Source organism: Streptomyces sp. NBC_00425 (assembly GCF_036030735.1).
Classification (GTDB): domain Bacteria; phylum Actinomycetota; class Actinomycetes; order Streptomycetales; family Streptomycetaceae; genus Streptomyces.
This window is the reverse complement of the sequence record NZ_CP107928.1, coordinates 8,340,748-8,456,090: the sequence shown is the minus strand read 5'-3', so window position 1 is coordinate 8,456,090 and position 115,343 is coordinate 8,340,748. Positions and strand designations below refer to the sequence as shown.

The following is a 115,343-nucleotide window of genomic DNA, read 5'->3' as shown; positions in this document are numbered from 1 at the left end:
CGTGCTGTATCTGCTGCACGGCGCTCACGACGACTACACGTCCTGGACCCGGGAGACGGACATCGAGGCCTTCACCGAGGGCCGCGACCTGATCGTGGCCATGCCCGACGCGGGACCCACCGGCATCCCGTCCGCGTGGCGGGGCGGCCCCGACTACGAGACGTTCCAGGTGCGGGAGGTCCCGGCGCTGCTCGCCCGCGACTACCGGGCCTCCGGCGTGCGGGTCGTCGCCGGGGTCTCCACCGGGGGCTACGGGGCGATGGCGCACGCGGCACGCCACCCCGGCGCGTTCGCCGCCGCGGCCTCCTACAGCGGCGTCCTCGACACCACGGCCCCCGGGGTGCCGACCCTCGTGGACGCCATCGTGGCCCGCGAGAACCTGCTTCCGCCGTCCCTGTGGGGCAACCCGATCCTCAACGCCCCGACCTGGCGCGACTTCAATCCGCGGGCGCGCGCGGCCGGGCTGCGGGGCACGCCCCTGTACGTGTCGAGCGGCAGCGGGGTGGTCGGCGGCGCCGGCGACTGGCTGCCCGAGGCACTGGAGAGCACGCTGTGGCCCTCGGCGCACGGCTTCACCGGCGCGCTCGCACTCCTCGGCATCTCCGTCACCACCCACTTCTACCCGGGAGGAGGACACAGCTGGACCTACTGGCGGCGGGAGTTCACCGCCTCCTGGCCGATGCTCGCCGGTGCGCTGGGGGTGCCGGAATGATGTCGGTGCCGCCGGGGCACGGAACGGAGCGCAGAGGTCGTCCGTCCAACACGGGACGACCCTCTCGTCCCACGGGCACCGGTGCGTGGGCGAACCGTCTCCGGGTGAAAGGAGCGTCCGTCGTGGCTGTCCCCGCTCCCCGCGGCGAACCCGTCGGCCCCCGAACCGCTCCGGTCCCGCCGGACCTCGCCGAGCTGCTGCGCTCCGATCTCGAAGGCGTGGCCGACGAAGTGGAGGAAGAGGTCCGCAGACAGGTTCCCGAATACTCGGGGCCGGCCGCCGGGGTCCAGGGTCGCCACATCAGAGCCGGCGTGGTCCAGGCGCTCACCCTGTTCGTCGACCACATCGCCGACCCGCGGGGCCAGGACGCCGCCATCGCCGCGACGTACTACGAACTCGGCCGCGGTGAAGCCATCGAGGGACGCAGTCTGGACGCGCTGCAGTCCGCGTTGCGCGTGGGCGGGCTGCACGCCTGGCGGCGGCTGAGCCGCACGGCGGAGGAGGTCGGGCTGGACTCGACGGCCGTGGCCGCCCTCGGCGAACTGGCGTTCAGGACCGTGCACGAGGTCGCGGAGGCGGCCGCCGCCGGATACGCCGAGGCACGGTGCCACAGCGCGGGAGAGCTGGAGCGGCGGCGTCGGCGCCTGCTCGGCCAGCTGCTGGGCGAGGGGCCGGTGTCCCCCGAGGCGGTGCAGGAGCTGGCGCACGCCGCACGCTGGCGGGTGCCCTCGCAGGTCGCGGTCGTCGTGCTCGCGACCAGCGCCGACCAGTACGCACAGGATCCTCCGCCGGCGGCGCCCGGAGCGCTGGTCGACATGGAGTCACGTCCGCCGAGGGTGCTGGTCCCGGACCCGGAGGGCGCAGGCCGCTTCGGCGGCCGGTCGTTCGTCCTCGGTCTGCGGGGACGTCCGGCGGCGATCGGTCCGACGGTCCCGGTCGCCGAGGCCGCGCACTCGCTGCGCTGGGCGACGCGGGCGCTGGGGCTGATGGGCCGCGGCGTGCTGCCCCGGCAGGGCGTGGTGCGCTGCGCCGACCATCTGTCGACGCTGCTCCTGCACAGCGACGAGCCGCTGCTCGGCCACCTGGCGGCACGAGCCCTCGCTCCCCTCGACGCCGTGTCCGAGGGACAGCGGACCAGGCTGGCAGAGACGCTGCTGGTCTGGCTGCTGACCGGCAGCAACGTGCCCGACGTGGCCGCCCGGCTGCACATCCACCCGCAGACGGTCCGCTACCGGCTGCGCCAACTGGAGAAGCTGTTCGGCGACGCCCTGCACGACCCCGGCGCCCGGCTGGACCTGATCCTCGCCCTGCGCTCCACGGCGGCGCACGGCGACGCGGCGCGGACACTAACTTCGGAACAATAAGACGCGGGATTTCTGAATTCCCGTCCATAACACCCCTCAGGGAAACGCGAATACCTTCGGGACTGTCCTTTTCCGTAGGCGCGCACAACGCGCCGCACCCCCAAGGATCCCCATGCGTATTCGCCTGTGCCTTGCCGCGCTCTCCCTCGCCGGAGGGGTCGGACTGACCGCCGCCTCGGCCCCTTCGGCATCCGCGGCCGCCTGCTCGGACATCGACGTCGTGGCAGCTCGCGGCACCTTCGAGCCGGGCACGCTCGGCCTGATCGTCGGCGACCCGGTCTATTCGGCCCTGCAGAAGAAACTGACGGGAAAGAAACTCTCCAGCTATGCGGTGAACTATCCCGCGGACCTTTCCCTCACCTCCGCCGCGCAGGGAAACGCCGATCTCGTGAACCACGTCAAGGCGCAGGCCGCGGCCTGTCCCGCTCAGCGCTTCCTCCTGGTCGGCTATTCGCAGGGCGCGAACGTGGTCGACAACTCACTCGGCATCAGCAGCGCCGGCGCGGTGGTGGGCAGTCCCATCGTGGCGACCCTCCCCGCGGCCGTCGAGCCGAAGGTCGCCGCCGTCCTGCTGTTCGGCAACCCGATCCGGGCGCTCGGCAAGAGCGTCACCGGCGTCTACCAGAGCCGCACCATCGACTTCTGCGCCGACGGCGACCCCATCTGCGAGAACGGCGGGGACGACGTGCTGGCGCACCTCGGCTACACCTCCGACGCCGGCGCGGCGGTCACGTTCGCCGCCGGCCGGGTCTGACCCGCCGGAACGCGGGCGCACGGACGGGTCCGGGAGGTTCTCCTCCCGGACCCGTCCGTGCGTGCGTGCGGGGTGGCGGTGGCTGCCGCCCGGACGCGCCGTGCGTTCGAGGGACGATGGCTGCCGCCCGGGCCCCTCGTGTGTGCGAGGGGCTTCGCGGGGCGACGGCTGCCGCCCGGGCCCCTCGTGTGTGCGAGGGCCGGTGGCCGACGCCAGAGCCCTGACCCGCGCCGGCGTCAGCCTCCTGCACCCCCGCCGACCGCTATCGCGGAGCGCGGGCGAACGCGGCGAGGCTGCTCGACACCGGCTCGGGCCTGCCGTCGCTCTGCACCGGCGCCGCGGTCAGCACGTCGAGATGCTGGTAGCCGGCGGCCACCACGGGATGCAGGTCGGCCGGGATGCGGCCGGCGAGCAGTCCGTCGCCCGCGAGCACGGTGAGCGTCGGGTTGGCCGTCAGCCCGCCGGGATGGACGACGAGCCTCTTCACCTGTGGCGAGGTGGCCGACTGGATGTCGGAGACCAGCTTGGTCGGGAAGTACTGCTCGGTGAAGTCCAGCGGCTGCTCCGCCAGGCTGCGGGCCAGTTCCCGGATGTCGGTCACCTCCTTGCCCGCTCCGGTGAACGGTGTGCCGTCGGCCGACCGGTACCCGGGATCGTCGGCGTCACCGACGCGGTCGTAGTTCCGCCAGGTGTACAGCGGCCCGTGCGGCCGCGCGGGGATGGCCTTGTACTCGACGCCGAACAGCTGCGTCGGCTGCGCACTGCCGTTGGCTGCGGGGAAGTCCTTGTCCACGACCGGGCCGCCGTCGAAGAAGCCCACGCTGCTCTGCAGGAACGCCAGCGGCACGGACTGATCGTCCATCAGCGCCCCGAGCACGGCGGCGTTGGTGAGCCGGAAGTCCCTCACGGCCGGGGAGCCGGTGAGGAAGGCCGCGGCGTCCTTCGAGAACAGGAACCGGTTGGTGGCCTCGATGTTGAGGCCGGAGGGGAGGTAGGCGGGCAGGTCCGCCTCGGCGTCGGGGTCGTGCAGGGTTCCCAGGCCGGCGATGGCGAGCAGGGTCATGGTCTCCGGGTTGAGCAGGACCGGCGCGGACAGCGAGCGTGGGAGCACTCCGCTGTCGAGTCCCGCCTGCACCGCGGCGTAACCGAGCCCGACGTCCGGAACACCGGCGTCGTCGGGGATGCTGCCGCTCAGGTCGTCCAGGGAGATGGAGACCGTCGTGTCCAGGGCGAAGTAGCCGGCGCACTGGTTCTGTCCGGCGTCCGCCGTGGTCGCGGGGTCGCCGTCGAAGTCCGCGGCGGCGAAGTACCCGGTGATCACGCCGCCCAGCGAGTGTCCGCCGCACAGCACCTTGCTCCTGCGCAGGCCGCGGTCGGGCAACTCGGCGACGAGCAGGTCGTACTGGTCCCGCACGGTCTGCTCGATGCCGAGCTTCGCCAGCCACCCGAGGTCGGCGTTGCCGGCGAACCCGTCGAAGGTCCGACCGCCGACCGCCCGGCCGCGGTAGTAGTAGTCGACGGCCGCGTGCTGGTCGCCGGAGGCGATGCCGGTGCGGTCCTCCAGGCAGTTGGAGCGCCGGTCCAGCGCCCAGAACTCGATGTGCCGCCCCTGCGCGACGGCCTTGGCCACGGTGCCGCGGGCGACGCTGTCGAATGCTCCGCCGCCTTCCAGGATGCCCGGCTGGGCCACGAGGATGCGGTCGGCGTCGGCCGACGCGGCCGGCCCGTCCGCGGAGCGGTAGCGCAGATAGGACAGCCAGTCGCAGGCCGCCGGACGTCTGCCGAAGGCCGGCGGCAACGGCGCCTTCACCCGCACCCTCGACTCGGTCACGCCGTCGGCCGGGTGCGTCGACGCCACGGGCGTCTCGACGCGCGTGCCGACCCCCTGGGCGTTCGGGACGGCTCCGGTGAGGGCCCCGGCGGTCAGCAGCGCCGCCAGTGCGGCACCGCGCCATGTCCTGCCTCTGCCGGAGCTCGTCTTCACGGTCTGCAGCGACGTCAGGGACGTCATGGCCTTCAGGGACGTCATGGACTTCATGGGCGGACCGTAGGGCGGCGGGAAGCGCCCTGTCGGGGAGTGCTCACAACAACGCAGCGTCCGACGGCGTCCTTGTCACCCGCCCGCAGTCACCCGCCCGCAGTCGCCGGTCGCGGCCTTTCACCCGGTCGCCCCGACCGGAGCCGCCCCCCGCCGTGGCCCGTGACGCCGACCGGTGATTGGCTGGTGCCGTTCCGGCAGCCAGTCCATCCGCAGGAAGGCCCCCGCCATGAGCAACCCGCACGCACTCGAGTACAAGGTCGTCACCTTCCGGGAGTCGCTGATCGGCGACGCACTGGACAGCGACAAGCTGGAGAAGGTCCTCAACAAGCACGCCGAGGACGGCTGGGCCCTGAAGGCGATCACCTCCGCCGACGTCAAGGGCCGCATCGGGCCCGGCGCGGTGGAGGGTCTGCTCCTCACCCTGGAGCGTCCGCGCCGCTGACGACCGTGGGCCGGCCCGTCGTGGTGAACGTCGGGCCGGCCGGACCTCCGCGCCGCGAAGAGCGAGCCGACCGGGTTCCCGCCCCCGCGAGGGGCGGGCCGGCCGGACTTCCGCTTCGGCGAGGAGGACCGAAGGCGGCCGGGCCGGGCCCTGACCGGTCTGTGCGGGCTAGGCGCCGCGTCGGATCCGGGCGGCCTTGCGGGCCTCGGCGATCTGCCGTGCCTCGGCGGACCTGCGGGAGTCTCCGCCTGCCCTCCCGGGGCGGGCACCCATGCCACGGAAGGGCGCCCCGCCGCGCTTCGGACGCTCCGTGGACGTTCCGCTGCCGGGGAGCGGGACACCGGAGGGAGCCTGGGCGCCGGTGATGCGGCTCAGCTCGGCCTCGCCGGAACGGACCTGCGTGATCTGCGGCCTGATGCCCGCGTCGGACATGAGGCGGACCATGTCCCGGCGCTGGTTGGGCAGCACCAGAGTGACCACGCTGCCCGACTCGCCTGCGCGGGCGGTACGTCCGCCGCGGTGCAGGTAGTCCTTGTGGTCGGCGGGCGGGTCCACGTTGACGACGAGGTCGAGGTCGTCGATGTGGATGCCCCGGGCCGCGACGTTGGTGGCCACCAGCACGGTCACATGACCGGTCTTGAACTGGGCCAGGGTGCGGGTGCGCTGGGGCTGGGACTTGCCGCCGTGCAGCGCGGCGGCCTTCACGCCGCTCCCCAGCAGGTGCCTGGTGAACTGGTCCACCGCGTGCTTGGTGTCCAGGAACATCAGCACACGTCCGTCACGCGCGGCGATCTCGGTGGCGGCGGCGAACTTGTCGGCGCCGTGCACGTGCAGCACGTGGTGCTCCATCGTGGTGACCGTGCCCGCCGAGGGGTCGACCGAGTGCACGACCGGGTCATGGAGGTACTGACGGACCAGGAGGTCGATGTTGCGATCCAGGGTGGCCGAGAACAGCAGGCGCTGGCCGTCGGGGCGCACCTGGTCCAGGAGTTCGGTGACCTGGGGCATGAACCCCATGTCGGCCATCTGGTCGGCCTCGTCGAGGACGGTGATGCCGACCCGGTCCAGGCGGCAGTCCTTGCGCTCCACGAGGTCCGCGAGGCGGCCCGGCGTCGCGACGACGACCTCGGCCCCGGCACGCAGCGCACCGGCCTGCCGGCCGATCGACATCCCGCCGACCACCGTGGCGAGCCTCAGCTTCAGCAACCGGGCGTACGGCGTGAGCGCGTCGGTGACCTGCTGGGCCAGTTCGCGCGTGGGGACGAGGATCAGGGCCAGCGGCTTGCGCGCCTCGGCACGCTGTCCCGCCGTGCGCGCCAGAAGCGCCAGGCCGAAGGCGAGCGTCTTGCCGGATCCGGTACGCCCACGGCCCAGGACGTCGCGGCCCGCGAGGGAGTTCGGCAAGGTGGCGGCCTGGATCGGGAACGGCTCGTGCACACCGAGTTCGGTGAGCGTGTTCAGCAATTCGGCGGGCAGGTCCAGTTCGCCGAAGGTCGCGACGGCGGGAAGCGCCGGGGTGACGGTGTCCGGCGGCGCGAACTCCCCCTGCGGTGCGACGGGGCGGCGTCCGCCGCCACCCGGAGCGGCGCCGGGGCGGCCCCGGCCCTGCGGCCGGAAACGGTCGTTCGTGCGAGCTGAACGGCTCACGGAGAACCTTCCTCGAGGGGCACGCATCGAGGAATTCCCGACAGGCATGAGCCGGATGAATTGCAAGTACGAGCCGAATACAAGAATGACAGCGTTCCGACGGAACGCAGAAAGCAGGAAGCTGGGGCCCCACCGAACGGTGGGACCCCAGCTATCGCGCGCGCTTCGGCATCAGGCGGGGGTGATGTTCTCCGCCTGCGGGCCCTTCTGGCCCTGCGTGACGTCGAAGTTCACCTTCTGGCCCTCCTGGAGCTCACGGAAGCCCTGGGTGGCGATGTTCGAGTAGTGGGCGAAGACGTCGGGGCCGCCGCCGTCCTGCTCGATGAAGCCGAAGCCCTTTTCCGAGTTGAACCACTTGACGGTGCCAGTAGCCATGTCACATCTCCTTCGGGGCAGTGCCCAGAGATTCACACCGTGTGAACCTCTTGTGTTGCCACAAATGAACCCCGTCCGGATAAGCACCGGAGATACAAAAAACGCCCCACGGCTACGGCCGTAGAGGCACTTGAAGATTCGGGAACCACAACTGCAACTAGGTCCAGACTACCACGGCCTGCACAAACGCACTACCTTTCACCGCGTGCGCCGCGTGCGCCGCGTGCGTCGCGCGTGCCGCGCGTGCCCCGTTGGCCGCAGAGGTCGCGGCTGGCCGCAGAGGTCGCGCGGATCGCGGGGGTCGCGCTGATTACCAGGGCCGCACGGATCGCAAGGGCCGCGCGAGCCGTCGGGGCGCCGCGGCCCGTCAGCACCGGGCGGCCGCTCCGCTCGGGTGGCCGTGCACGGGGACGGCTCAGTGCCCCAGGAAGCTCAGACGCACCTGGCGGTCGGCGTTGTCGCGGTTCGTGTCCACGAGGCACACGGACTGCCAGGTGCCGAGTTCCAGCCTCCCGTCCACGACCGGCAGGGTCGCGTGAGGGGGGACCAGGGCCGGCAGCACGTGGTCGCGGCCGTGGCCGGGACTTCCGTGCCGGTGCTGCCAGCGGTCGTCGGCCGGCAGCAGCGTGTGCAGGGCGGTCAGCAGGTCGTCGTCGCTGCCGGCGCCCGTCTCCATGATCGCGACGCCGGCCGTGGCGTGCGGCACGAAGACGTTCAGGAGGCCGTCGCGGCCGTCGGCCGCCTCGCGCAGGAACGCCTCACAGTCTCCGGTGAGGTCGACGACCCTCTCCCGGGAGCCGGAGGACACATGGAGGACTCGGGTGGTGAACGCGTCTGACATGCTCTCCATCCTGACGCATGAGCCGGATACGCATGAGCCGGCTGCACACGCGCCTGCCGGAGGCCGCCGGCGCTCCGGGAAGATCCACGCCTGTCGCGCCGTTGGTAGAAGCGTGAACGATGTGCGTGAGGTCGAGGTGGTCGTCATCGGGGCGGGTCAGGCCGGTCTGGCCGGGGCCTATCACCTGCGGCGCAGCGGTTTCGAGCCGGAGCGCGACTTCGTGGTCCTCGACCACGCCCCCGCGCCGGGCGGCGCCTGGCAGTTCCGCTGGCCGTCGCTGACCTACGGCAAGGTGCACGGAATGCACGCACTGCCGGGGATGGAACTGACGGGCGCTGATCCGTCCCGGCCGTCCTCGGAGGTGGTCGCCGAGTACTTCGACGCCTATGAGCGCGCGTTCGACCTGCGCGTGCGGCGACCGGTCGACGTGAAGGCCGTGCGGGAAGGCGTCGACGGGCGCCTGCTGGTCGAGACCTCCGACGGCACGTGGTCCACGCGGGCGCTGATCAACGCGACCGGCACCTGGGACCGGCCGTTCTGGCCGCGCTATCCGGGTCAGGAGACCTTCCGCGGACGGCAGCTCCACACCGCGCGGTACCCGGGTCCCGAGGCGTTCGCCGGACAGCGGGTGGTCGTGGTGGGCGGCGGCGCGTCCGGCACCCAGCACCTGCTGGAGATCGCGCCGTACGCGGACGCGACCACGTGGGTGACGCGGCGGCCGCCGGTCTTCCGCGAGGGACCGTTCGACGAGGGCGCGGGCCGTGCCGCCGTCGCGCTCGTGGAGGAGCGGGTGCGGCAGGGGCTGCCGCCGAAGAGCGTGGTCTCGGTGACCGGGCTGCCGCTGAACGACGCGATCCGCCAGGGGCTGGCCGACGGGGTGCTGGACCGGCTGCCCATGTTCGACCGGATCACCCCGGACGGTGTGGCGTGGGACGACGGCCGGCAGGTCGCAGCCGACGTGATCCTCTGGGCGACCGGTTTCCGGGCGGCGGTCGACCATCTCGCGCCGTTGCGGCTGCGGGAGCCGGGCGGCGGGATCCGGGTCGAGGGCACGCGCGCGGTCGCCGATCCACGCGTCCACCTCGTCGGCTACGGACCGTCGGCCAGCACCATCGGCGCCAACCGGGCCGGGCGCGCCGCCGTACGGGACATCCGGCGGCTGCTGGCTCAGGAGCCGGTCGCCGCCTGATGCCCGCCGCTTTCGCCCTGCGCGGCCTCCGGTCAGCTCATCGCGCCGCCGCCGAAGTGCTCCCCGGGGTCTTCGCAGGGCTCTCCTGCGGCGTCGCACGAGGGCTCTGGCGGCGGTTGAACTCGGCGACGTTGCGCTGGTGCTCCGCGAAGCTCGAAGTGAAGCGCGTGTCGCCGGGCCTGACCGTGACGAAGTACAGCCAGTCGCCCGGGGTCGGGCTGATGGCGGCGCGCATCGCCTCCTCGCCGGGGTTGTCGATCGGCGTCGGCGGCAGACCCATGCGCTGGTAGGAGTTGTAGGGGCTCTCGATGCGGGTGTCGCTCTCGGTCGTCTTGAGGGTGGAACGGTTCAGCGCGTAGTTGATCGTCGAGTCCATCTGCAACGGCATCCCGCGCTCGAGGCGGTTGTACACGACCCGGGCCACCTTGCCCATGTCCGCCTTGGTGGCGGCCTCGGCCTGGACGAGGCTCGCGACGGTGACCGCCTGATAGACGTTCAGGGCGTTGCGCTGGGCGCCGGCCGCGACGGGCGCTCCGTTGAACCTCTTGTTCGCGGTGTCGACCATGTACGTGAGCAGCGTCCGCGGCGTCGACTTCTTGTCCAGTGGATAGGTCGCCGGGAAGAGATAGCCCTCGGGGTTGCCCGCGGCGTCGTTCGGCAGCTTCAGACCGGCCCCCGGCAGCGCCCTGCCGGTGGTGCCGGGGGCCAGGGCGAGCGCCTTGTCCACGGCCTCGTAGACCTGGCTCGCCCGCCAGCCCTCGGGGATCACCAGGGTCGGCGGCGCCTTGGCCGCCTTCTGCTGCGGCGTCTCGACGCTCAGCAGCGGCACCGCCACGGCGGTGCCGGCCACGACGGCTCCGGTCGCGATGAGGACGAGACGGCCCCGGCGCGTCAGTCGAATCGTGCTCCGTGGCGGAGTGTTCATCTGCATGCGGGCACGGTAACCCCGATAGCGTCACAAACCTCGCATAACCGGGCATATTTTCATCTTGTCGGCTCCAGTCGGGCGTCTCGGCGCAGCAGGGCCGCGTACCGGCCGTCCTGCTCCGACAGCTCCTCGTGCGTGCCCCGTTCGGCCACCTGACCGGAGTCGAGGACGACGATCTGGTCGGCGCCCCGAATGGTGGACAGACGGTGGGCGATGGTCAGGGTGGTGCGGTTGGCCGAGAGCGCGTCGATGGCCTTCTGGACCGCATGCTCCGTGCGGGTGTCCAGAGCGCTGGTCGCCTCGTCGAGGATCAGCACCGGCGGGTCGCGCAGGATCGTGCGGGCGATCGCCAGGCGCTGCTTCTCGCCGCCGGAGAACCGGTGACCGCGTTCGCCGACGACCGTGTCGTACCCGTCGGGCAGTGCCGCGATGTGGTCGTGGATCTGCGCCGCTCGCGCCGCCGCGTACAGCTCCTCGTCGGTGGCGTCCGGCTTGGCGAAGCGCAGGTTGTCGCCGACCGTCGCGTGGAAGAGGTACGTCTCCTGCGAGACGACGCCGACCGCGCGGGCGAGCGTGTCGAAGTCGAGGTCGCGCACGTCGACGCCGTCGAGGGTGACCCGGCCTCCGGTCACGTCGTACAGACGCGGCACCAGATAGCCGAGCGTGGACTTGCCGGCGCCGGTCGGACCGACGACGGCGAGGCTTCCGCCGGCCGGCACCGTGACGTCGACGCCGTCGAGGACGGGCTCACCCTTGCCCTCGTACCGGAAGGTGACGTCCTCGAAGCGGATCTCGCCCTTGACGTGGTCGAGATGGACCGGCTCCTCGCGCTCGGTGATGTCCACGGGCAGGTCCAGGTACTCGAAGATGCGCTGGAAGAGCGCCAGGGAGGTCTGGATCTGCACGCCGGTCGACAACAGGCTGACCGCGGGACGGAACAGGCCCTGCTGGAGGGAGACGAAGGCGACGACGGTGCCCAGCGACACGTCGGGGCCGCCGACCTGGAGCGTCATGCCGGCCGTCCAGTAGATGACGGCCGGCATGGCGGACATGACGATCCCGATCACGGCCATGCGCCAGCGGCCGGCCATGTTCGACCTCACCTCGAGGTCGACGAGCTGCTCCGACTCCGCCGCGAAGGACCGGGTGAGCGAGTCGGCGCGGCCCATGGTGCGACCCAGCAGGATGCCGCTCACCGACAGCGACTCGGTGACCGTGGCGGCCATCGCGGCCATCTGCTTCTGACGTTGGGTGGTGATCTTCTTGCGTTCGTTGCCGACGCGGCGGCTGATCCACACGAAGACGGGCAGCAGGACCAGCGAGACGACCGTCAACCGCCAGTCGAGCGCGACCATCGCGATGATCGTGGCGACCACGCTGGTGAAGTTGGAGACCAGGGACGTGGCGGTCGAGGTGACGGTGGCCTGCATGCCGCCGATGTCGTTGGCGATGCGGGACTGCACCTCGCCGGTACGCGTACGCGTGAAGAAGGCGAGGGACATGCGCTGCAGCCGCCCGTAGACGGCGGTGCGCAGGTCGTGCATGACGCGCTGGCCCACCGTGGTGGAGATCAGCGTCTGCAGGACGCCGAAGACTCCGCTGAGGAGGGCGCTGAAGATCATGCCGAGGGCGAGCAGGCTCAGCAGGCCGGTGCGCCCCTCGGGGATGGCGACGTCGAGCGTCTCCTTCAGCAGGAACGGGGTGGCCACGGCGACCAGCGACGAGGCGGCGACCAGAAGGCCGACCACCGCGAGGCGGGCGCGGTAGGGCTTGAAGAGTCTGAGGATGCGGCGCACCTGCCGGGGCTGATCGGGCGCGGCGCCGGGCGAGGGGGTCCAGTCGATGTGGTCGCGGGGCATGGCTCCTACGGAGGGTGAGACGGCGAGGACTGACGGAGCATAGCTCATTGTTACCTATACTCACAATGAACGGCGTCCTGATATTGTTCCCTCATGACCACCCCCGATTCCGACGGCCTGCTCGCCGAGCAGCTGCTGCGGCTCACGCGTCGGGTGCACCGCATCCAGAAGCGCCATCTGCAGCAGAGCGGGCTCGGCGTCACCCCGGCCCAGTCCCGGCTGCTGCGCACCCTGGCGCACTGTGACGCGCCGCCGCGCATGGCCGACCTCGCCGCGCGGCTGGAGGTGGTGCCCCGGGCCGTCACGACACTGGTCGACGGGCTGGAGGCGAGCGGCAAGGTGCGGCGGGCGCCCGACCCCACCAACCGCCGGGTCATCAGGATCGAGCTCACCGACGACGGCCGCACGGCCCTTCGGGAGTTGCAGGGCGCGAAGAGATCCGCCGCGGAGGAGATCCTGGATCCGCTGACGGACCTCGAGCGCCAGGTCCTGAGCGGGCTGCTGGACGCTCTGGTGGGCGTGGGCGACCCCGCGGAACCGGCACACGGGGCGCCCCCCACGGGGCAAACCCCGGGTCACCCCTGCTGAACGACGCGCGAACGGGCCGCGGCCGCTCCTCCGTCAGTGCCGGAGGAGCGGCCGCGGCCCGTGGCGGAGCCGCCGTGCGTCAACTGTTCTCGGAGGCGGGCTCCTTGCCGAGCCGCGGCGGGACGACCGCGACCGGTACGCCGCCGGCCGCCTCCGGACTCACGGAACCCGACCGGCTCGCCGATGGCGCCGGGCTCACCGGGTCTGCCGGGCTCGCGGCGCCCTCCGTCGCTTCCGGCTCCGCCGACTCCTCCTCGGCCCCGACGACGGCCTCGCCGTCCAGGACCTTCTTCGCCAGCTCCACGTCCAGCGCGCCCTCCCAGCGGGAGACGGCGAAGACCGCCACACAGTTGCCGAGGAGGTTGGTCACGACACGCATCGAGTCCATGATGCGGTCGACCCCCAGCAGCAGGGCCACGGCGCCGGCGGGGATGGCCCCCAGCGAGGAGGCGGTCGCGGACAGGGCGAGGAAGGCCGACCCGGGGATGCCGGCCATGCCCTTGCTGGTGAGCATCAGGACCAGGATCACGGTGACCTGCTGGCTCAGACTGAGGTCCACGCCGACGGCCTGCGCGATGAACAGCGTGCCGATGGACAGGTACAGCGACGCGCCGTCGAGGTTGAAGGAGTACCCCGTCGGCAGCACCAGGCCCACGGCGTCCTCGCGGGCGCCCGCCCTGCGCAGCTTCTGCATCACGCGCGGCATGACGGACTCGGTGGAGGCCGTGCCGAGCGCGAGCAGCAGTTCCTCGCGGATGTAGCGCAGGAACTTCCACAGGCTCAGCCCCGTGACCAGGCGCAGGGCGACCGCCAGCAGCGTGACGAACAGCGCCGCGGCCGCGTAGCACAGGATGATCAGCTTGCCGTAGGTCTCGATCACGCCGAGGCCGTAGTTGCCGATCAGGACGGCCATCGCACCGAACACGGCGATCGGCGCGAGCCGCATGACGAAGCCGACGATCGCGAAGATGATCTCCTGCGCCTGCTCGATGGCCGGCAGCACCTTGGGCACCTTGGTGTGGCCGAGATGCAGCAGCGCGGCACCCACCAGACAGGCCAGGACGAGCACCTGGAGCAGGGAGTTCTCCGCGAAGGCGCCGACGAAGCTGGTGGGCAGCGAGTGCACGACGAACTCGGTGGTCGTGGGCAGCGAGCCGCCGCCCGTCTTGGCGTCCACCGCCGAGGCGTCGAGCGTGGCCGGGTCGACGTTCATCCCCGAGCCCGGCCGGACGACGTTGGCGGCCAGCAGCCCGATCAGCAGGGCGAGCGTGCTCGCGACCTCGAACCAGATCAGGGCCTTGAGCCCGATGCGGCCGAACGCCTTGAGGTCACCGGCCTTGGCGATGCCGACGACGACCACGCAGAACACCAGGGGCGAGATGATCGTCTTGATCAGCCGCGTGAAGCCGTCGCCGAGCGGCTGCAGGTCCGTGGCCACACCGGGCCAGAGTTTCCCGACGACGACGCCGAGCACGAGTGCGCAGGCGACCTGCGCGAAGAGTGAGGTACGCAGTATGCGTGCGACGCGTCGCGACGGGGACGGGACGGGCGGCGGCACGGGCACTCCTAAGGGCGCGACGGCATGCAGAAGCAGGGACGGAGACTTCTGCGATACGGAAAGCGGATTCCGTAGCGATCACTTTGGAGGCCATGCCGACAGCGCACAAGACCCCCGTGTTGCCAATGTGTAAATCCCGACGCCCGTGACACATCGCACGCCCCGCCGTCCAGGGGCCCCGGCAATCCCCCTCAACACCCCCCTGCCGCGCCGCCGTTCGACGGTCGTGGCAGCTCGTGGAGCCCTGCGGCCGCTCCGCCACCAGAGGCGCTACGCCCTCAACGCGGCCCTGTCACCCATGACCACCACGGGACGCCGGTCCGGGTCGAGTGTGCGCAACAGGTACTCCATGGCGGCCCTGGACAGGCTGACGCAGGCCGACGTCCCGCTTCCGTGGTCCATGTGCAGCCAGATGCCGCCGCCCTTCTCCTCACCCTCGGGCCGCGTCGGATCGTCCGGCGGGGCGCCCTTGACACGGTTGTAGTCGATGGCGATGACGTAGTCGAAGTCGTGCCAGTGCGAACGCGCCCACCAGCGCGGCGCGGCGAAAGCGGCGGACCGCGTGTACGGGAGCCTGCTCCCCGGGTCGGCCAGGACGCCGCCCGCGTCGGTGAGGGTGAACACGCCGACCGGGCTGCGGTTGTCGCCGGCCCGGTGCCTGAGGGTCCACCCCTTCTTGCCGTTGTGCCCCGGCCAGCTTCGGACGCGCACCCAGTTCGGGCCATGCTCGGCATAGAGGACGACGGTGGAGTCGGCGGAGTCCCTCCCGTCGCCGTAGACCGCCACGACCTGACGCGCACCCGTGGGAATCCGCCCCCGCAACCGGCTCCCGACGCCTGGGATCCGGGGTGCCGCGACCACCTTCGGCGGGACGTCGCCACCGCCGCCGCTCCCGTCGCCCCCGGCCCCACCGGTCGGGTGGCCGACGCTCGGATCGCCGCACGCGGCCAGCGCCGCGAGCAGGAGAGCGCAGAGCGCCGAGACGGTTCCCGTACGTCGCACTTCGCCATGTCGCATCGGGCCATGCTCGCATCGCTTTCCGGACTTTCGGGGAAGGTTACGGACATCATGACCCCATCGGACGGCTGCCGGATTCCGCCGCCGCCATGGAAAACCGGTTGATTCTGACCACCGCGCGCCGTCAACCTTGCACGGTTTGCTGCCGCTCCCCGCAAACCCGTCCGCCGCCTTCTCCCGTTCCCCCTCCCCCCTCCCCCGCCCCTCCCTCCCCTTCCCCCCTCTGACTCGAGCCACTGGGACGTCATGCAGATCCAAGACCTTCCGTATCCCGACCCGGGTGTGCCGGACGTGCGCTCGGGCCCCCGCTTCCTGTGGTGGCTCGGCCGCAACCAGCTGGGCGGCCAGCTCAAGGCCCTGGCCTGGGGCCTGCTGCACTTCGTCGCCGTCTCCGCGCAGCCGTTCTGCGTCGGCTTCGCCATCGAGGCCGTCGTCGACCGCTCCGGGACCCGACTGGCCCTCACCGGCGGGGTGATGGCCCTGTGCGGCGCCGCGACCGCGATCGGCGACACCTTCCTGCACCGCGCCGCCGTCACCAACTGGATCACCGCCGCCGCACGGGTCCAGCAGCTGCTCGCCCACAAGGCCTCTCACCTCGGCTCCGCGCTGACCCGGCGCGTCGCGGCCGGAGAGGTCGTGGCGGTCTCCACGGGCGACGTCGAGAAGATCGGCTGGTTCGTGGAGGCCGTGTCCCGCTTCACCGCCGCGGCGATCACGGTGCTGCTGGTCTGTGTCGGCCTGGTCGTCTACCAGCCCGTGCTCGGCATCGTGGTCGCCGTGGGCCTGCCCGCTCTGGCCCTTGCGGTCCTGCCCCTGCTGCCCAGGGCGACGCAACGGGCGGACTTCCAGCGCGAGAAGGCCGGACGGGCCACCGAACTCGCCTCGGACACCGTGGCCGGCCTGCGGGTGCTGCGCGGCATCGGCGGCGAGGAACTGTTCCTGGACCGCTACCGCAGCGCGTCGCAGGAGGTCCGGCACGCGGCCGTGCGCAGCGCACGCATGTGGTCGCTGATCAGCGCCATCCAGGTGCTGATGCCGGGCCTGCTGCTGATCGCGGTCGTCTGCTACGGCGTGCACCTGGCCCACGAGGGCCGCATCTCCGTCGGCGAACTCGTCACCGTGTACAGCTCCGTGATGGTCCTGACCTACCCGCTCAGGCACTTCGAGGAGATCGCGATGGCCTACTCGTTCTCCCGTCCGTCGGCGACCCGGGCCGCGCGCGTGCTGTCCCTGGAGCGGGCCAAGGACATCGGCGGGTCGCGGCCGGACGAGGCCCCCAGGGGCGACCTGTACGACCCGGCCACCGGTCTCCTCGCCCCGGCCTCACAGCTGACCGCCGTGGTGTGCGGCGACCCGGACGCCGCCGGACGACTGGCGGAACGCCTCGGCGGACACCCCCCGGAGGACGGCCCGTCGGTGCTGCTCGGCGGTGTCCCGCTGGACGAACTGCCGCTGGACTCCGCGCGTTCGGCCGTCCTCGTCCAGGACAAGGACCCCGTGCTGCTCTCCGGTTCACTGCGCGACCTGCTCGACGTGCCCGCCTCCGGCGCCGTCGAGGCGCAGGCCGCGCTGGCCGCCGCCCAGTGCGGAGACGTCCTCGATGCGCTCGTCCAGGGCTCGTTCGACGCCGGCGACCCGATGGACGCCCGCATCACCGAACGCGGCCGGTCGCTTTCCGGCGGCCAGCGCCAACGCCTCGCGCTGGCCCGCTCGTTGTACACGGACCCCGAGGTCCTCGTCCTCGACGAACCGACCTCCGCCGTCGACTCGCACACCGAGGCCCGGATCGCCGAGAGCGTGCGCGACCTGCGGGAGGGGCGCACGACCGTCGTGTTCACCTCCTCTCCGCTGCTGCTGGACCGCGCCGACCGGGTCGTGCTCGTGCACGAGGGCGAGGCCGTCGCGATCGGTGCGCACCGCGAACTGCTGCTCTCCGAGCCCCGGTACCGGGCCGTGGTGACCCGGGAGACCGAGGAGGAGGCGGCCGGGGGAACGGGCCCCGTCTCCGTGGCAGGCAGAGCTCCGAACACGGAGAAGGCCGCCCTGAGCGACGTGTTGAAGGACCTGGAAGCCGACGAGCTCGCCTGCGACGAGCTCGAAGAGATCGAGGAGACGGCATGATCGGCGTGGCGCCGCCCGCCTACGACCCGGCAGCACCGACGACGGCGAACACCCTGCCCGTCGGGGCACCCGCGACCGTACGCGCCTACGTGGCCGAACTCCTGCGCCGGCACCGGCGCGCCTTCCTGCTCCTCCTGCTCGTCAACACGGTCGCGACGGTCGCCTCCATGGTGGGTCCCTGGCTGCTCGGCGACACCGTGCAGCGGTTGTCCGACGGAGCACGGGAACTGCACCTCGGGCTCACCGCGACGCTGTTCGTGCTCGCCCTGGCCGTTCAGGCCGCCTTCGTACGGCAGGTACGGCTGCGCGGCGCGATGCTCGGCGAACGGATGCTGGCCGACCTGCGCGAGGACTTCCTCGTCCGGTCGGTCCGGCTGCCGCCCGGCGTGCTGGAGCGGGCCGGGACGGGCGATCTGCTGTCCCGCATCACCACGGACATCGACCGGCTGGCCAACGCGATGCGGGAGGCCGTTCCCCAGCTGACGATCGGCGTGATGTGGGCCCTGCTGCTGCTCGGCGGACTCGTGGTCACCTCGCCGCCGCTGGCGCCGGCGGTGCTGATCGCGGTGCCGCTGCTGGTTGCCGGATGCCGCTGGTACTTCAAGCGGGCGCCGGCCGGTTACCGCTCCGAGGCCGCCGGGTACGCGTCGGTGGCCTCCGCCCTCGCCGAGACCGTGGACGCGGGCCGCACCGTCGAGGCCCACCGTCTCGGCGAGCGCCGCATCGCTCTTTCGGAGCAGCGGATCCAGCAGTGGACGGCCTGGGAGCGCTACACGCTGTGGCTGCGGTCCGTGCTTTTCCCGGTGATCAACTTGGTGCACGTCACCGTGCTCGGCTCGGTCCTCATGCTCGGCGGGGCGTTCGTGCTGCAGGGCTGGATCGATGTCGGTCAGTTGACGACAGGCGCGCTGCTGGCGCAGATGCTCGTCGACCCCGTGAACCTCATCCTGCGCTGGTACGACGAGCTCCAGGTGGCTCAGGTGTCGCTGGCGCGCCTCGTCGGCGTCCGCGACATCGAGCCGGACGCCGGGGACACCGGGGTGGCGCCGGACGGGCGCGACGTGCTCGCCCACCAGGTCCACTTCGGCTACCGGGAGGGCGTCGACGTGCTGCGCAAGGTGTCCCTCGAGGTCTCCCCCGGCACCCGGCTGGCCCTGGTCGGCCCGTCCGGCGCGGGCAAGTCCACCCTGGGCCGGCTGCTCGCGGGGATCTACGCGCCCCGCGACGGCCGGATCACCCTGGGCGGGGCCGAGCTGTCGCGGATGACCGCCGAACGCGTCCGCTCGCACGTGGCGCTCGTCAACCAGGAGCACCACGTCTTCGTAGGCTCCCTGCGCGACAACCTCCGGCTCGCCCGTACCGGCGCCGAGGACGCCGAACTGTGGGCGGCGCTGGGCGCCGTCGACGCGGACGGCTGGGCGCAGGCCCTGGACGACGGTCTCGACACCGAGGTCGGCTCCGGCGGCGTGCTGCTGACACCGGCGCAGGCCCAGCAGATCGCGCTGGCCCGGCTGGTGCTGGCGGACCCGCACACGTTGGTCCTGGACGAGGCGACCTCGCTGCTCGACCCCCGCGCCGCACGCCACCTCGAGCGGTCCCTGGCCCGCGTCCTGGAGGGCCGCACCGTGGTCGCCATCGCCCACCGTCTGCACACCGCGCACGACGCCGACGTCATCGCCGTAGTCGAGAACGGCCGGATCAGCGAGCTCGGCAGCCATACGGAGCTCGTCGCGGCGGACGGGGCCTACGCGGCGCTGTGGCGTTCGTGGCACGGGTGACGGGGCACGCGCCGCGCCGGGGCGACCGCAGCCGCGGTACGGGGACCGGCAGGCGCCCGTGGTACCCCCGGAGCGGCCGCCGTCGGTAGCGGTTCCGTCCTCACCGAGGGCGCCGGGCTCCGCGCGAGCACTCGCTGGTCGCGGGCCCGGCGCGCCTGCCGATTCGCCGCGGGGACGGTGGCGCGGCGAGCGCTCTGGCGTTGCGGGGAACCGATCAGGGGTGGAACGCTGGATACCGGCACCCGTGCGGGCGACCGTCGGGATCCATCCGGAAAGACACGACGAGACCGGCCGGTGCCCCGTGCGGCGGCAGCCCGTCGCCGACCGCGGTGAGAACGGGCCCGTCACCCCCTGGAGGTAGCCGTGACCAGCGCCGACGGATGGGGAGACGATGTCTACCAGCCCGACTCCTCCGACATCCAGGACGACGCGGGGCTGCTCGACGCGGAGGACACCCTGGAGGACGACGGTGTCGACGACCCGCTCGACCGCGGCTGGTCCCCTCCGGACCGGCCCTGGGCCGTGGAGCACGACGGGGTGACCGCCGCGGAGCGCCGCCGGGGGGAGACCCTGGACCAGCGGCTCGCGGAGGAGCGCCCCGACCTCGGCGTACCCGACGGCGACGGTCTGGGGGACTGCGACGGCACCGACGGGGAACTCCTCGACAACGAGGTCGGAGCCGCCCGCTCCGGCCGGCTCGTGGCGCCCGACGAAGGAGCGCACGAGGACGAGGAGAGCGCGCTGGTCGCCACGGACGTGGGCATCGACGGGGCGGCCGCGTCGGCGGAGGAGGCCGCGATGCACATCGTCGACGAGGACGCCCTGTCCGGCTGACCCCCGCAAGGTCGGCCCGGCCGTTTCCCGCAGGTCGCCGCCACCGCTACCGCACGAGGAGCACTCATGCAGCAGGACCAGCAGCCCGACTACCACCCGGTCGTCTTCCGCGACCGCACCGCCGGCTACGCCTTCCTGACCCGGTCCACGGCGACCAGCGAGCAGACGATCGAGTGGGACGACGGCGAGACCTACCCGGTGGTGGACGTGGAGATCTCCTCGGAGAGCCATCCCTTCTACACCGGCAAGTCGCGCACCGTGGACACCGAGGGGCGCGTCGCCCGCTTCGAGCGCCGCTACGGCGACGGCGGGGAGATGACCTGAGCGGACGCGGCCGGCACCGGGTCCACGGCCGGGTCCACGACAGGTGCCGCGGCCGGCAGTCCCGGCGCGGCTGCGGGTCAGATGTAGTTGAGGGCGGCTGCCCCGCCCACTCCCCCGAGCACCATGAACACGGGCATCAGCACCTTCAGCTCGACCCAGCTGCCCGCCCGGAACCGCATCGCCTTGGGCGGGCCGATCGGGTACCAGCGCTTGCGCCCGATCGGGATGGGCCACAGCACCGGACAGCCCGATACGGTCAAGGCGTCCCCGATGTCGTGGACCAGGGCGCCGAGCACGATGGGCAGCCCCAGCCACAGGTACTCCTGGCCGGGCTGGGTGAACAGCCAGTCCGCGCCGTTTCCGGGCTTGTCCAGGACACCGGCCAGGATCCACGCGCTGGTCGCGGCGAGCAGCCACACCAGGACGTCGCTGCTGGAGCCCCGGGCGGCCCGCCACAGCAGGCCCTCGATCGCCAGCACCATGTGCACGAAGAGCAGCCCCAGCACCGCCCAGCGGCCACCGGTGATCGCCAGGGCCGAGGCGCCCGCGCCGATCATGACCGCCCACAGCCAGGTGTGCGTGAGGGTGCGGTGCCCACCGGAGCGGCGCGGGTCGCCCTGCTTCCTCGTGGACTTGTAGACGGCGTAGGAGAGCTTGTCGACGATCTCGCACAGCCAGCGTGAGACGGGACCGAAGGACCGGGAGATCGTGGCGGCCTTGTGGTCGAGATCCGGCGCGAGCGCGGCGCCGGCGCAGATCAGCGCACCGGCGAGCAGGACCGGCCAGGGCATCGTGTGTCCGGCCGCGGCCGCGGCCGCACCGACGCCGAGCCAGGCGGCGGCGCCCGACAGTGAGTGTGCTGGTCCCATCATGGCCCTTGCCCGCCCTATCCCTCATGTGCCGCTGTCCAGTTGACCGGGTGCGATGACGCTCCGTCGGCGACACAGCGTAGCTGCCATGATCTTCGGGTCGGCATCCGATTCCCCTCTCAGGACCGGGGGCAGGCAAGATGGGGTCGTGACCCTCATCGATCAGCTGCCGCCGACCGCAGATCCCGACGCCCTTTACGAAGCCTTCGAGTCCTGGGCGCAGGAGCGCGGTCTGGCGCTCTACCCCCATCAGGAGGAGGCGCTGATCGAGGTGGTCTCCGGGGCGAACGTGATCGTCTCGACGCCCACCGGCTCCGGCAAGAGCATGATCGCCGCGGCTGCGCACTTCGCGGCCCTCGCCCGCGACGAGGTCACCTTCTACACGGCTCCGATCAAGGCGCTGGTGTCGGAGAAGTTCTTCGAGCTGTGCAAGATCTTCGGCACGGAGAACGTCGGCATGCTCACCGGCGACGCGTCCGTGAACTCCGACGCCCCGGTCATCTGCTGCACCGCCGAGGTGCTCGCCTCGATCGCGCTGCGCGACGGCAAGCAGGCGGACGTCGGCCAGGTCGTCATGGACGAGTTCCACTTCTACGCCGAGGGCGACCGCGGCTGGGCCTGGCAGATCCCCATCCTGGAACTGCCGCAGGCGCAGTTCGTGCTCATGTCGGCGACACTGGGCGACGTGTCCTTCTTCGAGAAGGACCTCGCCCGGCGCACCGGCCGCCCCACGGCGGTGGTCCGCTCGGCGGTCCGGCCCGTACCGCTGTCCTACGAGTACCGGTACACCCCGATGACGGAGACGCTCACCGACCTGCTGGACACCCGGCAGGCGCCCGTCTACATCGTGCACTTCACCCAGGCGCAGGCGGTGGAGCGGGCCCAGGCGCTGATGAGCATCAACATGTGCTCGCGTGAGGAGAAGGAACGGATCGCCGACCTGATCGGCAACTTCCGCTTCAGCACCAAGTTCGGCCAGAACCTCTCGCGTTACGTGCGGCACGGCATCGGCGTCCACCATGCCGGCATGCTGCCGAAGTACCGGCGGCTGGTGGAGAAGCTCGCCCAAGCCGGTCTGCTGAAGGTCATCTGCGGTACGGACACGCTCGGCGTCGGCGTCAACGTGCCCATCCGGACGGTGCTGTTCACCGCGCTGACCAAGTACGACGGCAACCGGGTGCGGACGCTGCGGGCCCGTGAGTTCCACCAGATCGCGGGCCGGGCCGGCCGCGCCGGGTTCGACACGGCGGGGCTGGTGGTGGCACAGGCGCCGGAGCACGTCATCGAGAACGAGAAGGCCCTCAGCAAGGCCGGCGACGACCCGAAGAAGCGCCGCAAGGTGGTCCGCAAGAAGGCGCCGGAAGGATTCGTGGGCTGGACGGAGAACACCTTCGACAAGCTCATCGAGTCCGATCCGGAGCCGCTGACGTCCCGCTTCCGGGTCACGCACACGATGCTGCTGTCCGTGATCGCCCGCCCCGGGAACGCCTTCGCGGCGATGCGGCACCTGCTGGAGGACAACCACGAGCCGCGCAGGCAGCAACTGCGGCACATCCGGCGCGCCATCGCGATCTACCGGTCGCTGCTGGACGGCGGCATCGTGGAGAAGCTCGACGAGCCGGACGCCTCCGGCCGTGTCGTGCGCCTCACCGTGGATCTGCAGCAGGACTTCGCACTGAACCAGCCGCTGTCCACCTTCGCGCTGGCCGCGTTCGAGCTGCTGGACCCCGAGTCGCCCTCCTACGCCCTCGACATGGTCTCCGTCGTGGAGTCCACGCTGGACGACCCGCGCCAGATCCTCGCCGCCCAGCAGAACAAGGCGCGCGGCGAGGCGGTGGCCGAGATGAAGGCGGACGGCGTCGAGTACGAGGAGCGCATGGAGCGCCTCCAGGACGTCTCGTACCCGAAACCGCTGGAGGAGCTGCTCTTCCACGCGTACGACACGTACCGCAAGAGCCACCCGTGGGTGGGCGACCATCCGCTGTCGCCGAAGTCCGTCATCCGTGACATGTACGAGCGGGCGATGTCGTTCACCGAGCTGGTCTCGCACTACGAGCTGGCCCGCACCGAGGGCATCGTGCTGCGGTACCTGGCCGGCGCCTACAAGGCACTCGACCACACCGTCCCGGACGATCTGAAGTCCGAGGACCTGCAGGATCTGATCGCGTGGCTGGGCGAGATGGTGCGCCAGGTGGACTCGAGCCTGCTGGACGAGTGGGAGCAGCTGGCCAACCCGGAGGAGATGACCGCCGAGGAGGCGCAGGAGAAGGCCGACGAGGTCAAGCCGGTCACGGCGAACGCACGTGCCTTCCGGGTCCTGGTCCGCAACGCGATGTTCCGCCGTGTCGAGCTCGCCGCACTCGACCACGTCGCCGAACTCGGCGAGCTGGACGCGGAGGCCGGCTGGGACGCCGACGCCTGGGGCGAGGCGATGGACAAGTACTGGGACGAGTACGACGACCTCGGCACCGGCCCCGACGCGCGGGGCCCCAAACTGCTCGTCATCCAGGAAGAGCCGCAGAACGCGCTGTGGCGCGTCCGTCAGATCTTCGACGACCCGAACGACGACCACGACTGGGGCATCAGCGCGGAGGTCGATCTCACGGCCTCCGACGCCGAGGGCCGCGCGGTCGTCCGCGTCACGTCCGTCGGCCAGTTGTGAGAGCGGAAGCGGCCGCAGCCGCGGGAACCGGACCAGGCACAGCAGAGGGCACAGGAGAAGCGCACCGATGACGAATCCGGCCGAGAGACTCGTCGACCTGCTCGACCTGGAGCAGATCGAGGTCAACATCTTCCGGGGCCGCAGCCCGCACGAGTCCCTCCAGCGGGTCTTCGGCGGCCAGGTGGCCGGCCAGGCGCTGGTCGCGGCCGGCCGGACCACCGAGGGCGAGAGGCCCGTGCACTCGCTGCACGCGTACTTCCTGCGCCCGGGCCGGCCGGGCGTTCCCATCGTGTACCAGGTGGAACGGGTGCGCGACGGCCGGTCGTTCACGACCCGCCGGGTCACCGCCGTGCAGCAAGGGCGGACGATCTTCAATCTCACCGCCTCCTTTCATCAGCCTGAGGAAGGTCCCTTCGAGCACCAGCTGCCGCCGGCGCGTGAGGTGCCGGACCCGGAGTCCCTGCCGACCGTGACGGAGGAGGTCCGGGCGCATCTGGGGTCACTGCCCGAGCAGTTGGAGCGGATGGCACGTCGTCAGCCCTTCGACATCCGGTACGCGGACCGGCTGCGCTGGACCGCCGACGACGTCAAGGGGGCCGAGCCGCGCAGTGCGGTGTGGATGCGTGCCGTCGGGCCGCTCGGCGACGATCCGCTCGTCCACACCTGCGCGCTGACCTACGCCAGCGACATGACGCTTCTGGACGCGGTCCGCCTCCCGGTGGAGCCGCTGTGGGGTCCTCGGAACTTCGACATGGCGTCGCTGGACCACGCGATGTGGTTCCACCGGCCGTTCCGCGCGGACGAGTGGTTCCTGTACGACCAGGAGTCGCCGATCGCCACGGGCGGGCGTGGGCTGGCCCGGGGCCGTATCTACGACCTGGACGGGCGACTGCTGGTGTCCGTCGTCCAGGAGGGTCTCTTCCGCGCGCTGTAGGCCGTAGGTCAGCCGCTGCGGCGGCGCAGCCAGCCGAACAGGCCACGCGTCGACGGGCTCGGCCCGTCGTATGCGTCCGGCTCGTCGTACGCATACGACTCGTCCTGCGCCTCCGGTGCGTCAGATCGTCCGTACCGCGGTGACGGACGCTGCCGGACGGGTTTCGGGAAGAGGCGTGGCGCGGGCCTTCCGGCACGGGCCTCGGCCAGGGTGTTCGCCAGGTCGGAGCTCAGCCAGTCGATCTCGTCGCGGTCCTGCGCGGTCATGATCTTCTCGATGAGCTGGGCGGCGGGGGAGCCAGGGGCTCCGTGCGCCGGCGGTCCCGGCCGGAACCTGTTCAGGTGCGCGCGTTCGTAGGGATCGTCGACGATCTCCGCGACGTGGGGCGGGCCGAGGAAGGCCGCCAGCACTCCGGCACGCTGCCAGGGATCTTCCGTCTGTCGGAGCAGGAAGCCCAGGTGGCGTCCCCGCCAGTTTCGGGGCCGCAGGTCGACGCCTGCGGCCAGCTGGCTGCGCAACACCTCGGGCGTCCGGCCCGTGAGCAGGAACGCGTTCGTCCGGTCGGCCGCGAACTGCCGCAGCTCTTCGGCGAGATACAGCCATACGACGGCCCGGTACCGGTTGAGGTAGAACTTGACGGGCACCACCAGTCCCACCCGGGCGAGACGGGTGAACCGGGTGGGCGGCACCTCCAGGATCGCCGCGCCCTCGCCGGTGCCCACGGCGTGCACCTGCCCGCGCAGAATCTCGGGGAAGCCGGGTTCCGCGCGCAGGCGGTCGATCTCGGCGCGGGCCACCCGAGGGCCCCCTCCCCCTTCGTCGGGTGTCGTCCTGATCCGCCCGAGGTGTACGCCGAGGTCGAACTCGCTGCGTTTCAGGCTCAGTTCCCGCGCCGCCCGACCGGGCGCGACGGATGTGGCGTACAGGCGTGTGACGGTGTTTCCGGACATGGCCGATCTCCCCCGTGGAGTGAGTGGAGTGAAGCAGGCCCGCGCCCTCGGCGGTGGCCCCGGAAAAAACCGTACCCGCGGACGCCGATCTCGTGGCGGCCTGTGGATAACTCCGGAGGGGAGGATGGAACTGCAGGTCAGAGGTCTGACAGTGGGGGGCGGTCAGGGTGCCGGGAGTCCACGGTGAGGTGTTCGCCGACCCGGTCCACGAGCAGGGTCATCTCGTAGGCGATCCGTCCCATGTCGGCGTCCACCCCGCTGAGCACGCACAGACAGCTGCCCGCACCGGCCGCGGTGACGAACAGCACCGCGTCGTCGAACTCGATCATCGTCTGACGCACCCGGCCCGCCCCGAAGTGACGTCCCGAGCCCTTGGCCAGGCTGTGGAGGCCGGACGCGACGGCGGCGAGGTGTTCGGCGTCCTCCCGGCGCATTCCGGTGCTCGCGGCCGCCACCAGCCCGTCGTCGGACAGGACGAGTGCGTGTCGTACGTGGTCGACACGCTCGGCCAGATCGTCCAGCAGCCGGCCCGTTCCCTGGTTGCCCGTCATGTCCCGCTCCCCCGTGTGACGTTCCCCGTCAGCCGTCCCCGTGCGCCCCCTGGCTCACCGGAGGACCGCACATCACCCTTGCCCAGGGACGGCCGCCGGAGCAAGGAGCACGGCGGCATGGCGCGGAAGTCGGCTTCCTCCACCGCGTGACCCGGCGGGATTCCCACGGCTCGTGGCGCCGCAGGACATCGCGAGCTGACGCCGCGGCCGACGGTGAGCTCAGCTGACCGAGTCGAGCAACCGGGCGGTGTGCATCCGCCCGGCGTACTCGACCAGCCGGATCAGCACCTCCTTCCCCGAGTCACGGTCGCGGGCGTCGCACAGGACGACCGGGGTGCCGGGGTCGAGGTCGAGCGCGCGCGACACGTCCCGGGCGCCGTATGTCCGTGTGCCCGTGAAGCAGTTGACGGCCACCACGAACGGAATGTGCCGGTGCTCGAAGTAGTCGACCGCGGGGAAGCAGTCCTCGAGCCGTCGGGTGTCGGCCAGAACCACCGCGCCCAGTGCGCCCTGGGACAGTTCGTCCCACAGGAACCAGAAGCGGTCCTGCCCCGGAGTGCCGAACAGATAGAGGGAGAGACCGGAACGGATGGTGATCCGGCCGAAGTCCATCGCGACGGTGGTCGTGACCTTCTGGTCCACGCCGTCGGTGTCGTCCACCGACTGCCCTGCCTGGCTGAGCAGTTCCTCGGTGCGCAGCGGTTTGATCTCGCTGACCGCCCCCACCATCGTGGTCTTGCCCACGCCGAAGCCGCCGGCGACCAGAATCTTCAACGCCATGGGGGCCGACTCGCCGTCGGCGGCGTCGGAGTGCTCGGAGACCATGGATCACTTCTCTCGGGATCGGGATCGGCATCGGGTTCGGGTTCGAGTTCGGGGGCGTCGGCCTTGTTCGTCGCCTACAGGGCGCGCAGCCCTGCGATCACCTCGCGCAGGATCCGTTCGTCGGGCAGCTGCGCGGGCGGGACCGGGCGGCTGACGGTGACGCAGCCCAGTTCCAGCAGATCGCCGAGGAGCACCCGGACCACGCCCACGGGCAGGTCGGCTCCGGCCGCGAGTTCCGCGACCGACTGGGTCTCCTCGCGGCAGAGACCGAGGAGGGTACGGTGCTCCGGCCCGATCGCCATGCCTTCCGTGGCGGGCGCGCCCGGATCCAGGGTGACCAGGGCGATCAGGTCGAAGCGCACCCCCGTAGGACCGGGTGTCGTCCGTCCGCCCGTCATGGCGTACGGGCGGACGAGCGGGCCGGCCTCGGTGTCGAACCACTGGCTGCCCGGTTCGTGCGGGGCGCCGGTCATGTCCTCGGTCATCGGCGCGGACTCTCGCCTCATCCGACGACGGGCGGCCGCGCGGCGAGGCGCGGGGGCGTGTAGAGGTGCTCGCCGACGCGCTTGACCAACCGTGCCATCTCGTACGCGACCAGACCGATGTCGGCGGTCACGGCGGTGAGCACGGCCAGGCAGGAGCCGTCGCCTGCGGCGGCCACGAACAGGAAGCCCTCGTCCATCTCCACCATGGTCTGGCGCACGCCGCCGGCGCCGAAATGGCGGCCCGCGCCCTTGGCGAGGCTGTGGAAGCCGGAGGCGACGGCGGCGAGGTGCTCGGCGTCCTCGCGTCTGAGGTCGGTGGAGGCGCCGACGGCGAGGCCGTCGTTGGACAGCACCACCGCGTGCCGTACCTCGCTCACACGCATCACCAGGTCGTCCAGCAGCCAGTCGAGTTCGCCGGACCGCTGGGCCGACCTCATGCTCGGGTCCTGGATCATGCGTGGTCTCCTTCAGTGCTTTCGCTGCCCGGTGCGGAATGCGGGGCGGCGCCGCGGCCGGGTTGCCTTCCGCCGCCTCGGGCCCAGCCCTCCCGATACGCGGCCATGCGGTTCCGTGCGAGCTCGGGCGTGCGTCCTTCGTCGCCGCGCGGGGTGGGCGTCCGGGCCGGTTCCCCCGGGCGCGAGCGGCGCAGTTGCGGAGCGAGACTGGCCTGCCGGACCCGGCGTGGAAGGTCGTCCGTGTCTTCGCCGTGTCCGGTGTCTTCGCCGTATCGGGTGTCTCCCTGTGCGGTGTCTTCGTGTCCGGCGTCATCGCCGTCCACGACGTCTTCGTCGTCCGGGGGACGGTGCAGGCGCAAGGCGGTCACTCCGGGGGGCGGTGGACCGGCCGCGGCCGGCTCGGCGGTGTCCTGCGCCGGGGCCGCGAGCGCGGGACGTTCGACGGGCGCGGGGACGGACTCGCGGCGTCGGCCGGAAGAGCCGACGTCGACCGCCTGCCGGTGGTCGCGCGGCCGCTCGGGCACATCGTGCGGTCCGAAGGCGTGCACGTCGGCGGTACGGGCGTCGGACGCGTGGACTTCGGACGCGTGCCTGTCGCCCACCGCCACGCGCGCGTAGGCACGTTCCGCCGACTGTCCCGCCGCCGCCTCGCGGGCGGCAGCGTCCGGCGTGCCACTGTGCAGCAGAGCCGTCGGCAACAGGACGACCGCCGTGGTGCCGCCGTAGGGCGAGGTCCGCAGATGCACCTTGACGCCGTGCCGGGCGGCGAGCCTGCTCACCACGAACAGGCCTAGCCGGTCGCTGTCGAACAGGTCGAGGGCCTCGGACTGGGCGATGCGCCGGTTGGCCTCGTCGAGGGTCTCCCTGCCCATGCCCAGGCCCCGGTCCTCGACCTCCACGGCGTAGCCGTTGCCGACGGGTTCGCCGGTGACGCGCACACGCGTGTGCGGGGGCGAGAACTGCGCCGCGTTCTCGACCAGCTCGGCGAGCAGGTGGGTGAGGTCGGCCACGGCCGTGCCGATGACGGCGGCCTCGGGGAGTTGCCGTACCTCCACGCGCGCGTAGTCCTCGACCTCGGAGACGGCGGCGCGGACGACGTTGGTGAGGGAGACCGGCATCCGCCAGGCCCGGCCGGGCGCCGCGCCGGAGAGGATGATCAGGCTTTCCGCGTGGCGTCGCATCCGGGTGGTGAGGTGGTCGAGCCGGAAGAGGTCGCTGAGCTCGTTCGGGTCGTCGGAGCGGCGCTCCATGCTGTCCAGGAGGCTCAGCTGGCGGTGGACGAGGACCTGGCTGCGGCGGGCCAGGTTGACGAACACCCCGGAGATGCCGCTGGCGAGTTCGGCGCGCTCCACGGCGGCGTGCAGAGCGGCCCGGTGCACGGTGTTCAGGGCTTCGGCGACCTGTCCGGTCTCGTCCTCGGAGGGAGGACCGGGCGGAGCTTCCGCGTGGACGTCGATCTGCTCCCCGGCGCGCAGTTTCCCCATAGCCTCCGGGAGTTTGCGCCGGGCGATCTCCAGAGCGCTGTTGCGCAGGCCGACCAGTTCGACGACGAGCCCGCGACCGATGCGCACGGAGATGACGAGCGAGGCGACGACGGCGCCGAGGCCCAGCAGAACCGCGGCTCCTGGTGCGGTCAGCAGACCGCGGGTGAGCGGGTCGGCGCGGCCGGCGACGTCGCTGCCGGCGTCCGCCTCGATGGTCCGCATCCCGTCCTGCACGCGGGCGTGTGCCGAGTCCCAGGTGCTCGCGGGAGCGGCCGCGAGCGCCTTCGCTCCCGGTCGTTCGGCGAGCACGCCGTCCTCGGAGGCCCTCAGGACCGCGTAGGCGCTGTCGGCGGCGAGACGGCGCCAGGCGGTGTGCTCGGGTCCGCGCAGGTCCGTGGTGGCCGATCCGGTGAGGGCGCGACGTGTGTCGACGGCGCCGGTGAACAGTCGCAGGCGGGTTCCCTCGAGGCGCCCGTTCAGGCGGGCGCCGGCGAGCACGGCGTCCTCCTGGGCCAGTGCCTCTCCCGCGCGGGAGAACTCGAGCAGCACGCGTGCGTCGGAGCCGAGTTCGGCGTCCTGGATGCCCGAGAGGGCGCCGCCGACCGCGAAGGCCGACGAGATGGCGCCGGTGTACCGGCTGTAGGCCGTCTCCCAGCCGGCGCTGCCGTCGAGCACGGCGGCCCGCAGCGAGGTCAGCCGTTCGGCGTCGGAGACGAACGCCTCGAGACGTCGAGCGACGTCCGCGGGCAGGTCCTGGCCGTCGGCGACGGTGCTGTCGTCGCCGAGCCGCAGGGCGGACACCGCCTTGTCGGTGCGTGCGGCGAGCGTCCTCAGGTCGGCGTCCTGCCCGGGTGCGGGACGGGTCGCGTACCGGACGGCAGCCGTGCGTTCGGCCTGGAGGGCGGTCACGGCGGCGGCGACGGGGGCTCGGACCTGGGAGTCGACGCGCTGCAACTGGCGCAGCCGGGAGACGTCCTGTGCGGTGCTGACCGTGGCGTAGGCCCACAGGGCGAGCAGGGAGACGACGGGCACCATCAGCAGGCAGACGATCTTGGCTCGTACGGTGCGCGGTCGAAGACGCCAGCCCTCCGCGCGCGGGAGCGGCGCGTCCAGGGACGGGTCCGTCGAGGGATCCGTCCGCTCGTCCGGCCCTTCGTCGGCCGGGGGTCCGGCGTGGGCGCGCCGCCCGCGCGCGGGGGGCGGCGCGTCGGCGCCGGCCGTCGGGGTCCTGCGGGGTGTGCGCATGGCCTCCTCGCTCGGAAGGGGGGACTGAGACGGGTGTGGCGGCCGGTCAGACGGTCCGGGCCTGTTGTCGCCCCGGACCGCCCTGGGCGATCTCCACCGCCTGCTGTGCCGAGGCGGAGGCCGCGCGTTCCCCCGTGGTGGGCGACAGCGCGACGAATGCCGAGGTCAGGAAGAGGTAGGACCCGAGACCGACGGCGAGGGGGAAGATGAACTGCATCGCCGTGGCCCCGGGCAGCGCCTCGCCCGAGGGCGTGACGTGCACCCGCACCGCGAACATGCCGGTGTAGTGCATGCTGCTCACCGCCACGCCCATGACGAGGGAGGCGAGGGTGACGGCGATCGGTGACTTGATGTTGAGCGCGGCCCAGAGTGCCGCGGTCGCCGCGACGACGGCGATCACGACGGAGAGTCCCACTCGTACCGCGTCGTAGGTGACGTCGCCGTGCAGCCGGACCGCCGCCATGCCCAGGTAGTGCATGCTCGCCACGCCCAGACCGGTGGTGAGCCCGCCGATCAGCAACGCGCGCGTGCGGTCGCCGCTGTAGCCGACGGCGAAGACACCGGCGCAGACCACGACCATGGCCACGAGAAGGCTGAGCACGGTCAGGGGGACGTCGTAACGGATGTCGGTGCCGCTGACGCCGAATCCGAGCATGGCCACGAAGTGCATGGTCCAGATGCCGGTGCCGATCGCCGACGCGGCGGTGATCAGCCAGTTGCGGCGTGAGCGCCCGGAGGCGCCGAGCGCGCGCATGGTGCAGCGCAGCCCTAGGGCGGCGCCGATGCAGGCCATCGCGTACGACAGCACGGGGGTCAGCCAGCCGAAGGCGGCGTGGTCCAGGTGTCCCATGGCCACGGGACGGTAGCCGGGCCATGGAGGCACAGGGGCGGCGCATTTCGAAAGCTGTTGGAATATGACTCAGAGGTGCGCCTGAACGATCGGGTCACGCTCGAACATGTGCGCCGAGGCGTCCTCCGGGCCGGTGAGGGATCATGCGGAGAATGAGCGACCGTCACACACATGTTCAGGAGTTCTTCGGGGCCCGTGCTGCCGGGTGGGACGACCGGTTCCCGGACGACGGTCCCGCCTACGCGGCCGCGGTCGGCGGCCTCGGGCTGCACGAGGGGGACCGTGTGCTGGACGCGGGCTGCGGCACCGGGCGGGCTCTGCCGCCGCTGCGTGCCGCCGTGGGGCGTTCGGGAGTGGTCGTCGGGGTCGATCTGACCCCGGCCATGCTGGAGGCCGCGGCAAGGGCCGGACGCGACCGGGACGGGCGGCTGGTGCTCGCGGACGTCACCGCGCTCCCGCTGCGTTCCGGGGCCCTGGACGCCGTCTTCGGTGCGGGCCTCGTCGCCCATCTGCCCCGGCCGGCGGAGAACCTGAGCGAGTTGGCGCGCGTGGTGCGCCCCGGCGGCACACTGGCTCTCTTCCACCCCATCGGCCGGGCGGCGCTCGCGGCCCGCCAGGGCCGTCGGATCACGCCGGAGGATCTGCGCGCGGAGGCCAACCTGCGTCCCCTGCTGGCGGGGTCGGGGTGGCGTATGACGTCGTACGTCGACGAGGACGCACGGTTCCTCGCAGTGGCGGTACGCGAGAGCTGAGGGGTCACTCGCCTGCGCCGACCGCCCGCACGAACGCGTCCGGGTTGTCGAACATGACGTTGTGGCCGGCGCCCGGCACCGTGACCACGCGCACCCCCGCGGCCTCCAACGCGTCCGCTCCGTCGAGCGGGCCGGTGAGCTCACCCTGCAGGTAGACGCGTTCCACCGAGTGCAGCCCGGTCAGGATCTCGCGCATGACCGGATCGGATCCGCGCCGCAGACCGACGGCGCTGCGATGCAGTGCGCGCGGGTCGGCGAGCCGCATGGTCGCGGCCCACAGAGGTCCGACCTCGTCGAGCACGCGCGCGTACCCGAAGGCGACGAAATCGTCCTCCGCGTACGAGGCGATGCCGCTGCTGCCCGGGGCGGGCGGCGGGCAGGCGTCTAGGTCGGCCTCCGTCAGCACCAGCCGAGCGACCAGGTCGGGCCGGCGGTGGGCCAGGACGACGGCCACGGAGCCGCCCATGCTGTGGGCGATCAGTTCGGCGCCGGTCACCTTTGCCGCGTCCAGCACGGCCGCCAGGGCGTCGGCGTGTTCCTCGAGCGTGTAGCCGAAGTCCGCAGGGCGGTCGCTGATGCCGTGCCCCGGCAGGTCGACGAACATGCTCCGCCGGCCTGCCAGTTCCGGCCGCGCCGCCACGTGCGCGTGGTACACGGTCGAGGCCGCGCCCAGCCCGTGCACGTACACCCGCGCGGGGCCGCCGCCCCAGGTCTCCGTCCAGCGCACTCGGCTGCCCCTGTCGTCGAACTCGGTCTGCTGCATCGCTTCCCCTCGGATCACCGTCGTCGTCCGTCAGGATCGATCACCATCAGGATCGCGACGACCATACATCGGTTACGAGGTATTGTGTCAACGGCGTATCTGCTGCACGGGGTACCCAGTCGGCGAGGTACGCCTGCTCTGCGGCAGAATGCGGGCATGCTGGAGCTCGCCGTCCTCGGCTTCCTTTTCGACGCCCCGCTGCACGGCTACGAGCTGCGCAAGCGCATCACCGCACTCACCGGGCACGTGCGCCCCGTGGCCGAGAGCACCCTGTACCCGGCCATCAAGCGCCTGGAGAAGGCGGGCTTCCTGGTGCGCGCCACGGAACCCGGCGCCGTAGCCGCTCCGCGGCACGTCCTGAGCCTGACCGCCGACGGCCGCGACGAACTGCGCAGGCGGCTCGCCGAACCCGACCGGCGCGACATCACCGACGAGAACCGCTGGTTCACGGTGCTCGCCTTCCTGCGGCATCTGGACGACTCCGCCGCCCAGGCCGCGGTGCTGCGCCGCCGGCTGGCCTTCCTCGAGGAACCGGCGAGCTTCTTCTACGACGGCGACCGTCCGGTGCGGGCCGAGGAGCTGACGGACCCCTTCCGGCGCGGCGTCCTGGCCATCGCCCGGGCCACCTCACGGGCCGAGCTCGCCTGGCTGCACGACACGCTCGACTCGCTCGACGGCTGATCCGTGACCGCAACCCCGTTCCCTTCCGCCTTCTGCCGGGCAACTCCAGGGTGAGCAGCGGGAGATGGACGGCCCGTCGGCGCATTGAGGCACTGGGAAGGCGGTCGGCATGTTCGGTGCGATACGCAAGGCCTGCGGAAGACTCGTCGACGCGTGGCGCGCGCGGTCCGGTCCGGGCAGCGCGGGGAGTCGGGACGAACCCGCGCGCACGGGTGGAAAGCGCACGCACAATCTGTTCGAGGCAGCCGCCGTGTACGTGTCAGCCTGCGCGGAGGACGATCAGGACAGAATCGACGAGGCGGCGGACTGGGTGTCGCCGGAGGCGTTGTCCTTCGGCGTCAACGAACTGGCCTGTCGCGCTGTCATCGCCCTGGCACGGGAACGCGACGAATCGCCGCAGACCGTGGCTCGCGAACTCCTCGGACTGCCGGCGGCGTGACGCATCCGGCGGCCGCCCGTGGTCGATTCGCCCCGTCCGGCCGGAAACCTGCAGCTCCGGGTGTCGGCCAGTCGTGACAAGCGCCTTCTCGCCGCACTAGGGTGCGCGCGGTTGGACGAAATGGGGAGGCTGGGATGGCCGGGACGGACGAGGACACCGTCGCCGCCGCGGACGATGCGCTCTATGTGCTCACGGCGGTGCTTTTGACGCCGGCGAAGTTCCCGAGCGCGCTGGGCGACGACTACCCGGAGGCCTGCGCGGCGCTCGGCATGCCGCCGCTCGCCGACGGGTACGGCCTGGTGCTGGGCCAGGACGGCGAAGGGGCACGGTGGACCGTCGTCATCGACGACGTGTCCTTGGTGGCCGTCGCCATCGCGTCGTGGGACTGCGGCATGGAATACGACCTGTCGCCCGACGAGCGGACGGTCGTCGCCGCGCTGCCCGGCTGGCCGCTGGCGGTCGCCGTCGCGGCTCCCGGCGTGCCGGATCCGCACGACCCCGCCCCGGACGTCGCGGACGGGCCCGCACTGACGCCTCCGGACACCAGCACCTGGGGTCCGGCGCAGCGCCGGCTGGGCGCCGACGAGATCGCGCTGCAGTGGGCCCGGTGGCGGGAGCAGATCGACGACACGGAGTTCGCGTCGTCGCGGGAGCACGCGGAGGCAGCCGCGGGGGCCGCAAGCGACGCGCGGGCCGCAGGCGACGGCCAGGCTGACGCGGCACCTGCCGGGTCCGACGTGCCCGGGTCCGACGCGACCGGCAAGGCGTCGCCGGGCGGGCACAGCGGAATCCGGCGGGTCCTGGCCGAGGTGCGCGCCTACGTGGACAGCCCGCCTCCGCTCGGGCGGGTGCGGTCCTCCTTCGCCCCCGGTGACGCGCGGACGCTGCGCGCCGACGGCCCCGGGTGGTCGCTCGTCGCCAGGACCGACGACATCGCGTTCGTGCTGCTCGACGACGAGCCCGGCGAGGTGCTGCCGGTCGGCCGCGGCCCCGAACTGCCCGGGCTGCTGGAGGCGCTCGACAAAATGGCCGTACGACCCCTGTGAGGCCGGTCGGGCCTTCCCGGGCGGACGACGGGGACCGCCACGCGGTCCCCGTCGCTCAGCGGCCGAGCTCCTTGCGCGTGACACGGCGCAGCCTGCGCCGTTGTGAGGGATCCAGCGTGAGGTAGGCCGCCGCCGGAACCCCCACCACGATCAGCAGGGCGGCCCACCAGGGCAGCCAGATCAGCAGGAGGAGCCCTACCGCCACACCCCCTGCGGCGATCTTCGCGTTTCTCGACATGTGCGTCGCCTCCTTCGCGGCCGTGTGCCGCTCTCTGCCATGAAAACGGGTCCGCGCCGCCCGCGGTTCCGGAAGCGACCCTGAGACGTCCCTGAACTACGCCCCCGAGACGCCCCCGAGGCGCCCGCGGCGCCCGAGAATCCCTGGGGTGCAGGCCGTACCCGCCGGACGTTCGGAAGGGATCGCCCACGACCGGCCCGCCGAAACGTCGGCCGAAACACCGTGCACGTTCCCCTCCCCAGTGCTGTACCCTCGGCGACTCCCCCTGGTAGTCAAACTTGAGGAGTAGGCCCATCACCGTGCAGAGGGTTCCCACGGAAGTATCCTCCGAGACCTCCGAACTGGTCCGCTGCTGCGCCCTGTTCGTACCCGGCACCCCGGCCCGCACCGGCAGCGTCGCCTTCTGGCGACCCGACGACGAGGCCCTTCCCGTGACGTGGCCGCGGGGCCGGCCGGAGCCGTCCGCGAGTCTGTCCGTCGTCCGGCCGACCGACGCGGGCGTGACTGTCACGCGCGTGCCCGTCCTACTGGTGCCGGTGCTGGACGCCCTTCCCGTCCTCGTGCACGCGCGTGCCGCCCCGGACGCCCACCGCTCCACCGCGTTCTGGGGTGCGGCCGCCCTGCTGTCCCTGCGGTTCACGGCGCGCGGCCTGTTGCTGCCCGGCCTGTCCGCACAGGACCACGACGCCTGGCGGGCCGGCCCGCTGGGCCCCGACGACATCGAGCAGGTGCGTCGGCTGGCCGCCTCCATGCCTCCCGAGGCACACGCCGTACCCGTGGACGACGCCCCGCCACTGCGGCTCCCCGCCCCCGAGCGGCTGCTGCGCGCGTTTCTGGACGCCCTCGCGGACGCACTGCCCCGCACGCCCGCCGCGGAGCTGGTGACCGGCGGGCCCGCGTACGCGGCGCGAGAGCCGCGAGCGGTGCCGGAGCTGCGCGGCTGGGCGGCCGACGTGGCCGCAGGCCACGACGCCGGCGTACGGATCTCACTGCGGGTCGAGGTGTCGGGCATCGGAATCCCGGAATCCGCCGGACAGGAACCGCCGGTCGGCGGACCGGCCGTCGGCGAAAGCGACACCGCCGGGTCCGGGACCGGCTTCCACGAAGCCGGCGCGATCGCCTCCCCCTCCCCCTCCCCCGCCCCCAGCCCCGGCCCCGGCCCCGGCCTCGACCTCGACCTCGACCTCGACCTCGACCTCGACCTCGACCTCGACGGAGTGATGCCCGGATTCCGGGCCGTGCCGCAGGTGCACAGCGTCAGCGATCCCGCGCTCGTCGCCGACGCCGCCGCGATCTGGGGCGGCCCCGAGGTGACGCGTGAGGCGTTCGGACCCCGCGCGCGGACAGACACCCTGCTCGCCCTGCGCCGTGCCGCGCGGGCCTGGCCCGCGCTCACTCCGCTGTTGTCGGCCGCGGTCCCCGAGGCCGTCGATCTCGTCGACGAGGAGGTGATCGAACTCCTGGGGGACGCTTCTCGAGCGCTGGCGAAGGCAGGCGTCGACGTGCACTGGCCCCGGGAGCTGGTCCGCACGTTGACCGCCCGCGCGGTCGTGGGCCCCCCGGAGGAGGACTCGGGATCGCTACGCGCGGGGTCGCCGCGCACGGGGTCGGGCACGCCGTCGTTCCTGTCTGCGGACGCCCTCCTGACGTTCACGTGGCGGTTCGGGCTGGGCGGACGACAGCTCACGCGCGAGGAGCTGGACCGCCTGGCCGAGGCGAAGCGGCCGCTGGTGCGGCTGCACGACCGGTGGGTTCTGATCGACCCCGGGGAGCTGCGCCGTGCCGGTGCCCGGCAGGACCGCGAGCTGACTCCGGTGGACGCCCTGAGCGCGGCTCTGACGGGCTCCACGGAGGTGGACGGCCACCGGGTCGACGTGGAGCCCACCGGGTGGCTGGCGGCCCTGCGAGAGCGGCTGACGCGTCCCGAGGGCCACGAGCCGGTGGCACAGCCCGCCGCACTCGAAGCCACCCTGCGCGACTACCAGCGGCGCGGGCTGGACTGGCTGGTCCGGAACACGGCCCTCGGCCTGGGCTGCTGTCTGGCGGACGACATGGGGCTGGGCAAGACCGTCACGCTGATCGCCCTGCACCTGCACCGCCAGACGGACGCCACGTCCGCGGGTCCCACCCTCGTGGTGTGTCCCACGTCCCTGATGGGCAACTGGCAGCGGGAGATCGAGAGGTTCGCCCCGGGCGCCGCCGTACGCCGCTTCCACGGCCCGCGCCGGGATCTCGCGGCGCCGGCCGACGGGGAATTCGTGCTCACGACCTACGGCACGCTCAGGATGGACGCGCAGCGGCTCGGCACGGTCCCGTGGGGCCTGGTCGTGGCGGACGAGGCCCAGCATGTGAAGAACCCGTATTCGGCGACCGCGCGGGCGCTGCGCACCATCGGCACACGCGCGAGGGTGGCCCTCACGGGCACTCCGGTGGAGAACGATCTGTCGGAGCTGTGGGCGATCCTGGACTGGACGACGCCGGGCCTTCTGGGCCGACTCGGCCACTTCCGCTCGCACCACGCGCGCGCCGTGGAGAGCGGCGGGGATACGGCGGCGGCGGAGCGGCTCGCCCGGCTGGTCGGACCGTTCCTGCTGCGCCGGCGCAAGTCGGACCCGGGCATCGCGCCGGAGCTGCCGCCCAAGACCGAGACCGACCGGCCCGTCTCCCTCACCGACGAGCAGGCGGGCCTGTACGAGGCCGTGGTGCGCGAGACCCTGGCGGCGATCGCCGAGGCCGACGACATGGCGCGGCGCGGCCTGATCGTGAAACTGCTGACCGCTCTCAAGCAGATCTGCAACCATCCCGCGCAGTACCTCAAGGAGGACCGCCCGAGGACCGCCGGACGCTCCGGGAAGCTGGAGCTCCTGGACGAGCTGCTCGACGTTCTCCTCGCCGAGGGGGCGAGCGTGCTGGTCTTCACGCAGTACGTGCGCCTGGCGCGACTGCTGGAACGGCATCTTGCCGCGCGGGGCGTCCCCACCCTTTTTCTGCACGGCGGCACGCCGGTCGCCGAACGCGAGGCCATGGTCCGGCGCTTCCAGGACGGCGAGGTGCCGGTGTTCCTGCTGTCCCTGCGGGCCGCGGGCACCGGGCTCAACCTCACGCGCGCGGAGCACGTCGTGCACTACGACCGCTGGTGGAATCCAGCCGTCGAGGCGCAGGCCACCGACCGCGCGTACCGCATCGGCCAGACCCGGCCCGTGCAGGTGCACCGGCTGATCGCCGAAGGAACGATCGAGGACCGCATCGCCGACATGCTGCGACGCAAGCAGGCCGTGGCGGACGCCGTCCTCGAGGCAGGAGAGGCGGCGCTGACGGAGCTGACGGACGCCGAGTTGGCCGATCTGGTGGAGCTGCGAGGGGGCACGCGATGAATGGTTACGACAGCGCCGGGCGGCGCGGCGAGGGACGCGTCGTGCGAAACGAGGGACACGAGGGACACGAGGAGCGCACGTTCGCGGCGCTGCCTCCCGCACACGGGAAGGGATTCGCGCAGACCTGGTGGGGCAGGGCGTGGCTCACGGCGCTGGAGGACGGCGCCATGGACGCGGAGCAGGTGAGGGCGGGCCGGCGACTCGCGCGCGCGGGCTCCGTGGGCGCGGTGACCGTGCGGCCGGGGCGCGTCACGGCCGTCGTCCGCGGTCGTGACCGCACGCCGCACCGGGCCGACGTGCTGCTCGACACCCTTTCGGACGCGCAGTGGGACCGCTTCCTTGACCTGACGGTCGAACGGGCCGGCCACATGGCGGCACTGCTCGACCGGGAGATGCCGCCCCATCTGGTCGAGGACGCCGACGCAGCGGGTGTCCACCTGCTGCCGGGGCTCGGCGACCTCGAGGCGGAGTGCGACTGCGGCGCCTGGGACCACTGCGGTCACACGGCGGCCGTCTGCTACCAGGTGGCAAGGCTGCTCGACCAGGATCCGTTCGTCCTGCTGCTGCTCCGAGGCCGCGCCGAAGGGGTCCTGCTGGACGCCCTCCAGGCACGCGGCGCCGACACGCCGGGGGCATCCGCGTCGGCGGCGCCCCGAGCCGAAGGGGTCGACGCGGCGGAGGCGTACGCGGCCGGGGACATCCTGCCCGCGTTGCCCGGCGCGCCCGCTCTCCCTCCGGAGCCGGGCGTTCCGCCCGCGTTGGACACGGACACCCCGCCCCCGCCCGCAGTGGAGCCCGCCGCTCTGGAGTTCCTGGCCGCCCGGACAGCGGCCGCGGCGCACCTGTCGCTCGCGGAGGCGCTGCGCGAGCCTGCGGGACGGAGTGCGGGCGCTGAGCCGTTGTCGGTCGGCCAGGACGCCGTGAGGCTCGCGGCCGGTGACGTGGGCAGCCGTCCGGGCGCGCACGGGCTCACCGCCGCGGCGGGACGGCTGGCCGCGGGCTCCGGCCGCAGCCGTGAGCAACTGGCCTCCGCCGTACGGGCCTGGCGGCTCGGCGGGCCGGCCGCCCTGTCGGTCTTGGAGGAGGAGTGGGCCGTCGACAGCAATGTGCTCGCCCGCGCGCGGGCCGCGTTGGAAGCCGCCTGGGAGGACGACGAGCGGCCGGCTCTGCGCGCGCGTGCCAACCGGTGGACGGTCGTCGACGAGGCCTGCCAACTCCGGCTGGGCCGGGACGGTCGCTGGTGGCCGTACCGCAAGGAGGGCGGTCGCTGGATGCCGGCCGGGGACGCCGCCGACGACCCGGCGACGGCCCTGGCGACGGCTCGCCCCGAAGGCGGGGAGGAGCCGTCCCCCACAGAGGCGTCGTCGTAGGCGGAAGCACCCTCCCCTACGGAGGCGCCGTCTCCTCTCCGACGGACGTGCCGTCCCCGACGAACGTGGCTTCCGCCGTCACGCCGTGGGCACGCAGGGCGGCGGGCCTCACGTACGTCGGCCGCGGGGCCGGTGACTCCGGCTACGGCGCGAGTTCCCCCACCGAGGGCAGCAGCGACTCCAGCCCACTGGGCAGCTCGGTCGGCAGTGTGCTCGGCAGCTCGGTGGGCAGTGCGGTGGGCAGATCCGTCGGCAGCGTGCTCGGCAGCGCACTGGGAAGGTCGCTGGGGAAGCCGCTGGGCAGGGCCGACGGAAGGAGGTCCGACGGTTCGGGAGAGCTCGTGGCGCTGCCCCCTGTCGTCGGTTTGTCGTCCGGCGAGTCGCCGCTTCCCGAGGCCATCAGCACGACGGCGACGACGGCCGCGGCCAGGACCAGCAGGGCGAACACCACGAAGAGCGGGTTCCTGCGGCGTCGGCCGGGGCCGCCGGGATCACCGGCCGCGCCGGTTCCATAGGGGGCGGTGGGCGGTCCGAAGCCGCCCGGCGGCGGCATGTCACCAGGCGGTCCGGGCGGCTGAGGCGGTACGGGCGGCAGGGCCATACCGTCCAGCGTGACCGTGCACCGGTTCAGGAGGCGACCCCCGCACGCGACTTGATACCGGTTCATGGCATGGAGGGCATGATTCCGGCGTATTGCGGACGGAGAGCGGCCGGAGGCGGAACGCGTCCGGCGCCACGCGCGCGTGTGTGGCCCCTTCGGCTCGACACACACACGCACGCGTGCGTGTGCTCAGCTCCGGGCGCCCAGCAGGTGGTCCATCGCGAGCTGGTCGAGCTGCTCGAAGGCCATGCCACGGGCGGCGGCCGCCTCGGGGTCGAAGTCCTCGAAGGCGGCGCGGTCGGCGAGCAGGCTCTCCAGGCCGTCGGCGGCGGTGGCCTGCGCCAGCTCGTCGAGGCGGGAGGCACGCAGGGCCTCCTGGACCTCCGGGTCGCCGCGGAACGCGGCCGCGCGCTCCTTGAGGATCAGGTAGTTGCGCATGCAGCCGGCCGCCGACGCCCACACGCCGTCGAGGTCCTCGGTGCGCGGCGGCTTGAAGTCGAAGTGCTTCGGGCCCGCGTAACCGGCGCTCTCCAGCAGGTCGACCAGCCAGAACGCGGCACGCAGGTCACCGGCGCCGAAACGCAGGTCCTGGTCGTACTTGATGCCGGACTGGCCGTTGAGGTCGATGTGGAAGAGTTTGCCGGCCCACAGCGCCTGCGCGATGCCGTGCGGGAAGTTCAGCCCGGCCATCTGCTCGTGGCCGACCTCCGGGTTGACGCCGTACAGCTCCGGACGCTCCAGGCGCTCGATGAACGCCAGGGCGTGGCCGACGGTGGGCAGCAGGATGTCGCCGCGCGGCTCGTTCGGCTTGGGCTCGATGGCGAACTTCAGGTCGTAGCCCTGCGAGGTCACGTACTCGCCGAGGAGGTCGAAGGCCTCCTTCATCCGGTCGAGCGCCACGCGGACGTCCTTGGCGGCGCCGGACTCCGCGCCCTCACGGCCGCCCCAGGCCACGTACGTCTTCGCGCCGAGTTCAGCGGCGAGGTCGATGTTGCGGATCGTCTTGCGCAGGGCGTACCGGCGCACGTCGCGGTCGTTCGCGGTGAACGCGCCGTCCTTGAAGACGGGGTGCGTGAAGAGGTTGGTGGTGGCCATCGGCACGGTCATGCCGGTGGTGTCCAGAGCCTGCCGGAAGCGCTTGATGTGCTCCTCGCGCTCACTGTCGGAGGATCCGAACGGGATGAGGTCGTCGTCGTGGAAGGTCACGCCGTAGGCGCCCAGGTCGGCCAGGCGCGTCACCGTCTCGACCGGGTCGAGGGCACGCCGCGTGGCGTCGCCGAACGGGTCCCTTCCCTGCCAGCCGACGGTCCACAGGCCGAAGGTGAACCTGTCGTCGGGGGTGGGCTGGTAGCTCATGCCGGGCTCCTTGCTTGAAGTCTGTCGTGCGGGGCGGTGGCGAACTATTTCGTCATGGCCGTTTACAAATTAGTATGCGGACGCATCTCTGGGAAGACAGATCCCGCAGAGCCGCGGAAAAACTTGAGGGAGAACGCGATGTCAGCAGCCGAGGGTCCGCTCGTCGTCGGCGTGGACACGTCCACCCAGTCCACGAAGGTCCTGGTCGTCGACGCCGCCACCGGGGCCGTCGTCGCAAGCGGCCAGGCTCCGCACACCGTGTCCGCCGGGGTCGGCCGCGAGAGCGACCCGCGCCAGTGGTGGGACGCCCTGCGTGAGGCGCTGCACCAGTGCGGCGACGCGGCACGCGAAGCCGCTGCCGTGTCGATCGGCGGCCAGCAGCACGGACTCGTCACGCTGGACGAGCACGGCGAGCCGGTGCGCCCGGCACTGCTGTGGAACGACGTCCGTTCGGCTCCGCAGGCGCGCCGGCTGACCGAGGAGCTGGGCGGTGCGAAGTTCTGGGCGGAGCGCACCGGATCCGTGCCGGCGGCCTCCTTCACGGTGACCAAGTGGGCGTGGCTGGCGGAGAACGAACCGGAGTCCCTGCGCGCCACCAAGGCCGTGCGTCTCCCCCACGACTACCTCACCGAGCGTCTGACGGGCGAGGGGACCACCGACCGCGGCGACGCCTCGGGCACCGGCTGGTGGGCTTCGGGGACCGAGTCCTACGACGCGGAGATCCTCGCCCATGTGGGGCTCGACCCGGCCCTGCTGCCCCGCGTGGTGCGGCCCGGCGAGGTGGCGGGCACCGTGCGTGACAGCCACGACCTGCCGTTCGCCAAGGGAACCCTGGTCGCTCCGGGCACCGGGGACAACGCCGCGGCGGCGCTCGGCCTCGGACTGCGTCCCGGCACGCCCGTGCTGAGCCTCGGCACCTCTGGCACGGTGTACGCGGTGGCCAGGCGCCGCCCCACAGACCCCACCGGCACCGTGGCCGGCTTCGCCGACGCCCACGGCGACTGGCTGCCCCTGGCCTGCACCCTGAACTGCACGCTCGCCGTCGACCGCGTCGCGGCTCTGCTCAGTCTGGACCGCGAGGCCGTGGAGCCCACCGCGCACGTCACGCTCCTGCCCTACCTCGACGGGGAGCGCACCCCGAACCTGCCGAACGCGTCGGGCGTGCTGCACGGCCTGCGACACGACACGACCGCCGGCCAGCTGCTCCAAGCCGCCTACGACGGGGCCGTGCACTCCCTGCTCGGTGCGCTCGACCTCGTCCTCGACGAGGACGCGGACCGCTCGGCCCCCCTGCTGCTGATCGGCGGCGGCGCCCGGGGCACGGCCTGGCAGCAGACCGTGCGCCGACTGTCGGGGCGTCCGGTCCAGGTTCCCGAGGCGAAGGAACTCGTCGCGCTGGGGGCCGCCGCGCAGGCGGCGGGGCTGCTGACCGGCGAGGACCCGGCCGCCGTCGCCCGTCGCTGGAACACCGCCCGGGGCCCGGTCCTGGACGCCGTCGAGCGGGACGAAGCGGCGCTGACGAGAATCGCCGGGGTACTCTCCGACGCGTCCCCGCTGCTGGAGCGGCGCACGAACGCCCACTGACCATCGAAGAAGCCGGCCCACCCGACCACCCGGCATCGACGAGACGACGAATCGACGAATCGACGGAGGCATGACCGCACCGCTGCACGAGGCCCGGCCGGGCGGCCGGGGGCGCGCGACTCCCGACACCCAGCAGGGCATGCGCCGCCGCAACCTGGCCCGCGTGATGCACGCCGTCCGTGCGGAGGGCTCGCTCTCGCGGGCCGCGGTCGCCTCACGGATCGGTCTGACCCGGGCAGCGGTGTCGACCCTCGTCGACGAGCTCATACGCGCCGGACTGCTCGAGGAACTCGGCCCGGAACGCCCCGGCCGGGTGGGTCGACCCGGCTCGGCGCTCGCGGTCAGCGGGCACGGTCCGGCGGGCATAGGCGCCGAGATCGGGGTCGACCACCTCGCGGTCTGCGCCGTCGACCTGCGCGGCGAGGTACGGGCGCGGGCCGTGCGGCACGGCACGAACCGCGGCCGCTCCCCCGGGCCGGTCGTCGAGGAGCTGACCGAGCTGCTGCATCAGGTCGTCACGGCCGCGGAACGCGAGGGTCTGTGGCCGGCCGGGCTCTCCGTCGCCGTTCCGGGTCTCGTGGCCCGGGACGCCAGGACGGTGGTGCGCGCGCCGAACCTCGACTGGCAGGACGTCGATCTCGGCGCCCTGCTGCCCGGGGAGTACCCGCTGACCGTGGACAACGAGGCCAATTTCGGCGGACTGGCCGAACTCTGGCTCGGCACGGACACTCCGCGGGACTTCCTGCACGTGTCGGCCGAGATCGGCATCGGCGCCGCGCTCGTCGTGGACGGCGCCCTGCTGCGCGGCACGCGCGGTTTCGCGGGCGAGCTCGGCCACGTTCCGGTGCACCCCGACGGGCCGGCGTGCGTGTGCGGCGGCCGCGGATGTCTGGAGCAGTACGCCGGCGAGGAGGCGGTGCTGCGGGCAGCCGGGCTGGAGCCGGGCGAGGACCGCGTCGGTCTCCTCGCCGGACGGGCCGCGGCCGGCGATCCTGACGTACGGCGTGCTCTGCGGGACGCCGGGACATCGCTCGGAATCGCCCTGACCGGGGCGCTCAACCTGCTGGACCCGGAAGGCGTGGTGCTCGGCGGCGCACTGGCCGGCCTCGCGCCCTGGCTCCTCCCGTCGCTCGAGACCGAACTCTCGCGTCGCACCGCGGGCCCCGCCCGCCCTGTCTCCGTCTCACGCCTGGGCCCCGAAGGGCCGCTGCTCGGCGCCGCGCACTCGGTGGTACGGGCGGTACTGGACGACCCGGCGGCGGTGGCGGAGCGGGTCCGAGCGGGCTGACGGCCGAGCGGGTCCGAGCGGCTCGGAACGCGGCCGTTGCCCGCGCCGGCCGTCCTCGCGAACCGATCGACGCCGAACACGCCGAACACGCCGGACCTGCCCGGTCTGCCGGGCCTGCCGGGCCTGCCGAGGACGCCGTACGCGTCGGCTCCGTGGACACCCCGGGCCGTGCGGTACGCGTGGGACAAGAGGAACTACCCGTTCGTGTGAGGGAGTTGTCCACATACGCCGGGTCCTCCACGGATTCCGGACGCGGGGCACACGGCTGCGCGTCATGGAACACCATGAGGTGTCGGGGCGCCGACCGCCCCGATCCCGATCCCGGTCCGGACCGGCACCGGGTCACTCCGTGCGGCTCGTCGGCCGCGTCCGCACCAGACGGGATTGCCGGGCAGGAGCGGGACCTGCCGGGCCGGGACCGGAGGAATCGGTTTCGGTGAGGGTCGTCCGGACGGTTGTCGGCCCGCGCACCCGGAGTGACGATGTCTCCAGCCGTAACGCCTTCCAGGAGGACGAGTTGACCGATCCCTGGGTGGCCCTCGAACCGGGGGCCGACCCCACCGAGCGGGTACGGGTTCTGCGCCGGGCCCACGAGACGTTCACCGAGGCGGGCACCGTGCCGCGACCGGTGCGCGCCGTCGTGGCCGACTCGTGGCGGCGTTCGGCGCGGGCCGGCGTCGGCCCAGACGGCACGGCGGACGTGGAACTGACCGACGGCGACCTCGGAACCTATCGGTCGGAGCATCCGCTGGCCCGGGTGATGCCGCTGTTCCGGGAGCTGATGGGCACGTTCGCCGCGGACGGCGAGCATCTGCTGGCGGTGTGCGACGCGCACGGCAGGCTGCTGTGGGTCGAGGGTCACGCGGCGACACGGCGGCACGCGGGGCGGATGAACTTCGTGCCCGGCGCACGGTGGGCGGAGAACGCGGTCGGGACGAACGCCCCGGGCACGGCGGTCGCCCTGGACCGGCCGGTGCAGGTGTTCGCGGCCGAGCACTTCATACGGCGGGTGCAACCGTGGACGTGCGCGGCCGCACCGGTGCACGACCCCCGAACGGGTCGGGTGCTGGGCGCCGTGGACATCACGGGCGGCAACGGACTGGCCCATCCGCACAGCCTGGGTTTCGTCCAGGCCGTCGCCCGGGCCGCCGAGGCCCATCTGGCCCTGCTCGCCCCGGCGCAGCACGGCGCCGACACCCCCCGACTGAGTGTGCTGGGCCGGGACGAGGCGCGACTGGTCGCCGGTGACCGGCAGTTGCGGCTGAGTCGTCGGCACAGCGAGATCCTGCTGCTCCTGGCCCGGCACCCCGAAGGCATGACCGGCGACGAACTGCTGTGCGCGCTGTACGAGGACGAGTCGGTGACTCCGGTGACCCTGCGGGCCGAACTCGCCCGGCTCCGTGGAATCCTCGGCCCCGGCCTGCTGGCATCGCGCCCCTACCGGCTCACGGTCGCCTGCGAGTCGGACCTGGCCGTCGTCGAGAGACGGCTGGCGACCGGGGCGGTGACGGCGGCGACGACGGCGTACGCCGGACCTCCGCTGCCGGGATCGCAGGCGCCGGCGGTGGTACGGCTCAGACGCCGGCTCACCGAAGGTCTGCGCGCCGCGCTGATCGCCTGCGGCGACCCCGATCTGCTGGCGGACTGGGCCCACGCACCGTGGGGCGAGGACGACGTCGACGTGTGGCGGGCGCTGGCGACGGCCCGTCCGACGGCGGCGACGCGGACGCGCCTCGCGTCGCTGGAGGCCGAGCTGACGACCCCGCCGGGATGGCCGCACCCCTAGCGGCCACGACCCGGCCCACAGCCGTCGACGTCGATGCCGACGGCTCGACAGGCACTGGGCCGTCGGCGCCGGGCCGCGGGGACTGTTCCTGCGCGCGCTCTGCCCACACGCAACGTGGTTGCAACGTCCGTTTCCCTAGCCTCTCGCGAAGAGCTGTCCAACGGCGGGCAGCGCTGCTGAAGGAGGCAGAGCAGGATGACCCGTTACGCGGCGCCCGGCACCGAAGGCGCGATCGTCTCCTACCAGACGCGCTACGACCACTTCATCGGCGGCGAGTACGTCCCCCCGGCGCTCGGGCGGTACTTCGAGAACCCGTCGCCGGTCAACGGGGAGACCTTCACGGAGGTGGCGCGCGGTACGGCGGAGGACGTGGAGCGGGCGCTGGACGCGGCGCACGCCGCCGCTCCGGGCTGGGGGCGCACCTCGGCAACCGAGCGCTCCGACATCCTGCTGAAGATCGCCGACCGGATGGAGGCCTACCTGGAGCCTCTCGCCGTCGCGGAGAGCTGGGAGAACGGCAAGCCGGTCCGGGAGACGCTGGCGGCGGACATCCCCCTGGCCATCGACCACTTCCGCTACTTCGCCGGCGCGGTCCGCGCCCAGGAGGGCTCGCTCAGCGAGGTCGACGACGACACGGTGGCGTACCACTTCCACGAGCCGCTCGGCGTCGTCGCGCAGATCATCCCGTGGAACTTTCCCATCCTGATGGCCACATGGAAGCTCGCGCCCGCCCTCGCCGCGGGCAACGCGGTGGTCATCAAGCCCGCCGAGCAGACCCCGGTGTCCTTGCACTACTGGATGAGTCTGGTCGCGGACCTGCTGCCGCCGGGCGTGGTCAACATCGTCAACGGGTTCGGACCGGAGGCGGGTAAACCGCTCGCGTCCAGTCCGCGGGTGGCGAAGGTCGCCTTCACCGGTGAGACGTCCACGGGCCGGCTGATCATGCAGTACGCGGCGGAGCACCTCAAACCGGTCACCCTGGAACTCGGCGGCAAGTCGCCGAACATCTTCTTCGACGACGTCTGGGACAAGGACGACGACCTCCGGGACAAGGCCCTCGAAGGGTTCACCATGTTCGCGCTGAACCAGGGCGAGGTCTGCACCTGCCCTTCGCGCGGCCTCATACAGCGCGGCAACTACGGCGACTTCCTCCAGGCGGCCGTCGCCCGCACCGAGCTCATCAAGCCCGGCCACCCCCTCGACACCGACACGATGATCGGCGCGCAGGCCTCCGGCGACCAGCTGGCGAAGATCCTCTCCTACATCGACATCGGCCGGAACGAAGGCGCCAGGATTCTCACCGGCGGTGAACGCGCTGAGTACGACGGGGAATTGAAGGGCGGATACTACGTCCAGCCGACGATCTTCGAGGGCGACAACCGCATGCGGATCTTCCAGGAGGAGATTTTCGGCCCGGTCGTCTCGGTGGCCTCGTTCGACGACTTCGACGACGCCATCAAGATCGCCAACGACACGTCGTACGGCCTCGGCGCGGGGGTGTGGACGCGCGACATCAACACGGCGTACCGCGCAGGTCGAGCGATCCAGGCCGGGCGCGTGTGGACCAACTGCTACCACGCGTACCCTGCGCACGCCGCCTTCGGGGGCTACAAGCAGTCCGGGATCGGACGTGAGACGCACAAGATGATGCTGGAGCACTACCAGCAGACGAAGAACCTTCTTGTTTCATACAGCCCGAAGAAGCTTGGGTTCTTCTAGAGCTGCAAGTCGGTTGTCTGGAGGGAGGTTTTCCCTCCAGACAACCCAGCTCCTCAGCCACTGTACGCAGTCACCCCAAGACGCTCCGGCGCGAACCGTTGCAAATCCGCGCGGTCCCCGGACCAGCCACGGACCAGTTGGAGCTCCACCATGTTCCGCGCTCTACGCCGCGTCTGCAGCTCTAGGCGTGATCCACACCGGTCCGTCACCTGACTTGGCCCGAGCGTGGGCCCCATCCGCTCTGCACCGTCCGGACCGCGTTCTGGGCATCGAGCGGGCCCGTCTTGCCGCGTCGGCAACGAGCGGTACGGTGCGGCCAGTTCTCACCGAACAGTCCCACCCCCTGGACCAAACACATAGCGAGACAGCGACGCCCCAAAGGAGCCCGTCGCCTCAGCCCCGGCCCGCCCAGCGCGCCCAACTTCCTGGCCCAATCGGGCAGATCGCCCGGGCCCTACGGCCTGCGTGAACCGGCCAGCGTCATCAGACCCTCGGCGTTGAAAATCAACCAGGAACGACATCAAGAGGTCAGGCCTCTCGTGAACGAGGCGTACCGCTGCTACACGACAGGTTCTGCGCGCGCGTCCACCGTCCTGACTTGGACGGCAGTGTGCACGGACCTCATCCTAAGCTTTATCAGCTCGCCGAGGACGGGGAGGGCGATGCCGCGCTGGTGGTGAAGAGGATCGACGACGCCCGGGGCAGGCCTGACCGTGAAGCGGTCCGCACGATGCTCGACGTGGAGAACACGATCCTCGATGTTGCCGAGAAGCTCGATCTCATCGACTTCGTGCAGAAGCGCGAGCTGGAACGGCTGAAAGAAGACCGCAACCTGCCCCCCCCCCGTCGCTACGCCGCCTCGGTGAACTGTCCAGCCCCGCCACCGAGTACGGCGGCTGCGGCCCTCATCGCGCAGGCAGCGCGTCACCAGTGGCGCGCTGCCTCGGACGACCTCGGGGCAGTGGGTCAGCCAGTCTTCTCCCACAGCATGCCCGGCACGAGGTCGCCGAAGGGCTCGTAGGCGACCTCGAACTGCTGGCCGTCCCGCGCGAGGGTGAGGGTGATCTCCTTGGCGGGTTTCGAGGGCAGGCTGTGGGGGGCCGGCGCCTGCACGATCTGGTCGCCGTCACGAATGCCGACCCGGTCCGCGTTGCCTCCCTGCACTACGCCGCTGACGGTCTGCGTCCTGAAGCTGCTGTAGTCGAAGCCGACGTCCAACTGGCGGATCTGCTCCTCGCGGCCCGTGAAGCGCGGGCTCAGACAGTCGGCGGAGGGCAGCACCCACTGGCCGGCCATCATCGCCTCGTACTCCTTGCGGCCGTCCTGGCCGAGTTCGGCGGTGATCAGCTCGATCCAGGCGTCGACGCCTGTTTCCTGTCCTGCCCGCTTGCGGTCAAGAAGTTCCCAGATGATGTCGTCCAGGCTTCGCCGGCCCTCACTGGCTTGTCGGATCTTGTGGTCGACGTCGAGCAGGTAGAACTGGCCGCGGCCATAGGGCACACGCTGAGCCCGCCAGTCCGTCCAGTAGATCCGGGCAGCCTCCGCGCTGCTGAGGGTCTGCACCGGATTCCCGTAGTAGCCGTGGGCCCTCTCATTGAGCAGGGACACGAAGCTGTCCTCGTCGATGACGCCGGACCGCAAGGTGAGGAGCAGGGAGTAGTACTCCGCGGTGCCTTCGTTGTACCAGCTGACTTCGGCGGGATCGCCGTCCAGCAACGTCCAATTGTGGACCGTCTCGTGCTCGAGCAGTCGCTTCAGTGCGGCCGTCGTCTGGGTTTTCTCGTCGCTCCAGCCGAACATGAACCCGCGGGAGCCGGGCAGCGCGCTGCCGCCGTTGCCAACGAAGGGGTGTTTGCGCACGAATACCCGGTAGCCCGGATCCGGGTCCCGGAAGAACGCGCACATCTGCTGGTACAGCAGTTCCACGTGGCGTCCCACCTCGTTGGCGTCGAACTTGGTTTCTGACAGCCAGTACATGCCGAAGGTGTCTCCGGGGACCTGTGGGTGGGAGCTCACAGGTCCTGCCATGAAGAAGGTGTAGGTCAGCTGTTCTGCGGTGGCCGTGCGGTGGACGGTGCCTTCGCCGTGGCTGCTGACGCCGCGGGCGCCCGTGGGCAGATGGGAGAGGTCCCAGGCGACCTGGGCGGTGAGCTCCTCTTCGCGGTCCGGCAGGGCGAGGAAGGACACCCCGGCGGCGCTGACGCCTGGCCCCTCGGCGCGCAGGTCGTACAGGGGGCCGTTGGTGGTGGCCGCGGTGACCACGCGCACGGGTGCGAAGTATTCCACGCGGACCGTGCCCTGGGTGGTCCTCCGGGGCTTCCAGCGACGGAAGGTCCAGGTGGGTGTGGGGTCGTCGACTGCATGGCCCAGGGGTATCGTTCCCGCGTCGTCGGTGGCGGTGACGCCGTCGTCGGTGACCGCTGCTCCGGCGACGCCGACGAGAATCTGCGGAAGACGACAGAGGGTGTCTTCTTCGGTCAGGACCAGGCCTCGCAGTTCGAAGCTGACACGGATGCCGGTGGCCGCGCCGTCCGCCACTTCCGGTGTGAGGGTGATCTCGATACTGGGTGAAGCCATGGAATGGGTGCCTTTCGGTGCAAGACGGGAATCAGGCGGTGAGCGGCCGGGCCGGAGGGACCGCTGACCTCGGGTTCAGGGCCGGGCGGCCTGGTTCTGCGGTGTCAGCCAGGCGAAGGCGGCCGCGACCAGTGCTTGAACCCCTGTCGTCAGGGTCGGCTCGATGACCGGCGCGAAGTAGGGGGAATGGTTGGTCGGCAGCAATTCCGGCCGGCCCTGCGTCATGGCCGCTGTGAACTCGTCGGGGTCCAGGCCGCCCAGGAACCAGAAGACCGTTGGGGCGCCGCACTCCCGTCCGAACACGCCGACGTCCTCGCTCGCAGTGACGGGCGGCTGCACCACCACGTGGCGCGAGCCGAACTGGGCGGTGAGGGCGGTGACGGTCCGAGCGGTGGCCTCGGGGTCGTTGACGGTCGGCGGCGCGGCGCTGCTCCACTCGATCTCGGGGGGTTCTGGTGCTGCGCTCGCTTCGGCCTCTGCGTGCAGGACGCGTTCGATGGCGCTGCGGATCAAGCTGCGGGTCTGCTCGGTGTAGCTGCGGACGTTGATGCCGAGTTCGGCCCGGTCGGGAATGATGTTGTCCTTGGTTCCCGCCTGGAGCCGTCCGACGGTGAGGACGGCGGCTTCGGATGCCGCTATCTCGCGGGGGATGATTCCTTGCAGCCGGGTGATCACGTGTGCGGCCATCAGGACCGGGTCGATGGTGCTTTCCGGGCGTGAGCCGTGTCCGCCCCGGCCGTGCAGGACGACGTTGGCGGTGTCGGTGGCCGCCATGATGGGTCCCGACCCGTAGGCGATGGTTCCGGCGGGCAGCGGTGCGACGTGCTGGCCGAGGACGACGTCAGGAACCGGGAAGCGTTCGAAGAGGCCGTCGTCGACCATGTCCTGAGCACCGCGTGCGAGTTCCTCCGCCGGCTGGAAGACCGCCAGCAGCGTTCCCGACCAGGTGCCGGCCGATTCAGCGAGCAAGGTGGCAGCTCCGAGCAGGCAGGTTATGTGCATATCGTGACCGCAGGCGTGCATCACGGGCACCTCCTGCCCGTCAGCGCCCGTTGCGCGGACGGTGCTGGCGTACGCAAGGCCGGTGTCCTCGCGTACCGGGAGGGCGTCGAGGTCGGAGCGCAGCATGACCACGGGGCCGTCGCCGTTGCGGAGCAGGCCGACCACGCCGGTGCCGCCCACGTTCTCGGTGACCTCAAAGCCCAACGGGCGCAGGAACTCGGCGACCTGACGCGCTGTGCGGTGCTCCTGGAGACGCGTGGCCTTGGCCGCACGCCGTTTCAGCGAATGGACTTCGTAGGCGCCACCGTCATCGGTCCACTCCTTGCCGGCGGTCACCACACCGCCTTTGAGATTCAGCAGACCCCAGCCGCTCGCCGGCAGACGGCACTGGGCCTTCTTCGGGTGGATGACCTCCCCCGGGCGCAAGGACGCGTAATACTGCAGTCGAAGAAGGCCTAGAGATGGGGGCCACGGCCGGGCAAGGCCCTGACGGCCGCGAGCAGCCGTGCGACCTGGGCCGGGTTCGGCACGCAGTCGGGGTCGACCTCGTCAGCGACCTCCGGCGCCGACCAGCGAAGACCGTTCAGCGGATGGTGCGAGAAGTATCCGCGTTCAACGGCCGTCCCGAAGACCTCGTTGACTGCGCGGCTGCGTCGAATCGCCATGCCCAGCGGATCGTCCGCGATCCTGTAGCGGACGTCCGGTTCGCCGACGAAGTACTCGTAGGTCACGATCCACTTGCCCGTCGGTCGTCGGGGCCAGCGTCGTCATGCCCGGGCGTTTGCCGCCGATCCGTGTCTCGCCGTTGGCCCGGCTGACCGTGGCACCTGCCATGTCGACGACCGGCTGGCTCCAGGACGTGCTGCGGCCCGTCCCAGACCTTGTGCGCGAGGATCTGGCCGTCCGAGTCCGGCGCGGTGTCGTTGTCCGGGTCGAGGACCGGTATGCCAGTAGTGGTGTCGTAGCTGAGATAGTCGTTCTCGTCGGAGTAGTAGGCGACGAGTTTGCCGTTGCGGGCGATCAGGTACGGCTCCCAGACCGGGTCCTGTTATTGCGCTCCGTTGTCACTGTGGAAGATCGCCCCGTCGAGACTGCCGCCCCGGGTGTGGGCGGCGGCTTCGAGCGCGTCTGTGACCAGCTCGGTGCGCACGTGGTCGGCGATCGACCAGCCCGCGAGTCGCCTGGAATGCAGGTCCAACACCGTTGCCAGATAGAGGAATTGGCCATCTCCGATGGGCAGACAAGTGATGTCGCCGACGTACTTGGTGTTCGGCTCGCTCGCGGTGAAGTCCCGCTTTGCCGGTCACTGAGCACCGCACGAAGCAGGTTGGGACGCTTGAGCGGAGCGGCCTGCGCCGGCTCGAATCATCCGTCGGGGATCGGCCGGCCCATGACGATTCTGACTGCTCCTGAGCAGACCGGATGTCGAATCCGACGGCATACAGCGCCTCCGCTGATGGCGACGTCCCTGTGGGCAAGGTAGTCACGCCCTTCCCGCGAAGTCTCGTCATCCGATCCGGCCGACCTCGCTCGCTCGCTCGCGGCATGATGCGGACAGAACCCTGCGTGTCCTGCGCCAGGAACCAGTCGGCCGAGTCGCGATGGTCGCCGACGTCCAAATCGACGCACTCTTCCTGGAGATCAGTGACCAACTGCACAACGAGGGCGGACTGCTGGACGGCCCCATCGCCCGGCTGCGTCACCACGATCGAGAACACGGAACCACGATGGCGGCAACCGTGGCCCTATGGCTCGACCAACTCGGCAACACCCTGAACGCGTCTGCGGCTATGGATGTACACCCCAACACATGCAGATACCCCCTTCGTCGGGCGGCAGAAGTCGCACAACTGAACCTGAACGATCCCAACGAACGCTTTGCGGCGATGCTCGAGTTCCGGCTCACTCGGCAACGACCGTCCGCGGAAAGCGGCTGACCCACCGGCGCGAGCGCGATCGCCGTACCGGCGGAGCCGATGAGGGTCGGCGCTCACCGGACGTCACCGTGCACCGGGCATCCGGCCTGTACGTTGACTCAATCAGCCGGGCGAATGTGGGTGTCTGGTCAGAGCGGCAGACCGCCAGGAGCTGGGCGGTCGGGTCGGAGCCGTCGCGGGGCGGGGAGAGCGCGGAGACCACCGCGTCATGGCCGGCGGCGGCCTCGGCCACCTTGCCGGGCACGGAGGCGTCGAGGACCAGTGGGGTCAGGGCCGGGTGCTCGGGCAGGGCCGCGGCCGAGCCGGAGCGGGTCTCGGCTGTCACCTCATGGCCGCGGCTCAGCGCCTCCGCGACGAGGCGGGAGCCGATCACGCCCGTGGCCGCCGATCAAAAGGATCTCCACAGGGGTAATCCTGTTCGTTGCGCGGCCCGGCGGTCGTCGGGGTGGGGGTGGCGGGCGAGCAGCCCGGCCTCCTCCATGCGTGCGATCAGACGGGTCAGCCCACCCGTCACGCTCGCGCGGGGCCCTGCACCGTGCCGCGCGCGGAGTGGGCCAGCAGCTTGGTCACGAGCTCGCGCAGGATCAGCCGCTCGACCGGGGTGACTCCACCTGGAACGCTGCACCCCGACCGCCCGCGAATCCCACCCCGCGGCCAACGGCGGCTTTCGCGTCCGCGTCACCGGCTTTAAGTCTCTTCGGCGGTGCACGGCGGCCCGCGGTCAGGGCCTCGCGGCAGGCGCGGACGTGCCCAGCAGTGCCTGTGTCGCCGCGTGCTGTGGGGCGGTGAAGACGTCGGCCGTGTGGCCCGACTCGACGACGCGGCCCGCTTCCAGGACGGTGACGGTGTCCGTGCGGTCGGCGATGAGGGGCAGGTCGTGGCTGATGAGGACGAGGGTCGTGCCGCGACGTTCGCGCAGGCCAGTGAGGAGGTCCATGATCGCGTGGCCTGTGTCGGGGTCGAGTGCGGAGGTGATCTCGTCGCAGATCAGTACCTCCGGCTCGGCGGCCAGTGCTCGCGCGATGGCGACGCGCTGGCGCTGCCCTCCGGACAACTCGTGCGGGTAACGGGCGGCGAAGGCGGGCGGCAGTCCGACCTGTTCCAGGAGTTCGGCCACTCGTTCGCCGACGTCCCTGGATGCGCAGCGGCGGTGCAGCCGCAGCGGGCGGCCCAAGGTGGCGCCGACGGTGTGGCTCGGGTTCAGCGCGCCGAGCGGGTTCTGTGTGACGAGTTGCAGTCGACGCCGCTGTGTACGGGTGCGTCCGCGCAGGCCGGTGCTCAGGGGCGTGCCGGACAGGTGGATCGTGCCGGAGGTGCTGCGCTGGAGTCCTACGGCGGTGCGGACGAGCGTGGTCTTGCCTGAGCCGGAGACGCCGACGATGCCGGCCGCGGAGCCGGCGGTGACGGTGAGTCCGACGCCGGTGAGGGCGGGCGTTCCACGGAAACTCACGTGCAGGTCCCGTACTTCGAGGGCGGGTGCGCCCCTCCCCTCAGCCGTCAGGGCGGCCGAGGGCCGTGCGGCGGGCGTGCGCATCGGCGGGGGCAGGTGGACACCCAGTTGTACGGCCTCGTCGGCGAACTGCTCGACCACAGCGGGGTCGTGGCAGGCGAACACGATGGCGAGGTGGTGTTCGCGGGCGAGGTGTTGCAGCAACTGGCCGATCTCGTCGCGCAGTTCGGGATGGAGGCCGGCGGTTGGCTCGTCCAGGAGGAGGATGTCGGGGCGGCGGGCCAGGGCGCGGGCGAGAGCGACGCGGCGCTGCTGTCCGCCGGAGAGGGCGCCGGGGCGGCGTGCGGCGAGGTGGCCGTCGTCGTCGGGGAGTCGGACCTCGGTGAGGAGTGCTGCGACTGCCTCCGCGCTGCGGTCCGCGGCGAGTTCGCGGACGAGGCTGCGGACCCGCATACGGGGGTTGAGGCCGGAGCCGGGGTCCTGGCCGACGTAGGCGAGTCGGGTGCCGCGCAGGGCGCGCAGTTGCGGGTCGGAGAGGGCGAAGACGTCGTGGCCGAGGACGTCGACGTGGCCGGCGGTGCGTGTCGTTCCGGGGGGCAGGAGGCCGGTGAGCGCGCGCAGCAGGGTCGTCTTGCCGGCGCCCGAGGGGCCGGTCAGGGCGACCAGTCGGCCGGGGTGTGCGGTCAGGGACGCGTCGCGCAGCAGGAGGCGGCCGTCGGGTGCGGTCACCGTCAGGCCGGTGACCTGGACGGCGGGTGTGCCGCTCGGCGGGTTCTCGGGCTTGGCGTACCGGTCGGGCGTGTGGCTCACAGGACGGTCATCGCCTTCCGGCCGGTCTGGGGGGCGAGGGCGGCGGTCGCGAGGTTGACGCTGAGGGCGAGGAGGGCGACGGCGATGCTCGGGGCGACCACGGACCAGGGGTTGAGGAGGATGCCGGGGGAGTTCTCGCGGATCATCAACGCCCAGTCGGCGGCCGGGGGTTGTGGGCCGACCTGGAGGAAGCCGGCTGTGGCGACGAGGTACACGGCGGCGACGAAGCGCAGCCCGAACAGGGCGAGCAGGGTGGCGCGCAGGTTGGGCAGGATCTCCCGGAGGACGAGGTACCAGAGGCGTTCGCCGCCCGCTGCCGCCGCCTCGACGTACCCGGTCTCGGCGATGGGGGCCGCCGCACTGGCCGCGAGGCGGACCGCGTAGGGCACACCGAGCACGACGGCGGCGGCGATGACGGCGAGCCGGCCGCCGTCGGGCCAGGACGACGTGACGAGGAGGATGCCGAGGACGGCCGGGAGCAGCATCATCAGGTCGGCGGTCCGTTCCACGAGCCGTCCGATGAGGGGACGTACGGCGCCGATCGCTCCGAGGAGCGCGGCTGTGCCCGTGACCAGGGCCGCGACGAGCAGGGAGGACAGGACGAGGTCGCGTCCGCCGGCCAGCAGCCGGCTCAGCACGTCCCGGCCCAGCTGGTCGCCGCCGAGCAGGGTTCCGTCCGCGCCGGGTTCCGCGTAGGGCGCGGTCACCGGGGTGTCGATGGCGTGCGGGGCGATCCAGGGGCCGATCAGGGCGAGGCCGGTCAGGAGGATTGCCGGCAGGACGCGCAGGGCGATCCTCGTGCGGGATGTCTTCGTCGTCGGCCTCCCCTCGCTGCGGGAGGGTTTCAGCGTCGGCTCGGCGTCGCTGCCGGGCGTCGTCATCGTCGTCCTCCTGTCACCACGGTGCGTACCAGGTCGGCCAGGAGCAGTACCGCGGTGATGACGGCGCCGGACAGTGCCGTGACGCCTGCGATGACGGGGCTGTCCCGGTCGGTGACCGCCGAGGCGAGCACTGATCCGATGCCGGGGTAGTTGAAGATGGTTTCGACGACGACCGCGCCGCCGAGCAGCATGCCGGTGGAGGTGGCGAGGCCCGCGGCGATGGCGGGCAGGGCTCCGGGCAGTACGTGGTGGGTGAGGACGCGGTGGGGCGGCAGTCCGTCGAGCACGGCGGTCTCCACGTGGGGGGCGCGGGTCTCGTCGGCGAGGGCGGCGCGCACGATCATGGTGTTCCAGCCGACCTGGGGGATGGTCAGGGCGAGGGCGGGCAGCACCAGCATGTCCCAGGAGGCGGGGGATCCGTCGGCGCCGGTGAGGGTGACCGCGGGCAGCCAGCCGGTCCACAGGGACAGCACCAGGACCAGGGCGACGGCTACGACGAACTCCGGCAGGGCGAGGACCGCGGTCGCCGAGCCCGACACGGCCCGGTCCAGGCGTCCGCTGGGCCTCAGGGCGGCCCAGCAGCCCAGGGCGAGGGACAGGACCGCGGTGAGCAGCAGGGCGACACCGCCCAGGAGCAGGGTGTTGGGGAAGGCTGCGGAGACCAGGTCGGTGACCTTCTCGCCGCGCGCGGAGATGCCGAGGTCGCCGGTGGGCAGGCCGGTCATCCAGTCCCAGAAGCGTTCCAGGACAGGGCGGTTGAGGCCCAGCAGTTCACGGCGCGCCGCGAGGTCGGCCGCGCTCTCACCGCGTTCGGAGGTCGCGTCGGCGGCGTCGCCCGGGAGCAGTGCGACGGCGGCGAAGACCAGCGCGAGCAGGAGAGCCAGCAGAGCCGTCCGCTTCAGCAGCGCACTCCCCGCCCGCGCCAGGAACAGGAGGGACGCGCGGGCCGGCCGCTTCCCCGGGGCGGGCGGGGCAGCGGCCGGTGCGACGGGCTCGGAGGTCAACTGGCCAGCCATGCGCCTTCGAGCTGCACCCTTCCGTATCCGGGCAGCTTCGGCAGGCCGCGCACCTTGGCCCCGGCGAGGTCGATGCCGTCGGCCATGCCCCACAGGAGGTAGCCGGAGCTGTCGTACTCGATCTGCTGGAGCTGCCCCAGGAGTTGGGTGCGCTGGGCGGCGTCGGCAGTGCCGATGGCCTTCTGGTAGGCCGTGTCGAACTCGGTGGACTTCCAGCCGGCCTCGTTCTGGCCGCTGTCCGAGACCATGGTCTTGCTGGCGAAGAAGACCACGGAGTCGTTCGTGCCCCAGTAGGTGGTGTAGAGGTCACCCTTGAGCCAGGTCTTGTCCCAGAAGACGGCCGACTCCTGCTTGACGACCTTCACCTTGACGCCGGCCTCGCGGACCTGGGTGGCGAAGAGGGTGGCCGACTCGGCGAGGCCGGCTATGTCCTCGGTGGTGAGCAGTTCGTAGGTCTTGGAGGTGTCGAACTTCGCCTCCTTCAGCAGCTCCTTGGCCTTGGCGAGGTCGCGGGCGCGCTGCGGGATGCTCTTGTCGTAGGCGGGGTCGCCGGTGCCGAGGATGTCGTTGGCGATGGTGCCGTAGCCGGACAGGACCTGCTTGACCATGGCCTCGCGGTCTACGGCGAGGCGCAGTGCCTCGCGCACCTTGGGGTCGGCGAAGGGGCCGTCGGCGGTGCGCATGACGATCGGCATCGCCATGTCATTGGGGCGGCGCACGGTCTGGACGTCCTTGCGGGACTCGGCGGTCCGGGCGGCGACGGCGCCGACGTTGGAGGCGAGGTCGATCTGCCCGGCCAGCAGGGCGTTGGCCATGGCCTGTGGGCTCTCGAAGATCTTCACCTCGATGGCGTCGAGGTACACGTCGCCGCCGTACCAGTCGTCGTTGCGGACCAGGCGGGCGTTGCCGGTGCGGAACCAGCCGAGTTTGAAGGGGCCGGTGCCGGGCGCCTTCGCGATGTCCTTGTCGGTGGTGCCGTCGGGGACGACGAAGGTGGTCAGGCGGGTGAGCAGCGGCAGTTCGGCGTTGGCGTAGTCGGAGACCAGGACGACGGTGTCGGTGCCCTCGGCCGTGATGTTCTTCGCCTGGATGCCGGGCAGCCGGGAGGCGCCGGCGGGGGTGGCGCGCAGACGCTTGAGGGAGTAGACGACGTCCTTGGCGGTGACCGGGGACCCGTCGTGGAACGTCGCCCCTTGGGCGATCTTGAACTTCCAGGTCTTGAGGTCCTCGGACGGCGTCCAGCTCGCGGCCAGCCGGGGCTCGGTGTTCGGCTTCGTACCGGGCACGGTGAGCGTGTCGTAGACGAGGCTGATGATCAGGTAGTCGCTCTCGTTGGCCTGGGAGCCGTGCGGGTCGCGGGTGATGGCCGCGGCCCGGCCCAGGGCGCCGACACGGAGGGTGCCGCCCTTGCGGGGCTTGGCGGAGCCGGTGGCGGACCCGGTCGGTTCGGCGTCATCGCCGCCGCCGCAGGCGGCCAGCAGGGCGATCGCGCCGACGGCGCCACCGGCCCACAGGAGTTGACGTCTGTTCAGGTCCACTTTGTCCTCGATTTCACGCGCGACTCGAATGCTTAGGTTTGCCTATCCTGATTTACAGTGATCACACAAGAGGGCACCCGCTGTGATCCTGATCAACTTAGGTAAGCCTTGCCTGCCTGTTGTGGTTTGGCTATGTTTCCGTTCGGTCAACGCGGCCTCTTCATCGACAGAGGCCCACCGCCCGCCCCTCACCCGCACCGGAACGGACGGTTCACCCATGCCGACGGCAGCCACGCCTGTACGTCAGCTCCACCCCCACGCCGTGACCGAACTGCTCACCACGGCCCACGCCCTGCTCGACGCCTTCGACGGCGTTTCCACCCACCCCGGACTGCTCGCCCAAGTCCCCGATGCCGCCGCCGAATTGAGCGACGACATCCGGCACGCCTGCCGCCCGGTCGACACCGCCGACGGACTGTTCGTACTGCGCGGCCTCCCGGTCGACGACGAGGCGATCGGCCTCACCCCGGGCCACTGGTCGACCGCCGGGAACGCCGGCGCGCTGCACGACGTGGTCCTGCTCCTCCTCTCCACGGTGATGGGCACGCCGCTGGCCTGGGAGGGCCAGCAGGACGGCCGGTTCGTGCACAACATCGTCCCCTCGCCGGGGCACGAGGCCGAACAGACCGGAGCCAGCAGCCGTGTGCTGCTCAGCCCGCACACCGAGGACGCCTTCCACCCCGGCCGCGCCCATCTGCTGGTACTTGGCTGCCTGCGCAACCCGGACTCCGTCGCGACCACGGCCGCCAGCATCCGCCGGGTCGAACTGGACGCACAGGACCATGAGTTGCTCAGCCTGCCGGTACTGCCGATCCTGCCCGACGACGCCTACGCCGAGGCACAGGGCTACGACGGCACCCCGCCACCCGTGCCGACGGTGTGGCAGTCGCCGGACGGGCCGACCCTGCGTTTCGACCCCGCCTACACCCCCCTGGACGAGGCGCCCGAGGAACACCGCGCGGCCTACGGCCGGCTGGAGGCCGAGCTCTCCCGGGTCTCCGTGGCGGTGGCCCTGACGCCGGGAGACGTCCTGGTCGTCGACAACGACCTCGTCGTGCACGGCCGGGTCCCCTTCAAGGCGCGCTACGACGGCACCGACCGCTGGCTGAAACGTTCCTCCGTGCGGGTGCCGGGCCGTCGTACCCGTCCGCAGGCCGAGCGGTTCGAGCACGGCTACGGCCAGGCGGCCGTCGAGGCGTTCGCATGACCGACATCGGCACCGGCACAGACACAGACACCGACATCGCGGAGACGGGGAGCACCATGGCGTCCGACGACACGACCCTGCGGATCCTCAGCACCAGTGACGTGGCCGGCATCGACATCACCCTGTCCGACGTCGTCTCCGTCGTCGAGCAGGCGTACCGCACGCTGGCCGACGGCAGGTCCGACAACCCGCGCAAGCTCACCGTCAAGCCGGAGGACGGCCACTCGGTGGCGTACGCGATGCTCGGCCGCGACGGCGAGCGGGGCGTGGTCGCGGTGAAGACGTCGTACAAGTACGGCCTGCACGAGGACCGCGACAAGCAGCACTACTACACGACGCTGACCCTGTACGACGACGAGACCGGGCTGCCGGTCGCGATGCTGGACTGCGGCCGGGTCGGCGCGCTGCGCACCCCGGCGGTCTCGGCGCTGCTGGCCCGCGAACTGGCCGTGCCCGGCGCCCGCAACGCCCTGGTCATCGGCACCGGCACACAGGGACGGCTCGCCCTGCCGTTCCTGCTGACCACGCTGCCGGACCTGGAGCGGCTGATGCTCTTCGGCACGCATCCGGACGGCATCCGGGCGGTGCGCGAGCAGTTGCACGCGTACTTCCCCGACCGGGAGCTGGAGATCGTCACCGATCTGCGCGCGGCGACCGGCGACGCGGACATCGTGCTCGCCACGGCGGGCCCCAATACCCCGGCGTCCGTGGACGCGGAGTGGCTCAGGCCCGCCGCCCTGTCCGTCCTCATCGGCTACGGCATCGGGCCCTCGACGCTGCACCGGGCCGACCGGGTGATCGCCACCAGCGCGGCGCAGATGCGCGTCACGGGCGTGGACATGGCCGATGCGGACGGGCAACTCCGTGACGTGGACGCCGAGTTCCCCGAGGTCCTCGCGGGCCGCGCCGAGGGCCGCACGGACCCGGATCAGCGGATCTTCGCGTACAACAGCGGGCTCGTCGTCACCGACATCGCCCTGGGCCACCGGTTCGCCCAACTGGCCCTCGCCCAGGGGTTCGGCACGGCGGTGCCGCTGTGGAGGTGACCACGGCACTCCCCTCGCACACGACACCCGAGGTACGGACCCTGCTGGCCGGCCTCTTGCTGGACGAGCTGAGCCATGGCCTCGACGGCCCGTACCACGTACTGCTCCCCGAACGCTTCGACGCGAACGCCGCGGCGTTCCGGAACGTGTTCGCCGAGGCGGGAGTGGACGGCCGCGTGTACTACGCGAAGAAGGCCAACAAGGCGGCCGTCTACGCCGAACGAGCTGCCGTGGCCGGCCTGGGCGTGGACGTGGCGAGCCACGGGGAGCTGCGCGAGGCCCTGGCGGCCGGGGTGCGCAGTGAGGACCTGGTGGTGACCGGTCCGGCCAAGGCGGACGGGCTGCTGCGGGTCGCCGTGCTCCAGGGCGCGCTGATCGCGGTGGACGCGCTGGACGAACTGGACCGGCTGATCGCCCTGGCCGATGAACTCGGCCGTACGGCACGGGTGTTGCTGCGCCGCCTGCCTCCGGAGCAGTCGCACAGCCGCTTCGGTCTGAACGACGGCGAACTGGAGACAGCCCTGCGGCGATGCGTCGACGGGCCCGTCGGCATGGAGGGGTTCAGCTTCCATCTCTCCGGCTACGACGTCCGCCAACGCACCGACCTCGCCGCGGAGTTGGTCACCCTGTGCACCCGCGCCCGGGCTCTCGGACTGCCCGCCGACCGGATCAGCGTCGGCGGCGGCCTCGCCGTGGACTACGTGGCGGCGGAGGACTGGCGGCGGTTCGAGGAGAGCCGGCGCCCCGAACACTTCCACGCGGAGAAGTCCTTCGGGGGTTTCTATCCGTACCACTCCCCCGTCGCCGGCGCCGACGCTCTGCGTACGATCCTGACGGCCACCCCGACAGGCCAAGTCCTCCCACTGGCCGAGCTGTTGCGTACGGCCGGGGTCGCCCTTCTCGTCGAACCGGGCCGGGCGCTGCTGGACCAGGCCGGGTTCACGGTGTTCCGCGTGCAGGGCGTGAAGGAGCGCGACGGATACGCGATCCTGACCGTGGACGGCAGCAGCCTCAGCCTGTCGGAGCAGTGGTTCGACAGCGAGTTCCTGCCGGACCCGGTGCTCGTGCCCGCAGCTGCCCGTCCGGTCGCCGACGCGGGGCCGTACCCGGCGTGCGTGGGGGCGGCGACCTGCCTGGAGTCGGACATGCTGACCTGGCGCAAGATCCCCTTCCCGGTGCGGCCGGCCGTCGGTGACCTGCTCGTGTACCTGAACACGGCGGGCTACCAGATGGACTCCAACGAGTCGCCGTTCCACGACCTTCCGCTGCCCCCGAAGGTCGTCGTCGAGCTCTCGGGATCCCGTTTCCGCTGGCGCCTCGACCGCCATCCCCGCTGAAGACCGATCGACGACCGAATCGACGACCGACCAAAGACCGCTTGACGACCACAGGAGCCTCCATGGACGACCCCCTGTACCGGCCGCCCATCGTGCGGCAGGTCTCCGAACTCATCGGCGCCACCCCGCTGTTCGAGCTGGCCCGTACGGAGAGCGACGCCCGGCTGCTGCTGAAGCTGGAGCAGTTCAACCCGACCGGCACCGCCAAGATACGGATGGCCCGGCAGATGGTCGTCGACGCCGAGGAACGCGGCCTGCTGCGCCCCGGCGGCCGGATCATCGAGTCGACCTCCGGCAACACCGGGCTCGGCCTCGCCGTCGTGGCCGCCGAGCGCGGCTACACCTTCACCGCCGTCGTCGACCACCACGCCGCCGTCGACAAGCTGCGCGCGATGAAGGCGCTCGGCGCGGAGCTGGTGTACGTCGCCGACGACGGGGACGAGGAACTGGCCACCGCCGCCCGCGAGGAGTTCGCGGAGAAGATGGCCGCCGAGTCGGACAACGCCTACTTCACCGAGCAGCACAACAACATGGCGAACGGAGTGGGCTACCACCCGGTGGCCCGCGAACTCCACGCCGCGCTGGACGGCCGTATCGACATCCTCATCGGCGCGGTCGGCACCGGAGGCGGACTGTTCGGGACCGGGGGTCCGCTGCGGGAGACGGTACCCGGGGTGCGGATCGTCGGCGTGGAGCCGAAGGGCTCGATCGCGTTCGGGCCGCCCGCGCACGACTACCACCAATCGGGAACCGGCACGCCCGAGGGCGCGACGATCGGGGCGATGGTCGACTACTCGCTGCTGGACGAGGGCGTCAAGGTCGGCGACGTCGAGGCGTTCGCCACCGCGCGGGCCGTCGCCCGGCGCACCGGACTGCTCCTCGGCGGCTCGGCGGGCGGCGTCGTGTACGAGGCCCTGGCCCGGCTTTCCGCGCTGCCACCCGGCACGACTATGGTCGCGTTGATCAACGACGGCGGAGAGAAGTACATGGACACCGTCTTCGACGACGACTGGATGGCCGCCCGTGCTCTCCTCTCCCCCCAGGTGGAGCGCGAAGTCGACGAGTTGCTGACCAAACTCCGCTGACTCCCCACCCCGCCGCACTCCTCGCCGGACCCCTCGCAGGAACAGGACTGATGCAGCCCGCCCTCGCCCGCCTCCTCACCGACGGCCGTGCCCTCGCCACGCTCGCCGTGCCGCTCGCGCTCACCCAGCTCGCCCAGGTCGCGCTCACCACCACCGACACGATCATGATGGGCCTGCTCGGCACCGAGGCCCTGGCGGCCGGCGGCCTCGCCATGGTGATCTTCAACCAGTTGCGCACCATGGGCGTCGGCCTCGTCACTGCCGTCGGCAACCAGGTCGCCGCGGCGGACGCGCGCGCCGAGACGCGGGATACGGAGGCCGAGGGCGCCGAGGCGGAGGCCACTCGCGAGGAGGTCCGGGACCTCGTCCGGGCGAGCCTGCTGCTGTCCACGCTCGCGGGTCTCGCGGGCGCGCTGCTGATGGTGCTGATCGGGCATGCCGTGGTGTTCCTCGGCCAGGACGCGGACGTGGTCGCCGCGGCGAAGCCGGTGCTGTACACGATGGCGCCCGGCCTGGTGCCCTGCCTGTGGTTCCAGGCGATACGCCAGTTCACGGTGGGCATGCGCCGCCCCCAGGCCCTCCTGCGCATCACGATCGCCTCGATCGCCGTCAACGCGGGGCTCAACTGGGTCTTCATCCATGGAACCTGGGGCCTGCCGAAGCTGGGCCTGCCGGGCATCGGGCTCGCGACGAGCTCGGTGTACGCACTGTCCTTCCTCGCCCTGTACCTCTCCGCCCGCCGCGATCCACGGCTGGCGCCGGTGCTGTCGCTGAGCATCTGGAAGACCCGTCCGGCCACCCTGCGCCGGCTGACGGCACTCGGTACGCCGATCGCCGCCACCTACGGTTCCGAGGCGGGCTTCTTCTCCGTCGTCGCCCTGCTGGTGGGCAGCTTCGGCACGGCCGCGCTGGCCGCGCACACCGCCGTCAACCAACTCGTCTACATCGTCTTCCAGATCGCCGTCGGCCTCTCCCACGCCGCATCCCTCGGCGTCAGCCGTGAACTCGCCCTCGGCAACACCGGGGCCGCCCAACGATTGAAGGCGACGGCGCTCGCGTGCGCCGCCGCGGTCATGGCGGTCGTGGCGGTCGTCTACGTCGCTCTCCCGCGCCTGGTGCTGGCGCCGTTCTTCGAGGGCGGAAGCCGGACGGCCACCGACCTCGCCACGAACCTCCTGCTGATCGCCGCGGTGATGCAGTTCTTCGACTGCGCCCAGAACATCGGCGTCGGCCTGCTGCGCGGCCTCGACGACACCAAGGGCGGCTTCCGCGTCACCCTCGTCGGCTACTGGCTCGTCGGCCTGCCCGCCGCCGCACTTCTCGGCTTCGCCACCGGCTGGGACACCGTCGGCATCTGGCTGGGCCTGCTCGCCGGCCTGGCCACGACCGCGCTGCTCCTGTTGCGTCGGTTCAACCAGGGTGTAGAGCGCCTGCACGGGGTCGCGACGGCCCGGCCCTGAGCCCCTGCTGCAAACCGCGACGCGCATGCCTCCTGAACGCCTCCCGAGCCGTGCAGGCCGTCTACCGAACGACGCGCCCGGGGTCCACGACGTCCTTGCGCGTCACCGCCAGGTACACCACCAGACCGAGGACGACCGTGAGGAACAGCGCGCTGGTGACGACGGTGCCGAGGCCGAGGCCGCCGTCGCCGGTCGGCTGGGAGAGGTAGTCGCCGATCGACGCGCCCAGCGGGCGGGTGAGGACGTAGGCGATCCAGAAGCTCCACACCGAGTCCAGACCCAACGCGAAGTGCGCGACCGCGACGGCGCCGATGGCCAGGGCGAACAGGACGGCCGCGAACCAGTAGCCGAGGTCCATGCGCTCGGAGACCAGGTCACCGGCCGCCGTGCCGAGGGCGAACGTGAACAGTACGGCCAGCCAGTAGAACGACTCACGGCCGGTGGTGTCGATGCTGTGGATGGACAGGGTCCGCTCACGCCGGTACCAGACACCGAAGACGACCGCGAGGAGGAGCGCGAAGACCGTGGTGGTCGTCTCCAGCGGCACGCCCATGTTGTCGGTGAGGTTGTCACTGATCAGCGTGCCGACCACGCTGATCAGGGCGACAGCGAGCCAGTAGACGCCCGCGCGGTAGGCGGTCGTACGGAACTGCACGACAAGGACGACCGCGAGCAGCGCGCTCATCAGGACCGACACACCGGTCAGGCCCAGACCCGCCTTCTCGTTGAGCAGGTCCGCCGCGGTCTCGCCGACGGTCGTGCACAGCACCTTGATGATCCAGAAGTAGGCGGTGACCTCGGGGACCTTGTTCCAGCGCAGGCGGTGGGAAGGGCGGACGGAGGCACTCGTGCCCGGTTCGGCCTCAGGAGTTTCGGAGAGTTCGTAGGTCATGGGGCGGGACACTGCCAGCGGTTGCCTGAACGCATCCTGACTGCCGCGCGGCTTTCCCGGCCCGCCGGGTCCGCCCTGATGACGATGGGCCGATGCACACCCGCGCCGCGTCCTGGCTGCGGCACCGGCTCGGCCGTGCCGTATTTCTCGCCCATCTCCTCGCCCAGCCCGCCACCAGCCGCTCCACGACGAGGACATCGAGCCGGGTCCCAGAAAGTTCGGACGCCACCGACGCCACCGACGCCACCGGCGTCCTGCTCCGGCTGCTGCAGGTCCTCGCCCGAGGCTGATCACTCGGCGTGCAGCCTGAACCCCAGGCAGTGGGCCACCGGAACCGAACCGGTCAGGGGCTTGCCTCGCCCTGGGCGATCTCGACCTCGTGGTGGAAGTCGACGACGCCGGCTGTTCCGGCGGCGACGGACAAGACCGTGCAGGCCACGAGAAGCAACGCGGTAAGGCGCATGGTGCGCGAACCTGCCGGGGACGGCTCGAGAAGGGCGGCGACGCGTTGGGGAACCGGGCCGGTCGTCGCCGCGGGTGCGAAGTCCGGTCGGGTGGAGGGGGAGGCGTGGCTGGCGAGGGCGGCGCGGGCGATGGCCGTGGCGATCAGGCGTCGGTCGCCGACGGCGGTGGCGGCGGTCTCGTCGGCGGCCCGTTCGGCGGCGAGCCGGATGGTGTCGCGAAGGGCGCGCAGGGCGGGGTGGCAGTGGGCGGCGAGTTCGGCGGCGGCCAGGAAGTAGTGGTGGCCGGCCCGGTTGTGGGCGCGTTCGTGGGCGAAGAGTGCCTCGCGCTCGGCGGGGCCGAGGCTGCGCAGCATCGCGGTGGTGACGACGATGCGGTGGGGCCGTCCGGGCAGGGCGTACGCGTCCGGGTGGGGCGAGTCGACGACGCACAGGTCACCGGCGGCGGGACGGCGGTCGGCCTGCGTGCGGGCCGTACGAAATGCGCGGGCCTGCCGGAAGGCCGAGCGGGCGAGGGTCAGTGTGCTCAGGGCTAGCACTCCGGTGGCCGCGACGGCCACGGGGAGGACGGGACAGTCCGCCGGGGTGCGCAGGGGGTGGATGAGTTCGCCGAGGGCTGCGAGGGCGGGCAGCTTGAGGAGTCCGGTCAGGACCAGGGCGCCGAGTGCAGCGACGCAGGCTCCGGCCAGCGCCAGGGCCGATGCGGTGAGGATCCACAGGGCGGTGGCGGGGGCCAGGCGGCCGAGGGTTCGGCGGGCCGGCATCGGCGCGAGGAAGGGCAGGATCAGCGGTACGAGCAGGAGGGCGGTCATAGCTCGTCGCCCTCCAGGAGCCGGCGCAGGAGCTGCTCGTCGCCGGGGTTGAGCTGGGCGACGAAGCGGGCCAGGACCGTCTCGCGGTCGGTGTCCCGGTCGAGTTCGCTGTGCATGCGCCGGGCGGTCAGGCCGGGAGCGTCCTGCACGGGAACGTAGGCGTAGCCGCGGCCCTGCCGCTCACGGCTGACGACGCCCTTCTCGTGCAGCCGGGTCAGGATCGTCGTCACGGTCGTCCTGGCGAGGCCGGAGCCGAGCTCGGTCTGCACGCGTCCTGCGCTGAGCGGAACCCCGGCCGCCCACAGCGCGGCCATGACAGCGGCTTCGAGCTCGCCGGCCGGCCGCCTCTCGTCCTTCGCGTCGGTCATGGAACCTTCCTCGCCCCACTATCGTCTACAGTTCAGTAGACCGTCTACAGAATTGTAGTCAGTCGTCGGGTGTGCCGTTGCGCCGCATCCGACGGTCCGTACGAACGAATCCGCACAAAGGAATCCGTACGAAGGATGAAGGGCTCCCGACGATGACCACAGCCGTGCACCTATCGTCGCAGCTCGCCGTCAATGTGCTGGATGCCCGGTCCCTGCTGTCCGCGTTCGGCGTGCTGGGCGTGGGTGTGGTGCTGTTCGCCGAGACCGGGCTGCTGATCGGCTTCTTCCTCCCGGGCGACTCGTTGCTCTTCACGGCCGGGCTGCTGTGCACGGGCGCCGCCGACCGCGGCCTGAAGCTGTCGCTCGTCCCGCTCCTGGTCGCCGCTGCGGCGGGGGCTCTGGCGGGCTCGCAGTGCGGATATCTCCTGGGCCGAAGAGCGGGCGGCGCCCTGCTCGCCCGGAGCTGTTCGGCCCGCCTGCACGAGGGCGCGAGACGTGCGGAGGAACTGCTGGTGCGGTACGGGTACGCGAAGGCGATCGTGCTGGCCCGCTTCGTTCCGGTGGTGCGCACGGTCCTGAACCCGATGGCGGGCGCGCTGGGGGTGCCGGCGCGGACGTTCACCCTCTGGCAGGTGACCGGCGGGCTGGTGTGGAGCCTGGGGCTCACCCTGGCGGGATACACGCTGGGCTCCTCCGTACCGAACGTGGACCGGTACCTGCTGCCGATCGTCGCGGTCATCGTGGCCCTGTCACTGATCCCGGTGGCCGGCGAGGTGCTGCGCTCGCACCGGGACGCAAAGGCCAAGGCGAAGGCACCGGAGGCACCGGAGGCACGCGGATGATCCTCGCCCTCGACGGTTCGTCGGTCGACGGCCCGGCCTACACCGACATGGTGAACCTGGCCCGGCACGCTCCCGCGTGGCTGAACGACACGGTGACTGCGTGGTCGACGTACGGACTCGCGCTGTTCGCGGTACTCATGGCCGTCGGCTGGTGGCAGGCCCGGCGGGAAGGTGCCGCCGCGTCGGTGACGGCCCTCGCCGCACCGCTCGTCGTGGTCGTCGCCTACGGGGTGGATGCGGCGCTGAAGCTGCTGGTGCGCGAGGACCGGCCCTGCCAGAGCCTGCGGGTGGCCACGCTGGAGGCATGTCCGTCGTACGGCGACTGGTCGTTCCCCAGCAACCACGCGGCCGTCGCCGCCGCGGCGGCCGTCGCCCTGCTGTTCGTCTCCCGCCGACTCGGCACGGTCGCCGCGGTGGCCGCCGGTGCGATGGCGGTCTCGCGGGTCTGGGTCGGCGCGCACTACCCCCACGATGTGGTGGCGGGCGTCACAGTGGGCGCCCTGGCCGCGCTGCTCGCCATGTCGGCACTGCGCAGGCGGGCGGAGGCCCTGGCCCTGCGGCTCACGGACACCCGGCTGCGTCCGCTGCTGGTGGTGGCGTCATGAAGCGCGGCAACGTAGCGGACCTGGCCGGCAGTTGCGGCCTCGGCGCGTGGACCGCTCTCGGTGTCCTGACCATGATCGTGGTGGGCCACGACGGCATACCGCTGTTCGCGGACGGCGACCTCCTCTCGTGGTCCGCCGCCCACCGGCCGGACGTGGCCCTGGCGTTCGCCCGCGGGCTGACCGCCACCGGAACGGGCGTCGTCCCGTTCGCGCTGGCCGCGCTGGCCGGAATCATCACTGGACGCACTCTCCGGCAGCGGGCACTCGCCGTCGCCCTCTGCCTGGCCTGTCTCGGGACGGGCCAGGGGCTGCGGTACGCGGTGATGGCGCTCGTCGCCCGGCCGCGGCCACCCCTGGCGGACTGGGAGACACACGCCTCGGGATGGGCGTTCCCGTCCGGCCACACCACCACGGCGGCCCTCACCGCAGGGCTGCTGATCATCGCCGTCCACGTGCGCGGCCCGCGTGGCAGGACACCGCTCACCCTGGTCATCGGCGGCTGGGGCGCGCTGGTCGGACTGACCCGCGTCTACCTCGGAGTGCACTGGTTCACCGACGTCGTCGGCGGCTGGCTGTTCGCCCTCGGCTGGCTGGGCGTGTGTCTGTGCGCCGTGGCCAGCCGCCTGCCCGAGGGATGGACCCCTGGTACGACGGACACGGACACGTCACGCGATGCGACGGGGCTGACGGGCACAGCAGGAGGACGAACGGACAGGGCACGAGAACAGAGGGAGAACCATGCGGCAGACGATCCTGGTCGTCGAGGACGATCACGCCCTGCGTGATGTGCTGATGCGCGGGCTGCGCGACGAGGACTTCGATACCATGCCCGCGCCGGACGGCGCCACCGCCCTGCGGCTGGCCACCGGTGAGATCTCCGCCGCCGTCCTCGACATCGGGCTGCCCGACGCCGACGGGCGGGACGTGTGCCAGGCGATGCGCGCGAACGGGTTCCTCTCCCCCGTCATCTTCCTGACCGCCCATCACCGGCTGGCCGACCGGCTGTCCGGGTTCTCCGCCGGAGGCGACGACTACCTGCCCAAGCCGTTCCACCTCGCCGAACTCGCCGCCCGCCTGCGGGCAGCCCTCAAACGGGCCGCCCCGCCGCCCGTCACCACGGCGGGAGACCTGGTCCTGGACGCCGTCCGGCACCTGGTCAGTGTCCGGGGCATCCGGGTCGATCTGACGCCGACCGAGTTCCGTCTCCTGGCCGCGCTCATGGCGGCTTCCGGCGGTGTCGTGCGCCGGCGCGAGCTGGTCCGGGCGGGCTGGCACGAGGGCGCCCAGGTACACGACAACACCCTCGACCAGTACCTGACCCGCCTGCGCCGCAAGCTGCGCGAGGCAGGCAGCGACCGGACGATCGGCACGGCCCGAGGGATCGGGCACCGCCTGTCATGAACGGTGTCCGCCACCGGCCGCGGCCCACCGTGACCGCCGTCCTCCACCGTCTGGCGCCCCGCACTCTGCGCGGCCGGCTCTCACTCGTGGCCCTCACCACGGCCGCGCTGCTGATGCTGGTCCTCACCGTCGCCTTCAACGCCGTGGCCCAGCGCCGCCTCCAGCACCAGGCGGACGACGAACTGCGCACTCGCGCCGCCGCCGTCGCGACGACCATCGACACCACCGGCACAACGGTGCGCGTCCTGGCGACCTCCCACGACGACCTCCTCGACACCAACGTGTGGATCCACGCCGGCCGGCGTCTGCTGGAACAGCCGCCGAACGCCGGCCCGCTGACCCACGTCGCCGACGCACTCGCCGAACGCGGCGGACGGCGGTGCGTCACCGCCGACGTCCATGGCTCCCTCCGGCTGTGCTCCCAACCGGTGCCCGGCGAAAGAAGCGAGGCCACGGTGGTCACCGCGCTCGACCTCTCTCCCTACCGGAGCTCGGCCGACACACTGCTGCTGGGATCACTCGCCCTGGACGCCGTGATGCTCGCCTGCACCTACGCCCTGACCCGGCTCGCGGTCGGCCGCGCGCTGCGCCCCGTCCGCGCGATGACCGACCAGGCCATTGAGTGGAGCGCCGTAGCCTCCAAGGAACGCTTCGGCAGCACGGGACACCCGGCGGAACTCGCGCGCCTCGGCGCGTCGCTGGACGCCATGCTGGACCGCATCCGCACCCTGCTGCGCCACGAACGGCAGCTCACCGGGGAACTCTCGCACGAGCTGCGTACGCCCCTGAGCCGGATCATCGCCGAACTCGACTGGTGGCAGACCCGCCCCCGCACGGACGACCAAACCCGTACCACCCACAAGGTCATCGCCGATGCCGCCGAGTCCATGCGCACCATCTGCGACACCCTCCTGGACGATGCCCGGGGCGCCACCCTCACCGCTCCGGGCACCACCGAAGTCATGCCAACACTGAGCCACCTCGCCGAACTCATCGACGTACCAGGCCACTTGACGCTCACCACCGATGGCCCGCACCTGCAGGCCGGCGTCCCGCCGGCCCTTCTCGAACGCATCGTCAGCCCACTCCTGGCCAACGCCTGCCGCTATGCCCACTCCCGCGTCACCGTCCGCACGTACCGCACACCCGACGGCGTACGCATCGACGTCACCGACGACGGACCCGGCGTACCACGCCCGTTCACCTCACGGCTCTTCGAACCCGGGCAACGTGCGGATCCCGGCGACGGACACCACGGTGCGGGCCTCGGGCTGCCGCTGGCGCGACGCCTGGCCCGCTCCGCCGGTGGCGAGGTGACGTACGACCACGGGCACACGCCCGGAACGCGGTTCGTCGTCAGCCTGCCCGCCGGTTGAGAGCCGTGCCACGCGCCGGCGCCGGCGTATCACGGCCCGTCAGGACCAGTCACGGCATGACTTCGTGCCGGATGTCCTTACGAGAGCCGGCCAGATAGCCGACGAAACCGAGAATGGCCACCGTCCACGACAGCGTGACCGGCCCCAGACCCAGATCCAGCCCGCCCCGGCCGTGGCCGACGGCCATCCAGTCGGCGACGGACGCACCGAGCGGGCGGGTGATGACGTACGCCGCCCAGAACGCGGCGACCGTGTTCAGGCCGCCCCAGCGGTGGGCGACGGCCGGAACGGCGATCACGGCGGCGTACAGGACGGCGGAACCCAGGTAACCGAAGCCGATCGTGGCGGTGAGGTCCCCCGCAGCGGTGCCCAGCGCGAACGTGGCCAGCACGGCGGCCCAGTAGAAGATCTCGCGGCGCCGGGTGTGGATGCTGTGGATCGACATGGTGCCTTCGCTGCGATACCAGAGGGCGAAGACGGCAGCCAGCGCGGCCATGAAGAACGGCGTCGACAGCGTGTACGGCGCTCCGAGGCCGACGTGCAGGACATCGGCTGCCATCGTGCCGAACACGCTGACCATGACGATCGCCGTCCAGTAGATCCAGGCCACGTACCGCCGGACGGTGAACTGCACCGCGAGGGCGGCCGCGAGAGCGATGCCGCCGAGGCCGACCGCGGGGATCGGGCCGAGCAGGTGAGCCAGCCAGTCCGAGGCCGTCTCGCCCATGCCGGTCGTCAGCACCTTGATGATCCAGAAGTAGACGGTCACCTCCGGCACCTTGCTCGCCGCGTGACGGATGTAGCCCGCGGGCCGGTTGTGAGTGAGGTGATCAGTCGACATGACAGGCACGATGACATGGTGCTTAGCCCTCGCCCCAGACCTCTTTGCCGGAGTTTTTGCGCTTCCGGTACGGGAGTTGGCCGAGGCCCGGCCGGACCTGAACGCGACCTGAACACAGCGGCCGACACAGTGGTCAGCAGCGCGCGGCAGGTGTTATTGGTGCTCTGCCAACATCGGTCCGGCGACTGCGAAGCAGGAATTTGAGAACGCCCGTCATGAAATGGGTCCTGTACGAGGGACGAGCTCGGACCGGCCGTCGTCATTTCCGCTACTCGTTGCGTGCCGTTTCGGGTCCCGTGATCCGCCTCAGCAGAGGCATCGTGGAGGCGATGCCCCCAGCGAAGTTACGAGCCTGGCGAGCACGATCGCGCAGTACTGGATCCCCGGCGTCCGGATCGAGTGACTGAACTGTGCCTGTACGAACAGCCGGGCAGCCAGGAAACCCACCCCGATCGCCACCACCGCGACCACCGCGACCGGGACCGTGCTCTCCAGAAGCACCACCCGCCGCAGCACCCCGAGCTGCGTGCCGGTCAGCAGACTGAAAGGCCGCTTGCGGTCGCGCAGGACCCCGGCCACGCTGCAGCCGGCGATGAAGAAACTGACCAGGATGATCACTAGCCTCGAAGTTTCGTGACGGTCCGCCGACGGAGTCGGTGGACCGTTTTTGTGCCGTGGGTTGAGGCTGTGCAGGCCGAGGGCCCGGGTGTCGCCTCGGGGTGGCGCCGGATTCCACTGCTCCGGGTGTTGAGGTTCTGTCGAAGGGACGGGGAATCCGCTGGTCAGCCAGTGTCGGGCAGTTGGGTGAGCCGGTCGAGGGCGGCGGTGATGTGGCCGGTCCAGGGCCAGTGCCGGGCCAGGCGGAGGATTCGCCGACGGCCGGTGGTCACGAGTTGTCCGGCCGCGGTGAACAGGCGGAGCCGTAGTCGGCGGGGTTCCCAGAGCCTGGCCTTGCCGGTCAGGGCGAGCATCGGCATCCAGGCCAGCAGGTCGAGAGCGATCTGCACGATCTCCAGCCAGATCCGGTTCTGGGCCGTGCGGTGCAGGGGCAGGTTGCGCAGGCCGGTGGCCCGGGCGGCGCGGATGCGGTCCTCGGCCCGGGCCCGCAGGCGGTGACGGCGCTCGAGCTCGGCGATCGGCCGGCCCAAGGTGTTGGTGGCGAAACAGGTCAGCCGCATGCCGTCCGCATCCGTGAGCCGCAACTGGGCCCCGGGGTGCGGTCGTTCCTTCCTGACGATCAGCCGCATGCCCTTGGGCCAGGCGTCCAGGACGTCGCCGGTGAGTTCAGCGACCCAGGCGCCGTCGCGGATCTCGCCGCCCGCCTCGACGGCCGCCGTCCAGGCCGATGCCGGAACCTTCAGCACATGCTGGTGGACCTGCTCGGTGATCACCATGCCGACCGAGTAGGACAGCCACCGTCCCCGCCGGGCGAGCCAGGCGACGAAGTCGTGGGTGCCGCCCGCAGAGTCGGTGCGGATCAGGGTCCGGCGCCCGCGCCGGTATTTCTTCGGCAGCTGGGCCAGGGCCAGTTGGGCGGCGGTGATGTGGTCGGTGGCCGTGTTCGATCCCGCGTTGCCCGGTCTGAGCAGGGCCGCGACCGGTTCACCCGTGCCGCCCGGTCCGTGGTCGACAAACCCCATCAGCGGGTGGTGGCCGTAGGTTCGCTTCCACGTGGGCGCGGCGTCTTCCTTGTCCGAGTGCGCGATCACCAGCACCCCGTCGAGGTCCACGGTCACCGTCCCGCCCGCATCAGGCGCTTCTCGGCCGGCCAACCGCCAGACATGTTCGCGGACTTCAGCCCGCGCGGCACGGATGGCCCGCAGGGCTTTCTCCCCGGAGGCTGCGAGGGTGTCGATCAGGCGGGAGACCGTCGGGTCGGAGGCCACCGGCCCGAACACGGCCGGCTCGGCCCGCAGCATGGCGACATCCGCGAGGCAGTCCCCGCCCAGCGCGACCGCCAGGGCCAGGTCCAGCAGGATCTTGCCCGGGTCGTGCACCGCCCGAGCCTTCCGCCACGGCGTCAGCGCCGCCGATATCGCGGTGTCCAAGCCGGCCTTGCGGACGGTCTCGACCAGCAGCACGCCCCCGGCCTGCGAGACCACCGCCCTGCCGCCGCCCTCGGTGCGGACACGCGGGTACGACCCGATACGCTTCTTCACCTGGAGAGTGCTTCTTTCCGTGCAGCCAACAGGACCCTAGACAAGTCCCATCGTTGCAGGTCAGGAGCACTCTCCGCTTATTTGATCAAGCCTCGGACACCCCACCTCGTGAAAGCGCGAGGCTAGGGGGGTGAGTCACTCAAGCCGCAGCCGCGTCATCGACCCTGGTTCGCGGGCCGACGCAAGCCACGCCGTGGCCGCGGAGGTGACGGGAAGGCCGATCAGCGTGAGCGCGTGTGACACATAGGGCACGTGGCCAAGCCGACTGAGGTCGTCGGCGAAGACGGCTAGCAGGATGGCGTACGCCCCGGCCGTCCCGAGCAGAACCCCGGCCAGGGCCAGGAACCCGGCGGTGGCGACGGTCAGCCCGCGTCGGATGGTGGTGGTCGCACCGGTTGCGGTGAGTGTGCGCAGTTCATCGGAATCACGTCAGGGGGAGCGAGGGGAAACGCCGGGCCAGAACGGATGCATCGGCCCACTCAGAGTCCTGTCGAGCGCCCAGAGCGTCCAGGGCAGACCAGGTTCGATGGGCCTGTCGCAGGACAGCCAGACACCCGTCAACGGTCGGGGCCGACGGGGTCCTTCCCGAAAACGCTGGAAGATTCGCTGACGGCCGGTCAGGGAATCACGCAAGGGCAGGTCAGAGGCGTAGCAGACGCATCCTCGCCAAGCGCCCTCCAAGCGCTTGGCCGCAGGTTCGAGGCCTGACGGGACGTGCCCCCAGCCTTCGGGATGGTTGCTGGTGAACGCCGGGTCGGTCAAGGGCCGCCTGCCATGAGTTGGTTGGTCATGTACGGCAGCACAGTGCGAGGGACGCGGTTGGGTGATACGAGGGTGTCTGACGGCACGTCGGACCGGCGTCGGCCGCACCCGTGAGTGATCAAGCTCAACCACTGATCCTTCACTCATCGGCGTTGGCACAGAGTTCACAGTTGGTTGACGGAGAGTCCACAGCCCTCACCACCAGCTTGCTGGAGCCATGGGGTGAAGGAAAGATCGCCGATAGCCGAACCGGATTCGCGTCTCTGCACCGTTTCGGCAACTGTCGGATGAGGCTGGGGACAAGCCCCTTTTGCCTCTGAAGACTGATCTAGGGTCTTGTCAACCGCGAGGCGTGGGGGACACGTGTCATCCAGGGGTCTTAAATCTGGATCGTTCTTGCGGCTCCGTGCACGCGTGCTCAGCCGAGGGGGAAGTCGTGCGGGTCGGCACCATCGTTCGGAGCAGTCGCTGCCGTGCCGTGAGCTCCGCGCATGCGCGGAGTCCGAACGGTTGGGAGATGGAGAAGGTCGCCGATGGCGGCGGGACCATCTGGACGCGCCCCGTTCCCGGCACCCCTCTTGAGGGCGTGGCCGTCAGGATCGGCGAGGTCGAGTCGCTGTTGGTTGATTCATGATCCAGCGGTTCCACTACGACATCGATCGCTCCGCAAGGGCGATGTGGTGGGCTGGTTGAGACCGGGAAGGATGCGCAGGGGACTGGCCGAGGGAAATCAGGCGTCCGGCACTGCTGTACGGATCCGCCCCGACCATTGTCCGTCGGGTGTACGGGGCGGATTCTTTCCGCAACAGGGACGCGCGGCCGGCTACCGCGACCAAGAGGCTCAGTCGCTTGCAGGACACCCCGGGCAAGGGCGCCGGCAGTCCGGTCGACGTGCTCTCGCCCCGGCGGCGTGAGGTCGCCGAAGCGCTCGAGCATCGCCAGCGCGATGCGGCGGTCTGACCGAATGCAAACCAAGTTCGTCGCCGCTCACGGGCACTTTTTGGCGACGTACAGCCGTACTGCCGCTGATGAGTCGTATGCCGTTCCCGCTTTCGGTTCCTGAGCGCACACAAGCCAACTCGCCAATGACTTCGGAGCAGTAACTTGCGAGTCAGGAGATTCGACCTTGAAAACCTTCACATGATCCGGATAGTACCCCGCTATCAGGGCAGCCGACAGAGATGCATCGACTTTCCGTCCGACGAGGCTCGAGAACTTTGAAGCCGGCACCTTCATGCCGAGCCTTTCCGGACAATTCTCTGATTTGGGTACGGCGTAGATATCTACGGCCTGAAGTTTGGGCACCTCGTTCCGGAAGCATGCGGTATATTCGCTGACCTGACCGTGGTAGACGTATCTCCCAAGACTCGTGGCGTCCTTCAAGGCGAACCCTTTGCCGGAATCGGCGACGTCTTTCATGGCGGTGAGCAGATTTTCCCTTGAAGGTTCCTTCCGTAGCCCCTGATTGGCGCTTACGGTGCCGTCGGCAGTATTCGGATCGGCAGTACCGTCCTGTTCGCATCCGACAAGCAACATCGAAATCGCGAGCAGGAGGACGGCAGGGATTGAATTGCCCAGTCTCTTCATGTCAACCTTCATCAGAGGGATGTCATTTGCCTGTCATTCTAAGTTCCCGGAAAGAGCAGCATAGTGCCCTACCGCCTCTGACGCAAAGGGCTCATAATGCGGGAACCCAGCCCTGATCGTCGAACCAGCTACATAAAAGAAGTTGCTCAACCAGAGAAAGCAGGATTCGCCATGAGATCACTGACACGTATTGCTGTGGTCGGCGCCATCGCGGCAGCCGTCGCGACAGCCACTACCACCGCCGCCGTCGCCGAGGACGCGACTGTCTACAGCGCCGGCCTGGGCGCCAAGGTGCAATGGGTCGCCTACGGGGATGATATGTACATCACCGACACCGAAGCTGACGGGCACTCGGCCGTCGGCACGTACCAGTGGGGGGCCACCCAGTACTTCTACTGGAACAGGGGGGGCAAGGGGACCACACGCAAGGTGAACCTCAACCTCACGGAACACCAGCTGTTCGCGGTCGGTGCCATGCTGGGTGACTGGCAAGGCACCCCCACAGGCGGTCTCATCTGGCGCACCCTCAGCACGACGACCGTCAACACCACCTGAGGTTGCGATAGCCGCAACCCGTATTCATTCGAGCGGGATATATCGAAAAGGTTTCTACGGCCTCTTCCGGAGCACGCTCCGCACGTAGATCCCCCGACTTTTCGACCGTCTGAGCATACGTGAGGGAGCGCCCGACTCATCGGGTGCTCCCTCACTGATTAGCCTCGATCTTTTGCGATGGTCCGCCGAGGGAGTCGGTGGACCTTTTCGCTTTCTGGGGCTGATGGTGGGCAGGCCGGCGGCCCGGCTGTCGCGTCGGGTGGGCCCCGGGTCAACATGGCGGACTACGACACGCACGCGAACAAGGCCGCAGACCAGGGGCGCGGTCCGCGAGGAGTTCGGCGGCCTGGCCGTCCGTGAGCGGGCCCAGGGTGACGCAGGTGCGTTCGTCGGAGTCCAGACGCGATCGGTAGCCCTCGCGTGCGGCTCCCACGATGACCACCGGTTCCGTCCCGACCCTGCGCGCCACGAAGGCCAGGACGCCGGCGGTGGCGTCGTCGAGCCACTGGACGTCGTCGACCAGGAGAAGCAGCGGGGCGACCGCAGCCGCGTCTGCCAGGAGGTTGAGAACTGCCAGGCCGACGAGGAAGACGTCGGGGACACCGGCCTCGGCGTGCCCGAGAGCGGTGTCCAGGGCTTGCCGGTGCGGGACGGCGAGGTCGGCGGCTCCTGCGGCCAACGGGCGCAGGACGAGCTGAAGACCGGCATAGGGGATGTCGCTCTCGGCCTCGACACCGCTGGTGCGCAGGCCCCGGTAGCCGAGTCACTCGGCGAGAGCGGCGGTCCGGGCGAGCAACGCCGTCTTCCCGATGCCGGGCGTCCCGCGAACCAGAACCGCGCTCCCGTGGCTCCGCGGCTCGGCCGGCAGGCGGCGTAACGGCTCCAGTTGATCGTCCGGCCGATGAGCTCCATGTTTCTCCCATCAGCCGGGTCCCCGGACTCGGTCTGTCTGCAGGGCGAGAATGCTGCGCCGCGGACGACGGCCCCCGGAACGGGTCACAATGAGCGGCGTAGATCTTGCCGTGCCGCGACGAAGAGCACGGCGGACAAGGAGACGTCCTCATGTCGATGATCCGGCTGACCGTCGCGTCGGGTTCCCTCACCCCGCAGGGCCGCACGACCGTTCAGCGCGACCTGGCCGATGCGCTGCTGCGCTGCGAAGGCGCACCCGACGCGGCCTTCTTCCGGGCCCAGTTGTGGAGCTACCTCGTCGAACTTCCGGAAGGGGCGCAGGTCACCGCCGCGGACGACACCCCGCGTTTCCTCGTCGAGGTCACGGTCCCGCAGGCCGTGCTCTCCGAGGAGGGCAAGGCCCGCCTCGTGGCGGAGGCTACCGGGATCGTGCTGTCCGCCGCCGGACTCGCCCAGGCCGATGCGCCACGCGTCTGGGTGCTGGTGCACGAGCAGCCCGACGGAACGTGGGGTGCGGGAGGCTCGATCGTCCGCCACGCCGATCTCGTGGCCCTCGCCCGCAAGCAGCGCGCCGCGGAGTGACACCGGCCTTCGCCGCCACCCCGGACGCCGGGTCCGAGACCGTCCCGCGGAGCGTCTTTCGCACCACCGGGCCGTCCCCCGTGAACGCCCGTCCGGCCGTGCCGAGGACGACCGGATACCCTGCGCGAGACAGCAGCCCGGTCGGAGAGGGGAAGCGTGACCGACACCAGCGACACCCGGCCCACCGAGGGTGAAGCGCAGACGCCGCGGCAGAGCCGACTGCAGCGTCTGATGCGCTACCTCCCCTTGATCGCCCCCGTCCTGCTGTGGACCGTGCCCTGCGGGGTGCTGCTCTACTCCGGCCAGCACTGGCCGCTGTCCGGCACGCTGGTCGGCACCGCCCTGTTCGTCCTCGGTCTCGTCGGCATGCCGCTCGCGATGGTGCGCGGCCACGGCCGGCGCCAGCAGGACCGGGCGGCGATCGTCGGTGACACCCTGCTGGGCGCCGGCTGGGTTCTGTTCACCTGGTCCGTTCTGCTCGGCGTCCTCCTGCGGCTCGCCCTCACCCTGGCCGGCGTCGGCGAGAGCCAGGACCGGGCCCGTACCGTCACCTGGGCCGTCCTCGGCACCACCGCCGTACTGCTCGCCTGGGGCTACGCCGAAGCCCGCCGTGTACCCCGCGTGCGCCGACTCGACGTGCAACTGCCGCGACTGGGCGCCGGGTTGGACGGCACCCGCGTCGCCCTCATCACCGACACCCACTACGGCCCCCTTGATCGCGCCCGCTGGTCGGCACGGGTGTGCGAGACGGTCAACGCCCTGGAAGCCGACCTGGTCTGCCACACCGGCGACATCGCGGACGGCACCGCCGAACACCGCCGCGCCCAGGCCGCCCCGCTCGGCACCGTGCGGGCCACCAGGGCCCGGGTCTACGTCACCGGCAACCACGAGTACTACAGCGAGGCCCAGGGCTGGGTCGACCTGATGGACGAGTTGGGCTGGGAGCCGCTGCGCAACCGCCACCTGCTGCTCGAACGCGGAGGCGACACCCTCGTGGTGGCCGGCGTGGACGACGTCACCGCCGAGTCCTCGGGCCTTGCAGGCCACCGTGCCCACCTCGCCGGAGCCCTGAACGGCGCCGACCCCGACCTGCCCGTGCTGCTCCTGGCCCACCAGCCCAAGTTCGTCGACCGGGCGGCGGCAGCCGGTATCGACCTCCAGCTCTCCGGCCACACCCACGGTGGCCAGATCTGGCCCTTCCACCACCTGGTCCGCCTCGACCAGCCTGCCCTCGCCGGCCTCAGCCGCCACGGCGCCCGCACGCTCCTCTACACCAGCCGCGGCACCGGTTTCTGGGGCCCGCCGTTCCGCGTCTTCGCCCCCAGTGAGATCACGCTCCTCGTGCTCCGCTCCCCGCACCTGCCCAGCTCGCCGTAGCACCCGGCGGGCCGACACACCCCCACGGCCGTCGTGAGCGGCGATCGGTTCGACGCCCGGCGCCACGGTGTGAACGTCGGTCCGGGACAGCCGTCGGCGGGGTGCAGCCAGGATGTTCCCGGCTCCACCCCGTCGTGCGGGTCTGTCACTGGAACTGTGCGAAGAACCTCCAGATCTCTGCCTTGGTCCAGGTGGTGACGCCGCTCTCACCGGAGGAGCCGTCGACCGGGCCGGGTATGTGGCCTCCGTCGAACGCGGCCCATTGGACCGGGTAACCGGCGCGGCAGCCCGAGTAGACGGTGGTGATGTGCGTCCGGCTGCCCGGCGCGGGCTCACGCGGGCTCTGGGGAGTGCAACCGTTGTTGCCGACGAATCTGTCGCGCAGGGACCGTCCTTGCCCGATGTCGAGGACGGAGTCGCTGACGCCGTGGATTCCGAAGTAGGCGATGGGCTGGCCGCCGCCGCTGCACCCGCTGATCTGGGCGCCGGACATGACCGCGACGGCCCTGAAGACGTTCGCCCGGCTGCATGCGAGTGCGTAACTCATACCGCCGCCCCAGCTGAATCCCGTGGCGAAACGCTGGGCCGGGTTGACACAGAGCCCGCCTTCGATGCGCCGGATCATGTCGTCGACGAAGGTGACGTCCTCACCGCCCGCATTGGCCCAGCCGTTGCCGAGGCCCTGGGGAGCGACGAGGATCGCGGAGTTGTTCGACTGTTCCTGCTGGCCGTAGTAGGACCAGGCGTTCCCGCTCGTGCCTCCCGAGGAGACGTCGCCGGCGGTCCCGCCCCTCCAGTGGAACGCGAAGATCAGCCGATAGGGGTGGCTGTTGTCGTAGTTGGCGGGAACCCTGAGGATGAAGCTGCGGCTCTTACCGCCGCTCTGCATCGTGTACGTACCGCTCGCCAGGGTCGGGGCGATGCCACAGCCTCCGCCGCCGCCTCCGCCACCGCCGCCGCCGGACGACAGCTTGATCATCTGCCATTGCTGATTGGCGCCGCCCCAGTCGGAGTACTGGACGACGTTGGCTCCGTCGGCGGTGGAGGCGCCCTGGACCTCCACCGCCTTGCTGCTGGTGCGGTTGATCAGCCGGACGTTGCCCGCGTCGGAGTCGGCCAGCCGGAACTGCTGGTTGGCCCCGTTGTGGTCGGCCCACTGCTGGATCGCGGCCCCGTCTGCGTTGGAGGCCCCGGCCACGTCGAGCACCTTGCCCGAATGCCGGGCCTTGAGCCGGTAGAAGCCGCCGCCGGAGTCCACGAACTGCCACTGCTGGTTGGCTCCGTCGTTGCGCGTCCACTGACTGATCCGTGCGCCGTCGGCGGTGGCCGTGCCAGAGACGTCCAACGCCTTGCCGCTGTTGCGGTTGACCAGGACGTACCAGGCATCGGTGTCCACCGTCGCCGCCTCGGCGGGCGCCGGATGCACCACGGCGAGCATGCCGATCGCGAGGGCCGCGGCCACCACGGCGGCGACCCGGGACCACCAGCGTTGTCGTTCGGGAGGGGCGGGAGAAGCCGCACCGTAGGCCTTCATCGGCTCACCCTTTCGTCGGTGGCAGGTCCCATCAGGAGCGGGTCCAGCGCTGGCTGCTGCCGTTCGAGCAGGAGGAGAGCTGGATCAGGGTTCCGTTGGCGGTGCCTCCCGCGACGGTGTCGAGGCAGAGGCCGGACTGGACGCCGACGATGGTTCCGTCGGAGTTGAGACGCCATTTCTGGTTGTCGCCGCCCCAGCAGCCGTAGATCTGGACCTTGGTGCCGCTGGCGGTACCGGCGGCGTCCAGGCACTTGTTGCCGTAGACCCTGAGCTCGCCGGCGGCGGTGCCGGCCCACTGCTGATTGGTGCCGTTGTGGCAGTCCCACAGGTGGAGCTGGGTGCCGTCCGTCGTACTGGTGCCTGGCACGTCCAGGCAGCGGCCCGAAGCGACGCCCTTGATCGTTCCGGAACCCGCAGGGGGCGTGGAGGTACCGCCGTTGAGTGCGTTGAGGACGGCCGGATACGCGGCCTTCTTGCTGCCGTCACCGTTGAACAGCAGCGGCGTGTCCTGCGATCGCCAGGAGTCGCTGTCGCGCACACCCCAGACGGTGATGCCGAGGCAGCGCGGGACGGCCAGGCAGTCGTTGGTCACGTTGGCGTAGGTCGAGGCCGAGGCGCCCTGGATGTCGAGTTCGGTGACGGCCACGTCGACACCGAGGGCGGCGAAGCTCTGCAGGGTGGTGCGGAAGTTGCTGTTGTAGGGGCTGCCGCTGTTGAAGTGCGACTGGAAGCCGACGCAGTCGATCGGCACGCCGCGCTGCTTGAAGTCCCGGACCATGGAGTACACGGCCTGGGTCTTCGCCCAGGTCCAGTTCTCGACGTTGTAGTCGTTGTAGCAGAGCTTGGCCGCCGGGTCGGCGGCGCGCGCGGTGCGGAAGGCGACCTCGATCCAGTCGTTGCCGGTGCGCTGCAGGTTGGAGTCGCGCCGCGCTCCCGAACTGCCGTCGGCGAAGGCCTCGTTCACGACGTCCCACTGGGCGATCTTGCCCTTGTAGTGGGCCATCACGCCGTTGATGTGGCCGATCATCGCTTGCCGCAGCGTGCTGCCGCTGAGGCTCTGCATCCAGCCGGGCTGCTGGGAGTGCCAGGCCAGGGTGTGACCGCGCACCTGCTTGCCGTTCTGCACCGCCCAGTTGTAGACGCGGTCACCGGCGCTGAAGTTGAACTGGCCCCGCTGTGGTTCGGTGGCGTCGATCTTCATCTCGTTCTCCGCCGTCACCGAGTTGAACTCACGGCCCGCGATCGACGTGTACGCCGAGTCGCCCAGCCTGCCCGAGGCGATGGCGGTGCCGAAGTAGCGGCCGCTCTGCGCCGCGGCGGCGCCGAGCGTGTTCTCGGCGGCGTGTGCGGTCGGCGGCACCGCCAGCGCGGCGACCACGCCGAGGGCGCCGGCGACCAGCGCCGGCAGCAGGCCGCGGGGCTTCCGGCGGCCGACGGATCCGGGAAGGGCATACGAGCCCATGACTGTGCCTCCAGGGTAGGAATCACGGAAGGACTGAAGCGCGGGGGGGGGGGGGACGCGTCGTCCGCTCCCCCTCGGCAGGCAGGGGACCGGAGCCCGGGCAGCGCGCAATCACCGGACACCGCGGTCATGGGACCGGGACGATCTCGCCCGGCACGGACGGCACCCGGCCGGTCGTCGGGTGACGTACGGCGGGCGGAACGCGACGGGTGGTGCGGCTCTGGTGCGGCTCTGGTGCGGCTCTGTGGTGCGGCTCTGGTGCGGCTCTGTGGTGCGGCTCTGGTGCGGCTCTGTGGTGCGGCTCTGCGTGGATCTGCCGTGCAGCACAGCAGTGGTTCGACATCTCGGACGTCAATCGATCCTCAGGCACGGATGATTGAGGCATTGACGATGACTCGTCAATACTCCCCGCAGAAAGTTTCTGAATTTCGCGCGAAACTTCCGGAATCCCGGCGGGTCGACCGGCGAAACCCCGGAGCCGCCGTCGACGGATGCCGCAGGGGCGGGGCGGGAACGAGTGCCTCCGGCCGGCGCGACAGCCGGTCACACCCGATGAGGGGGTGCTGTTTGTAGACAGATCGGCGACAGGCCTTGACCGGAGAGCCCCGGATTCCTAGCTTGTGGCGTCAAAGCTTCCGGGAATTCCTCGAAACATTTCGAGATTCCCTCACGCCCGGCACGCCCGCTCCGTGGCTCATCGGGGTCCCCTCACCCCCTGCCCCCAAAGGAGGCCCTCCCCATGTGGTTTCACCGCCCGTCCCTGGTCCACCTGAGACGCTTACTCGTCGTCCTCGCACCGCTGCTGCTCGTGGCCACCTTCCTCGGCGCCCAGCCGGCCGGCGCGGCGACCGTGGACCCCAACGCCTCGTACGTGCTGGTCAACCGCAACAGTGGCAAGGCCCTGGACGTCTACAACATGGCGACCGACGACGGCGCCCGCATCACCCAGTGGACCAGGAACGATCAGAGCCAGCAGCAGTGGCGGTTCGTCGATTCCGGGGGCGGCTACTACCGCATCGTGTCCCGCCTCTCGGGCAGGGTCCTGGACGTCCACAACTGGTCCACCGCGAACGGCGGCTCGATCGTGCAGTGGGCCGACCTGAACGCCGCCAACCAGCAGTGGCGGCTCGCCGACAGCTCGGACGGCTACGTGCGGTTCATCTCACGCCACAGCAACAAGGCCCTCGAAGTGCAGGGCGCCTCCACCGCCGACAGCGCGAACGTCGTCCAGTACGACGACTGGGGCGGCACCAACCAGCAGTGGCAGCTCGTCAAGGTCGGCGCGGAGGGTCCCGGCTCGTGCGATCTCCCGTCGGCATACCGCTGGACGTCGACGGGCGCGCTGGCGCAGCCCAAGTCCGGGTGGGTCTCGCTCAAGGACTTCACCGTCGTCCCCTACAACGGCAGGCAACTCGTCTACGCGACCACGCACGACACGGGGACGCGCTGGGGTTCGATGAACTTCGGCCTGTTCACCAACTGGCCCGAGATGGCCTCGGCCGGCCAGAACACGATGTCGAACTCCACCGTGGCACCCACGCTCTTCTACTTCGCGCCGAAGAACATCTGGGTGCTCGCCTACCAGTGGGGCGGGACCGCCTTCTCCTACCGGACGTCGAGCGACCCCACCAACCCGAACGGCTGGTCGTCCCCGCAGGTGCTCTTCTCCGGAAGCATCTCCGGCTCCGGAACGGGACCCATCGACCAGACGCTCATCGGTGACGGGACGAACATGTACCTGTTCTTCGCCGGTGACAACGGCAAGATCTACCGGGCCTCCATGCCGATCGGGAACTTCCCGGGCAGCTTCGGCGCGAGCTCGACAGTGGTCATGAGCGATACGACGAACAACCTGTTCGAAGCCCCGCAGGTCTACAAGCTGCAGGGCCAGAACCGCTACCTCATGATCGTCGAGGCGATCGGCGCGCAGGGGCGCTACTTCCGCTCGTTCACGGCCACCAGCCTGAACGGCTCGTGGACACCCCAGGCCGCGACCGAGAGCAACCCCTTCGCCGGTAAGGCCAACAGCGGCGCCACGTGGACCAACGACATCAGCCATGGCGAACTGATCCGCACCGGCCCCGACCAGACCATGACCGTCGATCCCTGCCACCTGCAGTTGCTCTACCAGGGGCGCAACCCCAACTCCGGCGGCGACTACGGTCTCCTGCCCTACCGTCCGGGTCTGCTGACACTGCAGCGCTGACGGCGTGACACCAGCCCGGTTCCGACGGGAACCGGCACGGCGGGCTCGGCGCAATGCCGAGCCCGCCACACGTCACTCGCACTGACGCCCGGAAGGGACCACCGCAGTCCCGCCCGGCCGAGCGACCGGAGCCGGTCGGCCGGAGTCGGTCTGCCGGAGTCGGTCTGCCGGAGTCGGTCGGCCGGAGTCGGTCTGCCGGAGCCGCCGGTCGGCCGGTCCTCGTCCATTCGCGTGCGCCCTGCCGCGTTAATTCGCGTGCGCCCTCCTGCCGCACCGGCTAGCGTGCCTGCTCGACGCCTTCCGATGCGCTGTGCCCCGGTTACTTCATATCTGACGCGCAACACCCACCCGGTGCCACTACTGATCTCGGAAGGCGTCTCTCCTTCTTTCCGGAACGTCTCCCAAGGGACCTTCTGCATGCCCCATTTCAACCGTCAGCGGGCCAAGTCCGAAGCCAGGAACGAGATCCAGGCGGAAATACCGGGCCTGACCGCAGGCGGAGCGACGTCGCCGCTCTCCACCCACGGCCGGTGGCTGCTCCCGCCGTCCGACCCCACACGAACCCCGCGGCACCCGGCCGTCCTCCGGACCCACCGGGGCGGCGTCGGCCACGCCCGCACCCCGAAGGCGGAACTCTTCCTGCTGGCCATGTCCCACATGGTCGGCCACCACAGCTTCTACGAAGACGCCTTCGCCCGCGACGCGCGCTACGAGCAGCTGGTGCGCACGCTCGCCGTCAGCGACCCCGAGTGGACCCTCGGGCTGCTGGGGTGGCTGCGCACCGAGGCCCACATGCGCACCGCCTCCCTCGTCGGCGCGGCCGAGTTCGTCCGGGCCAGACTGGACGCGGGGGCCGTCGGTCACTCACGGCAGGCCGTGGCCGCCGTCCTCCAACGGGCCGACGAGCCAGGCGAGTTGATCGCGTACTGGACCTCCCGGCACGGGCGGCGACTCCCGCAGCCGCTCAAGCGCGGAATCGCCGACGCCGTACGGCGTCTCTACACCGGACGCGCGCTCCTCAAGTACGACACGACCTCGCGCGCCTACCGCTTCGGTGACGTCATCGAACTCACCCACCCCGCTCCCGACCCCCGACGTCCCTGGCAGGGCGACCTGTTCAGGTACGCGATCGACCGCCGCCACCACGCCGACCGCGCCCTGACCCCGCCCGGCGAGACGCTGCTCGCCGCACACCGGGAGCTGATGGCCGTGCCGGTCGCGGATCGGCGTGCCCTCGTGACCGCCCCGGACGGCGCGGAGCGGCTCAACGCGGCCGGGATGACCTGGGAGTCGGTGGCGGGCTGGCTGCAGGGGCCGCTCGACGCGGCGGTGTGGGAGGCCCTGGTCCCCTCGATGGGGGCGATGGCCCTCGTGCGCAACCTGCGCAACCTCGACCTGGCCGGCGTGAGCGACGAGGTCGCCGCCGAAGTGGCCTCGCGGATCTCCGACCCGGACGAGGTGCGCCGCTCTCGCCAGTTCCCGTTCCGCTACCTGGCCGCCCACCGCAACACGCCGTCACCCCGCTGGGAGAAGGCGCTGGAGGCGGCCCTCGGGCATTCCCTCGCCAACGTCCCCGGACTGGCCGGCCGCACGCTGGTCCTGGTGGACCGGTCGGGCTCGATGTTCGACCGGCCCAGCGAGCACACCCAGCTCAACCGGGCCGACACGGCTGCCGTTTTCGGTACGGCGGTGGCGCTGCGGGCCGAGCAGGCCGACCTGGTGGAGTTCGGTTCCCACAGCCGTCGCGTCGAACTCACCCCCGGTGAGCCCGTGCTGAGCGTCCTGGACCGCTTTCACGACCTCGGCGGCACCAACACGGCCGCGGCGCTCCAGCAGCACTACGACCGTCATGACCGGGTGGTCCTGGTGACCGACGAACAGACCGGGGCGAGTCCGTGGTCGAACCCGTTGCGCACCGTCCCCTTCCGCATCCCCGTCTACACCTGGAACCTGGCCGGGTACGCCTCGGCCCACGCCCCGGCCGGCCCGCACCACCACACCTTCGGCGGTCTGAGCGACGCCGCGTTCCGGCTGATCCCGCTCATCGAAGCCGGCCGGGACGCGCAGTGGCCGTGGGAGGGCGCTGCCTCCTGAGCGCCCTCCCACGTGGCACATCCGGTGGCAGCGACGATCAACCGTCGGACACCGGTCGTCCACGGACGAGGTCACCGTCGTCGCCCATCGCGCACACGCGACCCCGCACGTCGGCGACGCGTTCCTCAAGGCAGACGCCGATCAGGCGCACATCGGTGTGGAGGTCGTGATGTCTCCGGTGCCCGTCCAGGCCCCGGAGTACCAATGGCGCGAGCCGCCCGTGGGCCGCGGCGGGCGCCGCACCTCACAAGGCGCACGGCACGCCGTCGCCGCCCTGGCCCGACCGGAACCGCCCAAGGCCCGATGCGTCGGCGGCGGATCTCGACGGCGAGTGCGAGCGGCTCGTGACGAGCGGCGTCCTCCCGGCCCAACTGGACGACCGCAACGGGTCGGGTTCACCTCGGTGCGGTCGCGGTGGCGCCGGGGGCGAACCGCCACCAGTCCATGTTGAGCAGATAGCCGCTGCCGCCGGTGAACCGCAGATAGAGATCCTGCGTTCCCGTCGCCCCGCTCACCGGGCAGGTCACCGTCGTCCATTTCTGCCAGCCGCCTGTGCCCGGCACACCGCATCTGCCCACGACTGTGCCGCTCGTGGAGCCCAGGCGCAGTTCGACGGTGCCGCCGCCGTTGCCCGACGCCACGCGTGCGCTGAACGAGGACGCACCCGCCCCGAAGCCCACGCCCTTGACCTTGATGTAGTCACCGTTGTCGATCCAGCCGACGTTCATCCCGCCTTCGGCGGCCGGTTCGGTCTCGATCCCCGCCCCCCAGGCGATCGTCTCGGCCTCCTGGCGCGTATACGGATCGAGCGTGCCGGCCTGGGGCGCACCGGTGTTCGTCATGTTGATCAACGGGATGGTGCCGTCGGCGTTGTAGGCGAACCTCTCCACCGCGACCGAGCGGGTGTAGCCGCCCCCGCCCGGCAGTGCGCCGTTGTGGTAGAAGAAGTACGAGTTGCCCTTGAAGTCGGCGATCCCGGGGTGGTTGGTGAAACTGCCGCCCTGGGTGGGCATGATCGTCCCGCGATAGGTCCACGGTCCGGTCGGGCCGGGTGCCGTGGAGTAGGCGATGAACTCCGAGCAGCATTTGGCCGCGAACACCAGGTAGTACAGACCGTTGCGCTTGTAGACCCAGGGGCCCTCCTCGTACAGCGTGGGACGGTTGGCGTCGCCGGTGCGGGTGCCGAACCCCGCGGTGGTGAGCGGGATCCGGGTGGCGCTGCCCGCATAGGAGGTCATGTCGGCGTTCAGCCGCACGTACCACAGGTTGGGGTTGCCCCAGTACAGATAGGCCTGACCGTCGTCGTCGACGAAGACGGTCGGGTCGATCTCGCCGTTCTCCACGAGCGGACGGCCGAGGGCGTCCCGGAAGGGACCGGTGGGGCTGTCCGACACCGCAACGCCGATGGCCATCCTGCCGGTCGCCCGGCTTTTGACCGGCACGTACCAGTAGAACCGGCCGTTGCGGTTGACCACCTGACCCGCCCACGCGTCGGCGGACGCCCAGCTGAAGGTCGTCAGGCCGAGCGGTGAGCCGTGGTCGGTCCAGTTGACCATGTCGGCGGAGGACCACACCCGCCAGTCCTTCATGGTGAAGTAGGTGGAGCCGTCCTCGTCGTGTCCCGTGTAGAGGTAGACCCGCCCGTTGTGGACCAGCGGGGCCGGGTCGGCGGTGTAGACGTGCTGCACGATCGGGTTGTCGGCCCTTGCCGCGGTGGGCTGGACGGCGGCGGGCACCACGGCGAACGCGAGCACGAGAGCCACGATCCAGGCGGCCGCCCGCGTGAGCCCCGTGCCTGCCGGCCCGGTTCGGGGCGTGGCCGTCGTCCCGGGAGGGCGAGGGCCGACAGATGACCGAGGGCGGCCGGGCGACGGACGTTGCTCCCTCATGTCCGGCTCCATTTCTGGCCGGCCCGGCCGTCGCAGGTCCACAGGACCAGCGGGGTGCCGTTCGCGGTGCCGGCCCGGTCGACGTCGAGGCACAGTCCGGACAGGGTGTTGCGGACCGACCCGTCGGAGCCGACGGTCCACTTCTGGTTGCTCTGGCCGTTGCAGGGCCAGGTGACCACCCGGGTGCCGTTGGTGGTGCCCTGGTTGTAGGCGTCCAGGCACTTGTCGCCGAAGACGCGGATCTCGCCGCCGGCCCATGTGGTCCACGCCTGGTTGGCTGCCGTGTGGCAGTCCCACAGCAGGACGGTGGCGCCGGCCGCGGTGGAGCCGTTGTCCACGTCCACGCAGCGGCCGGAGCCGTTGCCGCGCAGCCGCGAGGTGGCGGCGGCGAGCGGGGTGCCGCCGGACACCCGGTACACGGCGACGCCGTGCGCGGGGACACTCGCCGCGATCGCGCCGGACGTGCTCGACGTGCCGCCGGTCCACAGGTCCGTCAGGGTGAAGGAGCCGCCGGAGAGCCCGACCTGAGCCGCCGTGGTGCTGATCGTGGCGGTGCCGCCGCCCCGGTTGAACAGGCCCACCGCGACCGATCCGTCGGACAGGGGCTTGGCGAACACCTCGGTGCTGCCGTCGTCGCGCACACGGCGTCCGCCCGCGCCCAGCCGGTCCTGGTTCACCGCCAGCAGCCGCGGGTTGCGCAGGATCGCGCTCACGTCGGCGGACATGGTGCGGATGTCGTTGCCGGCCATGAGCGGTGCCGCCAGCAGCGACCAGAGGGCGAAGTGCGAGCGGGACTCGGTCAGCGACAGACCGGGACGGCCGACGACCAGCATGTCGGGGTCGTTCCAGTGTCCCGGGCCGGACTGGGCCGCCAGCGGCGCGGTGACGTCGAGCACGTTGCCGACGCCCATCGGGTAGCTGTTGGTGTTCCCGTTCTGCCAGATGTCGAGCAGGTCCTCGGTGGTCCGCCACAGGTCGGCGACCTCACCCCAGTTGTAGCCGGCGCCGGTGATGGCGTGAAAACTGTTGGGGTTGATGCTGTAGACGATCGGACGGCCGGTGGCGCGCAGGGCGTCGCGCATGAGCGTGAAGCGCGCGACCTGCTCGTCACGGGTGCCGCTGGAGGAGCACCAGTCGTACTTGAGGTAGTCGACCCCCCACGAGGCGAACGCGGCGGCGTCCTGGGCCTCGTGCCCCCTGCTTCCCGTGGACCCCGGATAGGCGCCGCTGGTCTGCGCGCAGGTGCGCTCGCCGGGCACCTGGTAGATGCCGAACTTCAGGCCCTTGCCGTGGATGTAGTCCCCCAGTGCCTTCATGCCGCTCGGGAACTTGGTCGGACTGGCCCGCAGGTTGCCGGCCGCGTCGCGCTGCGGGTCGAACCAGCAGTCGTCGACCACCACGTATCGGTAACCGGCGTCCCGCATGCCGGAGGACGCCATCGCGTCGGCGGCCTGGCGGACCTGCGCCTCGGTGATTCCGCAGCCGAAGCTGTTCCAGCTGTTCCAGCCCAGGGGCGGGGTGAGTGCGGGGCTGCCGGGGGCGGCCGAGGCGGTGGTGTGGGCGGAAGCCGTCGCGAACGCGGTGACCGTCAACGCGGCCGCCGCGAGAAGGCGGAGGAGGCGTCCGCCTGATCGTCTGGGCACCGAGGGATCCTTTCCCGAGGAGCGTCACGGGCGGTGACGCGAAGTGACTGTCAGGTGCATGTCATTGCGGAGAGCGGGGGGAGGCGGTTCGAAAGTTCGCATGTCATTCGGAAAACGCGGGCCTCACGGATACTAGAGAGACGGGCAAACATGTCAACACCTGCCGCCACTTCACTCCGGGATCCTGCCGTTCAGGTGGGTAGAAAGCGGCGTATACGCATCATCCGGACACGCATCCGGCGACAACATGGGATGGATCTCTCCGAATGTTTCGAAGCTCGAAACGATTCATGCGAGAAGGATTGACGGCACCCGGGGTCTCCCTATCATCCTGAATGCTCACCAAGTCGACCTGGGTTCGAAATTTCGAACGACCGGCAGTCGCTCCACGGGATTCAGCAGGGCGCCGCCGGACACTCCAGCCGCCCGGGACCACAGAGGGAGTACGCCACGATGGATATGTCATGGACCCGTCACTCCTGGTCCCGTCGCCGCGCGCTGGGCCGCGGCTGCCTTCACCAACCCGGTGATCTGGCAGGACGTCGCGGACATCGACGTCTCCCGTACCGGTTCGCCCTAGCCCTCGTCGACCACGCCACCCAGGCACTCGGCGGGGCGATCCGCGTCCTGCGGTTCGAGCTGTCCTCGCCCTGACCGCGCCCATCGACCGCACCATCCAACCCCCCCGCCAACGGTAAGAGGAGACACATGAACCCGCTCAAACGGCTCGGCCGCCGCCGAGCCACGGTGTTATCCCTGCTGGCCGTGACCGCCCTGGTCACGCCAGTGGCCGCGACCGCCGCACCCGACGCCGTCCAGGCCTCCACGCTCGGCGCCCAAGCCGCACAGTCGGGACGGTACTTCGGGACCGCGGTGGCCGCCGGACGGCTCGGCGACGGCGCGTACACCTCGATCCTGGACCGCGAGTTCAACCAGGTCACACCCGAGAACGAGATGAAGTGGGACACCGTCGAGCGGTCCCGCGGCTCGTTCAACTTCGGCCCCGGCGACCAGATCGCGGGCCGCGCGGCCTCGAAGGGCCAGCGTCTGCGCGGCCACACGTTGGTGTGGCACAGCCAACTGCCCGACTGGGTCAGCTCCATCAGGGACGCCAACACGCTGCGCAGCGTGATGAACAACCACATCACCACCGTGGCCAACCACTACAAGGGCCGCGTCTACGCCTGGGACGTGGTCAACGAGGCCTTCGCCGACGGCGGCAGCGGCCAGCACCGCCCCTCGGTGTTCCAGAACCTCCTGGGCGACGGCTTCATCGAGCAGGCCTTCCGCACCGCCCGGTCGGCCGACCCTGCGGCCAAGCTCTGCTACAACGACTACAGCATCGAGGACTGGAACTCCGCGAAGACCCAGGGCGTCTACCGCATGGTCCGCGACTTCAAGGCACGCGGTGTGCCCATCGACTGCGTCGGCCTCCAGTCCCACTTCGGCGCCGGCGGGCCTCCCGGCAGCTTCCAGACGACGCTGTCGAACTTCGCCGCGCTCGGCGTCGACGTGCAGATCACCGAACTGGACATCGCCCAGGCGCCGTCAGGCGCCTACGCCAACACGGTGCGCGCCTGTCTGAACGTCGCGCGCTGCAAGGGCATCACCGTCTGGGGCATCCGCGACAGCGACTCCTGGCGCTCAGGCGAGAACCCGCTGCTGTTCGACCGCAGCGGCAACAAGAAGGCCGCCTACCGGTCGGCGCTGACCGCGATGGGCGGCACGCCCGCCGCCCGCACCACGGTCGCGCCCCGGTCCGCCGCCGCCCTGCCCTCCAGCTTCTCGTGGAGCTCCAGCGGCCCCCTGATCGCGCCGAAACCGGACTCGACCCACAACATCGCGGGCATCAAGGACCCGACGGTCGTCTACTACAACGGCAAGTACCACGTGTTCGCGAGCACCGCCAGGGCCGCCGGGTACAGCCTCGTGTACCTGAGCTTCTCCGACTGGTCGCAGGCCGGTTCGGCCACCCACCACTACCTGGACCGCACGGCCATCGGCACCGGGTACCGGGCCGCGCCGCAGGTCTTCTACAACACGCAGCAGCGCCTGTGGTACCTCGTCTACCAGACCGGCAACGCGTCCTACTCCACCAACCCCGACATCAACAACCCCAACGGGTGGAGCGCGCCGCGCAACTTCTACGCGTCGATGCCGGACATCATCAGGCGCAACATCGGCAACGGCTTCTGGGTCGACATGTGGGTGATCTGCGACAGCGCCAACTGCTACCTGTTCTCCTCCGACGACAACGGGCACCTGTACCGCTCGCAGACGACCCTCGGCCAGTTCCCGAACGGGTTCACCAACACGGTCATCGCGGCACAGGACAGCAGGAACAACCTGTTCGAGGCGAGCAACGTGTACAAGGTGCAGGGCTCCAACCAGTACCTCCTGATCGTCGAGGCGATCGGACTGGACGGCAGGCGCTACTTCCGCTCCTGGACGTCGAGCAGCCTCGCCGGCTCCTGGTCGCCCCTCGCCGCGTCCGAGGGGAACCCCTTCGCACGGGCGAACAAGGTGTCCTTCCCCTCCGGAGCGTGGACCAAGGACATCAGTCACGGTGAGATGATCCGCGCCGGATACGACCAGACGCTGACGATTCCCAACTGCCGTCTGCAGTACCTGTACCAGGGCCTCAACCCCAACGCGAGCGGCGACTACAACAGCCTGCCGTGGCGGCTCGGGCTCCTGACCCAGACCAACGCGACCTGCTGACCGACCGGGTCGAGGGGGGTGCTTCCGACGGGGGCGCCCCCCGTTCGCCCCTGCTCGACCTCACCCACCGGCCCCGTTCTTCGACCCCGACGGTCGTGCCGGTGGACTCGGCGCGCGTCGGCCGGCTGACCGACGCGAGCGGCTGCCTCACGAACGACTGCGCACTGCGACGTTCGCGGCGACCGTCGTACGCGGCCGGAAGGCGAGGGCTCTTCCGGCCGCACAGCGGTCACGGAGCGCCGTTCCGCCGACCCGCCGCGCGCCGTGTGGACCGGCGAGGCATCAGCACCGGTTCCACGAGCCGGCGCCTGTTCACACCGCTGCGGGAGTTGATGACAGAGATCAGCAGGTCGACCGCTTCGGTGCCCACGCGGTCCGGTCGGAGTCCGAGGGTGGTGACGGGGGGTGCCGTGCTCGCGTACTCCGGGTCCTCGCTGACGCACGCCACCAGCAGGTCCCGCGGCACCCGAAGACCGTGGTGGCGAGCGGCGGCGAGAATGTTGTGACCGGAGTCGGAGTAGACGCCGATGACGGCGTCCGGTCGCGGATCGCGGTCGAGCAGCCGGCCGACGGCCTCCTGTTCGGCCGTGAAGTAGTCGGGCAGCACGGCGTACTCCTCCACGAGGGGGGCGCTGCGGTGTTCGTCGCACCAGCGCCGGTAGGCGTGCGCGACCAGGTGCGGGTACGCGTCGTCGTGGCGGGGCAGGGAGAGTCCGATCCGCCGGGCACCGGACTCCGCCAGGTGGTCGAGCAGGAGGCGGAGGCCGGACTCGTGGTCGGAGTCCACCCATGCGTCGCACGGACGCGGCCGCGGCGGCCGGCCTTCGCTGACCATCGGTATGCCGCGCTCCCGCAGGATTGCGCCCACCGGGTCGTCGGCGCGCGGTTCGACGTGGATGACGCCGTCCATCGGGGTGTTGAGCCACATCCACGGTGACATCGAGCTCGGCATGGTCAGGAGCAGATAGCCGCGCTCGTGCGCGGCCGCCATGGCACTCAGCGTCAGGGTGGCGTAGTACGGGATCTCGGTGTACGAAACGGGGAGGTCGCCGTAGGTGGTCATGGTCAGGCCGAGCACGCCGGTGCTGCCGCGGGCCAGGGCACGGGCCGTGCTCGCCGGGGCGTAGCCGAGTTCGCGCGCCGTGGCCAGCACGCGCTGCCTGGTCGTCTCGGAGAGCCGTCCGGTGCCGTTGAGCGCGTTCGACACCGTGGCGGTGGACACGCCGGCCCGGGCCGCCACGGCGTCGAGTGTCGGACGCCGCCAGACGCGTGAGCTCTCCATGGGCACCCCCACCGCCGTGTGACCGTTCGTGGTGAAGAACTGTCAGTCGACCCGCCGGGCGACGGCGGCCGGACGGTCGCCGGGCTGCGGAGTGCTCGGATGCCGGATGTCTTCGACGGCATCCTAGGGCGTGTGCCGGGAGTCCTGCGGTGCGCGGCCGGTGCGGGACCAGGGACGACCGGTCCAGGCGCTCCGGTGTCCGGTCGCTGAGGGTCTGCGGAGTGGGGCGGCGGACGGTCGGATCACCGGGGAAGCATCGCCCGGAAGCCGGTGAGCAGGGCGCGCAGACCGGTGTCGAAGGCGAGCTCGGCCCGGCGGTGGTCGGTGGGGGTGTCGTCGAGTGCGGCGCTGAGGTGGGGGGCCGCCTCACGGGTCACGTCGGAGACCATCACCGGCGGCGCGACGAGGTCGAGGGCCGAGCCGAGGATGAAGTTCTCCAGCGCGTTGATCAGGGGCATGACCTGGCCGGCGCCGAAGCCGGCGGTCAACAGGAGTCCGGCGACCCGCTCGTACATCGCGTGCATGAAGGGTTCGGCCAGCGGGGCCGTCGCGAGCAGGGGCACCGCCCCGGGGTGGGACGCGAAGGCCGTGCGATAGGAGCGGGCCCACGCCTCCAGGGACTGCTCCCACGGCTGTGTCGGGTCCCAGTCGTCAGGTCCGGTCTCCCGGGCCAGCTCCTCCCTCATGAGCGAGATGATCTCCTCGCGCCCGGACACATGGTGGTAGAGCGCGGAGGGAGCGACCCCGAGCTCGCGGGCCAGGGCGGGAATGCTGAGGGCGCCCTGCTCGTCGGCGATTCTCAGCGCTCCCGCGCCGATGCGCCGGCGGTCAAGCAACGGGGTGCGCGGCCTTGGCACGGGGGCTCCTCCTCCTGGGTCTCCCGGGCGGCGGTGTCGCCGTCCGGGGTTCGTCATCCGAACTTTACCGAATGACTTTCAGTAAAACTCTTCCCGACCGTTCGGACGCCGCCTACATTACCGAAACCGAATCGGTTTCAGTTCGGTTGTGAGCGACGGGAAGGGCACCACCGCCATGCAGGCCGACATCGTGTTCACCCGAGGGACGATCAGGACCGGGGCCGCCGACGGCCCGGCGCCCGACGCCCTCGCCGTCACGGACGGCAGGATCAGCGCCCTCGGGGCGCGGGCGCTCGACGCCCGCGGCCGAGGCACCGTCGTGGTCGATCTGCAGGGAGGCGCCCTGCTGCCCGCGTTCGGCGACGGGCACGCGCACCCCGTGATGGGCGGCTTGGGACTGCTCGGCGCACCCGTCCGCGAGTGCACCTCCGTGGAGGAGATCGTCGAGGCGGTACGGGACTGGGCCGACCGGCGCCCCGAGGCCGAGTGGATCACCGGTGACGGATTCGACGCCTGGCTGGCCCCCGACGGCCGGTTCGACGCCCACTGGCTGGACAGGGCCGTCCCCGACCGGCCCGTGGTGCTGCGCACGATGGACCACCACACCGCCTGGGTGAACAGCGAGGCGCTGCGCCGGGCCGGATTCTCGGCCGGGACGCCCGACCCGGTCGGCGGGGAGATCGTGCGCCGCAAGGACTCGGCCGAACCCCTGGGCACCCTGCGCGAGTTCGCCGCCGTGCTGCCCGTCCTCGACCTCGTCCCGCAGCCGTCCCACGACACGCAGGTGGACGCGCTGCGCGCGACCGCCGCCCGGTTCGCCGCCTCCGGGGTGACCTGGGTGCAGGACGCCTGGGTGGAACCGCACCACGCCGACGTCTGGATCACCGCGGCGACCAGCGGTCCCGGGCTGCCGATCCGCGCCGACCTCGGTTTCTTCCTGGGCCCTGAGCACTGGCGCGAGCGGGTCGGCCGGCTCGCCGCCGAGCGTGAGCGTGTGGAGGGCGCCGCCCCCGGACTGCTCACCGCGCACACCGTGAAGTTCTTCGCCGACGGGGTGATCGAGTCCGGCACGGCCGCTCTGCTGGAGCCGTACACCGACTGCCCGCACTCCCACGGCATCGCCAACTGGACTCCGGCGGAACTCGCGGACGCCGTCACCGCGATCGACGCCCTCGGTTTCCAGCCGCACATCCACGCCCTCGGCGACGGCGGTGTCCGGGTCGCCCTGGACGCCGTCGAGGCCGCGGCCGCCGCCAACGGGCCCCGCGACCGACGCCCGGTCATCGCCCACGCCCAGCTGATCCACCCCGCCGACCTGCCACGCTTCGCCGAACTCGGGGTGATCGCCAATCTGCAGCCGCTGTGGGCCCAGCCCGACCGGCTGATGACCGACCTCATCCTGCCGAAGATCGGCCCGAAGCGCGGCGCGCGCCAGTACCAGATCGCCGCCCTGCTCGCGTCCGGCGCGCACATCGCGTTCGGCAGCGACTGGCCGGTCACCGATCACGAGCCCCTGCGGGGCATCGCCACCGCAGTGACCCGCCAGACACCCGAGGGATTCCCCGACGGCGGCTGGCTTCCCCAGGAGCGGATCGACACCGCGACCGCCCTGGCCGCCTACTCCGCCGGATGCGCCTACCAGGCGTTCGAGGAGGAGAAATGGGGCGTTCTGCGCCCCGGTATGCGCGCCGATCTGGTGCATCTCGCCGCCGACCCGGTCGAGACCGCTCCCCGCGACCTGGCCCGCCTGCCCGTCCTGGGGACCTGGCTCGCCGGCCGGCGCACACACGACTCCGGCACGCCCGAGACCGTGTCCGCCACGAGGCGATAGCCTCTCGGCGTCGTCACGGCCGGGCACGCGTGCCAGGGACAGTCACCTCCCCCGTCGACCTCACGCATCACGCGGAGACCTCCATGACCGAGCCCCGCACCTCCCTCACTCCCCAGCAGCCCCCGGTGGCCGCCGGGACGGATCCGACCGGCCGTCTGCCGCGCGCCGCCCTGGGCGTCAGCGACATCGTCTTCTTCGTCGTGGCAGCCGCCGCGCCGCTCACCGTCATGGCCGGCATCGCCCCGCTCGCGATCCTCTTCGGCGGCATCGGCGCCCCCGTCGCCTATCTGGCGGTCGGCGTCGTGCTGTGTCTGTTCGCGGTCGGCTTCACCGCCATGACGCCTTACATCCGCAACGCGGGCGCCTTCTACTCGTACATCGCCCGGGGGCTGGGCCGCCCGGCCGGGCTGGGCGCCGCCCTGCTCGCCGTATTCTCCTACAACGCCCTGCAGATCGGCACCTACGGGGCGTTCGGCTTCTTCGCGGCCGCCACCGCCGACGACCTCCTGGGCGTCGACCTGCCCTGGCCGGTCTACGCCTTCACCGGGATCGCCGTGGTGTGGCTCCTAGGCTTCCGGTCGATCCACGTCGGCGCCAAGGTGCTCGCCGCCCTGCTGGTGGCGGAGACCGCCGTCCTCGCCCTGCTCGCCGGCGCGATCCTCGTCAAGGGCGGCGCGAACGGGCTGAGCCTCGCCTCCTTCGCCCCCTCCCACGTCTTCACCTCGCAGATGAGCGCACCGCTGGGCCTCGCCGTGGCCGCCTTCATCGGGTTCGAGGCCACCGCCCTCTACCGTGAGGAGGCCCGTGACCCCAACCGCACCGTGCCCCGCGCCACCTACCTGGCCGTGGGATTCCTCGGCCTGTTCTACACGTTCGTCGTCTGGGTCATCGTCCAGGCCTTCGGGGACGACAGAGCCGTCGGCGCCGCGGCGCAGAACCCCGCCGAGATGTTCTTCACCGCCATGACCCGCTATGTGGGCGGCTGGGCCACGGACCTGCAGCGCGTGCTGATCGTCAGCAGCCTGCTGGCCTCCCTCCTCGCCTTCCACAACGCCATCACCCGGTACGGGTACGCGCTGTCCGCCGAGGGCGTCGCCCCCGCCGCCCTGGGTCGCATCCACCCCCGGCACGGCTCGCCCTGGGTCTCCGGCATCGCGCAGACCGCACTGGCGGTCGTCGTCACGGCCGTGTTCGCCGCGATCGGCGTGCACCCGTACAACGAGTTCCTGCTGTGGGTGAACACCCCCGGCGTGGTCGGCATCCTCGCGCTGCAGACGCTCGCGGCCTGCGCAGTGGCCGCCTTCTTCCGTCGCAGCCCCGGCGCCCACGCGGTGGGACGCCTGCGCACGGTCGTCGCGCCGGTGGCCGCCGCCGTCCTCCTCGCCGTGATCACCGGACTGGTCTGCACGCGCCTCAATCTCTTCACCGGCGCCGCACCGCCCGTCAACTGGACGCTGATCGCGCTCACCCCGCTCGTGTTCATGACCGGGGTGGTCCTCGCCCTGCGGATCCGCCGCAACCGGCCCGACGTCTACGCCGGGCTCGCCACCACCGACGTCGACAGCGTCTGACCCGGGGCACGAGACGCCGCCGCGGGACGTGACGTCGCCGCGGCGGCCGTCGCGGCCCGCGCGGACACGGCACCGCGATGCGCCGGTCCTGACGGCCGGCCTGACCGCGCCGAGGTCGTCGTCCCCGGCCACGGGTCCGTCGGCCACGGTGACGACCGGAGCCGCATGCGGGCGCCCGGCGCTCCGCATGCGGCTCGGTGATCGTGAACGGCGGTGCAACGGCCCGCTGTGGACCGGCGGCCGGGCACCGCCCCGGACGGCGCTCAGGCCAGGCCGAACCGCTCGGCGTGCACCTGCCGCCGGGGAACCCGCAGGTCGCGCAGGGCGCCGAGCACGGCCGCGGTCATCGCCGGCGGGCCGCACACGTACACGTCGCGCTCGCCGATGTCGGGAACCATGGCCCGGAGGTTCTCCGGCTCGAACGGCGGGCTGCCCTCCCCCGTGCGGCCGGTGAGCAGGTGCAGCCGCCCACCGCGGTCCGCGACCAGCGCTCGTACCTCGTCGACGAGCACGGCGTCGTCCTCGCTGCGTACCCGGTAGAGCACCACGACGTCGCCCGCCGGCTCCTCCTCGAGCAGGGCTCGAACCGGTGTGATCCCCACCCCTCCGGCGATCAGCAGGGAGCCGGGGCGTCCTCGGTGCAGCGACGTGAACGCGCCGTAGGGTCCTTCGACGAACGCGCGGGTGCCGACCGGGAGATGGCGCAGTCCGGCGCTCGCGCTGCCGGCCGCCTTGGCCGTCAGCCGCAGCGTACGGCCGTCGGGCGCCGCCGACAGCGAGAACGGGTTCGCCAGCCACCAGTGGTGGTGTTCGGGGAACCGCCAGATGCAGAACTGCCCGGCCCGGGCCGGCAGCTTGTCGAGGTGGCGGCCGGTGACATGCACCGACACCACGTCGTCCGACTCCACCACCACCTCCGCGACCCGGAACCGGTGGTAGGAGTTGCGCCACACGGGCAGCGCGATCCGGCCCACGACCAGGGCGCCGAACGCGAACAGCCACAGGGCCCACCAGTAGAGCTTCGCGGCCGGGGAGGAGCTGAAGGTCGTGGTCTCCTGCAGCTGATGGACGAACGCCAGCCCCAACGCCACGTACAGCAGCAGGTGCAGTCCGTGCCAGGTCTCGTACCGCAGCCGCCGCCGCACGTACCGGGCGGAGACCGCGGCGACCACGACGAGGACCGCCGCGGCGCACATCCCGAGCAGGGAGGCCGGCACTCCGGCCAGCGAGAAGAACGTCTTCGTCATCGACGTGCCGCTGAGCCTCGCATAGCCCAGGACCACCAGGACGGCGTGCGTGAGGACGGTCCACAGCAGGGTGAAGCCGACCCACCGGTGCCACACCGTCAACCGGTCCATGCCGATACGGCGGTCGAGCCACGGCAGTCGTGCCACCAGAAGCAGCTGGAACAGCATCAGCACGGCGGCGTGCAGCCCGAAGAACTTGGCGACGGTGAGCACCCCGTTCTTGCCGGTCCCGGAGGTGAGGAACAAGGCCTCCACGATCACCGAGTTGATGATGACAAACGTCCACAGCGCCCACCGCGCCGCAACGACCGGAGGTATGGTGCCTTGCCGCACCCGTGAAATCGTCGCCTCCACCGCTTCCCCTCTTGTTTCATGTGACGTACGTGGCCGACGGCGGCACCGCGACGGCCGATGCTCTGCAGGCCGAGCTCCGGCTCACCTGCCGCGGACCCGCCGCCGTCGCTGGGTACGCTGGGTGATTAAGCCCTTAACCACAAGCTGTCGCAGGGTTGTTGGGACATCCGTGACCTGCCACTGCGGCGCGCGCCTGCGCGACGCCCACGCGGACGACGGTCGCCTCGCCGCACCACGCGCACACGGACCACGACGCGGCCCGGGCGCTCCCGGAGAACGGCTCCTCAGCGCTCGTCGTCACGCTCCGGGATGTCGTCGAGTCCGCGGAGGACGCCGGTGTGGTGCCGGCGGCGTTCAGCGAGAAGCGCCGTGACGTCGTCGTCGGTCGCGACTGCGAGTTTCTCGAGGTGCCCCAGCAGGTTGTCCTGCTGTTCGTGGCCGGAGCCGCGGACGTAGGCGATCGTCCGGGTGGTTCCTCCTGCGGCGAGCAGCAGTCGGTGGGGCAGGCCGTACCAGGTGTCGAAGCCCGCGAGGACCGCGCGCCACAGGTGCCAGACGTCGTCGGGCCGGCGGTGTTCGGCGAGCAGGAGCGCCGCGACCTCGATCGTGTGGCTGAAGCCCCAGGAGTGACGGTGCAACCGCGTCTCCTGGTCCAGCAGGAATCGGGCGAAGTCGTGGTCGACCGGCCCCGGGGTGAGGATGAGCGTGTCCAGGACGTCTCTGCGGTCCTGCCACCACCGGTCGACGGGCAGGCCGGACGCGTCGTGGGCTGCTTCGAACCGCAGGAGGTCCCAGCGCTCGGGGTCCGCCGTCCACCAGGCCGGTTCGAGGGCGGCGCTTTTGTGCCGGCGGGCGGCCGTTCCGTCAGGAACGGCGGTCTCCCTCGCGGCCGGGTGCGCGGAACACGGCCGGTGAGCGGTGCCGTCGGACCGGGCGGGGCCGCCGGCGGGCGGCGAACCCGGGCTGCTTCCCCCTGGGTCGCGCGGACGGCACGCGTCTCGCGCGGCCGACGCGTCGCTCATGCCCGGAGCGTACGGCAGGCCGGCGTCCGCCGTACAGATCACCGGACGCCCACGCCGCCGGCGTCCGCGCCGAGGCGCACCTCTCAGCCCGGGCAGTCCGCCGTCGAAGCGCTTCGACGACGTCGCTCTCCCGCCCCGGCTGTCGACCGAGCAGCAAGGGGCGGGATCCAGAGGGGAAGGGCACTCTTGATATGCGCGAAACCCGTCCGTTAGCTTACGGGAGTGTGTGAAGCGCTTCGACAGCCGCTTCACCACCGGACGGCCTCCGCCTCCGCGGCGTCCGCCGTCGGGCTCCGCATCGGCCCCCACGGACCCGTTGCTCCCCCGGCCGGCCCAGCCCGCAGCACGTACCGACGAGACACCGACGAGAGGACCTCTCAGGTGCCCCCTCCGCGCCAGCCCGACGGACCCGTCGCCAACCCCGTGATCCCCGGCTTCCACCCCGACCCCAGCGTCTGCCGCGTCGGCGACGACTACTACCTGGCCTGCTCCAGCTTCGAGTACTTCCCCGGGGTGCCCCTCTTCCACAGCCGTGACCTGGTGCACTGGACGCAGATCGGCAACGTCCTGGACCGGCCGGAGCAACTGCGTCTGCCCGCCTCCATGCCGTCCTCCGGCGGTATCTACGCCCCCACCCTGCGCCACCACGACGGCCGCTTCTGGCTGATCGTCACCAACTGCAGCGAGGGCGGCGGCAACCTGATCGTCACGGCCACCGACCCGGCCGGACCCTGGTCGGACCCCATCCGGGCACCGGGTGTCCCCGGCATCGATCCCGACCTGGTCTGGGAGGAGGACGGCACCTGCTGGTGCACGGTCGCCGGGGTCTCGCAGGTCCGTATCGACCCGTCGACCGGGCAGACGTACGGGACACCCCACAGGCTCTGGTCCGGCGGTCCCGGCGCCAAGGCCCCGGAGGCGCCGCACCTGTACCGGATCGGCGACCACTGGTACCTGCTCATCGCCGAGGGCGGCACCGAGCGCTGCCACGGTGTCTCCATCGCCCGCGGCCGTACGCCCGCCGGCCCGTTCGAGCCGTGCCCGGCCAACCCGATCCTCACCCACCGGGGCACCGACCGTCCCGTGCAGAACACCGGGCACGCCGACCTCGTCCAGGGTCCCGACGGCTCCTGGTGGATGGTGCTGCTCGGTGTCCGGCCGGGCGGCGGCACGCCGGGCTGGCACGTGCTCGGCCGGGAGACCTTCCTGGCACCCGTGACCTGGGTGGACGACTGGCCGGTCGTCGGCGAGGTCACGCTGGCCCTGCCCGAGTTGCCGTGGCCGCTCTCCCCCGGCCCCGTCGAGGAGCACCGGGACGACTTCGAGCTCGCCGAGCTGCGACCGCCCTGGATCTCCCTGCGCGACCGGCCCGCCGAGCTCTGCACCACCAAGGAGCGCCCCGGCTGGCTGACGCTCCGCGCGCGGGGCGGTTCCCTGGACGAGCCCGACGTGGTGTTCACGGGCCGGCGCCAGCGGCATCCCTCCTGCCGGGCGCGCACACTGGTCGACGCCGCGGAGGGAAGCGGTGGCCTCGCCGTCCGGCTCGACGAGCGACATCACTACGCGATCGAGGCGTCCGGCACGCGGGTGCGGGTGATCGCGCGCGTCGGGTCCCTGCGCACGGTAATGGCCGAGGAGTCCGTGCCGGCCGGGCCGGTGGTCCTCGCCGCCACGATCACGGAACCGCCGTCTCCGCACGGACCGTGCACAGGACCCGACGTCGTCTCCCTCGGCGTCGAAGGGCCGGACGGCACGGTGACCGACCTCGCGACCCTCGACGGCCGCTATCTGTCGACCGAGGTCGCCGGCGGCTTCACGGGTCGGGTCATCGGCATGTACGCCGCGACGGGCGCCGTCCACTTCGACTGGTTCGACTACGAGTCCCTCGACGACTGAGCCGCGCGCCCCCGCGCCGGACCCGCCTCGAGCAGGACTTCGGGCGGGACAGCCCACGGTCACCGGCCACCTGCTCGGTGGCGTACGCCGGGCAGCCCTGCAGGGGCCGGCGGCAGGCGGTGACCGGACCCCGTTGCGCGGATCCGCCGGCGGACGCGAGCGCCACGGCGGCCGGTCCGTCTCCGCCGGATGCCCACCCGGCGGAGACGGCGGCTTCTCACCCGGCCGGCGGGCAGCCGCTCTCGTCGCCGGATTCCGCGGCGTAGTCCGAGGTCAGCCGGTACACGCCCGCCCCGGGCACGGTCAGCCGGGTCCACGGGCCGTCCGCGCTGACACACGCGCCCTCGGCCCGCAGCCACGGCGAGTACGCGATCCGCACGGTGCTCGTCCCGGGGCCGGGCATGCTCAGCGTCAGATCCGCCTCCCCCGCGCGCAGCAGCTCGGCCGGGGCGGAGACCAGCGGCAGCGTGTCGCGGACCCGGTAGATCTTCCAGTACTGGTCCTGCCAGACGGGCTCCAGCCAGCGTTGCCCCTCCTGGATGAGAGCCGTCTCGCGCTCCGCGGACCGGTCGGGCTTACCGTCGTGGAGGACGACGAAACCCACCGCCCAGTGGCGCAGCCAGGCGTAGTAACGCGGCCCGTCGAGGTGGCCCTCGTAGAACAGGCGTCCGCGTTCGACGTCCAACTGCTGGTTCCAGCCGCGCATCAGCTCGAAGTGGGGGCCGAGGAGGGTGGCCCCGCGATGGTCGTCGTCCGTCGGCAGCTCGACCCGGCCGCGGTCGGCGCCCAGCCGGTCGAGCGCGGCGATCACGCCGTCGGTGTGCGTGACCCAGCCCGGAACGGGGTCCGGGCGCCGCAGATGCGTCAGCGACGACGCACAGAGGTAGGAGACGGAGAGAGCGGTCACCAGCGCCATCGCCCGCATGCGGGTTCGCCGGCCGCCGTGGCGGAAGGCTCCGGAGCGGCGGTGCAGCGCGGCCGCGAGCAACACCGCGGGCGCGAAGAGCAGCGCGAGGCGCTCGACGTTGTTGCCGACCGGCGAGGGGACCACCCAGGTCAGGACGACCCCGACGGCGTACACGACACTGCTCGCCCGCACCACCCGCCACTCCCGCGGAGACGCCCACACCACGGCGGCGGACAGCAGCAGGGGCAGGATCATGCGGCCCGCGGCCATGGGCTGCTCGCCCTGGAAGGGGAACAGCACGGTCGTCACACCGACTACGGCGACGGGCGGGAGCGACAGGGCGAGACACTTGCCGTACTGCCGGTCGACCAGATATCCGGCGCCCGCCACCAGCAGGAAGAGCCCGGCCACCGGGCTGCCCATGGTCGCGAACAGCGCCCCGAGGGCCGCGGCGGCGAGCCGGGCGGGCCGGGGCGCGCGGTCGGCGACGGCGAGCAGGCCCGCGAGAGCGAACGCCAGGCCGAGGGCGAACGTGGTGCGGCCGAGCACGACGTTGTACCAGAGGCCCAGCGCACCGACGAGCGCGGGCCACATCGACACGCGCGGAAGGGTGCGCTCCAGCAGTGTGGCCAGCACCCAGGTGGCGCTGATCCCGGACAGCACGGAGACGGCGCGGACGCCGCACAGAGCCATCAAGTGCGGTGATATGACGCTGTAGTTGACGGTGTGGACGCCGCCGAACCAGAACAGTCCGTACGGCGTGGCCGGGTGTCTGCCCACGAACCCCGCCCACGCGTACTGCGCGGCGAGGTCACCGCCGTCCGTCGCGAGGACGGCGTCCCACCCCCAGTACAGGGGGAGGAAGGCGGCGATGGCGAGGAGCGGGACGCGGTACTTCGCCGACCTGGGCCACCGGCGTTCCCGGCGCAGTACCGGGAACGGTGGTCGCAGTGAGGAGGGGACCGAGAGGGTCGAGGTCTGTGGGGGCATGGTGGCTTTCCCGGTGCGGTACGGACGCCGTACAGGCCCGCCGGGGAGTTCGTGGCCCCGAGGGCTCATGGAACTCGCGGACCTGTGCGGGCGTCACGGCCGGGCCTCTCCCGTCCGTCGCGCCCACGCGCCTGTCGCGCGCGACGTCGGCGCCGGGAGCGGCACCACTCGGCCCGCACCCGGCGGCCGGTCGTCCGGCCCGTGGTGGTCGCTCAGCGGGCCCCCGTCGGCGAGTCTCCCGTCCGCTGCGACAACGTGGGCGTCGGACCACGCCGCGCGGAGTGCGCAACTCGCCGACGGCGCCAGCACCAGGAGGCCGACTTCATGCACTGAACTGCTCCGGAATCGGTGGAGGGCCCGGACTCGGGCCTCCTGCCCGGGCAGGCCACGGACGACAGCCGGTTCGCGCCTGTGACCATGATGTTGTGGACCATTTCCCGGGCCGGCAACCCCCACCGGCTTGACCAGAGGCTATTTCCACAGGTCAACCACACGCAAGGCGCGTGCCGCGCGGAGGAAGAACCCGCTGGTCTCGCCCGGTGTCGCAGGCGTCGGCGCAGTCTCGCGACCTGTACGGCGGTGCGCGAACCGGTGGTCGCGCGCGATCCGCGTCGGCCGTCGGGGAGATGTCTGAAGGGGGCGCGGAGGACGTCGAGAGCGGGGCCCCGGGACCACCTCCCCGTATCACTCGGCGCCAGGCCCGCCGGTGTCGGCCGGGCCGTCGCGGAGTACGCCGCGCACCTGGTCCAGCGACATCGTCTCCGGCGTGAACTCCGCCAGCCACCATGTGGCGCCCACGGCGGCGTAGGGCGCCGGATCGGTCCCGGGCGGGAGGGCGACGGCGATGTCGTACGGGCCCGGCCTCCCCTCGCGCAGGGCGGCGAGGGCTGCGACGGCGTCGGCGAGCTGGTCCGGGTGTTCGAGGTTCACCGGGAAGAAGCCGTCGTGCCGGGCGGCGCGGCGCAGCGGTCTGACGTTGCCGGGCAACCCCGCGGCCCACACGGGCACGCCGGGGCGCTGAACCGGCCGGGGCAGGAAGGAGACGCCGTCGACCGTGTAGTGCGGGCCGTGATGGTGCACCGGTGCGCCGGACCACGCGGCGGTGAGGATCTCCAGGGACTCGTCGAGCATGCGGCCGCGCCGCCGGTCGTCGAGTTCCTCGCCCGTCGCACTCCACTCGCCGGCGAAGCGGTCGCTGCCGAGACCGACGCCGAGGGTGAGGCGGCCGCCGCCGAGCCGGTCCAGCGTCGCGGTCTCCCTGGCGACCTTCGCCGGCCGCCGGCGGGCGAGGGGGGTGACCATGGGGCCGAACCGCAGGCGTCGGGTGGCGGTGGCGATCGCGGTCAGCGTGATCCAGGGGTCGGCCGCCTGCCGGACGGGTTCGCGCCAGCGCAGATGGTCCCAGACGAACACGCCGTGCCAGCCTGCCTCCTCCGCGTCGGCGGCCAGACGGGCGACCACCGCCGGGTCGGCGAGTTCGTCGAAGATCGGCAGCCAGAGCGCCGACCGCAACCGGGTCATGGCCGGCCGCCTGCGGTGTGCACGCCTGCCGTCTGCCCGCCTGCCGTCCGCCCGCCTGCCGTCTGCCCGCCTGCCGTCTGCCCGCCTGCCGTGTGCCGGAGCAGGGCCGGCACGAACACGTCCCACAGCGGCTTCGGCAGGTCGTGTCCGGCGCCTTCCAGGACCAGCAGCTCCGCACCGGGAATCGCCTCGCGCAGCGCGCGCCCGTGGGGGAGCGGAAGCACCGGGTCGTGGTCGCCGTGCACCACCAGGGTCGGCGCCCGGACGGAGGCGAAGTCGCGGGACGACCCGTCGAAGGACATCGCGTAGTGGTTGACGAGGGTGGCGGCGATGTCGCGGGCACGGGCCACGTCCCGCTGCACGAGCGTGCGCGTGGCGGTCTCGTCGAAGTAGGGCGAGCCGCCCGAGCACGCCTGTGCCGAGGCGACGACGTGGTCCACCACCGCGTCCGGGTCGGCGGGGTCCGGGTCGGCGGGAATGCCGGCGGCGAGCTCGTCCGACGACGGCGGGAGTCCGTCCTCGCCGGTGGAGGTGGAGACGAACGTCAGGGACGCCACCCGGTCGGGATGGTCCACCCCGACGAGGAGGCCGATTCCGCCGGCCATCGACCGGCAGACGATGTGGGCGCGTTCGACGTTCAGGGCGTCCAGGAGGCCGAGCGCGTCCCCGGCCAGGTCGGTGTACGCGTAGCCGGGCCGCCCCGGCGGGTAGCTGGTGGATCTGCCGGTGTCCCGGTTGTCGTAGCGGATCACGTACCGGTCGCCGCGCGCGATCCGGGCGCACAGCTCGGTCTCCCACCACAGCATCGAGGCGGCGGCGCCGTCGATGAGGAGGATCGCCGGGTCCGCGGGGTTTCCGAAGGTCTCGAAGCACAGCTCGACGTCGTCGATCCGGACGAGCTTCTCGCCGTGTGAAAGGTGATCGGTCATGAATGTCACGCTAGACCCGGCGGTCCATCGTAAAAAGCGATAGTTTCCGATCAAGTCGATCGCAATCAACGATTGTTGCCCAGAGGGACGAGCTCATGTCCGACGTGGAACTGCGCCATCTCGCCACGATGGCCGCCGTGGCCGACGAGGGCTCGTTCGGCCGGGCGGCGACGCGGCTCGGATACACCCAGTCGACGGTGAGTCAACAGATCGCGGCTCTGGAGAAGGCCGTCGGCGGCGCCGTGTTCGACCGGCCCGGCGGCCCGAGACCGGTGCGGATCACGCCGCTCGGCGCGGTGGTGCTGGCCCACGGACGCGCACTGCTCGCCGGATCCCGGGCGATGACGGCCGCCGTCGACCGGTTCAAGGCCGGTGACGGCCGGGTCGACATCGGCACCTTCCAGAGCGTGTCCAACGTGATCCTGCCGCTGGTCGTGCGCAGGCTCCGGGACGAACACCCCGGCTGCGACATCCGGCTGTTCGAGGAGGAGACCGACCGGCCCCAGGTCGACGAGCTGGACCTGATGTTCTTCGACGGCCGCGTCGACGGCGACGTCGAACACCGCAAGCTGCTCGACGATCCCTACGTTCTGGTGGCCCGCCGTGGCGCCTTCGCCGACGGTCCGGTGCGCCCGGAGCTTCTCGACGGCGCGCCGATGGTGGCGCACCCGCCGATCTGTGACCAGGCCCGGCTCGAGCAGGCGCTGGCCCGGCGCGGTGTCCGCCCGCAGATCGTGTGCCGTACCGCGGGCAACGAGACCGTGCTGTCGATGGTGCGCGCCGGCATGGGCTCGGCGGTCCTGCCGCGGCTCGCCGTCCACGGCGCCGACCTCGGCTCCGACGCGTCCGTGTCCGTCCACGAACTCGAGCCGGGACTCCCGCCGCGCGAGATCTTCCTGCTGTGGCAGGCCCGTCGCACGCACTCACCCCTCGCGGCACGGGCGATCGAGATCGCCGTGGACGTCACACGCGAGATCGCCGAACGCGCCTGAGCGGCCGCCTGCTCCCGCCGCCGCTGGAGGGCCGACCCTTTCACGGGCCGTCGGACGGTTCCCCGGGGGGCCGGGTGCTGTCAGTGGCGGGTGACAGCATCGTGAGCATGACGGACACCACGGCATTCGACTGGCGGCCCTTCCTGCAGAGGTGGAGCGGGGAGTGGGCGGACTCCCTGCCGGACGGCGAGACGCGGGGCGAGGACGACGAGGTCGCGCGCCGGGCCCGGTGGCTGGGGCTCCCGCCCGCGTCGGAGGAGCGGATCGCGGCCATGGAGGAGCGTCTCGGCCGTCGCATGCCCCCGTCGTACCGGCGGTTCCTCGAGGTCAGTGACGGCTGGCGGCACGCGGGCGGATTCGTGTGGCTGCTGGCGGGGACCGCGGACGCGCACTGGCACGACGACGAGTCGGGGCTCGCGGAGATGTTCGAGGAGGATCTGGACGACGACGCGAGCCCCGAGGAGCGACGGGAGGCGGACCTCTGGCGGCGCGGGCTGCAGCTCGACGTGGAGTCCGACATCACGCACGTCCTCCTGGATCCCGATGACGTCGACGAGGACGGCGAGTGGGCCGTGTACACGTGGGCGAGCTGGCGGGCCGAGCCGCCCGAGCGGCACGCGAACTTCCTGGCCTTCATGCTGGCGATGCACCGGGAGTTCCACAGCCTGCAGGCGCGCCGCAGTGACACGGAGCCGGTGTTCGCCAACGACACGACGCGAGAGCTGGACGCCGGGATGGAGGAGGCCCGGCTGGAGGCGCTGCGCGGCGGCTGGGAACGGGCCGGGACACTGCTGGACGAGGCGAAGGCGTACGGCAGGCCGAGGGCCGCCGGGCTGGGCGACCAGATACGCCGCCTGCTCGGACAGACGTACATGGTGTACTTCGACGGCCTGGTGACCGACCCTCGGTACGCTCCCGAGTTGTTGCCGCCGCTGGTCGCCGAGCACGCGGCGAACGGGTACCGGGACGACTCCACGCTGACGTTCCATCTGCGGGGCGCCGACGAAGCCGTCGTGTCGCTGGCTTTCGAGACCCTGCGCCAGGTGCGCGACGGCACGTACCGGTACACGGCGGCCGGGCCCTTCGGGGAGGCGGTCGAGCGGGCACGGGAGCTGGCGCGGTGGGGCGACACCGACGGGGCATGGCGGATTTTGCTGGAAGCCCTGCCCCGGTGGGAGCCGCTGGGGCCGGACCACCTGGCACCGCTCGGGTGGGTGGCCGACCCCCTGCTCGGGCCGCTGCTGACCCCGGAGCGGGGCCGCGAACTGCTGTCCGCTCCACGGGGCGGGCAGGCGGGTCGGGCTCCGGCGCCGGCGGGCGTGCTCGACCCGGGCGGCCTCGCGTGGCTCGTGGAGCCGGACCCGGGCAGCAACCGCACGTCCTACCGGTTCGTGCTGGTGGAGGGAGTGGGGCCGGAGGAGCTGCCCGCACGTCTCGCGGACTCGCACGATGCCCGGGGCGACGACAGGGGCCGAGGCGACGAGGACGGCGGCGACGGGGACGGGGACGAGGGCGACCGCGTCGTGCTGAGCGAGCCCATGAGCTTCCGGGAGGCGCGCCGCAGGGCGCTGGAGGGCCGCAGGGAGTTCTCGTCCTACGACGACCGGGCTCTCGTGGCGGTCGGCCGGGCCGGTGCCGGCTGGAGCTTCGCCTTCGACGGCGATCCCGCCTCGTTCGCGGGGCGGCGGTTCGTCTCCCCGGCGGCGGCCGCGAGCGCGGGGACCCGCGCGGTGGTGGTGTGGTGCGGTCTGAGGGCCCGGCACGGGAACCCGTTCTTCCACCTCTCGGTCGCGCGCGACGGCGTGGAGCAGTACGCCTTCACCTACGCGGACGGTGAGGTCCGGCGCAGCGGAGGGATACCACGGGCGCTGGACCCGGACCGCTTCTTCTGCGACCTGGGGGACGCGGCCGGGACGGAACGGTCGCTGCTGGAAGCGGTGACCGCGGAGTTCGGCGCCGGCCTGCCGCGGCACGCGATCGTGCAGGGGCGGCTGCACACGTTCACCACCCGTTCCTGGACGCGCCCCCCGGAGGCCGGGGAGACGTATGCGGTGATCCGGCTGCACGCGGGAGCCGCGCCCCCGGCGGACGGCGGGCGGGGCACGGACGACGGGGCGCACAGCGGGTAGCGGGCAGCGGGCAGGACCCGGGGCCGTGCGCGCCTCATGACCGAGCGGGACCCGAGCGCTGTCGACTCCGGACGTGTTCCCGTAGTCCCGTGGTACCGGTCGCCGACCGCCGATGCACCTCCCCGGTACCGGGTGTGACGGGCGATCAGCTCCTATCGTGGTACCGGCCTGAAGGAATCAGCGGCCCGGCCCGGTGTCGCCGGCGAGGCCGCGCACGGGGCCGCACACGTCCGCACGGCGGCCCCGAACCTCTGAACAGAAAGACACGGATGTCCCCCACGAAGCGCATTCTCATCATCGTCACCAGCACCGGCGAGTACGAGAAGGTCGGTTACCGCACCGGTCTCTGGCTGGGCGAGCTGACCCACTTCTACGACGTCGCCGAACAGGCGGGTTTCGAGCTCACCGTCGCGAGCATCGAGGGCGGCCCCGTGCCGCTCGATCCGGAGAGCCTCGCCCACAACGTCCTCAGCGACCTCGGTACCGACAAGCGGTACGCCGACCGCGCGTTCATGGACACGCTGCGGGATGTCGTCGCCGTGCGCGAGGTCGACGTCGACGACTACGACGCCATCTACCTGACCGGCGGTCACGGCGTGATGTTCGACTTCCACCAGAGCCAGGCCCTGGAGACGCTGATCGCCCGCTTCCACGAGAGCGGCCGGATCGTGTCGGCGGTCTGCCACGGCCCGTGCGGTCTGCTCGACGTCACCCTGAGCGACGGCGAACCCCTGGTGAAGGGCAGGAACGTCACGGGATTCTCGTGGCGGGAGGAGGAACTCGCCCAGCGCGCCGACGCCGTCCCCTACAGCCTCGAGGACCGCCTGAAGGAGCTCGGCGCGCGGTACAGCATCGCGGCGAAGCCGTTCGACACCCACGTCGTCGAGGACGACCGCCTGATCACCGGGCAGAACCCGGGCAGCGCCAGGGCGGTCGCCGAGGCGGTGGTCCGCCGACTCGGCTGAGCGGCGCTCGGACGAATGGGGGCCGCCCGCCCGGCGGGCCGGCTCCCCGCACCGTCCGAGGCGCCCGTGCTCACCGCAGTCGCCGCGGCCGACGGCACGAACCCGCTCAGGGTGATCCGGTTGACGGCCAGCCGGCGGGCGGTGGGCAGAGCCGCGAGGTCGCCCGCCGTGTGCAGGGTGGCCGGCGGCCCGGACCCGCTCCAGCAGGGTGTCGAGGTCGGCTGTTCCGGGCTGGGACTCGTCCGGTGCATGGCACCCCTGCCCGAGACGCGCGAGCTGCTGGCCCTGGCCGCGCGAGACCCGCTGATCGGCGGCGTCGTCGGCTGGGTGGATCTGACCTCTCTCGCCATCGGCGACATCGTCGACACGGCCGGTCTGCGGCCTCGCCGGCGGATGGAACGCCTGGGCGGCCACCGTCGAGGAGCTGCTGCACGACTGCTCCGTGACCGAGACCCGGGCGATCCTCGCCGGCACCGCGACCGAGTTCTACGTGCTGCGGCCCCGATGACCGCGCCGCACGGGGCGGGACGAGCCCACCAGGACGCCCCGTCCGCACCTCGTCCGCCGGGGGCGAACGGCCGGGCCGGGCCGCCGCCGCGGTCGCGCGCCGCTGCGCCCGCCCCGGTATCGTCGCCGTCGCCCCCGGCACGCCGAATCCGGACCAGGCCGTACGCAAGGGCGGGCCGCTCGGCCGTCACGTCCTCGAGGTATCCGGGACGATCCTCGGGCCCAGGGCCCAGGGCCCAGGGCCCAGGGCCCACGGCCCGACCGGACCGGGCGCACCCAGGCGGCGCATACAAGGAGAGGGGTCGCGTTGTCCCTGACGGACAAGGCCATCGAGCAGATCCGTGAGCTGATCCGGACGGGCGCGCTGCCCCCGGGCTCAAAACTGCCTCCGGAAGCGGAGCTGGCAGCTCAGCTGGGGCTCTCCCGCAATCTGGCGCGCGAGGCGGTCAAGGCCCTGGCGGTCGCCCGTGTACTGGAGGTGAAACGGGGCGACGGCACGTACGTCGGCAGCCTCCAGGCGAGTGTGCTGCTGGAGAGCGTCGGCGGCGCCGTGGAACTGCTGCAGGGCGACTCGGCCGCACTGCTGGACCTGATGGAGGTGCGGCGGCTGCTCGAACCCGCCGCCACCGCGCTGGCCGCCCTGCGTATCTCGGACGAGCAACTGGCCCTGGTGAAACAGCACTTGGACGCCATGCGCGAGGCCCAGGACGACGTGGAGCGGCTCAACGCGCACGACGCGGCGTTCCATCGCGCGGTCGTCGCGGCCACCGGAAACGAGTCCCTGCTGGCTCTGCTGGAGGGCGTCTCCGGCCGCACGCTGCGCGCCCGCGTCTGGCGGGGTCTGGTCGACACCCGGGCCGCCGGCCGGACGCTCACCGAGCACGAGGCGATCTACGAGGCGCTGGCCTGCCGCGACGCCGCGCTCAGCCAGGCGGCGGCGCTGCTGCACGTGACCAGTACCGAACGATGGCTGCGCCGACACCTCGAGTCCGGCGACTCAGTCGCCCACGCTCCTGCGACCCCCGGTCGATCGATCGTCGGCCCGGCGTGACGGACGGTCGGAGCAGCGGTGGCCGGAGTGCCGGTATCCGAAGTGAGGTGAAGCACGCGCGGTCGAAGTACCGGTGGCCGGAGTGCCGGCGGTCGGCGTACGGGCCGTCGAAGTCCCGGTGGGCGAGTACCGGCGGCCGGACTACGAGCGGTCGTTGCACGGAAGTCGAGCCGTCGGGGCGCGGGC

General features: G+C 71.5%; 96 protein-coding genes and 1 pseudogene (1 of these 97 running past the window's edge). 48 read left to right on the top strand and 49 right to left on the bottom strand.

Going from position 1 to position 115,343, the window contains the following annotated elements; genetic code table 11:
* From OHS82_RS37250 to OHS82_RS37240, 3 genes are all read left to right on the top strand, one after another.
* Positions 1-712 carry the 3' portion of an alpha/beta hydrolase gene (locus OHS82_RS37250; protein WP_057582595.1) on the top strand. It extends 278 nt beyond the left edge of the window, so 712 of the gene's 990 nt are visible here — the last part of the coding sequence; its start codon lies beyond the left edge, outside the window; the stop codon is at positions 710-712.
* 122 nt (positions 713-834) lie between these two features.
* Positions 835-2,076, top strand: a complete 1,242-nt coding sequence (locus tag OHS82_RS37245) for a PucR family transcriptional regulator (protein ID WP_328435440.1) — start codon at positions 835-837, stop codon at positions 2,074-2,076.
* A 112-nt stretch (positions 2,077-2,188) separates the two neighbouring features.
* Entirely contained in the window at positions 2,189-2,830 is a 642-nt protein-coding gene (locus OHS82_RS37240) for a cutinase family protein (protein WP_057582601.1), read from the top strand.
* A gap of 262 nt (positions 2,831-3,092) precedes the next feature.
* On the opposite strand, the gene OHS82_RS37235 is transcribed toward OHS82_RS37240, so the two are convergent.
* On the bottom strand, positions 3,093-4,814 hold the full coding sequence (locus tag OHS82_RS37235) for a hypothetical protein (protein WP_443061840.1): 1,722 nt from the start codon (positions 4,812-4,814) through the stop codon (positions 3,093-3,095).
* 283 nt (positions 4,815-5,097) lie between these two features.
* Between OHS82_RS37235 and OHS82_RS37230 the strand changes: the two genes are divergently transcribed.
* Positions 5,098-5,313 carry a DUF4177 domain-containing protein gene (locus OHS82_RS37230; protein WP_057582602.1) on the top strand — a complete coding sequence of 72 codons (216 nt, stop codon included), beginning with the start codon at positions 5,098-5,100 and terminating at the stop codon, positions 5,311-5,313.
* Between the two features lie 168 nt (positions 5,314-5,481).
* On the opposite strand, the gene OHS82_RS37225 is transcribed toward OHS82_RS37230, so the two are convergent.
* The 3 genes from OHS82_RS37225 to OHS82_RS37215 form a co-directional block, all read right to left on the bottom strand.
* Positions 5,482-6,987 (bottom strand): DEAD/DEAH box helicase, encoded by a 1,506-nt coding sequence (locus tag OHS82_RS37225; protein WP_057582603.1) that lies wholly within the window; start codon positions 6,985-6,987, stop codon positions 5,482-5,484.
* Between the two features lie 144 nt (positions 6,988-7,131).
* On the bottom strand, positions 7,132-7,335 hold the full coding sequence (locus OHS82_RS37220; protein ID WP_020125862.1) for a cold-shock protein: 204 nt from the start codon (positions 7,333-7,335) through the stop codon (positions 7,132-7,134).
* Between the two features lie 415 nt (positions 7,336-7,750).
* Positions 7,751-8,176 carry a secondary thiamine-phosphate synthase enzyme YjbQ gene (locus OHS82_RS37215; RefSeq protein WP_057582604.1) on the bottom strand — a complete coding sequence of 142 codons (426 nt, stop codon included), beginning with the start codon at positions 8,174-8,176 and terminating at the stop codon, positions 7,751-7,753.
* Between the two features lie 112 nt (positions 8,177-8,288).
* Between OHS82_RS37215 and OHS82_RS37210 the strand changes: the two genes are divergently transcribed.
* A complete protein-coding gene (locus OHS82_RS37210; RefSeq protein WP_328435438.1) occupies positions 8,289-9,365 on the top strand; it encodes an NAD(P)-binding domain-containing protein in 1,077 nt (358 codons plus the stop codon).
* 37 nt (positions 9,366-9,402) lie between these two features.
* Here OHS82_RS37210 and mltG read toward each other — a convergent pair whose 3' ends face one another.
* Both mltG and OHS82_RS37200 read right to left on the bottom strand, forming a co-directional pair.
* Positions 9,403-10,296, bottom strand: coding sequence for an endolytic transglycosylase MltG (gene mltG, locus OHS82_RS37205; RefSeq protein ID WP_057582606.1), 894 nt, complete (start codon positions 10,294-10,296; stop codon positions 9,403-9,405).
* A 53-nt stretch (positions 10,297-10,349) separates the two neighbouring features.
* Positions 10,350-12,152 (bottom strand): ABC transporter ATP-binding protein, encoded by a 1,803-nt coding sequence (locus OHS82_RS37200; RefSeq protein ID WP_057582607.1) that lies wholly within the window; start codon positions 12,150-12,152, stop codon positions 10,350-10,352.
* A 93-nt stretch (positions 12,153-12,245) separates the two neighbouring features.
* Here OHS82_RS37200 and OHS82_RS37195 point away from each other — a divergent pair, with 93 nt between their 5' ends.
* Positions 12,246-12,740, top strand: a complete 495-nt coding sequence (locus tag OHS82_RS37195) for a MarR family winged helix-turn-helix transcriptional regulator (protein ID WP_328435437.1) — start codon at positions 12,246-12,248, stop codon at positions 12,738-12,740.
* 79 nt (positions 12,741-12,819) lie between these two features.
* Here OHS82_RS37195 and OHS82_RS37190 read toward each other — a convergent pair whose 3' ends face one another.
* Together OHS82_RS37190 and OHS82_RS37185 are read right to left on the bottom strand one after the other, a co-directional pair.
* A complete protein-coding gene (locus tag OHS82_RS37190; RefSeq protein ID WP_328435436.1) occupies positions 12,820-14,298 on the bottom strand; it encodes a cation:dicarboxylate symporter family transporter in 1,479 nt (492 codons plus the stop codon).
* Between the two features lie 270 nt (positions 14,299-14,568).
* Complete coding sequence (locus OHS82_RS37185; RefSeq protein ID WP_328435435.1) at positions 14,569-15,315, bottom strand: L,D-transpeptidase family protein; 747 nt, start codon at positions 15,313-15,315, stop codon at positions 14,569-14,571.
* A 246-nt stretch (positions 15,316-15,561) separates the two neighbouring features.
* Here OHS82_RS37185 and OHS82_RS37180 point away from each other — a divergent pair, with 246 nt between their 5' ends.
* From OHS82_RS37180 to OHS82_RS37165, 4 genes are all read left to right on the top strand, one after another.
* On the top strand, positions 15,562-17,436 hold the full coding sequence (locus OHS82_RS37180) for an ABC transporter ATP-binding protein (RefSeq protein WP_328435434.1): 1,875 nt from the start codon (positions 15,562-15,564) through the stop codon (positions 17,434-17,436).
* The gene (locus OHS82_RS37175) at positions 17,433-19,214 is read left to right on the top strand and encodes an ABC transporter ATP-binding protein (protein WP_057582611.1); all 1,782 of its coding nucleotides are present in this window, start codon (positions 17,433-17,435) and stop codon (positions 19,212-19,214) included. Before OHS82_RS37180 ends, OHS82_RS37175 begins: the two co-directional genes overlap by 4 nt.
* Positions 19,215-19,577: 363 nt before the next feature.
* Positions 19,578-20,048 carry a DUF5709 domain-containing protein gene (locus OHS82_RS37170; protein ID WP_057582612.1) on the top strand — a complete coding sequence of 157 codons (471 nt, stop codon included), beginning with the start codon at positions 19,578-19,580 and terminating at the stop codon, positions 20,046-20,048.
* Between the two features lie 66 nt (positions 20,049-20,114).
* Positions 20,115-20,372 carry a type B 50S ribosomal protein L31 gene (locus tag OHS82_RS37165; protein WP_057582613.1) on the top strand — a complete coding sequence of 86 codons (258 nt, stop codon included), beginning with the start codon at positions 20,115-20,117 and terminating at the stop codon, positions 20,370-20,372.
* 77 nt (positions 20,373-20,449) lie between these two features.
* On the opposite strand, the gene OHS82_RS37160 is transcribed toward OHS82_RS37165, so the two are convergent.
* On the bottom strand, positions 20,450-21,244 hold the full coding sequence (locus OHS82_RS37160; protein ID WP_057582614.1) for a metal-dependent hydrolase: 795 nt from the start codon (positions 21,242-21,244) through the stop codon (positions 20,450-20,452).
* A gap of 145 nt (positions 21,245-21,389) precedes the next feature.
* Between OHS82_RS37160 and OHS82_RS37155 the strand changes: the two genes are divergently transcribed.
* A complete protein-coding gene (locus OHS82_RS37155; RefSeq protein ID WP_328435433.1) occupies positions 21,390-23,903 on the top strand; it encodes a DEAD/DEAH box helicase in 2,514 nt (837 codons plus the stop codon).
* Positions 23,904-23,970: 67 nt separating this feature from the next.
* Positions 23,971-24,837 (top strand): acyl-CoA thioesterase, encoded by an 867-nt coding sequence (locus OHS82_RS37150; RefSeq protein ID WP_057582616.1) that lies wholly within the window; start codon positions 23,971-23,973, stop codon positions 24,835-24,837.
* An 8-nt stretch (positions 24,838-24,845) separates the two neighbouring features.
* On the opposite strand, the gene OHS82_RS37145 is transcribed toward OHS82_RS37150, so the two are convergent.
* From OHS82_RS37145 to OHS82_RS37115, 7 genes are all read right to left on the bottom strand, one after another.
* The gene (locus tag OHS82_RS37145) at positions 24,846-25,787 is read right to left on the bottom strand and encodes a DUF6397 family protein (protein ID WP_328435432.1); all 942 of its coding nucleotides are present in this window, start codon (positions 25,785-25,787) and stop codon (positions 24,846-24,848) included.
* A 137-nt stretch (positions 25,788-25,924) separates the two neighbouring features.
* Positions 25,925-26,338 carry a roadblock/LC7 domain-containing protein gene (locus tag OHS82_RS37140; RefSeq protein ID WP_328435431.1) on the bottom strand — a complete coding sequence of 138 codons (414 nt, stop codon included), beginning with the start codon at positions 26,336-26,338 and terminating at the stop codon, positions 25,925-25,927.
* 219 nt (positions 26,339-26,557) lie between these two features.
* On the bottom strand, positions 26,558-27,163 hold the full coding sequence (locus OHS82_RS37135; RefSeq protein WP_057582619.1) for a GTP-binding protein: 606 nt from the start codon (positions 27,161-27,163) through the stop codon (positions 26,558-26,560).
* Positions 27,164-27,237: 74 nt separating this feature from the next.
* Complete coding sequence (locus OHS82_RS37130) at positions 27,238-27,648, bottom strand: DUF742 domain-containing protein (protein WP_057582620.1); 411 nt, start codon at positions 27,646-27,648, stop codon at positions 27,238-27,240.
* A gap of 17 nt (positions 27,649-27,665) precedes the next feature.
* On the bottom strand, positions 27,666-28,103 hold the full coding sequence (locus tag OHS82_RS37125; protein WP_057582621.1) for a roadblock/LC7 domain-containing protein: 438 nt from the start codon (positions 28,101-28,103) through the stop codon (positions 27,666-27,668).
* Positions 28,100-30,832: a sensor histidine kinase gene (locus OHS82_RS37120; RefSeq protein WP_328435430.1), complete on the bottom strand. Its 2,733-nt coding sequence runs from the start codon at positions 30,830-30,832 to the stop codon at positions 28,100-28,102. Before OHS82_RS37120 ends, OHS82_RS37125 begins: the two co-directional genes overlap by 4 nt.
* 46 nt (positions 30,833-30,878) lie before the next feature.
* On the bottom strand, positions 30,879-31,682 hold the full coding sequence (locus OHS82_RS37115; RefSeq protein ID WP_057582623.1) for an MHYT domain-containing protein: 804 nt from the start codon (positions 31,680-31,682) through the stop codon (positions 30,879-30,881).
* Positions 31,683-31,834: 152 nt separating this feature from the next.
* Between OHS82_RS37115 and OHS82_RS37110 the strand changes: the two genes are divergently transcribed.
* Positions 31,835-32,434 carry a class I SAM-dependent methyltransferase gene (locus OHS82_RS37110; RefSeq protein WP_328435429.1) on the top strand — a complete coding sequence of 200 codons (600 nt, stop codon included), beginning with the start codon at positions 31,835-31,837 and terminating at the stop codon, positions 32,432-32,434.
* Positions 32,435-32,438: 4 nt separating this feature from the next.
* Here the strand turns inward: OHS82_RS37110 and OHS82_RS37105 are convergent, their stop codons facing one another.
* Positions 32,439-33,197, bottom strand: a complete 759-nt coding sequence (locus OHS82_RS37105) for an alpha/beta fold hydrolase (RefSeq protein WP_328435428.1) — start codon at positions 33,195-33,197, stop codon at positions 32,439-32,441.
* Between the two features lie 156 nt (positions 33,198-33,353).
* Between OHS82_RS37105 and OHS82_RS37100 the strand changes: the two genes are divergently transcribed.
* The 3 genes from OHS82_RS37100 to OHS82_RS37090 all read left to right on the top strand — a co-directional run bounded on the left by OHS82_RS37100 (position 33,354) and on the right by OHS82_RS37090 (position 35,363).
* The gene (locus tag OHS82_RS37100; RefSeq protein ID WP_057582626.1) at positions 33,354-33,878 is read left to right on the top strand and encodes a PadR family transcriptional regulator; all 525 of its coding nucleotides are present in this window, start codon (positions 33,354-33,356) and stop codon (positions 33,876-33,878) included.
* A gap of 109 nt (positions 33,879-33,987) precedes the next feature.
* On the top strand, positions 33,988-34,317 hold the full coding sequence (locus OHS82_RS37095) for a hypothetical protein (RefSeq protein WP_328435427.1): 330 nt from the start codon (positions 33,988-33,990) through the stop codon (positions 34,315-34,317).
* Positions 34,318-34,451: 134 nt separating this feature from the next.
* Positions 34,452-35,363: a hypothetical protein gene (locus tag OHS82_RS37090; RefSeq protein WP_057582628.1), complete on the top strand. Its 912-nt coding sequence runs from the start codon at positions 34,452-34,454 to the stop codon at positions 35,361-35,363.
* A 55-nt stretch (positions 35,364-35,418) separates the two neighbouring features.
* Here OHS82_RS37090 and OHS82_RS37085 read toward each other — a convergent pair whose 3' ends face one another.
* Positions 35,419-35,601 carry a hypothetical protein gene (locus OHS82_RS37085; protein WP_057582629.1) on the bottom strand — a complete coding sequence of 61 codons (183 nt, stop codon included), beginning with the start codon at positions 35,599-35,601 and terminating at the stop codon, positions 35,419-35,421.
* A 299-nt stretch (positions 35,602-35,900) separates the two neighbouring features.
* Between OHS82_RS37085 and OHS82_RS37080 the strand changes: the two genes are divergently transcribed.
* Both OHS82_RS37080 and OHS82_RS37075 read left to right on the top strand, forming a co-directional pair.
* Positions 35,901-38,975 (top strand): DEAD/DEAH box helicase, encoded by a 3,075-nt coding sequence (locus OHS82_RS37080; protein ID WP_328435426.1) that lies wholly within the window; start codon positions 35,901-35,903, stop codon positions 38,973-38,975.
* Positions 38,972-40,345 carry an SWF or SNF family helicase gene (locus OHS82_RS37075; RefSeq protein WP_443061816.1) on the top strand — a complete coding sequence of 458 codons (1,374 nt, stop codon included), beginning with the start codon at positions 38,972-38,974 and terminating at the stop codon, positions 40,343-40,345. Before OHS82_RS37080 ends, OHS82_RS37075 begins: the two co-directional genes overlap by 4 nt.
* Before the next feature lie 142 nt (positions 40,346-40,487).
* Here OHS82_RS37075 and OHS82_RS37070 read toward each other — a convergent pair whose 3' ends face one another.
* On the bottom strand, positions 40,488-40,946 hold the full coding sequence (locus tag OHS82_RS37070) for a hypothetical protein (protein ID WP_328435424.1): 459 nt from the start codon (positions 40,944-40,946) through the stop codon (positions 40,488-40,490).
* 189 nt (positions 40,947-41,135) lie between these two features.
* Positions 41,136-42,302: a xylose isomerase gene (gene xylA, locus OHS82_RS37065; protein ID WP_057582632.1), complete on the bottom strand. Its 1,167-nt coding sequence runs from the start codon at positions 42,300-42,302 to the stop codon at positions 41,136-41,138.
* Between the two features lie 138 nt (positions 42,303-42,440).
* Here xylA and xylB point away from each other — a divergent pair, with 138 nt between their 5' ends.
* The 5 genes from xylB to OHS82_RS37040 all read left to right on the top strand — a co-directional run bounded on the left by xylB (position 42,441) and on the right by OHS82_RS37040 (position 49,700).
* Positions 42,441-43,886, top strand: a complete 1,446-nt coding sequence (gene xylB / locus OHS82_RS37060) for a xylulokinase (RefSeq protein ID WP_328435423.1) — start codon at positions 42,441-42,443, stop codon at positions 43,884-43,886.
* A 70-nt stretch (positions 43,887-43,956) separates the two neighbouring features.
* Complete coding sequence (locus OHS82_RS37055) at positions 43,957-45,174, top strand: ROK family transcriptional regulator (protein ID WP_057582634.1); 1,218 nt, start codon at positions 43,957-43,959, stop codon at positions 45,172-45,174.
* 517 nt (positions 45,175-45,691) lie between these two features.
* Positions 45,692-46,960: a GAF domain-containing protein gene (locus OHS82_RS37050; protein ID WP_328435422.1), complete on the top strand. Its 1,269-nt coding sequence runs from the start codon at positions 45,692-45,694 to the stop codon at positions 46,958-46,960.
* Between the two features lie 195 nt (positions 46,961-47,155).
* Positions 47,156-48,679, top strand: a complete 1,524-nt coding sequence (gene exaC, locus OHS82_RS37045; protein WP_057582635.1) for an acetaldehyde dehydrogenase ExaC — start codon at positions 47,156-47,158, stop codon at positions 48,677-48,679.
* Positions 48,680-49,277: 598 nt separating this feature from the next.
* Entirely contained in the window at positions 49,278-49,700 is a 423-nt protein-coding gene (locus OHS82_RS37040; protein WP_328435421.1) for a hypothetical protein, read from the top strand.
* Here OHS82_RS37040 and OHS82_RS37035 read toward each other — a convergent pair.
* From OHS82_RS37035 to OHS82_RS37020, 4 genes and pseudogenes are all read right to left on the bottom strand, one after another.
* A complete protein-coding gene (locus tag OHS82_RS37035; RefSeq protein WP_328435420.1) occupies positions 49,646-51,256 on the bottom strand; it encodes a M61 family metallopeptidase in 1,611 nt (536 codons plus the stop codon). The two genes, OHS82_RS37040 and OHS82_RS37035, sit on opposite strands and share 55 nt — an antisense overlap.
* Before the next feature lie 75 nt (positions 51,257-51,331).
* Positions 51,332-52,684 carry an amidohydrolase gene (locus OHS82_RS37030; RefSeq protein ID WP_242433373.1) on the bottom strand — a complete coding sequence of 451 codons (1,353 nt, stop codon included), beginning with the start codon at positions 52,682-52,684 and terminating at the stop codon, positions 51,332-51,334.
* Positions 52,685-52,713: 29 nt separating this feature from the next.
* Positions 52,714-52,989: a hypothetical protein gene (locus OHS82_RS37025; RefSeq protein WP_057582637.1), complete on the bottom strand. Its 276-nt coding sequence runs from the start codon at positions 52,987-52,989 to the stop codon at positions 52,714-52,716.
* A 320-nt stretch (positions 52,990-53,309) separates the two neighbouring features.
* Positions 53,310-53,555, bottom strand: a pseudogene (locus tag OHS82_RS37020) (DDE-type integrase/transposase/recombinase); the annotation flags it as partial.
* A gap of 304 nt (positions 53,556-53,859) precedes the next feature.
* Between OHS82_RS37020 and OHS82_RS37015 the strand changes: the two are divergent.
* Entirely contained in the window at positions 53,860-54,195 is a 336-nt protein-coding gene (locus OHS82_RS37015; RefSeq protein WP_079041535.1) for a helix-turn-helix domain-containing protein, read from the top strand.
* Here the strand turns inward: OHS82_RS37015 and OHS82_RS43630 are convergent.
* The 6 genes from OHS82_RS43630 to OHS82_RS36990 form a co-directional block, all read right to left on the bottom strand.
* The gene (locus tag OHS82_RS43630; protein ID WP_443042400.1) at positions 54,161-54,520 is read right to left on the bottom strand and encodes an NAD(P)H-binding protein; all 360 of its coding nucleotides are present in this window, start codon (positions 54,518-54,520) and stop codon (positions 54,161-54,163) included. The two genes, OHS82_RS37015 and OHS82_RS43630, sit on opposite strands and share 35 nt — an antisense overlap.
* Before the next feature lie 63 nt (positions 54,521-54,583).
* A complete protein-coding gene (locus OHS82_RS37010) occupies positions 54,584-54,709 on the bottom strand; it encodes a MarR family transcriptional regulator (RefSeq protein WP_328435418.1) in 126 nt (41 codons plus the stop codon).
* A gap of 207 nt (positions 54,710-54,916) precedes the next feature.
* Positions 54,917-56,455, bottom strand: coding sequence for an ABC transporter ATP-binding protein (locus OHS82_RS37005; protein WP_328435417.1), 1,539 nt, complete (start codon positions 56,453-56,455; stop codon positions 54,917-54,919).
* Positions 56,452-57,336: an ABC transporter permease gene (locus tag OHS82_RS37000; protein ID WP_079041536.1), complete on the bottom strand. Its 885-nt coding sequence runs from the start codon at positions 57,334-57,336 to the stop codon at positions 56,452-56,454. The genes OHS82_RS37005 and OHS82_RS37000 overlap by 4 nt, the downstream gene beginning before the upstream one ends.
* Complete coding sequence (locus OHS82_RS36995; RefSeq protein WP_328435416.1) at positions 57,333-58,352, bottom strand: ABC transporter permease; 1,020 nt, start codon at positions 58,350-58,352, stop codon at positions 57,333-57,335. Before OHS82_RS36995 ends, OHS82_RS37000 begins: the two co-directional genes overlap by 4 nt.
* The gene (locus OHS82_RS36990; RefSeq protein WP_328435415.1) at positions 58,337-59,890 is read right to left on the bottom strand and encodes an ABC transporter substrate-binding protein; all 1,554 of its coding nucleotides are present in this window, start codon (positions 59,888-59,890) and stop codon (positions 58,337-58,339) included. The genes OHS82_RS36995 and OHS82_RS36990 overlap by 16 nt, the downstream gene beginning before the upstream one ends.
* Positions 59,891-60,107: 217 nt before the next feature.
* Here OHS82_RS36990 and OHS82_RS36985 point away from each other — a divergent pair, with 217 nt between their 5' ends.
* The 5 genes from OHS82_RS36985 to OHS82_RS36965 all read left to right on the top strand — a co-directional run bounded on the left by OHS82_RS36985 (position 60,108) and on the right by OHS82_RS36965 (position 66,025).
* Positions 60,108-61,097, top strand: a complete 990-nt coding sequence (locus OHS82_RS36985) for a TauD/TfdA family dioxygenase (RefSeq protein ID WP_328435414.1) — start codon at positions 60,108-60,110, stop codon at positions 61,095-61,097.
* Entirely contained in the window at positions 61,094-62,143 is a 1,050-nt protein-coding gene (locus OHS82_RS36980) for an ornithine cyclodeaminase family protein (RefSeq protein ID WP_443041027.1), read from the top strand. The genes OHS82_RS36985 and OHS82_RS36980 overlap by 4 nt, the downstream gene beginning before the upstream one ends.
* Positions 62,140-63,480: an alanine racemase gene (locus OHS82_RS36975; RefSeq protein ID WP_057582685.1), complete on the top strand. Its 1,341-nt coding sequence runs from the start codon at positions 62,140-62,142 to the stop codon at positions 63,478-63,480. The genes OHS82_RS36980 and OHS82_RS36975 overlap by 4 nt, the downstream gene beginning before the upstream one ends.
* Positions 63,481-63,542: 62 nt before the next feature.
* On the top strand, positions 63,543-64,565 hold the full coding sequence (locus tag OHS82_RS36970; RefSeq protein WP_057582642.1) for a cysteine synthase family protein: 1,023 nt from the start codon (positions 63,543-63,545) through the stop codon (positions 64,563-64,565).
* A gap of 50 nt (positions 64,566-64,615) precedes the next feature.
* The gene (locus OHS82_RS36965) at positions 64,616-66,025 is read left to right on the top strand and encodes an MATE family efflux transporter (RefSeq protein WP_328435413.1); all 1,410 of its coding nucleotides are present in this window, start codon (positions 64,616-64,618) and stop codon (positions 66,023-66,025) included.
* Positions 66,026-66,086: 61 nt separating this feature from the next.
* On the opposite strand, the gene OHS82_RS36960 is transcribed toward OHS82_RS36965, so the two are convergent.
* Complete coding sequence (locus tag OHS82_RS36960) at positions 66,087-66,917, bottom strand: COG4705 family protein (RefSeq protein WP_328435412.1); 831 nt, start codon at positions 66,915-66,917, stop codon at positions 66,087-66,089.
* A 92-nt stretch (positions 66,918-67,009) separates the two neighbouring features.
* Here OHS82_RS36960 and OHS82_RS36955 point away from each other — a divergent pair, with 92 nt between their 5' ends.
* Positions 67,010-67,207 (top strand): hypothetical protein, encoded by a 198-nt coding sequence (locus OHS82_RS36955; protein ID WP_328435411.1) that lies wholly within the window; start codon positions 67,010-67,012, stop codon positions 67,205-67,207.
* Between the two features lie 53 nt (positions 67,208-67,260).
* Here OHS82_RS36955 and OHS82_RS36950 read toward each other — a convergent pair whose 3' ends face one another.
* Positions 67,261-68,190 (bottom strand): M56 family metallopeptidase, encoded by a 930-nt coding sequence (locus OHS82_RS36950; protein WP_328435410.1) that lies wholly within the window; start codon positions 68,188-68,190, stop codon positions 67,261-67,263.
* Positions 68,187-68,558, bottom strand: a complete 372-nt coding sequence (locus OHS82_RS36945; RefSeq protein WP_057582646.1) for a BlaI/MecI/CopY family transcriptional regulator — start codon at positions 68,556-68,558, stop codon at positions 68,187-68,189. The genes OHS82_RS36950 and OHS82_RS36945 overlap by 4 nt, the downstream gene beginning before the upstream one ends.
* A gap of 152 nt (positions 68,559-68,710) precedes the next feature.
* Here OHS82_RS36945 and OHS82_RS36940 point away from each other — a divergent pair, with 152 nt between their 5' ends.
* The 5 genes from OHS82_RS36940 to OHS82_RS36920 are packed head-to-tail and all read left to right on the top strand — an operon-like array spanning position 68,711 to position 72,782.
* The gene (locus OHS82_RS36940; RefSeq protein ID WP_328435409.1) at positions 68,711-69,400 is read left to right on the top strand and encodes a DedA family protein; all 690 of its coding nucleotides are present in this window, start codon (positions 68,711-68,713) and stop codon (positions 69,398-69,400) included.
* A complete protein-coding gene (locus OHS82_RS36935) occupies positions 69,397-70,005 on the top strand; it encodes a phosphatase PAP2 family protein (RefSeq protein ID WP_057582648.1) in 609 nt (202 codons plus the stop codon). The genes OHS82_RS36940 and OHS82_RS36935 overlap by 4 nt, the downstream gene beginning before the upstream one ends.
* A complete protein-coding gene (locus OHS82_RS36930) occupies positions 70,002-70,790 on the top strand; it encodes a phosphatase PAP2 family protein (protein WP_328435408.1) in 789 nt (262 codons plus the stop codon). Before OHS82_RS36935 ends, OHS82_RS36930 begins: the two co-directional genes overlap by 4 nt.
* A complete protein-coding gene (locus OHS82_RS36925) occupies positions 70,744-71,406 on the top strand; it encodes a response regulator transcription factor (RefSeq protein ID WP_328435407.1) in 663 nt (220 codons plus the stop codon). Before OHS82_RS36930 ends, OHS82_RS36925 begins: the two co-directional genes overlap by 47 nt.
* Complete coding sequence (locus OHS82_RS36920; protein WP_328435406.1) at positions 71,403-72,782, top strand: sensor histidine kinase; 1,380 nt, start codon at positions 71,403-71,405, stop codon at positions 72,780-72,782. The genes OHS82_RS36925 and OHS82_RS36920 overlap by 4 nt, the downstream gene beginning before the upstream one ends.
* A 49-nt stretch (positions 72,783-72,831) precedes the next feature.
* Here the strand turns inward: OHS82_RS36920 and OHS82_RS36915 are convergent, their stop codons facing one another.
* From OHS82_RS36915 to OHS82_RS36900, 4 genes are all read right to left on the bottom strand, one after another.
* On the bottom strand, positions 72,832-73,623 hold the full coding sequence (locus OHS82_RS36915; RefSeq protein WP_057582652.1) for a COG4705 family protein: 792 nt from the start codon (positions 73,621-73,623) through the stop codon (positions 72,832-72,834).
* A 306-nt stretch (positions 73,624-73,929) separates the two neighbouring features.
* Positions 73,930-74,241, bottom strand: coding sequence for a hypothetical protein (locus tag OHS82_RS36910; protein WP_328435405.1), 312 nt, complete (start codon positions 74,239-74,241; stop codon positions 73,930-73,932).
* 164 nt (positions 74,242-74,405) lie between these two features.
* Positions 74,406-75,782, bottom strand: a complete 1,377-nt coding sequence (locus tag OHS82_RS36905; protein ID WP_328435404.1) for an IS1380 family transposase — start codon at positions 75,780-75,782, stop codon at positions 74,406-74,408.
* Between the two features lie 1,749 nt (positions 75,783-77,531).
* Entirely contained in the window at positions 77,532-78,143 is a 612-nt protein-coding gene (locus tag OHS82_RS36900) for a hypothetical protein (RefSeq protein WP_328435403.1), read from the bottom strand.
* Positions 78,144-78,302: 159 nt separating this feature from the next.
* Between OHS82_RS36900 and OHS82_RS36895 the strand changes: the two genes are divergently transcribed.
* Entirely contained in the window at positions 78,303-78,686 is a 384-nt protein-coding gene (locus OHS82_RS36895) for a hypothetical protein (RefSeq protein ID WP_157876437.1), read from the top strand.
* 271 nt (positions 78,687-78,957) lie between these two features.
* On the opposite strand, the gene OHS82_RS36890 is transcribed toward OHS82_RS36895, so the two are convergent.
* On the bottom strand, positions 78,958-79,365 hold the full coding sequence (locus OHS82_RS36890) for a hypothetical protein (RefSeq protein ID WP_157876438.1): 408 nt from the start codon (positions 79,363-79,365) through the stop codon (positions 78,958-78,960).
* A 383-nt stretch (positions 79,366-79,748) separates the two neighbouring features.
* On the opposite strand from OHS82_RS36890, the gene OHS82_RS36885 reads away from it, so the two are divergent.
* Together OHS82_RS36885 and OHS82_RS36880 are read left to right on the top strand one after the other, a co-directional pair.
* Positions 79,749-80,180, top strand: coding sequence for a tautomerase family protein (locus OHS82_RS36885; protein ID WP_057582657.1), 432 nt, complete (start codon positions 79,749-79,751; stop codon positions 80,178-80,180).
* 156 nt (positions 80,181-80,336) lie between these two features.
* Entirely contained in the window at positions 80,337-81,557 is a 1,221-nt protein-coding gene (locus OHS82_RS36880; RefSeq protein ID WP_328435402.1) for a metallophosphoesterase, read from the top strand.
* A gap of 145 nt (positions 81,558-81,702) precedes the next feature.
* On the opposite strand, the gene OHS82_RS36875 is transcribed toward OHS82_RS36880, so the two are convergent.
* Both OHS82_RS36875 and OHS82_RS36870 read right to left on the bottom strand, forming a co-directional pair.
* Positions 81,703-83,091 (bottom strand): RICIN domain-containing protein, encoded by a 1,389-nt coding sequence (locus OHS82_RS36875; protein ID WP_328435401.1) that lies wholly within the window; start codon positions 83,089-83,091, stop codon positions 81,703-81,705.
* A 31-nt stretch (positions 83,092-83,122) separates the two neighbouring features.
* The gene (locus OHS82_RS36870) at positions 83,123-84,553 is read right to left on the bottom strand and encodes an endo-1,4-beta-xylanase (protein WP_328435400.1); all 1,431 of its coding nucleotides are present in this window, start codon (positions 84,551-84,553) and stop codon (positions 83,123-83,125) included.
* Between the two features lie 739 nt (positions 84,554-85,292).
* On the opposite strand from OHS82_RS36870, the gene OHS82_RS36865 reads away from it, so the two are divergent.
* A complete protein-coding gene (locus OHS82_RS36865; protein WP_328435399.1) occupies positions 85,293-86,759 on the top strand; it encodes a non-reducing end alpha-L-arabinofuranosidase family hydrolase in 1,467 nt (488 codons plus the stop codon).
* Between the two features lie 417 nt (positions 86,760-87,176).
* Positions 87,177-88,853, top strand: a complete 1,677-nt coding sequence (locus tag OHS82_RS36860; RefSeq protein WP_328435398.1) for a TROVE domain-containing protein — start codon at positions 87,177-87,179, stop codon at positions 88,851-88,853.
* A 395-nt stretch (positions 88,854-89,248) separates the two neighbouring features.
* Here the strand turns inward: OHS82_RS36860 and OHS82_RS36855 are convergent, their stop codons facing one another.
* Positions 89,249-90,616, bottom strand: coding sequence for a glycoside hydrolase family 43 protein (locus OHS82_RS36855; RefSeq protein ID WP_057582663.1), 1,368 nt, complete (start codon positions 90,614-90,616; stop codon positions 89,249-89,251).
* 122 nt (positions 90,617-90,738) lie between these two features.
* Positions 90,739-92,385 (bottom strand): glycoside hydrolase family 27 protein, encoded by a 1,647-nt coding sequence (locus tag OHS82_RS36850; RefSeq protein ID WP_057582664.1) that lies wholly within the window; start codon positions 92,383-92,385, stop codon positions 90,739-90,741.
* A gap of 708 nt (positions 92,386-93,093) precedes the next feature.
* Between OHS82_RS36850 and OHS82_RS36845 the strand changes: the two genes are divergently transcribed.
* Positions 93,094-95,106, top strand: a complete 2,013-nt coding sequence (locus OHS82_RS36845; RefSeq protein WP_057582665.1) for a non-reducing end alpha-L-arabinofuranosidase family hydrolase — start codon at positions 93,094-93,096, stop codon at positions 95,104-95,106.
* A 229-nt stretch (positions 95,107-95,335) separates the two neighbouring features.
* On the opposite strand, the gene OHS82_RS36840 is transcribed toward OHS82_RS36845, so the two are convergent.
* Together OHS82_RS36840 and OHS82_RS36835 are read right to left on the bottom strand one after the other, a co-directional pair.
* The gene (locus OHS82_RS36840; protein WP_079041540.1) at positions 95,336-96,388 is read right to left on the bottom strand and encodes a LacI family DNA-binding transcriptional regulator; all 1,053 of its coding nucleotides are present in this window, start codon (positions 96,386-96,388) and stop codon (positions 95,336-95,338) included.
* Positions 96,389-96,630: 242 nt separating this feature from the next.
* Positions 96,631-97,245, bottom strand: coding sequence for a TetR/AcrR family transcriptional regulator C-terminal domain-containing protein (locus OHS82_RS36835; protein WP_057582666.1), 615 nt, complete (start codon positions 97,243-97,245; stop codon positions 96,631-96,633).
* A 148-nt stretch (positions 97,246-97,393) separates the two neighbouring features.
* Between OHS82_RS36835 and OHS82_RS36830 the strand changes: the two genes are divergently transcribed.
* Positions 97,394-99,076, top strand: coding sequence for an amidohydrolase (locus OHS82_RS36830; RefSeq protein ID WP_328435397.1), 1,683 nt, complete (start codon positions 97,394-97,396; stop codon positions 99,074-99,076).
* Between the two features lie 83 nt (positions 99,077-99,159).
* Positions 99,160-100,647, top strand: a complete 1,488-nt coding sequence (locus OHS82_RS36825; protein ID WP_328435396.1) for an APC family permease — start codon at positions 99,160-99,162, stop codon at positions 100,645-100,647.
* 263 nt (positions 100,648-100,910) lie between these two features.
* Here the strand turns inward: OHS82_RS36825 and OHS82_RS36820 are convergent, their stop codons facing one another.
* The gene (locus OHS82_RS36820) at positions 100,911-102,227 is read right to left on the bottom strand and encodes a ferredoxin reductase family protein (protein WP_328435395.1); all 1,317 of its coding nucleotides are present in this window, start codon (positions 102,225-102,227) and stop codon (positions 100,911-100,913) included.
* Positions 102,228-102,532: 305 nt separating this feature from the next.
* Complete coding sequence (locus OHS82_RS36815; RefSeq protein WP_328435394.1) at positions 102,533-103,270, bottom strand: hypothetical protein; 738 nt, start codon at positions 103,268-103,270, stop codon at positions 102,533-102,535.
* A gap of 381 nt (positions 103,271-103,651) precedes the next feature.
* Between OHS82_RS36815 and OHS82_RS36810 the strand changes: the two genes are divergently transcribed.
* The gene (locus tag OHS82_RS36810) at positions 103,652-105,166 is read left to right on the top strand and encodes a glycoside hydrolase family 43 protein (RefSeq protein ID WP_057580887.1); all 1,515 of its coding nucleotides are present in this window, start codon (positions 103,652-103,654) and stop codon (positions 105,164-105,166) included.
* A 217-nt stretch (positions 105,167-105,383) separates the two neighbouring features.
* On the opposite strand, the gene OHS82_RS36805 is transcribed toward OHS82_RS36810, so the two are convergent.
* From OHS82_RS36805 to OHS82_RS36795, 3 genes are all read right to left on the bottom strand, one after another.
* Positions 105,384-107,063 (bottom strand): hypothetical protein, encoded by a 1,680-nt coding sequence (locus OHS82_RS36805; RefSeq protein WP_242433231.1) that lies wholly within the window; start codon positions 107,061-107,063, stop codon positions 105,384-105,386.
* Between the two features lie 684 nt (positions 107,064-107,747).
* Positions 107,748-108,584 (bottom strand): LLM class flavin-dependent oxidoreductase, encoded by an 837-nt coding sequence (locus tag OHS82_RS36800; protein ID WP_328435393.1) that lies wholly within the window; start codon positions 108,582-108,584, stop codon positions 107,748-107,750.
* Positions 108,581-109,513, bottom strand: a complete 933-nt coding sequence (locus OHS82_RS36795; protein ID WP_328435392.1) for an alpha/beta fold hydrolase — start codon at positions 109,511-109,513, stop codon at positions 108,581-108,583. Before OHS82_RS36795 ends, OHS82_RS36800 begins: the two co-directional genes overlap by 4 nt.
* Positions 109,514-109,608: 95 nt before the next feature.
* On the opposite strand from OHS82_RS36795, the gene OHS82_RS36790 reads away from it, so the two are divergent.
* The 4 genes from OHS82_RS36790 (at position 109,609) to OHS82_RS36775 (ending at position 115,157) form a co-directional block, all read left to right on the top strand.
* Positions 109,609-110,505, top strand: coding sequence for a LysR family transcriptional regulator (locus tag OHS82_RS36790; protein ID WP_057580883.1), 897 nt, complete (start codon positions 109,609-109,611; stop codon positions 110,503-110,505).
* Between the two features lie 107 nt (positions 110,506-110,612).
* Positions 110,613-112,634, top strand: a complete 2,022-nt coding sequence (locus tag OHS82_RS36785) for an SMI1/KNR4 family protein (protein ID WP_328435391.1) — start codon at positions 110,613-110,615, stop codon at positions 112,632-112,634.
* A 269-nt stretch (positions 112,635-112,903) separates the two neighbouring features.
* Positions 112,904-113,599: a type 1 glutamine amidotransferase domain-containing protein gene (locus OHS82_RS36780; protein WP_057580879.1), complete on the top strand. Its 696-nt coding sequence runs from the start codon at positions 112,904-112,906 to the stop codon at positions 113,597-113,599.
* A gap of 814 nt (positions 113,600-114,413) precedes the next feature.
* Complete coding sequence (locus OHS82_RS36775) at positions 114,414-115,157, top strand: FadR/GntR family transcriptional regulator (protein WP_328435390.1); 744 nt, start codon at positions 114,414-114,416, stop codon at positions 115,155-115,157.
* Positions 115,158-115,343: the final 186 nt, after the last annotated feature.

Coding starts and splice junctions, on each gene's coding strand:
- OHS82_RS37240 (WP_057582601.1), top strand. CDS start 2,189: ATGCGTATTCGCCTGTGCCTTGCCGCGCTCTCCCTCGCCGGAGGGGTC.
- OHS82_RS37230 (WP_057582602.1), top strand. CDS start 5,098: ATGAGCAACCCGCACGCACTCGAGTACAAGGTCGTCACCTTCCGGGAG.
- OHS82_RS37225 (WP_057582603.1), bottom strand. CDS start 6,987: ATGCGTGCCCCTCGAGGAAGGTTCTCCGTGAGCCGTTCAGCTCGCACG.
- OHS82_RS37220 (WP_020125862.1), bottom strand. CDS start 7,335: ATGGCTACTGGCACCGTCAAGTGGTTCAACTCGGAAAAGGGCTTCGGC.
- OHS82_RS37215 (WP_057582604.1), bottom strand. CDS start 8,176: ATGTCAGACGCGTTCACCACCCGAGTCCTCCATGTGTCCTCCGGCTCC.
- mltG (WP_057582606.1), bottom strand. CDS start 10,296: ATGCAGATGAACACTCCGCCACGGAGCACGATTCGACTGACGCGCCGG.
- OHS82_RS37200 (WP_057582607.1), bottom strand. CDS start 12,152: ATGCCCCGCGACCACATCGACTGGACCCCCTCGCCCGGCGCCGCGCCC.
- OHS82_RS37195 (WP_328435437.1), top strand. CDS start 12,246: ATGACCACCCCCGATTCCGACGGCCTGCTCGCCGAGCAGCTGCTGCGG.
- OHS82_RS37185 (WP_328435435.1), bottom strand. CDS start 15,315: ATGCGACATGGCGAAGTGCGACGTACGGGAACCGTCTCGGCGCTCTGC.
- OHS82_RS37180 (WP_328435434.1), top strand. CDS start 15,562: ATGCAGATCCAAGACCTTCCGTATCCCGACCCGGGTGTGCCGGACGTG.
- OHS82_RS37175 (WP_057582611.1), top strand. CDS start 17,433: ATGATCGGCGTGGCGCCGCCCGCCTACGACCCGGCAGCACCGACGACG.
- OHS82_RS37165 (WP_057582613.1), top strand. CDS start 20,115: ATGCAGCAGGACCAGCAGCCCGACTACCACCCGGTCGTCTTCCGCGAC.
- OHS82_RS37160 (WP_057582614.1), bottom strand. CDS start 21,244: ATGATGGGACCAGCACACTCACTGTCGGGCGCCGCCGCCTGGCTCGGC.
- OHS82_RS37150 (WP_057582616.1), top strand. CDS start 23,971: ATGACGAATCCGGCCGAGAGACTCGTCGACCTGCTCGACCTGGAGCAG.
- OHS82_RS37145 (WP_328435432.1), bottom strand. CDS start 25,787: ATGTCCGGAAACACCGTCACACGCCTGTACGCCACATCCGTCGCGCCC.
- OHS82_RS37140 (WP_328435431.1), bottom strand. CDS start 26,338: ATGACGGGCAACCAGGGAACGGGCCGGCTGCTGGACGATCTGGCCGAG.
- OHS82_RS37135 (WP_057582619.1), bottom strand. CDS start 27,163: ATGGTCTCCGAGCACTCCGACGCCGCCGACGGCGAGTCGGCCCCCATG.
- OHS82_RS37130 (WP_057582620.1), bottom strand. CDS start 27,648: ATGACCGAGGACATGACCGGCGCCCCGCACGAACCGGGCAGCCAGTGG.
- OHS82_RS37125 (WP_057582621.1), bottom strand. CDS start 28,103: ATGATCCAGGACCCGAGCATGAGGTCGGCCCAGCGGTCCGGCGAACTC.
- OHS82_RS37120 (WP_328435430.1), bottom strand. CDS start 30,832: ATGCGCACACCCCGCAGGACCCCGACGGCCGGCGCCGACGCGCCGCCC.
- OHS82_RS37115 (WP_057582623.1), bottom strand. CDS start 31,682: ATGGGACACCTGGACCACGCCGCCTTCGGCTGGCTGACCCCCGTGCTG.
- OHS82_RS37110 (WP_328435429.1), top strand. CDS start 31,835: ATGAGCGACCGTCACACACATGTTCAGGAGTTCTTCGGGGCCCGTGCT.
- OHS82_RS37105 (WP_328435428.1), bottom strand. CDS start 33,197: ATGCAGCAGACCGAGTTCGACGACAGGGGCAGCCGAGTGCGCTGGACG.
- OHS82_RS37100 (WP_057582626.1), top strand. CDS start 33,354: ATGCTGGAGCTCGCCGTCCTCGGCTTCCTTTTCGACGCCCCGCTGCAC.
- OHS82_RS37095 (WP_328435427.1), top strand. CDS start 33,988: ATGTTCGGTGCGATACGCAAGGCCTGCGGAAGACTCGTCGACGCGTGG.
- OHS82_RS37090 (WP_057582628.1), top strand. CDS start 34,452: ATGGCCGGGACGGACGAGGACACCGTCGCCGCCGCGGACGATGCGCTC.
- OHS82_RS37085 (WP_057582629.1), bottom strand. CDS start 35,601: ATGTCGAGAAACGCGAAGATCGCCGCAGGGGGTGTGGCGGTAGGGCTC.
- OHS82_RS37075 (WP_443061816.1), top strand. CDS start 38,972: ATGAATGGTTACGACAGCGCCGGGCGGCGCGGCGAGGGACGCGTCGTG.
- OHS82_RS37070 (WP_328435424.1), bottom strand. CDS start 40,946: ATGGCCCTGCCGCCCGTACCGCCTCAGCCGCCCGGACCGCCTGGTGAC.
- xylA (WP_057582632.1), bottom strand. CDS start 42,302: ATGAGCTACCAGCCCACCCCCGACGACAGGTTCACCTTCGGCCTGTGG.
- xylB (WP_328435423.1), top strand. CDS start 42,441: ATGTCAGCAGCCGAGGGTCCGCTCGTCGTCGGCGTGGACACGTCCACC.
- OHS82_RS37055 (WP_057582634.1), top strand. CDS start 43,957: ATGACCGCACCGCTGCACGAGGCCCGGCCGGGCGGCCGGGGGCGCGCG.
- exaC (WP_057582635.1), top strand. CDS start 47,156: ATGACCCGTTACGCGGCGCCCGGCACCGAAGGCGCGATCGTCTCCTAC.
- OHS82_RS37035 (WP_328435420.1), bottom strand. CDS start 51,256: ATGGCTTCACCCAGTATCGAGATCACCCTCACACCGGAAGTGGCGGAC.
- OHS82_RS37015 (WP_079041535.1), top strand. CDS start 53,860: ATGGTCGCCGACGTCCAAATCGACGCACTCTTCCTGGAGATCAGTGAC.
- OHS82_RS37000 (WP_079041536.1), bottom strand. CDS start 57,336: ATGACGACGCCCGGCAGCGACGCCGAGCCGACGCTGAAACCCTCCCGC.
- OHS82_RS36995 (WP_328435416.1), bottom strand. CDS start 58,352: ATGGCTGGCCAGTTGACCTCCGAGCCCGTCGCACCGGCCGCTGCCCCG.
- OHS82_RS36985 (WP_328435414.1), top strand. CDS start 60,108: ATGCCGACGGCAGCCACGCCTGTACGTCAGCTCCACCCCCACGCCGTG.
- OHS82_RS36980 (WP_443041027.1), top strand. CDS start 61,094: ATGACCGACATCGGCACCGGCACAGACACAGACACCGACATCGCGGAG.
- OHS82_RS36970 (WP_057582642.1), top strand. CDS start 63,543: ATGGACGACCCCCTGTACCGGCCGCCCATCGTGCGGCAGGTCTCCGAA.
- OHS82_RS36965 (WP_328435413.1), top strand. CDS start 64,616: ATGCAGCCCGCCCTCGCCCGCCTCCTCACCGACGGCCGTGCCCTCGCC.
- OHS82_RS36960 (WP_328435412.1), bottom strand. CDS start 66,917: ATGACCTACGAACTCTCCGAAACTCCTGAGGCCGAACCGGGCACGAGT.
- OHS82_RS36955 (WP_328435411.1), top strand. CDS start 67,010: ATGCACACCCGCGCCGCGTCCTGGCTGCGGCACCGGCTCGGCCGTGCC.
- OHS82_RS36950 (WP_328435410.1), bottom strand. CDS start 68,190: ATGACCGCCCTCCTGCTCGTACCGCTGATCCTGCCCTTCCTCGCGCCG.
- OHS82_RS36945 (WP_057582646.1), bottom strand. CDS start 68,558: ATGACCGACGCGAAGGACGAGAGGCGGCCGGCCGGCGAGCTCGAAGCC.
- OHS82_RS36940 (WP_328435409.1), top strand. CDS start 68,711: ATGACCACAGCCGTGCACCTATCGTCGCAGCTCGCCGTCAATGTGCTG.
- OHS82_RS36935 (WP_057582648.1), top strand. CDS start 69,397: ATGATCCTCGCCCTCGACGGTTCGTCGGTCGACGGCCCGGCCTACACC.
- OHS82_RS36930 (WP_328435408.1), top strand. CDS start 70,002: ATGAAGCGCGGCAACGTAGCGGACCTGGCCGGCAGTTGCGGCCTCGGC.
- OHS82_RS36925 (WP_328435407.1), top strand. CDS start 70,744: ATGCGGCAGACGATCCTGGTCGTCGAGGACGATCACGCCCTGCGTGAT.
- OHS82_RS36920 (WP_328435406.1), top strand. CDS start 71,403: ATGAACGGTGTCCGCCACCGGCCGCGGCCCACCGTGACCGCCGTCCTC.
- OHS82_RS36915 (WP_057582652.1), bottom strand. CDS start 73,623: ATGTCGACTGATCACCTCACTCACAACCGGCCCGCGGGCTACATCCGT.
- OHS82_RS36900 (WP_328435403.1), bottom strand. CDS start 78,143: ATGAAGGTTGACATGAAGAGACTGGGCAATTCAATCCCTGCCGTCCTC.
- OHS82_RS36895 (WP_157876437.1), top strand. CDS start 78,303: ATGAGATCACTGACACGTATTGCTGTGGTCGGCGCCATCGCGGCAGCC.
- OHS82_RS36885 (WP_057582657.1), top strand. CDS start 79,749: ATGTCGATGATCCGGCTGACCGTCGCGTCGGGTTCCCTCACCCCGCAG.
- OHS82_RS36875 (WP_328435401.1), bottom strand. CDS start 83,091: ATGAAGGCCTACGGTGCGGCTTCTCCCGCCCCTCCCGAACGACAACGC.
- OHS82_RS36870 (WP_328435400.1), bottom strand. CDS start 84,553: ATGGGCTCGTATGCCCTTCCCGGATCCGTCGGCCGCCGGAAGCCCCGC.
- OHS82_RS36865 (WP_328435399.1), top strand. CDS start 85,293: ATGTGGTTTCACCGCCCGTCCCTGGTCCACCTGAGACGCTTACTCGTC.
- OHS82_RS36860 (WP_328435398.1), top strand. CDS start 87,177: ATGCCCCATTTCAACCGTCAGCGGGCCAAGTCCGAAGCCAGGAACGAG.
- OHS82_RS36845 (WP_057582665.1), top strand. CDS start 93,094: ATGAACCCGCTCAAACGGCTCGGCCGCCGCCGAGCCACGGTGTTATCC.
- OHS82_RS36840 (WP_079041540.1), bottom strand. CDS start 96,388: ATGGAGAGCTCACGCGTCTGGCGGCGTCCGACACTCGACGCCGTGGCG.
- OHS82_RS36825 (WP_328435396.1), top strand. CDS start 99,160: ATGACCGAGCCCCGCACCTCCCTCACTCCCCAGCAGCCCCCGGTGGCC.
- OHS82_RS36815 (WP_328435394.1), bottom strand. CDS start 103,270: ATGAGCGACGCGTCGGCCGCGCGAGACGCGTGCCGTCCGCGCGACCCA.
- OHS82_RS36805 (WP_242433231.1), bottom strand. CDS start 107,063: ATGCCCCCACAGACCTCGACCCTCTCGGTCCCCTCCTCACTGCGACCA.
- OHS82_RS36800 (WP_328435393.1), bottom strand. CDS start 108,584: ATGACCCGGTTGCGGTCGGCGCTCTGGCTGCCGATCTTCGACGAACTC.
- OHS82_RS36795 (WP_328435392.1), bottom strand. CDS start 109,513: ATGACCGATCACCTTTCACACGGCGAGAAGCTCGTCCGGATCGACGAC.
- OHS82_RS36790 (WP_057580883.1), top strand. CDS start 109,609: ATGTCCGACGTGGAACTGCGCCATCTCGCCACGATGGCCGCCGTGGCC.
- OHS82_RS36785 (WP_328435391.1), top strand. CDS start 110,613: ATGACGGACACCACGGCATTCGACTGGCGGCCCTTCCTGCAGAGGTGG.
- OHS82_RS36780 (WP_057580879.1), top strand. CDS start 112,904: ATGTCCCCCACGAAGCGCATTCTCATCATCGTCACCAGCACCGGCGAG.